At 38.2% G+C, this 115343-nt stretch carries 115 protein-coding genes, 6 pseudogenes and 3 riboswitches; of the genes and pseudogenes, 46 read left to right on the top strand and 75 right to left on the bottom strand.

What is annotated here, in order from left to right; all coding sequences use genetic code 11:
• Positions 1-197: 197 nt before the first annotated feature.
• On the top strand, positions 198-572 hold the full coding sequence (locus tag ACQKMR_RS07615) for an enoyl-CoA hydratase (RefSeq protein WP_427696743.1): 375 nt from the start codon (positions 198-200) through the stop codon (positions 570-572).
• Positions 573-1287: 715 nt separating this feature from the next.
• Here the strand turns inward: ACQKMR_RS07615 and ACQKMR_RS07610 are convergent.
• The 5 genes from ACQKMR_RS07610 to ACQKMR_RS07590 all read right to left on the bottom strand — a co-directional run bounded on the left by ACQKMR_RS07610 (position 1288) and on the right by ACQKMR_RS07590 (position 7100).
• Positions 1288-2532, bottom strand: a complete 1245-nt coding sequence (locus ACQKMR_RS07610; RefSeq protein ID WP_427696742.1) for an Nramp family divalent metal transporter — start codon at positions 2530-2532, stop codon at positions 1288-1290.
• Between the two features lie 555 nt (positions 2533-3087).
• The gene (locus ACQKMR_RS07605) at positions 3088-3267 is read right to left on the bottom strand and encodes a hypothetical protein (protein WP_427696741.1); all 180 of its coding nucleotides are present in this window, start codon (positions 3265-3267) and stop codon (positions 3088-3090) included.
• 50 nt (positions 3268-3317) lie between these two features.
• The gene (gene dat / locus ACQKMR_RS07600) at positions 3318-4169 is read right to left on the bottom strand and encodes a D-amino-acid transaminase (protein WP_427696740.1); all 852 of its coding nucleotides are present in this window, start codon (positions 4167-4169) and stop codon (positions 3318-3320) included.
• A gap of 25 nt (positions 4170-4194) precedes the next feature.
• A complete protein-coding gene (pepV, locus tag ACQKMR_RS07595; protein ID WP_427696739.1) occupies positions 4195-5607 on the bottom strand; it encodes a dipeptidase PepV in 1413 nt (470 codons plus the stop codon).
• Between the two features lie 152 nt (positions 5608-5759).
• Positions 5760-7100 carry an MATE family efflux transporter gene (locus tag ACQKMR_RS07590; protein ID WP_427696738.1) on the bottom strand — a complete coding sequence of 447 codons (1341 nt, stop codon included), beginning with the start codon at positions 7098-7100 and terminating at the stop codon, positions 5760-5762.
• Positions 7101-7622: 522 nt separating this feature from the next.
• Between ACQKMR_RS07590 and ACQKMR_RS07585 the strand changes: the two are divergent.
• Positions 7623-7949, top strand: a pseudogene (locus ACQKMR_RS07585) (SDR family oxidoreductase); the annotation flags it as partial.
• Positions 7950-8054: 105 nt separating this feature from the next.
• Here the strand turns inward: ACQKMR_RS07585 and ACQKMR_RS07580 are convergent.
• Positions 8055-8540 carry a DedA family protein gene (locus tag ACQKMR_RS07580; protein ID WP_427696737.1) on the bottom strand — a complete coding sequence of 162 codons (486 nt, stop codon included), beginning with the start codon at positions 8538-8540 and terminating at the stop codon, positions 8055-8057.
• Between the two features lie 191 nt (positions 8541-8731).
• Here ACQKMR_RS07580 and ACQKMR_RS07575 point away from each other — a divergent pair, with 191 nt between their 5' ends.
• Positions 8732-9445 carry a VOC family protein gene (locus ACQKMR_RS07575; RefSeq protein ID WP_427696736.1) on the top strand — a complete coding sequence of 238 codons (714 nt, stop codon included), beginning with the start codon at positions 8732-8734 and terminating at the stop codon, positions 9443-9445.
• Between the two features lie 46 nt (positions 9446-9491).
• Here ACQKMR_RS07575 and lepB read toward each other — a convergent pair whose 3' ends face one another.
• Both lepB and ACQKMR_RS07565 read right to left on the bottom strand, forming a co-directional pair.
• On the bottom strand, positions 9492-10070 hold the full coding sequence (gene lepB / locus ACQKMR_RS07570) for a signal peptidase I (RefSeq protein WP_427696735.1): 579 nt from the start codon (positions 10068-10070) through the stop codon (positions 9492-9494).
• 64 nt (positions 10071-10134) lie between these two features.
• The gene (locus tag ACQKMR_RS07565) at positions 10135-10518 is read right to left on the bottom strand and encodes a DnaJ family domain-containing protein (RefSeq protein ID WP_427696734.1); all 384 of its coding nucleotides are present in this window, start codon (positions 10516-10518) and stop codon (positions 10135-10137) included.
• A 507-nt stretch (positions 10519-11025) separates the two neighbouring features.
• Here ACQKMR_RS07565 and ACQKMR_RS07560 point away from each other — a divergent pair.
• Together ACQKMR_RS07560 and ACQKMR_RS07555 are read left to right on the top strand one after the other, a co-directional pair.
• Entirely contained in the window at positions 11026-11778 is a 753-nt protein-coding gene (locus ACQKMR_RS07560) for an alpha/beta fold hydrolase (protein ID WP_427696733.1), read from the top strand.
• A gap of 7 nt (positions 11779-11785) precedes the next feature.
• Positions 11786-12370, top strand: coding sequence for a TetR/AcrR family transcriptional regulator (locus tag ACQKMR_RS07555; protein WP_427696732.1), 585 nt, complete (start codon positions 11786-11788; stop codon positions 12368-12370).
• A gap of 300 nt (positions 12371-12670) precedes the next feature.
• Here ACQKMR_RS07555 and ACQKMR_RS07550 read toward each other — a convergent pair whose 3' ends face one another.
• The 10 genes from ACQKMR_RS07550 to ACQKMR_RS07505 form a co-directional block, all read right to left on the bottom strand.
• Positions 12671-14563 carry an immunoglobulin-like domain-containing protein gene (locus ACQKMR_RS07550; RefSeq protein ID WP_427696731.1) on the bottom strand — a complete coding sequence of 631 codons (1893 nt, stop codon included), beginning with the start codon at positions 14561-14563 and terminating at the stop codon, positions 12671-12673.
• A 261-nt stretch (positions 14564-14824) separates the two neighbouring features.
• The gene (locus tag ACQKMR_RS07545) at positions 14825-15235 is read right to left on the bottom strand and encodes a DUF4064 domain-containing protein (RefSeq protein WP_427696730.1); all 411 of its coding nucleotides are present in this window, start codon (positions 15233-15235) and stop codon (positions 14825-14827) included.
• 398 nt (positions 15236-15633) lie between these two features.
• The gene (locus ACQKMR_RS07540; protein WP_427696729.1) at positions 15634-15807 is read right to left on the bottom strand and encodes a hypothetical protein; all 174 of its coding nucleotides are present in this window, start codon (positions 15805-15807) and stop codon (positions 15634-15636) included.
• A gap of 43 nt (positions 15808-15850) precedes the next feature.
• On the bottom strand, positions 15851-15973 hold the full coding sequence (locus ACQKMR_RS07535) for a DUF3953 domain-containing protein (protein ID WP_427696810.1): 123 nt from the start codon (positions 15971-15973) through the stop codon (positions 15851-15853).
• A gap of 169 nt (positions 15974-16142) precedes the next feature.
• Positions 16143-17603, bottom strand: a complete 1461-nt coding sequence (gene cobA, locus ACQKMR_RS07530; protein ID WP_427696728.1) for a uroporphyrinogen-III C-methyltransferase — start codon at positions 17601-17603, stop codon at positions 16143-16145.
• Between the two features lie 18 nt (positions 17604-17621).
• Positions 17622-18437 (bottom strand): uroporphyrinogen-III synthase, encoded by an 816-nt coding sequence (locus ACQKMR_RS07525; RefSeq protein WP_427696727.1) that lies wholly within the window; start codon positions 18435-18437, stop codon positions 17622-17624.
• 136 nt (positions 18438-18573) lie between these two features.
• Positions 18574-19122: a hypothetical protein gene (locus ACQKMR_RS07520; RefSeq protein WP_427696726.1), complete on the bottom strand. Its 549-nt coding sequence runs from the start codon at positions 19120-19122 to the stop codon at positions 18574-18576.
• Positions 19123-19249: 127 nt separating this feature from the next.
• On the bottom strand, positions 19250-19531 hold the full coding sequence (locus ACQKMR_RS07515) for a hypothetical protein (protein ID WP_427696725.1): 282 nt from the start codon (positions 19529-19531) through the stop codon (positions 19250-19252).
• A 213-nt stretch (positions 19532-19744) separates the two neighbouring features.
• On the bottom strand, positions 19745-20455 hold the full coding sequence (locus ACQKMR_RS07510) for a DsbA family oxidoreductase (protein WP_427696724.1): 711 nt from the start codon (positions 20453-20455) through the stop codon (positions 19745-19747).
• Between the two features lie 73 nt (positions 20456-20528).
• Positions 20529-20984 (bottom strand): RrF2 family transcriptional regulator, encoded by a 456-nt coding sequence (locus ACQKMR_RS07505; RefSeq protein WP_427696723.1) that lies wholly within the window; start codon positions 20982-20984, stop codon positions 20529-20531.
• A 177-nt stretch (positions 20985-21161) separates the two neighbouring features.
• Here ACQKMR_RS07505 and ACQKMR_RS07500 point away from each other — a divergent pair, with 177 nt between their 5' ends.
• Positions 21162-22067 (top strand): EamA family transporter, encoded by a 906-nt coding sequence (locus ACQKMR_RS07500; RefSeq protein WP_427696722.1) that lies wholly within the window; start codon positions 21162-21164, stop codon positions 22065-22067.
• 359 nt (positions 22068-22426) lie between these two features.
• On the opposite strand, the gene ACQKMR_RS07495 is transcribed toward ACQKMR_RS07500, so the two are convergent.
• The 5 genes from ACQKMR_RS07495 to ACQKMR_RS07475 all read right to left on the bottom strand — a co-directional run bounded on the left by ACQKMR_RS07495 (position 22427) and on the right by ACQKMR_RS07475 (position 27150).
• The gene (locus ACQKMR_RS07495) at positions 22427-22873 is read right to left on the bottom strand and encodes a ferritin-like domain-containing protein (protein WP_427696721.1); all 447 of its coding nucleotides are present in this window, start codon (positions 22871-22873) and stop codon (positions 22427-22429) included.
• 81 nt (positions 22874-22954) lie between these two features.
• Positions 22955-24232: a histidine--tRNA ligase gene (locus tag ACQKMR_RS07490; protein WP_427696720.1), complete on the bottom strand. Its 1278-nt coding sequence runs from the start codon at positions 24230-24232 to the stop codon at positions 22955-22957.
• Between the two features lie 242 nt (positions 24233-24474).
• Positions 24475-25239, bottom strand: a complete 765-nt coding sequence (locus tag ACQKMR_RS07485; protein WP_427696719.1) for a TIGR03943 family putative permease subunit — start codon at positions 25237-25239, stop codon at positions 24475-24477.
• Positions 25239-26252 carry a permease gene (locus ACQKMR_RS07480; protein ID WP_427696718.1) on the bottom strand — a complete coding sequence of 338 codons (1014 nt, stop codon included), beginning with the start codon at positions 26250-26252 and terminating at the stop codon, positions 25239-25241. Before ACQKMR_RS07480 ends, ACQKMR_RS07485 begins: the two co-directional genes overlap by 1 nt.
• A gap of 226 nt (positions 26253-26478) precedes the next feature.
• Positions 26479-27150 (bottom strand): YdeI/OmpD-associated family protein, encoded by a 672-nt coding sequence (locus tag ACQKMR_RS07475; protein WP_427696717.1) that lies wholly within the window; start codon positions 27148-27150, stop codon positions 26479-26481.
• A 572-nt stretch (positions 27151-27722) separates the two neighbouring features.
• Here ACQKMR_RS07475 and ACQKMR_RS07470 point away from each other — a divergent pair.
• Together ACQKMR_RS07470 and guaC are read left to right on the top strand one after the other, a co-directional pair.
• The gene (locus tag ACQKMR_RS07470) at positions 27723-28226 is read left to right on the top strand and encodes a DinB family protein (protein WP_427696716.1); all 504 of its coding nucleotides are present in this window, start codon (positions 27723-27725) and stop codon (positions 28224-28226) included.
• A 481-nt stretch (positions 28227-28707) separates the two neighbouring features.
• Entirely contained in the window at positions 28708-29691 is a 984-nt protein-coding gene (gene guaC, locus ACQKMR_RS07465; protein ID WP_427696715.1) for a GMP reductase, read from the top strand.
• Positions 29692-30287: 596 nt separating this feature from the next.
• Here guaC and ACQKMR_RS07460 read toward each other — a convergent pair.
• The gene (locus ACQKMR_RS07460; RefSeq protein ID WP_427696714.1) at positions 30288-30626 is read right to left on the bottom strand and encodes a zinc ribbon domain-containing protein YjdM; all 339 of its coding nucleotides are present in this window, start codon (positions 30624-30626) and stop codon (positions 30288-30290) included.
• A gap of 238 nt (positions 30627-30864) precedes the next feature.
• On the opposite strand from ACQKMR_RS07460, the gene ACQKMR_RS07455 reads away from it, so the two are divergent.
• The 4 genes from ACQKMR_RS07455 (at position 30865) to ACQKMR_RS07440 (ending at position 35352) form a co-directional block, all read left to right on the top strand.
• A complete protein-coding gene (locus ACQKMR_RS07455; RefSeq protein WP_427696713.1) occupies positions 30865-31554 on the top strand; it encodes a response regulator in 690 nt (229 codons plus the stop codon).
• On the top strand, positions 31551-32555 hold the full coding sequence (locus tag ACQKMR_RS07450) for a sensor histidine kinase (RefSeq protein ID WP_427696712.1): 1005 nt from the start codon (positions 31551-31553) through the stop codon (positions 32553-32555). Before ACQKMR_RS07455 ends, ACQKMR_RS07450 begins: the two co-directional genes overlap by 4 nt.
• A 99-nt stretch (positions 32556-32654) precedes the next feature.
• Positions 32655-33416: an ABC transporter ATP-binding protein gene (locus ACQKMR_RS07445; protein ID WP_427696711.1), complete on the top strand. Its 762-nt coding sequence runs from the start codon at positions 32655-32657 to the stop codon at positions 33414-33416.
• The gene (locus ACQKMR_RS07440) at positions 33406-35352 is read left to right on the top strand and encodes an FtsX-like permease family protein (RefSeq protein WP_427696710.1); all 1947 of its coding nucleotides are present in this window, start codon (positions 33406-33408) and stop codon (positions 35350-35352) included. Before ACQKMR_RS07445 ends, ACQKMR_RS07440 begins: the two co-directional genes overlap by 11 nt.
• Before the next feature lie 107 nt (positions 35353-35459).
• On the opposite strand, the gene ACQKMR_RS07435 is transcribed toward ACQKMR_RS07440, so the two are convergent.
• On the bottom strand, positions 35460-35810 hold the full coding sequence (locus tag ACQKMR_RS07435; protein WP_427696709.1) for a hypothetical protein: 351 nt from the start codon (positions 35808-35810) through the stop codon (positions 35460-35462).
• A 615-nt stretch (positions 35811-36425) separates the two neighbouring features.
• On the opposite strand from ACQKMR_RS07435, the gene ACQKMR_RS07430 reads away from it, so the two are divergent.
• Positions 36426-36647 carry a DeoR family transcriptional regulator gene (locus ACQKMR_RS07430; protein WP_034309346.1) on the top strand — a complete coding sequence of 74 codons (222 nt, stop codon included), beginning with the start codon at positions 36426-36428 and terminating at the stop codon, positions 36645-36647.
• Between the two features lie 89 nt (positions 36648-36736).
• Here the strand turns inward: ACQKMR_RS07430 and ACQKMR_RS07425 are convergent, their stop codons facing one another.
• Both ACQKMR_RS07425 and ACQKMR_RS07420 read right to left on the bottom strand, forming a co-directional pair.
• Entirely contained in the window at positions 36737-37459 is a 723-nt protein-coding gene (locus tag ACQKMR_RS07425) for a pseudouridine synthase (protein WP_427696708.1), read from the bottom strand.
• A 124-nt stretch (positions 37460-37583) separates the two neighbouring features.
• The gene (locus tag ACQKMR_RS07420) at positions 37584-39185 is read right to left on the bottom strand and encodes a putative polysaccharide biosynthesis protein (RefSeq protein WP_427696707.1); all 1602 of its coding nucleotides are present in this window, start codon (positions 39183-39185) and stop codon (positions 37584-37586) included.
• 205 nt (positions 39186-39390) lie between these two features.
• Here ACQKMR_RS07420 and ACQKMR_RS07415 point away from each other — a divergent pair, with 205 nt between their 5' ends.
• Complete coding sequence (locus tag ACQKMR_RS07415) at positions 39391-40656, top strand: NAD(P)/FAD-dependent oxidoreductase (RefSeq protein ID WP_427696706.1); 1266 nt, start codon at positions 39391-39393, stop codon at positions 40654-40656.
• A gap of 209 nt (positions 40657-40865) precedes the next feature.
• Here the strand turns inward: ACQKMR_RS07415 and ACQKMR_RS07410 are convergent, their stop codons facing one another.
• Positions 40866-41180, bottom strand: coding sequence for an MGMT family protein (locus ACQKMR_RS07410; RefSeq protein ID WP_427696705.1), 315 nt, complete (start codon positions 41178-41180; stop codon positions 40866-40868).
• A gap of 24 nt (positions 41181-41204) precedes the next feature.
• Positions 41205-41762, bottom strand: a complete 558-nt coding sequence (locus ACQKMR_RS07405; RefSeq protein WP_427696704.1) for an MEDS domain-containing protein — start codon at positions 41760-41762, stop codon at positions 41205-41207.
• Positions 41763-41882: 120 nt separating this feature from the next.
• On the opposite strand from ACQKMR_RS07405, the pseudogene ACQKMR_RS07400 reads away from it, so the two are divergent.
• Positions 41883-42017 (top strand): annotated as a pseudogene (locus ACQKMR_RS07400) (SDR family oxidoreductase); the annotation flags it as partial.
• Positions 42018-42257: 240 nt separating this feature from the next.
• On the opposite strand, the gene ACQKMR_RS07395 reads toward ACQKMR_RS07400, so the two are convergent.
• From ACQKMR_RS07395 to ACQKMR_RS07380, 4 genes are all read right to left on the bottom strand, one after another.
• A complete protein-coding gene (locus ACQKMR_RS07395) occupies positions 42258-42443 on the bottom strand; it encodes a sporulation protein Cse60 (RefSeq protein WP_427696703.1) in 186 nt (61 codons plus the stop codon).
• 66 nt (positions 42444-42509) lie between these two features.
• A complete protein-coding gene (locus ACQKMR_RS07390) occupies positions 42510-43592 on the bottom strand; it encodes a tartrate dehydrogenase (protein WP_427696702.1) in 1083 nt (360 codons plus the stop codon).
• A 463-nt stretch (positions 43593-44055) separates the two neighbouring features.
• On the bottom strand, positions 44056-44367 hold the full coding sequence (locus ACQKMR_RS07385; protein WP_056521725.1) for a rhodanese-like domain-containing protein: 312 nt from the start codon (positions 44365-44367) through the stop codon (positions 44056-44058).
• Between the two features lie 269 nt (positions 44368-44636).
• Positions 44637-45665 carry an NADH:flavin oxidoreductase/NADH oxidase gene (locus ACQKMR_RS07380; protein ID WP_427696701.1) on the bottom strand — a complete coding sequence of 343 codons (1029 nt, stop codon included), beginning with the start codon at positions 45663-45665 and terminating at the stop codon, positions 44637-44639.
• Positions 45666-45857: 192 nt separating this feature from the next.
• Between ACQKMR_RS07380 and ACQKMR_RS07375 the strand changes: the two genes are divergently transcribed.
• Positions 45858-46301, top strand: coding sequence for a MarR family winged helix-turn-helix transcriptional regulator (locus ACQKMR_RS07375; RefSeq protein ID WP_427696700.1), 444 nt, complete (start codon positions 45858-45860; stop codon positions 46299-46301).
• A gap of 180 nt (positions 46302-46481) precedes the next feature.
• On the opposite strand, the gene ACQKMR_RS07370 is transcribed toward ACQKMR_RS07375, so the two are convergent.
• Together ACQKMR_RS07370 and ACQKMR_RS07365 are read right to left on the bottom strand one after the other, a co-directional pair.
• A complete protein-coding gene (locus ACQKMR_RS07370) occupies positions 46482-47324 on the bottom strand; it encodes an aldo/keto reductase (RefSeq protein WP_427696699.1) in 843 nt (280 codons plus the stop codon).
• A gap of 146 nt (positions 47325-47470) precedes the next feature.
• Complete coding sequence (locus ACQKMR_RS07365) at positions 47471-48688, bottom strand: MFS transporter (protein WP_427696698.1); 1218 nt, start codon at positions 48686-48688, stop codon at positions 47471-47473.
• A gap of 178 nt (positions 48689-48866) precedes the next feature.
• Here ACQKMR_RS07365 and ACQKMR_RS07360 point away from each other — a divergent pair, with 178 nt between their 5' ends.
• Positions 48867-49229, top strand: a complete 363-nt coding sequence (locus ACQKMR_RS07360; protein ID WP_427696697.1) for a winged helix-turn-helix transcriptional regulator — start codon at positions 48867-48869, stop codon at positions 49227-49229.
• A gap of 193 nt (positions 49230-49422) precedes the next feature.
• On the opposite strand, the pseudogene ACQKMR_RS07355 reads toward ACQKMR_RS07360, so the two are convergent.
• Positions 49423-49542 (bottom strand): annotated as a pseudogene (locus tag ACQKMR_RS07355) (proline dehydrogenase); the annotation flags it as partial.
• 210 nt (positions 49543-49752) lie between these two features.
• Here ACQKMR_RS07355 and ACQKMR_RS07350 point away from each other — a divergent pair.
• The 5 genes from ACQKMR_RS07350 (at position 49753) to ACQKMR_RS07330 (ending at position 53172) form a co-directional block, all read left to right on the top strand.
• Entirely contained in the window at positions 49753-50052 is a 300-nt protein-coding gene (locus ACQKMR_RS07350; protein ID WP_427696696.1) for a hypothetical protein, read from the top strand.
• 57 nt (positions 50053-50109) lie between these two features.
• Positions 50110-51249, top strand: a complete 1140-nt coding sequence (locus ACQKMR_RS07345) for a CAP domain-containing protein (protein WP_427696695.1) — start codon at positions 50110-50112, stop codon at positions 51247-51249.
• Positions 51250-51480: 231 nt separating this feature from the next.
• Positions 51481-52077, top strand: a complete 597-nt coding sequence (locus ACQKMR_RS07340) for a TetR/AcrR family transcriptional regulator (RefSeq protein ID WP_427696694.1) — start codon at positions 51481-51483, stop codon at positions 52075-52077.
• 71 nt (positions 52078-52148) lie between these two features.
• Positions 52149-52328 carry an anti-repressor SinI family protein gene (locus ACQKMR_RS07335; protein ID WP_427696693.1) on the top strand — a complete coding sequence of 60 codons (180 nt, stop codon included), beginning with the start codon at positions 52149-52151 and terminating at the stop codon, positions 52326-52328.
• A 139-nt stretch (positions 52329-52467) separates the two neighbouring features.
• Complete coding sequence (locus ACQKMR_RS07330; RefSeq protein ID WP_427696692.1) at positions 52468-53172, top strand: DUF421 domain-containing protein; 705 nt, start codon at positions 52468-52470, stop codon at positions 53170-53172.
• A 171-nt stretch (positions 53173-53343) separates the two neighbouring features.
• Here ACQKMR_RS07330 and ACQKMR_RS07325 read toward each other — a convergent pair whose 3' ends face one another.
• Positions 53344-54084: an alpha/beta hydrolase gene (locus ACQKMR_RS07325; RefSeq protein ID WP_427696691.1), complete on the bottom strand. Its 741-nt coding sequence runs from the start codon at positions 54082-54084 to the stop codon at positions 53344-53346.
• A gap of 311 nt (positions 54085-54395) precedes the next feature.
• Between ACQKMR_RS07325 and ACQKMR_RS07320 the strand changes: the two genes are divergently transcribed.
• The 3 genes from ACQKMR_RS07320 to ACQKMR_RS07310 are packed head-to-tail and all read left to right on the top strand — an operon-like array spanning position 54396 to position 56623.
• A complete protein-coding gene (locus ACQKMR_RS07320) occupies positions 54396-54716 on the top strand; it encodes a PadR family transcriptional regulator (RefSeq protein WP_427613175.1) in 321 nt (106 codons plus the stop codon).
• Positions 54716-55579: a permease prefix domain 1-containing protein gene (locus tag ACQKMR_RS07315; RefSeq protein ID WP_427696690.1), complete on the top strand. Its 864-nt coding sequence runs from the start codon at positions 54716-54718 to the stop codon at positions 55577-55579. Before ACQKMR_RS07320 ends, ACQKMR_RS07315 begins: the two co-directional genes overlap by 1 nt.
• 12 nt (positions 55580-55591) lie before the next feature.
• Positions 55592-56623: a TolB family protein gene (locus ACQKMR_RS07310; protein WP_427696689.1), complete on the top strand. Its 1032-nt coding sequence runs from the start codon at positions 55592-55594 to the stop codon at positions 56621-56623.
• Positions 56624-57129: 506 nt separating this feature from the next.
• Here the strand turns inward: ACQKMR_RS07310 and ACQKMR_RS07305 are convergent.
• Both ACQKMR_RS07305 and ACQKMR_RS07300 read right to left on the bottom strand, forming a co-directional pair.
• The gene (locus ACQKMR_RS07305) at positions 57130-57285 is read right to left on the bottom strand and encodes a hypothetical protein (RefSeq protein WP_376110430.1); all 156 of its coding nucleotides are present in this window, start codon (positions 57283-57285) and stop codon (positions 57130-57132) included.
• Between the two features lie 14 nt (positions 57286-57299).
• Positions 57300-57842: a VUT family protein gene (locus ACQKMR_RS07300; RefSeq protein WP_427696688.1), complete on the bottom strand. Its 543-nt coding sequence runs from the start codon at positions 57840-57842 to the stop codon at positions 57300-57302.
• A gap of 51 nt (positions 57843-57893) precedes the next feature.
• A riboswitch (PreQ1 riboswitch) is annotated at positions 57894-57936 on the bottom strand.
• Positions 57937-58210: 274 nt separating this feature from the next.
• On the opposite strand from ACQKMR_RS07300, the gene ACQKMR_RS07295 reads away from it, so the two are divergent.
• Together ACQKMR_RS07295 and ACQKMR_RS07290 are read left to right on the top strand one after the other, a co-directional pair.
• Complete coding sequence (locus ACQKMR_RS07295) at positions 58211-58780, top strand: TetR/AcrR family transcriptional regulator (protein ID WP_427696687.1); 570 nt, start codon at positions 58211-58213, stop codon at positions 58778-58780.
• Between the two features lie 50 nt (positions 58781-58830).
• Positions 58831-59178, top strand: a complete 348-nt coding sequence (locus tag ACQKMR_RS07290; protein ID WP_427696686.1) for a DUF4260 domain-containing protein — start codon at positions 58831-58833, stop codon at positions 59176-59178.
• 97 nt (positions 59179-59275) lie between these two features.
• Here ACQKMR_RS07290 and queE read toward each other — a convergent pair whose 3' ends face one another.
• From queE to queC, 3 genes are read right to left on the bottom strand one after another with little or no spacing between them, the layout of a single operon-like run.
• Positions 59276-60004: a 7-carboxy-7-deazaguanine synthase QueE gene (gene queE / locus ACQKMR_RS07285; RefSeq protein WP_427696685.1), complete on the bottom strand. Its 729-nt coding sequence runs from the start codon at positions 60002-60004 to the stop codon at positions 59276-59278.
• Entirely contained in the window at positions 59997-60467 is a 471-nt protein-coding gene (queD, locus tag ACQKMR_RS07280) for a 6-carboxytetrahydropterin synthase QueD (protein WP_427696684.1), read from the bottom strand. The genes queE and queD overlap by 8 nt, the downstream gene beginning before the upstream one ends.
• Positions 60467-61129: a 7-cyano-7-deazaguanine synthase QueC gene (gene queC / locus ACQKMR_RS07275; RefSeq protein ID WP_427696809.1), complete on the bottom strand. Its 663-nt coding sequence runs from the start codon at positions 61127-61129 to the stop codon at positions 60467-60469. The genes queD and queC overlap by 1 nt, the downstream gene beginning before the upstream one ends.
• A 58-nt stretch (positions 61130-61187) precedes the next feature.
• A riboswitch (PreQ1 riboswitch) is annotated at positions 61188-61230 on the bottom strand.
• A 194-nt stretch (positions 61231-61424) separates the two neighbouring features.
• On the opposite strand from queC, the gene ACQKMR_RS07270 reads away from it, so the two are divergent.
• The 8 genes from ACQKMR_RS07270 to ACQKMR_RS07235 all read left to right on the top strand — a co-directional run bounded on the left by ACQKMR_RS07270 (position 61425) and on the right by ACQKMR_RS07235 (position 70153).
• Positions 61425-63104: a methyl-accepting chemotaxis protein gene (locus tag ACQKMR_RS07270; RefSeq protein ID WP_427696683.1), complete on the top strand. Its 1680-nt coding sequence runs from the start codon at positions 61425-61427 to the stop codon at positions 63102-63104.
• Between the two features lie 515 nt (positions 63105-63619).
• Positions 63620-63832 carry a hypothetical protein gene (locus tag ACQKMR_RS07265; protein ID WP_427696682.1) on the top strand — a complete coding sequence of 71 codons (213 nt, stop codon included), beginning with the start codon at positions 63620-63622 and terminating at the stop codon, positions 63830-63832.
• A gap of 791 nt (positions 63833-64623) precedes the next feature.
• Entirely contained in the window at positions 64624-65805 is a 1182-nt protein-coding gene (gene pgsB / locus ACQKMR_RS07260) for a poly-gamma-glutamate synthase PgsB (protein WP_427696681.1), read from the top strand.
• Between the two features lie 15 nt (positions 65806-65820).
• Positions 65821-66270 (top strand): poly-gamma-glutamate biosynthesis protein PgsC, encoded by a 450-nt coding sequence (gene pgsC, locus ACQKMR_RS07255; RefSeq protein WP_053347415.1) that lies wholly within the window; start codon positions 65821-65823, stop codon positions 66268-66270.
• A gap of 10 nt (positions 66271-66280) precedes the next feature.
• Complete coding sequence (locus tag ACQKMR_RS07250; RefSeq protein ID WP_427696680.1) at positions 66281-67573, top strand: CapA family protein; 1293 nt, start codon at positions 66281-66283, stop codon at positions 67571-67573.
• 69 nt (positions 67574-67642) lie between these two features.
• Positions 67643-69226, top strand: coding sequence for a gamma-glutamyltransferase family protein (locus ACQKMR_RS07245; RefSeq protein WP_427696679.1), 1584 nt, complete (start codon positions 67643-67645; stop codon positions 69224-69226).
• Positions 69227-69294: 68 nt separating this feature from the next.
• Entirely contained in the window at positions 69295-69444 is a 150-nt protein-coding gene (locus ACQKMR_RS07240; protein ID WP_427696678.1) for a CapE family protein, read from the top strand.
• A gap of 85 nt (positions 69445-69529) precedes the next feature.
• Entirely contained in the window at positions 69530-70153 is a 624-nt protein-coding gene (locus tag ACQKMR_RS07235; RefSeq protein WP_427696677.1) for a poly-gamma-glutamate hydrolase family protein, read from the top strand.
• Positions 70154-70220: 67 nt separating this feature from the next.
• Here the strand turns inward: ACQKMR_RS07235 and ACQKMR_RS07230 are convergent, their stop codons facing one another.
• Complete coding sequence (locus ACQKMR_RS07230) at positions 70221-71423, bottom strand: NlpC/P60 family protein (protein ID WP_427696676.1); 1203 nt, start codon at positions 71421-71423, stop codon at positions 70221-70223.
• 617 nt (positions 71424-72040) lie between these two features.
• Here ACQKMR_RS07230 and ACQKMR_RS07225 point away from each other — a divergent pair.
• Positions 72041-72334, top strand: coding sequence for a HesB/IscA family protein (locus ACQKMR_RS07225; RefSeq protein WP_427696675.1), 294 nt, complete (start codon positions 72041-72043; stop codon positions 72332-72334).
• 249 nt (positions 72335-72583) lie between these two features.
• Here the strand turns inward: ACQKMR_RS07225 and ACQKMR_RS07220 are convergent, their stop codons facing one another.
• Together ACQKMR_RS07220 and ACQKMR_RS07215 are read right to left on the bottom strand one after the other, a co-directional pair.
• Positions 72584-73939, bottom strand: a complete 1356-nt coding sequence (locus ACQKMR_RS07220) for an arsenic transporter (RefSeq protein WP_427696674.1) — start codon at positions 73937-73939, stop codon at positions 72584-72586.
• 226 nt (positions 73940-74165) lie between these two features.
• On the bottom strand, positions 74166-74684 hold the full coding sequence (locus ACQKMR_RS07215) for a DJ-1/PfpI family protein (RefSeq protein ID WP_416116094.1): 519 nt from the start codon (positions 74682-74684) through the stop codon (positions 74166-74168).
• Positions 74685-74830: 146 nt separating this feature from the next.
• Here ACQKMR_RS07215 and ACQKMR_RS07210 point away from each other — a divergent pair, with 146 nt between their 5' ends.
• Entirely contained in the window at positions 74831-75223 is a 393-nt protein-coding gene (locus tag ACQKMR_RS07210) for a winged helix-turn-helix transcriptional regulator (RefSeq protein ID WP_057214669.1), read from the top strand.
• 248 nt (positions 75224-75471) lie between these two features.
• On the opposite strand, the gene ACQKMR_RS07205 is transcribed toward ACQKMR_RS07210, so the two are convergent.
• The 16 genes from ACQKMR_RS07205 to ACQKMR_RS07130 form a co-directional block, all read right to left on the bottom strand.
• The gene (locus ACQKMR_RS07205; protein WP_427696673.1) at positions 75472-76266 is read right to left on the bottom strand and encodes an alpha/beta fold hydrolase; all 795 of its coding nucleotides are present in this window, start codon (positions 76264-76266) and stop codon (positions 75472-75474) included.
• 5 nt (positions 76267-76271) lie between these two features.
• Positions 76272-76757 carry an SRPBCC family protein gene (locus tag ACQKMR_RS07200; protein ID WP_427696672.1) on the bottom strand — a complete coding sequence of 162 codons (486 nt, stop codon included), beginning with the start codon at positions 76755-76757 and terminating at the stop codon, positions 76272-76274.
• A 127-nt stretch (positions 76758-76884) separates the two neighbouring features.
• A complete protein-coding gene (locus ACQKMR_RS07195) occupies positions 76885-77397 on the bottom strand; it encodes a YfiT family bacillithiol transferase (RefSeq protein WP_427696671.1) in 513 nt (170 codons plus the stop codon).
• A 410-nt stretch (positions 77398-77807) separates the two neighbouring features.
• Positions 77808-78680, bottom strand: coding sequence for a PhnE/PtxC family ABC transporter permease (locus tag ACQKMR_RS07190; RefSeq protein ID WP_427696670.1), 873 nt, complete (start codon positions 78678-78680; stop codon positions 77808-77810).
• Positions 78680-79465: a PhnE/PtxC family ABC transporter permease gene (locus ACQKMR_RS07185; RefSeq protein WP_427696669.1), complete on the bottom strand. Its 786-nt coding sequence runs from the start codon at positions 79463-79465 to the stop codon at positions 78680-78682. Before ACQKMR_RS07185 ends, ACQKMR_RS07190 begins: the two co-directional genes overlap by 1 nt.
• The gene (gene phnC / locus ACQKMR_RS07180; RefSeq protein ID WP_427696668.1) at positions 79455-80243 is read right to left on the bottom strand and encodes a phosphonate ABC transporter ATP-binding protein; all 789 of its coding nucleotides are present in this window, start codon (positions 80241-80243) and stop codon (positions 79455-79457) included. Before phnC ends, ACQKMR_RS07185 begins: the two co-directional genes overlap by 11 nt.
• Before the next feature lie 40 nt (positions 80244-80283).
• The gene (gene phnD, locus ACQKMR_RS07175; protein WP_427696667.1) at positions 80284-81330 is read right to left on the bottom strand and encodes a phosphate/phosphite/phosphonate ABC transporter substrate-binding protein; all 1047 of its coding nucleotides are present in this window, start codon (positions 81328-81330) and stop codon (positions 80284-80286) included.
• Positions 81331-81458: 128 nt separating this feature from the next.
• A complete protein-coding gene (locus ACQKMR_RS07170; RefSeq protein ID WP_053347430.1) occupies positions 81459-82172 on the bottom strand; it encodes a phosphonate C-P lyase system protein PhnL in 714 nt (237 codons plus the stop codon).
• Between the two features lie 24 nt (positions 82173-82196).
• Entirely contained in the window at positions 82197-83375 is a 1179-nt protein-coding gene (phnM, locus tag ACQKMR_RS07165) for a phosphonate metabolism protein PhnM (RefSeq protein WP_427696666.1), read from the bottom strand.
• Between the two features lie 31 nt (positions 83376-83406).
• Positions 83407-84252 (bottom strand): ATP-binding cassette domain-containing protein, encoded by an 846-nt coding sequence (locus tag ACQKMR_RS07160; protein WP_379168239.1) that lies wholly within the window; start codon positions 84250-84252, stop codon positions 83407-83409.
• On the bottom strand, positions 84253-85107 hold the full coding sequence (locus ACQKMR_RS07155; RefSeq protein ID WP_427696665.1) for an alpha-D-ribose 1-methylphosphonate 5-phosphate C-P-lyase PhnJ: 855 nt from the start codon (positions 85105-85107) through the stop codon (positions 84253-84255). It lies immediately after the preceding gene.
• Positions 85100-86236, bottom strand: coding sequence for a carbon-phosphorus lyase complex subunit PhnI (locus ACQKMR_RS07150; RefSeq protein WP_427696664.1), 1137 nt, complete (start codon positions 86234-86236; stop codon positions 85100-85102). The genes ACQKMR_RS07155 and ACQKMR_RS07150 overlap by 8 nt, the downstream gene beginning before the upstream one ends.
• Positions 86218-86835, bottom strand: coding sequence for a phosphonate C-P lyase system protein PhnH (gene phnH, locus ACQKMR_RS07145; protein WP_427696663.1), 618 nt, complete (start codon positions 86833-86835; stop codon positions 86218-86220). Before phnH ends, ACQKMR_RS07150 begins: the two co-directional genes overlap by 19 nt.
• 13 nt (positions 86836-86848) lie before the next feature.
• Complete coding sequence (gene phnG, locus ACQKMR_RS07140; protein ID WP_053347436.1) at positions 86849-87274, bottom strand: phosphonate C-P lyase system protein PhnG; 426 nt, start codon at positions 87272-87274, stop codon at positions 86849-86851.
• Between the two features lie 366 nt (positions 87275-87640).
• Complete coding sequence (locus ACQKMR_RS07135) at positions 87641-88342, bottom strand: GntR family transcriptional regulator (protein ID WP_376102891.1); 702 nt, start codon at positions 88340-88342, stop codon at positions 87641-87643.
• A gap of 187 nt (positions 88343-88529) precedes the next feature.
• A complete protein-coding gene (locus ACQKMR_RS07130; RefSeq protein ID WP_427696662.1) occupies positions 88530-89390 on the bottom strand; it encodes a PHP domain-containing protein in 861 nt (286 codons plus the stop codon).
• Positions 89391-89710: 320 nt separating this feature from the next.
• Here ACQKMR_RS07130 and ACQKMR_RS07125 point away from each other — a divergent pair, with 320 nt between their 5' ends.
• Entirely contained in the window at positions 89711-90835 is a 1125-nt protein-coding gene (locus ACQKMR_RS07125; RefSeq protein WP_427696661.1) for a serine hydrolase, read from the top strand.
• A 96-nt stretch (positions 90836-90931) separates the two neighbouring features.
• The gene (locus tag ACQKMR_RS07120; protein ID WP_427696660.1) at positions 90932-91369 is read left to right on the top strand and encodes a GNAT family N-acetyltransferase; all 438 of its coding nucleotides are present in this window, start codon (positions 90932-90934) and stop codon (positions 91367-91369) included.
• A 63-nt stretch (positions 91370-91432) separates the two neighbouring features.
• Here the strand turns inward: ACQKMR_RS07120 and ACQKMR_RS07115 are convergent, their stop codons facing one another.
• Positions 91433-91717 (bottom strand): AbrB/MazE/SpoVT family DNA-binding domain-containing protein, encoded by a 285-nt coding sequence (locus tag ACQKMR_RS07115; protein WP_053347441.1) that lies wholly within the window; start codon positions 91715-91717, stop codon positions 91433-91435.
• A gap of 627 nt (positions 91718-92344) precedes the next feature.
• Here ACQKMR_RS07115 and ACQKMR_RS07110 point away from each other — a divergent pair.
• From ACQKMR_RS07110 to ACQKMR_RS07095, 4 genes are all read left to right on the top strand, one after another.
• On the top strand, positions 92345-93316 hold the full coding sequence (locus tag ACQKMR_RS07110; protein WP_427696659.1) for a DMT family transporter: 972 nt from the start codon (positions 92345-92347) through the stop codon (positions 93314-93316).
• Positions 93317-93519: 203 nt separating this feature from the next.
• A riboswitch (guanidine-I (ykkC/yxkD leader) is annotated at positions 93520-93621 on the top strand.
• Positions 93622-93690: 69 nt separating this feature from the next.
• A complete protein-coding gene (locus ACQKMR_RS07105) occupies positions 93691-94032 on the top strand; it encodes a DMT family transporter (RefSeq protein WP_427696658.1) in 342 nt (113 codons plus the stop codon).
• On the top strand, positions 94032-94346 hold the full coding sequence (locus tag ACQKMR_RS07100; RefSeq protein WP_427696657.1) for a DMT family transporter: 315 nt from the start codon (positions 94032-94034) through the stop codon (positions 94344-94346). The genes ACQKMR_RS07105 and ACQKMR_RS07100 overlap by 1 nt, the downstream gene beginning before the upstream one ends.
• 90 nt (positions 94347-94436) lie before the next feature.
• Positions 94437-94622 (top strand): hypothetical protein, encoded by a 186-nt coding sequence (locus ACQKMR_RS07095; RefSeq protein WP_427696656.1) that lies wholly within the window; start codon positions 94437-94439, stop codon positions 94620-94622.
• A gap of 135 nt (positions 94623-94757) precedes the next feature.
• Here the strand turns inward: ACQKMR_RS07095 and ACQKMR_RS07090 are convergent.
• The 3 genes and pseudogenes from ACQKMR_RS07090 to ACQKMR_RS07080 form a co-directional block, all read right to left on the bottom strand.
• A pseudogene (locus tag ACQKMR_RS07090) lies at positions 94758-95359 on the bottom strand (LysE/ArgO family amino acid transporter).
• Between the two features lie 16 nt (positions 95360-95375).
• Positions 95376-98597: an SNF2 helicase associated domain-containing protein gene (locus ACQKMR_RS07085; protein ID WP_427696655.1), complete on the bottom strand. Its 3222-nt coding sequence runs from the start codon at positions 98595-98597 to the stop codon at positions 95376-95378.
• A 399-nt stretch (positions 98598-98996) separates the two neighbouring features.
• Positions 98997-99329, bottom strand: coding sequence for a hypothetical protein (locus ACQKMR_RS07080; RefSeq protein ID WP_427696654.1), 333 nt, complete (start codon positions 99327-99329; stop codon positions 98997-98999).
• 444 nt (positions 99330-99773) lie between these two features.
• On the opposite strand from ACQKMR_RS07080, the pseudogene ACQKMR_RS07075 reads away from it, so the two are divergent.
• Both ACQKMR_RS07075 and ACQKMR_RS07070 read left to right on the top strand, forming a co-directional pair.
• A pseudogene (locus tag ACQKMR_RS07075) lies at positions 99774-99938 on the top strand (IS5/IS1182 family transposase); the annotation flags it as partial.
• A pseudogene (locus ACQKMR_RS07070) lies at positions 99939-100191 on the top strand (transposase); the annotation flags it as partial.
• A gap of 163 nt (positions 100192-100354) precedes the next feature.
• Here the strand turns inward: ACQKMR_RS07070 and ACQKMR_RS07065 are convergent.
• Together ACQKMR_RS07065 and ACQKMR_RS07060 are read right to left on the bottom strand one after the other, a co-directional pair.
• Entirely contained in the window at positions 100355-100969 is a 615-nt protein-coding gene (locus tag ACQKMR_RS07065) for a DedA family protein (RefSeq protein ID WP_427696653.1), read from the bottom strand.
• 98 nt (positions 100970-101067) lie between these two features.
• Positions 101068-101715 carry a phosphatase PAP2 family protein gene (locus tag ACQKMR_RS07060; RefSeq protein ID WP_427696652.1) on the bottom strand — a complete coding sequence of 216 codons (648 nt, stop codon included), beginning with the start codon at positions 101713-101715 and terminating at the stop codon, positions 101068-101070.
• Between the two features lie 1218 nt (positions 101716-102933).
• On the opposite strand from ACQKMR_RS07060, the gene ACQKMR_RS07055 reads away from it, so the two are divergent.
• Positions 102934-103737, top strand: a complete 804-nt coding sequence (locus tag ACQKMR_RS07055; RefSeq protein ID WP_427696651.1) for a class I SAM-dependent methyltransferase — start codon at positions 102934-102936, stop codon at positions 103735-103737.
• A gap of 27 nt (positions 103738-103764) precedes the next feature.
• Here the strand turns inward: ACQKMR_RS07055 and ACQKMR_RS07050 are convergent, their stop codons facing one another.
• From ACQKMR_RS07050 to brnQ, 8 genes are all read right to left on the bottom strand, one after another.
• A complete protein-coding gene (locus tag ACQKMR_RS07050; RefSeq protein WP_427696808.1) occupies positions 103765-104997 on the bottom strand; it encodes a cytochrome P450 in 1233 nt (410 codons plus the stop codon).
• Between the two features lie 453 nt (positions 104998-105450).
• A complete protein-coding gene (locus tag ACQKMR_RS07045; RefSeq protein WP_427696650.1) occupies positions 105451-105630 on the bottom strand; it encodes a DUF4083 domain-containing protein in 180 nt (59 codons plus the stop codon).
• Positions 105631-106233: 603 nt separating this feature from the next.
• Positions 106234-106911 (bottom strand): DUF975 family protein, encoded by a 678-nt coding sequence (locus tag ACQKMR_RS07040; protein WP_427696649.1) that lies wholly within the window; start codon positions 106909-106911, stop codon positions 106234-106236.
• A gap of 733 nt (positions 106912-107644) precedes the next feature.
• Positions 107645-109099, bottom strand: a complete 1455-nt coding sequence (locus ACQKMR_RS07035) for a YfcC family protein (RefSeq protein ID WP_427696648.1) — start codon at positions 109097-109099, stop codon at positions 107645-107647.
• Positions 109100-109194: 95 nt separating this feature from the next.
• A complete protein-coding gene (locus tag ACQKMR_RS07030) occupies positions 109195-110370 on the bottom strand; it encodes a M20 family metallopeptidase (RefSeq protein ID WP_427696647.1) in 1176 nt (391 codons plus the stop codon).
• A gap of 37 nt (positions 110371-110407) precedes the next feature.
• Positions 110408-111583: a M20 family metallopeptidase gene (locus tag ACQKMR_RS07025; protein WP_427696646.1), complete on the bottom strand. Its 1176-nt coding sequence runs from the start codon at positions 111581-111583 to the stop codon at positions 110408-110410.
• 412 nt (positions 111584-111995) lie between these two features.
• Positions 111996-113618, bottom strand: coding sequence for an amidohydrolase (locus ACQKMR_RS07020; protein WP_427696645.1), 1623 nt, complete (start codon positions 113616-113618; stop codon positions 111996-111998).
• A gap of 176 nt (positions 113619-113794) precedes the next feature.
• The gene (gene brnQ, locus ACQKMR_RS07015; RefSeq protein WP_427696644.1) at positions 113795-115120 is read right to left on the bottom strand and encodes a branched-chain amino acid transport system II carrier protein; all 1326 of its coding nucleotides are present in this window, start codon (positions 115118-115120) and stop codon (positions 113795-113797) included.
• Between the last annotated feature and the right edge of the window lie 223 nt (positions 115121-115343).

The raw sequence follows: 115343 nt of genomic DNA, 5'->3' as shown, positions 1-115343 counted from the left end.
CATAAACATAATAGGTAAATTTACGAAGGACTTTTGTATACCTTAACTAAAATTCCTGACTATCACCGAATTTTTCGTATAACGTTTGAATAAACGCATGTATTTTTTTATGAATGGTTATTCATTTATTATTTAATCGTGTTATATTTTATATGGTTAGACATTGGAAATCTAGATATTTAGGGAGGAAGAACTTAATGCTTAAACCTGGGGATGTATATACGTGGGAACGAGCCTTTACTGAAGAGGAAACGTTACAATTCGCTGAACTTTCCGGAGACCAAGGCAGGCATCATATGGAACGCGATGAAAAAGGGCGATTAATGGTACATGGATTATTAACAGCTAGCATAGGGACTAAAATTGGGGGCGATTTGAATTACATCGCCCGTGAAATGGTCAATGAATTCATTCGTCCCGTTTTTACAGGTGACACCATTACATGTGAGCTAATTTTGACAGAAGTGGAACAGAAGGAAGGTTTCAAAAAAATTGCCCTCAAATTCGTTTACCGCAATCAAAAGGAAAAGGAAGTTTTGATCGGGACAAGTCACGGTATTATCAGGGATTAATCGGAGGACGGATTATCCTACCTGAAGGTCGAATTAATCGGAGCCAAGGACGGATTATTCTACGTGAAGGTCGAATTAATTATAGGCAAGGTCGAATAATCAATAAAAGCAAGAGAAAAGGACCAGTACCTGGTCCTTCCAGTTTGTATGTTTTAATTCCGGACTCCTTTTGAAATTCCCTTTGAATTTTACTCAAGATTAAGAGATTGGGCCTCTACGAGCCCACTATATTAAGCCATTCTTGGACCTTGCCATGTCCAATTGGCCATCTTCTTTAAATTCATGGCAGCGAAAGTAAGTATCGTCATCACCTCAAGTTTTAATACTCCTATTTTAAAACAAAAAAGACTGTAGGCAAAAGCGGTTATATCTAATTGTTAAAACAAAGTTGATTGGAACGGATGGTGCGAGACTCCTGCGGGAAAAGCGCGTCCAAGGGAGACCCCACAGGCGCAAAGGCGCCGAGGAGGCTCCCGGACCGCCCGCGGAAAGCGAGTTCCCTACGTTCCAATCAACGTTCGAATTTTTAAACTCTCAAAAAAACTGTAGACAAACTCGATTTTCATCGAGTTTGTCTACAGTCTGAAAGGACCAGCACCTGGTCCTTCAACTTTTCTTTTTCATTCTAATTAATGCTATGGGAATATGACTGTGGAGGACTATACTGCTCCATAAAATCCACGTTCCACTCTCCAAACATAATATTCCCTACTCTTTAGCTGAAAATTGTTTCGTAAAGGAGGAACAAATTCAGCCCGATAATAAGTACAGCGATAAGCCAGGCTATGCTGGAGGTGACTTTATGGTTGACTAGATTGCCCATAACTTTTTTATTGCTCGTAAACATGATTAACGGAATTAAAGCAAACGCGATTCCAAATGAGAGAACCACTTGACTCATCACAAGTGCTTTAGATGGGTTTACTCCCCACAGTATAATGGCTAAAGGAGGGACTGTCGTAATGACTCTTCTCAAATAAATCGGTATATGCCTTTTAATAAAGCCCTGCATGACTACATCACCTGTCATCACACCAACGGCAGAACTTGATAATCCTGCAAACAATAGTCCTATCCCAAAAAACAACGCGACAGAAGGTCCAAGCATGGCACCAAATTGTTGATATGCAACATCTAAATCCTCAACAAGTATTCCACTTTTATGAAACAAAGCTGCTGAAACAATTACCATGGCGGCATTGATTGCACCTGCAATAAGCATGGCTATAATTATATCAATTAACTCAAATCGAAAAATCTTTTTTCGTTCTAAATCGTTTTTACCGACAATTCTTTTCTGCGTTAAAGAAGAATGAAGGTATATCGCATGTGGCATGACGGTCGCTCCAAGCATACCCGCAGATAGTAATATACTATCTACCCCCTCGAATTTTGGAGTAAAAAGTCCCAAAACAACGGCAGAAGTATCAGGTTTTGCATAAAAAACTTGAGCCCCAAATGCAATAACTACAACAAAAATCATGACTGTGATCAAGGCCTCGAATGTCCGATACCCTCTACGCTGGATTTCCAATATGGCAAAAGAGGCAATCGCCGCAATAATGGCAGATGTGATAAGCGGCAGATCAAAAAGCAAATAGATTCCGAGTGCCGCTCCTATAAATTCAGCTAAATCGGTTGCCATGATAACCGCTTCAGCCTGCAACCATAATAAAAAAGATGTCTTTTTTGAAAATCTCTCCCTACATAGCTCAGGAAGATTTTTCCCAGTGGCAATTCCTAATTTAGCAGACAATGACTGGATTAGAACAGCCATTAAATTAGAGGCAAAGATAACCCATAATAACGAATAGCCATATTTAGATCCTGCCGTAATATTTGTAGCATAATTCCCTGGATCAATATAGGCAACAGCGGCTATAAATGCTGGACCTAGATAAGGAAGCAGTTTTTTTATTCCGTTAGAAGAAGATTGATGTATTTCAATGTAATCAGACATATTTAATTCAACCCCTTTTTACATGCAACTCAAAATGTTGCGATAGGTAAACTTTTTAAGTTATATGAAAGTATATTCCTAGATCTTTAAAATGTCAAAAGGAACAAACTGATAATATTGAAAATAGTTTAGCGGTAAAAGTTGAAGAACAGAGCTAATCGAGCGAGAATAATAAAAAACGCCTTAGTGAACATTGTCATCTAAACTTACTCATTTCCCGATTACATGTAATCTTCATTTTTGGGTGGCTAAAACAAAAAACTGATAACCTCTCGGTGTTTCCAGTCTCAAAGGGGGATAGTGTAGACCCAGTTCCTCAAGCCCAAATAAATTTGTCTTTCAAGAGCTGAGCAAGTGTCTTTAACAATGGAAAATCGGGGAAATCGTCGGAGAGCTATACCTTTTGTTGTAAAGCTGTATATTAATTACGTTTCCGCTTTTAATAAAAGTAAAAAGGTATGTCAAATTTAATTCGACCTTATTGAACGCAACCCTGAATAAAGAATAAGTAAGAAAGAAAGTAAATAATGAATTAACTCTTATTAGAACAAGGTTTCATAACAATTCTCCTCCAACCTTCAAAAATAAAAGGCCTATTAAAACTAACAATAAAAAACTTAGTGTCCAATAATCTAAACTCTTAAATTTTAATATTTTAAAACGAGTTCTTTCACGTCCATCACGATAGGCACGCGCATCAATTAAATAGGGGGGGAAATGAGGATATAAAGACATGAAATGTAACCCCCTTGCCACGGGGCAGAGGGGGCATTAATTATTTCACTTTAAACGGCACCACATTGTCTCTCAATTTCTTCAGAAAACAGTTTTTGCAGGCTTTTGGTAATCGGTCCTGGTTCTCCATTAGCAATCGATTGCCCATCGATGTTTATAATAGGTGTCACTTCTACACTTGTACTCGTGTAAAGGACCTCATCAGCTGCCATCATTTCTCCGACTGTGAATGCTTCTTCGACGTAGGGAATACCATTATCGGCGCATAGTTTTAGCATCACCTGACGGGTAATTCCGTTCAGAATCAAGTTAGTGGCCGGATGCGTTTTCAATGTCCCATTCACCACGATAGCAACATTAGATGAACTTCCTTCCGTCACCGTCCCATCACGATGCTGAATTGCTTCTTCACAGCTAGCTTCCACCGCTTGTTGCTTAGCCAATATGTTTCCTAGTAGATTCAAGCTTTTAATATTACAGCGCAACCAGCGGATGTCGTCGGTCGTAACAGCCTTGACCCCAGGCTTAACTTTTCCTGTATAGGGCATTTCTTTTGTATAGGCCACAAAGGCCGGCTCCACCTCTTTTATTGGAAAAGCGTGAGTGCGCGAGCTCACTCCCCTCGTCAATTGCATGTAGACAATCCCGTACCTCAGTTTATCTTCAGAGACCAGTTCTTTAATTTGTGCCTCGATTTCCGCTACAGTAAATGGAACCTTCAGCTGAATAAATTTTGCACTGTCCATTAGACGGTTTACATGCATGTTGCTCGCAAATAATTCGCCATTATAAACCCGGATGACTTCATATATGCCGTCACCAAATTGATATCCTCGGTCCTCAATATCAACCTTTACGTCAGACCTTGTTTTAAGTTCGCCGTTATATATGATTTTTCCCATGTCTTTCTTTCTCCCTCTCAGCCTCTTATTTAGCTAATTCATAAATGGCACGGGCATAAATCGCCGCTGCCTTAAGCATATCTTCAATAACAATGTATTCATCCTTTTGATGCGCAATATCTTCACTGCCTGGGAATAGCGGGCCGAATGCGACGCCTTCCTTCAATGAACGGGCATAAGTACCGCCGCCAATCGAAAGGAGTTCTGCTTTATCACCTGTCTCTGCTTCATACACTTGCTGCAGCGTCTTAATCAGGAAGCTTTCGCTGTTCACATAGTGAGGCGTTGAATGCGAATTAGTCTTCACATGCAAATTATATGCTGCAAGTCTTTCTTCTAATGCCGCTTTTTGCTGTTCCCACTCAAACGTTACCGGGTAGCGCATACTGAAGCCAATGGAGCTGTCACCCTGCTTGGAATAGTTGAATACTCCGGCATTAACCGTCAATTCTCCTGTTTGCTCATCTTTGTAAGCCACACCTAAATTATTTCCACGGGAATCTTCAAACAAGTAATCCTTAATGAAAGTAAAGTAGGATTTCGCATGCGGATCAAGTGTTAGGTCTGCTAAAAATACACCCAGATGCATACCTGCATTGACTCCATTTTTCGGTTCCATTGCATGAGCTGAAACCCCGTTCAGTTCTAGAAGAACTTGATTTTTTTGTGGAATAGCTTGACCCTTCAACGAATATTTTCGCAGATAGTTCTGATAGTTGGTCACAACTTCAGCGGGATTTGCAGCTTCCACTATGGCCGTCGCAAAATCTGGTACCATATTCGTTCTTCGGCCTGATGAAAATTCCAAAACATTCACTTCAGAGTTCGTTCCATTGCCTGCATCGACGGGATGTATAACTGAGAAATCCCAGATTCCTTTTTCCGCACTGATGATTGGAAAGTCGGCATCTGGCGCAAATCCCATTGATGGCATTTCTTCCACTTCAAAATAACGGTCAACACAGCGCCAATTTGATTCCTCATCCGTTCCAATAATCATCCGCACACGTTTGTTCAAAGGCTTCCCAAGCTCCCTGACAAGCTTCATCGCATGATAGGCAGCCATCGTCGGCCCTTTATCATCGATTGCCCCACGAGCATAAATACGACCATTGCGAATTTCAGCACCAAACGGATCCGAACTCCAGCCATCTCCTTCAGGAACAACATCGACATGGCATAAAATACCGATCAACTCCTCGCCTTCTCCCATTTCAATATGGCCGGCGACATTATCGACATTCTTCACAGTAAAACCGTCTTTTTCGGCTAACTGAAGCATGTAATCAAGCGCTTCCTTTACACCTTTACCAAATGGAGCCTCCTTTGTCGGATGTTCTTCGTCCAGTACGCTTTTTATTTTTAATAAGTTTTGCGTATCCAGTAGTATCTCCATTTTCCGTTTCTCAACTTCTTCGCGCCAATTCATTTCACTCAAAATACGACAACTCCTCTTATATATTTATTTTTTATTTTATCACTTTTATTATCTGATTCGCCAAGTGTTAATACCTTTTTTAAGTATTCCCGTTTTATCACTAATGTCAAACTATTGACCAAAACACGGTTGCACCTAAAAAACACCCTCTCTCAATTAAAAGAAGGTGTCTTCACTAAACTGTCTTCGTCCATTAAAATCATTATTTTTCTGTTTAGCCTCGGGATGTATAATGCTAAAAATAAAGAACGACCTAAACTGAATACAAGAAAGGCAAGCCATAATCCATGATTGCCATGTTGCGGGACGGCTACAAACTGGACAAACAGAAAGGCCAGCAGCGCAAGAAGCATGGAGTTTCGTACAGGAACAGCTTCAGTAGCACCCGTAAACACTCCATAGAAAATGAGTCCGATAAAGGCTGTGAATGGGAATATGACTATCCAAAGTCCGTATACATGGGCCAGTTCAATGACTCCTGGGATATTCGTGAAGAGCAGAATTATTTTATCGCTAAATAAATAGTATAAAACAGCAAGTATGACAGAGGCATACAGGCCCCATTGCGCCGAAAGAGCTAGCGTTTTTTTATAAAGATGTGCATCTCTAGAACCAATGGCTTTTCCTATCAGTAGACTCGATGCATTCGCAAAACCATCAAAGCAATATGCCATCAGATAGTGAATTTGAATGAGTACAGCATTGGCTGCTAGTGTTTCTGTTCCAAAAGTGGCTCCTTTGGCCGTGAAAAGATTAAAAACCGTAATCAAACAAATTGTCCTGATAAATAAATCCCTATTCACCACCATCATTTTTTTCAAAGAAGAATAATCGAATCCCTCCCGTAAAGAAAAGGTATCCGGTATGGAAACTACCTTCCTGATCACCCACAAACCAACGAAGAAAGCTGCAATCTCTGAAATCAATGAAGCCGTCGCGACTCCTGATACAGACCAGGAAAACCCATTTACAAAAATAAGGCACAGGACAATATTGACCATGTTCATGAAAACTTGAATGAACAGAGACGTTTTAATGCGGGATTTGCCGATTAACCAGCCTAGAATGACATAGTTCAATAACGCAAAAGGTGCACCCCAGATCCTAATCCTGAAATAATCAGATGCAAAGGCGGAAACGTCCGACTCCGGCGTGATTGCAGCTAAGGAAACATTTAAAATGGGCTTCTGAATTACGATAAAAAGAAGACCGATAATTGCCGCTATAATAAAAGGCCGAACCAATGCCAGCAGGCTTTGTGTCTCATTCCTAGCCCCCTCTGCTTGTGCAGCGAAGGCAGATGTACTAACTCGCAGAAAACCAAATAGCCAATACATCGTATTAAAAATAATGGTTCCAACAGCCACCCCACCGATATAAGCAGGATCACTCAACTTTCCAACCACAGCCGTATCAACCGCCCCAAGCAATGGCGTACTCATCGTCGAAATCGTAAGTGGAATGGCCAAGGATAGATACACTCTGTGATTCATTAAATAGATGACCTCCTTTTTACATAAAAGACTTCACAAACACCTGAAAAGCAAGAAATGGAATCGAGTTATAATTTTTTGTATCAAAAGTATAAAAAATTTGCAGTATTCGATTTTAATCACTAGAATTGAACATATGGTACTCATCAACAAAAGTTACCAGGAAATATATAGTGTTTTCGAGGACCATGATAAAGGATATACACGTCACTGGTGAGTATTATCAAATAGAACAGTTAAGCTATTTTTAGATATTGACAATCTACGATCAATATTTGAATATTAAAAGATTGACAACGCTTTCAAAGAAAACTGCATGTTTTGTTTTTTTGAACCAGGGAGTCGGAAGCCTATTTAAATATATCAACTTTCCAGCAATATTTCAGATTTACAGCATCATTTTAGCCAAAAAGAAACAGGCAATGTGTAAAAGGAAAAATAAAACGGATTTGTGAAAGAGTTATTGTATTGCTCGTTGATAATACAACTCTTGCGTATGAGTAGACATATAGTCCATCTTTTTCCTTTACTGCTCAAATCGTAATGGGTTTAAACGCTTATTCTGCTTCAAAAGGTGCCGTTCGTGCTATTTCTAAGGCTGCTGCAACACAATATGGCCGCATGGGCGTCCATGTTAATGCCGTATTCCCTGGTATTATCGAAACACCAATGACACAAAAATTAGAAGAGTCAAAAGAGCTTGTGAACCAAATGGTTAAAGCGACTCCATTACAACGTTTAGGTCAACCAGCTGATATTGCAAATGCATTGCTTTACCTAGCATCCGATGAAGCTTCATACGTTACTGGTGCTGAGCTAGTTATCGACGGCGGATATTCTGCTCAATAATTAACAATAGACAACCCCGTTTCTGATACACAGAAACGGGGTTTTACTGTTTCATTATTTTAAAACTCAGGCCCGCTTAAGGAAGTCAGGTCTCCCCCAAATAAGTTATGTTAAGACACCAAGAAAATAACCAAAAGCTGTAAATACCAAACACCAGCTGAAAGCTCCTGCACCTGCGAAAATAATATATTTTCGTTTCCCCATCCCGTTCATCCCAGAAAAATAACTGGCGAAGTGGCGAACACCTGGGATGAAATAAGCAATAATAAGGGTCCACGGACCGTATTTATTGAACCATTTCTCCAGCCTTTCCAGTCTTGTAGGAGTCATTTTAATCCACTTTCCGTGCTTTCTCAAAAAAGGCTTGCCTACCTTTTTACCAATAAAGTAACTGACTAGCATTCCAGAAATCGACCCAAGAAAACTGACGAGAAATGCCCCTTGGACATTTAAAACAGCAATGGACGACAAATAGCCGACAAACGTCATCATAAACTCATCAGGTACCGGCAACCCAATAATTCCAAGGGCAAGCAGTCCATATATTGCAAAATAACCATAGTTTGCTATTAAATCTTTTACCATTTCCATCTCTAGTACTCCATCTCAGACACCCTTTTAATAAAGTAATCCAATTTCTGATACGGGCCTGGTTAACGTGATTACTTCTTTATTATAGGATAACCTAATTTAACCCATACAAGTTGGTTTTAATAAAAAAAGAAAAAAAAAAGAAAATAAACAAACTCCCAATTGGTTTATTAAGGAAGATTTACATTACAATGATAGAAACTGAATGTAGAAAGGTGATAAATATGCTGATTAAAAAAGTGAGCCTAATTGCGAGTGACATTGCTGAAATGAAGAAATTTTATGTCGAATTACTAAATGCCAAATTGCTAGACGAGAGTCATCATGGCTTTACTATAAAAGCAGGGGCCAGCGAATTGGTTTTTACAGAAACCAAAAACGAACGGAAACCCTTTTACCATTTTGCCTTCAATATCCCGTCTAATCATTTTCAAGAAGCGAAGCAGTGGATCAAAGCACGTACTTCTTTAAATACGGAAGATGGCGATGATGAAGTGTACTTCAGCCACCTCAATGCACACTCGCTATATTTCACCGATCCGACCGGCAATATTGTAGAGTTTATTGCCAGGCATTCAATTGCCCCTGAGAGTGAAGTTCCGTTCTCAATGGATTCTTTATTAAACATTGGTGAGATCAATTTAACAACTTCCGAAATCGATGCAATCGGCCAGCAACTAATCGAGTTTGGTATTTCCCCCCGAGATAACGGCACCTTGAATCCTGATGGCATTTCTTTCATGGGCAGTAATGGTGTGTTCATTTTATTAAGCAAACCGGGACGGCGCTGGTTCTTTTCAGACCGGGCTGCAGAAGTCCACCCATTAACAATAGAAGTAGAGCCTGGGAAAAAGATTCATCAAGATGAAAATGGGAACATTCGGTTCATCTCTTCATCCATATAAGTTTTACCAACAATAAAGCGGACTCGACAATCGAGTCCGCTTCATTTTATTTTACAATTTTCATTTCCTTGATCGGCCAATACACTAGATTTGCTTTACCGACAATTTCGTCGACGGAAATTGTGCCGATTTCACGGCTATCCAAACTATTTTGGCGATTGTCCCCCATAAGGAACAGCTGACCATCTGGCACTGTCATGCTGCCTGTTAAATCCTCGAGCTTGAAAGAATCGGTCAGCGGCACTCCTGCCATCTGATTCTTATATTTGTCTAGATAGGGTTCTTCATAGGCTTTTCCATTAATATAAAGCGTATCATCTTTATATTCAATATGGTCACCTGGCAGCCCGATAACCCGTTTTATATAATCTTTATCTACCGTTGCATGAAAAACAACAATATCAAATCGGTCAATACTATCGATGTTTGTTCCAAACTTGGAAAGTACAATTCGTTCGTGGTCTTGTAGAGTTGGCATCATAGACTCACCATCCACGACAATAGGTGCGAAAATATATGTTCGAATTAGAAAGGCCAGAATGACTGCAATCCCGATCGCTTTTATCCATGAAAAAATTTCTTTTCTTTTTTCCAAACGAAGTCCCTCTCTCTGTTTTTTATTCATGCCATTATATCATAATCACATCAAAATCACGTCATACAAATACCCACATTTTTCATTTTGTAATTCATTTCCATTTTTCATACTGAACTTCGATGCTTTCCCACTCAATTTCCCGACGTTGCATTTGTATCGGACAAATACCATTATATGTACGGACTTTCTCATTGATATCTTCAATTCGTTTGGTTAATTCCGGTTCAGAAGAATTCATTTTTTTCAAACGAACCACGTCAGATAGCTCTTCCCGGATTTCTTTTTGCCATTTAATCCAAAGCGGAAGGAAACCGGCGTCTTTGGCCTTCGTTAAGAAATTATCATACATATTTCCCGATAATGCTGACTTCGGAAGCGGTTTACCGAAGCCAGCATTATTCTTCAGACCGCCGTCCTTTTCATAGTCCCGAAATATCTGATCCATCCAATTTACATGACCCTCTTCTTTGCCCATTATATTATCTCCCTCCAGACACATTGAACATTACATCTATTTACAATAATAACATTTTAATCAAAATTTACTAATATAAATGCCAACCAATTATTTCATTCATTTATCACTTTCTACTAACCTAAATGTTAAAACAAAGTTGATTGGAACGAAAGGTGCGAGACTCCTGCGGGAAAAGCGCCTCCAAGGGAGACCCCACAGGCGCAAAGGGCGCCGAGGAGGCTTCCCGGACCGCCCGCGGAAAGCGAGTGCCCTACGTTCCAATCAACGTTTTCAAATTTTACAAGCCATAAAAAAACTGTAGGCAAACTCGATTTTCATCGAGTTTGTCTACAGTCTGAAACCCTGCTTGAAATGCAGGATTTTTCTTGTTCAACAATCAGTGCATTTTGCGAAATAAAAATAATATCTTAGATCATTCAAAATTAAATTGCGTTTTCTATTGACTAAATGTTCATTCAATAATAAAATAATACTGAAAATTCAGTTAAATTAGGAGGGATTGCATTGGATTTATATTTCGAGATCACTGGCAATGGTCATCCTGTTGTTCTTATTCATAGTGGTGGGGCTGATTTGAGGCAATGGACATTTTTAGTATCTCTTTTATCTAAGAATTACAAAGTGATTGCTTTTGATGGCCGTGGCGCTGGTAAATCACCATCCCCTATAAAACATGCAAACTATGTTGAAGATGTACTGGCACTAATGGATTACCTAGAGCTTAATCAGGCAACATTTATAGGCCATTCCATGGGCGGACAGATTGCAACCGATTTCGCTCTTAATTACCCTGAAAGAGTATCAAAACTTGTATTAATTGCTCCTTCTTTGACTGGTTTTCCCTATTCAAAAGAGTTTGAACAATATCATAACAAAATTTTGGAAACCGCTCCCAATATAGATAAGATGTTAGAGCTTGCCCTTCATTCACCAACATATCAAGTCGTTATCGATAGTCCGCACAAAGATCTCATTGTTCAAATGCTCAGGCATCATTTCGGGCGCATGCTTAAGTGGCCCGCTGATTTCTGCATGAAATGGCCTCAGCCGCCAGCAATGGAACGATTAGGAGAATTGAATTCCGAAACTTTATTTATTATCGGCAAAAAGGACTTGGCAGATAATTTTCAAGTTGCCGATTGTTTCCGTAAGATTTCAAACATCCGTTTCATCGAAATGGAGGATGCCGATCATATGCTGCCCCTTACTCATTCTGAAGATTTATATCAAGAAATCACTGCTTTTATGGAGGGCTGAAGATAAAATGCCACGTACCCCCGAAGAGAATGACCGTATTCGCCAAGCATCCAAAGAAAAAATTCGCGCTGCAGCTATGGAGTTATTTATGAAACAGGGATATTACGCTACTTCTATAAGCGATATAGCCAAACAAGCGGGCATTTCGAAAGGGTTACTCTATAACTATTACAAAGGAAAAGAAGAGCTGCTTTCTGAAATGGTCGAGGCCAGAATCAGGGAAGTGGTTGAAGTAATGGCAAAAGCATTCGTCTTGGAGACACCTAGTGAGCAGCTTAAATATATAGTCAATGGCGCCATTGATAATATCCACAAAAACCCGGAAGTCCATCGGTTCTATCTGCACTTGCAAACTCAGCCAGAGGCTGATGAAGAGTTGATTAAATACAATCATCTCCTTATCGAGGAAAACACTAGACAGTTTGAGTTACAATGTAAAATATTTAAAAGAATGGGAGAAAAGGAGCCAAGGAAACGATCGTTATATTTTTCATCTGTGCTACAAGGCATTATGTTGATGATATCTACCTATCCACAGAAGTTTCCGATAGAAGAAATAAAGAAGCAGATTATTAGGGAGTTTTGTAACTAGTCTATCGTTTAAAAAGGGCTTATCTTGAATAAAGTTTAAACAAGGATCTTCAACGATCGGACGCGATTGTGAAGCATCACAGGTCGAAAATGATTAAACTTTTTTATAAAACAAAGCCTGCTAGATAAAAATCTATTTTGATTATTTACCATAAATACAGGTTTGAGAGATATTTTGGATTAAACTTTATTTCAAAGCCACATATAAAGTTAAGACCACACATATCTAATATGTGTGGTCTTTTAATAACATTTGTTTCACTTATCTAACCTAAATAAAATCGGGACCCCTTTTTTCTATCTATTTAACTGTGATTTTCCTTTTTACTACTGCCTTGTTTTTAGACTTATCCGTAACCGTATAAGTCAATGTATAGGTACCTTTTTTCTTTGTATCTACAGTCCCTGTGATTTTGATCTTACTTGTTAGACTGCCATCCAAATTATCTTTCGCCGTTACCCCTGATTTAGGGTTAAACTCTGAGTTATAGCTAATGGTTTTATTATTGGCTCCAGAAATGACAGGCTTGGTGCTATCTATGGTGATCTTTCTCGTAACAGTTGTAACATTTTTCGATTGATCTGTGACTGTATACTTTAATGTATACGTTCCTTTTTTCTTGGTATTTACCGTACCCGTTACCTTGATTTTATTAGTCAAACTGCCATCTAAATTATCTTTCGCAGTTACTCCAGATTTAGGATTAAAAGCTGAGTTATAGCCAATGGTTTTACTTTTGGCGCCGGAAATGACTGGCTTAGTGCTATCTATGGTGATTTTTCTTGTAACTGTCGTAACATTTTCCGATTGATCTGTGACCGTATACTTTAATGTATACGTGCCCTTTTTCTTCGTATTCACCGTACCGGATACTTTGATTTTACTAGTCAAACTACCGTCAGCATTATCCTTTGCACTCACGTTTGTTTTCGGATTAAACGAAGAATTAAGTTTGATCGTTTTATTCGCAGCACCTGAAATCACTGGTTTAACATGATCATAGACGGTTATTTTTCTTGTAACCTTTGCGACATTCCCGGCCTTGTCAGCTACCGTATAAATCAAATTATAAGTGCCCACTTTCTTGGTATTCACCTTACCATCCACACGTATGGCACTTGTTAAATCACCATCTGAATCATCCTTGGCTTTTACACTTGATTTAGCGTCAAAAGCTGAGTTAAACGGAATGGATTTATTGGTTGCACCTGAAATGACAGGTTTAACCGTATCCTTAATTGGTACAACAGGACTTGATTGTTTCTTCGCAATGTAAGCTGATGAAACATAGCCCTTCACCTTTTGATCTTCGGTTTGTACGGGGTACCAGACAAATTTATTTATATTAGAACTGTCATAGACAAAATCCCCGCTGATGACCAAGTTTGTACCCTTTGACACGGTATTGGAACCTGACGAAGTATTTGCTTCTTTGCGTATTCTCACATCTAGTGTCGTCACCACTTTGTCGCCTGCTTTTAACCAATAGGCAGATTCATGTGTTTGATCAGTCAGTATGTAACCTAACTCTTTAAATACTATATTTTCAGTGCTATCACGATCATATTGAAAGTCGGATGTTTTGAATGGATATTTTGCTAGTTTTGTATCATTCAAATAGCTTTGTTTTTCTATCTCAGCAAAAACTTCTTCTTGATATGCATTCGCATTCACTTTCCCAGTTTCTTGGTAAAGAGGACTGTTCACAGGCTTTGTCCCATTGTATGCCATGACAGGGAAATACCAATTTTCAATAACCTTACGCTCTAAGCCTTTGATTTTCGGCAAATCTTTTCTTGAATACATACTGCCCAGGACCTCGACGCCAGCCTCGATATTATAAACTATATCATTTTCCAACTTTTTCTGGTCATACCCACGTTTATCGGTAAGCTGCATTAAACCGATACCACCATCGTCGGATTTAATAGGTTTGCCAGCATCATTAAATTGCCGCCAATCCCCATTCTCCTGCGTGGCCACGGCTTTTACGACTTCAGGGGGGATTTCAGCTTTTAATGCTGCATTAGTGAGTAAGCAGTTAATCTGCGGATAGGAAGGATTTACATTCGGTTGAATCTCACCAAATGATGAGCAGGCATTGGTTAATTCAGACTCTGCAAAAGCCTGCCCATTGAACAAACTGAATGTTAAACAGGTTACTATTCCAGCCTTTACTAAAGGTAGCTTCATGAATCAAACTCCAGTCTATTTATATTTAAATTTATAATAATTCTAACATGATAGACTAGTATTTGCTGGAATAAATTTGGTTTTTTGAAATAAAAACCATTTTTATCTAATGAAGAGACTTGTCGTTGCAAAATATCCAGAACAAAAGAAGCTGACTCGAATTATCGAGTCAGCCCCTTCCCAATCACAAGAATATGTATATATAAGGTTAAAATTTTTTCCTCTCTTGTGGATTCTTTGACACTTTGAGTAAATTTTATTTTATTCAATCACTTCTACCGGTTCCCTCGGTTTCCGCACCAGACACATGATACCTGGCACGATGAAGAAAATAAGGGGCCATACATGAAAGATGGTCAGAATGCCCGTAATGATGAATAAGATTCCGGCTGCCTTCACTTTGCCGCCTTTTAATAGAAAGATAGCAATCAGGCCACCTGCCAATGCAATAAACAAGGATATAATCCCAGCCCATAATAAGCCAATAAAAAACTTGATTGACATATCCACATCAGAAGTTGAAAACTCTGACTCTGTCATTAATGAGTAGTCTACTATTTCTGTTAAATCAATACTGTTGATATAAACCGCTGCTAAAATCATCACGATTAAAGAAATCGCAGCGATACTCACGCCAATAATACTTAATACAAATTCCCATGTGCGTTTCAATTCATTCGCCTCCCTAGAAAAGTTACCTATATATAATACCCAATCTGCGAAAGAATAAAAGACTTTTCTTTAACATCCTCAGGCTTTTTAAAGAGCATAAACACAGTTCTGCTATTCTATTATTATTTTCTCTTTACTTCATCAATAAGGCGAATAAGACAAATGCATAATAAAATTAATCCGATAAAAGTACCATTGGAACTCGGTTCTTCACCAAAAAACACAGGTGATATGAAAAAATTCAATATAAATATGATTATTGCGAGGCTAACTAACACTCTATTTACGAAGAACACACCCCTTCTATATTCCATAAGACTAGTTCCGAACCTACAAACAGAATGGCATTCAAGAAGACTCGTAAAGAAACATAGAAAAACGACTCAGGTATAAAGCCGTTAGTCATCCTTCTTTTTTAATCGTTCGTTTAATTCATCTACTTTATTTTCTAAATGATTCATTTTTGTCATGTGTTTTATAAAGAAACGGAAAGTCTTCATAACCAATACGACTAAAAGTACAAGAAGAACGAGGTAAAATAATTGCCATAATATATCGCCAATATTAAACATAATGTCACCACCTGAAATTATATGATCAACCTTTACAAAAACCTTATATAAAAGCAAAAAATAAAAATAATGAGGCCAGTATCATACTATACCCCCGAAATGCTTTTCGGTCTTTCCGAAGTTTTTCTATTCCCAAAAACAACACAAGTGCTCCTAATAAAAACATGGAGTATAGAGAGTCTTCTACATTCATAGTTATCATACTCTAACATGATAGGGCTATTATACTAAACGCCAACAAAACTTGAACAATTATCAACAACAAATCCCCCAAAGAAAAAGCATATCATTTATCACCATTCTTTTGGGTGAAAAATGGAAAAAAAGGCTCTGTATCAGAGCCCAAAAACATTCCTATTCACAAGCAAAGCCACCAATTGCTCGACAGACGGTTCATGCGGCATCATATCCAGCGTGAACCCATAGTCTTTAAGTTTCCTGCCGGTACTTTTCCCGATTACCCCGATGGTAGCATTAGTTAACAGCCCATTAACATCAACGCCTGCCTTGTCCCCATATTCCATCAGTATATCCACTGAATACTGATTAGAAAAAAGAACCGTATCAACTGTAGTTTCTTCTAGCATCCTCGGAAGAATTTCAAGAAATCTTTCATCCACATATTTTTCGATTGATTGAAAATAGTCCTCGTCAACATAATCTGGATCCAAGTGTTCCTTTTTCCGATCCCCTATAATCAACAGAGTTCCTTTTTCCATCATCTCTGATTTGAGAGTTGCAATTAACCCGCGTTCTTGTAAGACTTTCTTCGATTTCCTCGATACCACATAAAGCTTGGCCAACATTTGGCGGAAGTCAATAGCATATTCTGTGAGTAAATCTAAAAAACCATGAACACTTTCTGGTGAGGTAAAGAGCATCCGATCATACAAGAGAAAAGATAGCAGCTGACTTTTTTCAGCTTTTACTTTTGTCTTAATCCATTTAGGAAACTCAATGACATCGCCCCCAAGTTCATAAAGGGTCTCCGCCAAGGAACTTTTTGTCGTTCCAGTTCGGGCTACTAAAAACTGTTGCCCGTATAGTGGTTTCTTTTCAAACCATTGCAGCCTTTTCCTTAGCAAAATGATATTACCGACCACGGTGATTGCCGGGTTCTGAAGCGGCTTTTCACTTACCATTTTCACTATATTGGCCAAGGTCCCCTCCACCGTTTCCTGTCTTCCATAGGTGCCCCATTGAATGACGAGAACCGGCGTGTTCTTTGATTTTCCATGACTGATCAAATTTTCACAGATATACGGAAGATTGGCTACTCCCATATAAAATGCAACGGTATCTACACTATGTACAAGCCCTGTCCAATCCATTTCCTGCATGGTCCGTTCATGTCCTGTCACCATCGCAAAGGAACGTCCATAATCCCGATGCGTGACAGGGACTCCTGCATACATGGAAGCGGCAATGCTCGAGGTAACCCCTGGAATGATTTCAAATGGAATATCCATTTCTTTCAACGATTCCGCTTCCTCCCCAACTCTTCCGAAAACGGCAGGATCGCCGCCTTTCAAACGGACGACATTATGTCCTGCCAGCGCTTTGGAAACAAGCAGCTCATTGATTATCTCTTGCCTAATACCCTTTGTATAAGGCGTCTTTCCACAATACATCAATTCACAATGAGGAGGGGCGGCTTCCAAAAGCTTCGGATTGAGCAACCGATCATATAAAATTACATCCGCTTTTTCAATCGCTCTTTGCCCTTTGACGGTAATCAGACCTTCATCACCAGGACCTGCCCCCACAAAATAGACTATCCCCTTGGCCTTAGTCATCACTTCACCTCTATCTTCTTACTTACTCGAAATGGCATGATAATATTTCACCAGTTCGATCAATGCACTACCCATTCTTTGATCTTCTGGATAAATGACCCGTTTGATTCCTTCGTCGATCGCGACCTGCGCCGTTACTTTTCCAACAGCAAGAGCAATCACATCGGCTTTAAACCATTCGATTATTTTATCTTCCACACCTTGTTCACGGGCAAATTTCATCAAATTACGAGGCTGCGGTGCGCTAGTGAACACGACAGAATCTATTTTTCCTCCAAGAATTTCTTCTATCAGCAGCTGCATCGTTTCTGTTTCAGGCGGAATATGTTCGTATGGAAGAATTTCTTTATGCTCTACCTTTTGTTCATCCAACCAGTTCATTAAAAGAGGTGCCGGGTCCCCGTGCAGTTGCAATGCGACTTTTACATCTCCTAACAAATGGCCCTCTAGATTGCGAACAAGCCCTGCCGTACTGCCATCATCGTCACGAATTAATGGCTTCAGGTCTAGTTTTTTCAGCATATTCGCCGTTTTATAACCACGAGCTGCGATTTTCATAGACTGTAAAGCCTCTATAAAACGAGCCCCCACTTCCATCTTCACAGCAGTTTTATATAGAAGTTCCGTTCCCACTCCCGTAGTGAGAATGATCCAATCGAACTCTCCTGCTATTAAACGGGTGACATCCTCCTCTAGATGAGAATCATCAAGGAAGACCGTCCCCTGCGCTGGACGAACTAGCGGTACGCCCCCAAGATTATGAACAATTTTACTTATTTCTTCCGTTTTCCTCGCTCCCAAAAGAGCAATAGTTCTGCCATTAAGCTTACTCATTCATAACCCTCCATATGTATATTCATTCTATCTCACCTATTATACAAATTTTCAGTCTATGAAACTATAGAAAACAAAAGTCCCTTCATAATCTACGGCTTTTTCTTTCTTTTATCAGATAAAGAAATAGAGTACATCAATTTTCACGCTTCCTGGTATCAGAGTATACAAGCATTAAATCGGATTCCTCTTCCCCATCACATGAAATGCTATGTATAGCATCCGACTTAATGAAAGATTCACCATCAAGCCCTCCTACTTCGCTCACCATTGAAATTACAAATATATCATCTTCCAGGTTTTTAATAAAACCCTGCACATCGCCGTAACCACTATTGAAAAGTTCAACTGAAACCATGAAGTTATTTTCATATGCAAAATCCAGAAAACTTAAAAGTAAATCTTCATTTCCATCGACGAATTCAATATGATTTTGTTTTTTTACCATATATAATTTCTTGATTTTCTTAATGTATTTCGTATTGACATTCATTTGGTGAATGCTATCAAGATAAAGCAAACTATAACCATCATACATCCCGGTCGAAGTAATATTAGCTACCACTACAAATGCATCCGACACTTTTAAGATCTTAGCCACACCGAATTTCCTTAAATCATTTGTATCCGAGTATAATTCGACAAGTTCTTCTCTTTCTGCAATTTTAAGTAATTGTTTTTTCATCATTCAATTCCCTTTCTCCGTAATGAAATATAATCCCAATTTCTCCATGAAACTTCAATTCCCTCCTTATAACTTTTCTTCGCAGCAAAAAAAGCTGCCATCAGGACAGCCAGTTTCATCGATCTTATCAATTCTTGTGCAGGGCCCTTTGGGCAATTTGCTCATGTTCTTTTTTCACAAAAACATCATATTGAGTGGTTTTATGGCGACTTTGAAAATCCTTGGAACCTAAATTCATAGGCGTTTTCGTTTTGAATTGTATACCCTCGTTTTCCAATTTCGCAATCACCTTAAAATAATTATCATCGCCAAATGCAGTATAGATACATGTCCAATATTTATAGGAAATTAGTTTGGCAGTTAATACAAATGCAATCACAAAAACTAGTATTCCAATTATTATATACACCTCTTTAGCTCCTTTTCATTTCAGATCTTTCGGAAAGGTCATCCATTACACTATATTCTTTGCCTTTTGCACTATTTCCTTTTTAAACTGAACTTCTCGTTAATTGTTAGGAAAAGCCCATATAAGACCAAAAAATAAATAAAGATTGTTTGGATTAATTAATAGCCATAAAAAAAGAGACCCCAGTTTCGGGTCTCCGTCTTCATATCTCCCTTATTTTCCCTGTACGTTACATGAACCGTCCGTACAAGCTTCACCTGTTGCTGGATCATTCACCATTTGAAGCGGATTTTCCTCAGCCCATACCTTTTTCAGCGTATCCAGGAACGCTTCTGTTGGCTGTGCGCCGGAGATTCCATACTTGCGGTTAATGACGAAGAATGGGACACCTGTAATTCCAAGCAGGCTTCCTTCTTGCTCATTCCCTCTGACCTCCGCCGTGAATGCAGTCCCTGCCAACATGGCTTCTGCCTCAGACTTATCAAGGCCAGCCTCTTCAGCTAAATTAGCCAATGTAGCATGATCGCCAATATGTTTGCCTTCGGTAAAGTATGCTTTGAACAGGAGCTCGTTCATTTCATTCTCTTTACCTTTTGATTCAGCAAGGTACATCAAGCGGTGAGCATCGAATGAATTCGTCAAAACGATTTTGTCCAAATGATAATCAAGCCCCAATTCTTTTGCCTGTTGAGTCAGGTTTTGGCTGCTTGCTTCCACATCGGCTTGCGACATGCCATATTTCTTCATAAGCATTTCCTGTTGGGTCATATTGATGTCCCGTTCCGCCTCAGGATTCAGCTCAAAGCTGCGAAACGCTACCTCCACCTGCTCTTTATTTTCAAATTGCTTCAAAGCCTCTTCAAATCGACGCTTCCCTATATAACAAAACGGACATTGATAGTCCGACCAAATTTCTACCTTCATGTAAAAACCCCCTCCATATAATGCAATCACATTAAGCACATTATATAATCTTGGGTATCCTCTTGCAAGGATATTACCCTAGACACTCTTTTTCAAAATTGGCAAAGTCGATTTTTTTCATAAACTCTTCTAACGTATACCCCTTTAATAGGCGCAATGTTTCCTGTTCTGCTTCATTCATGATTTCTTCCAAAGCCGTATCCAACTGCTTCCCAACTTCGCCGCATTCACTCGTTTCCATACAAACAAGACATTCTGGGCGTACGGCTTGATACACATCCGCTAAAGTCAGCTGAGAGGCAGGCACCTTCAAACTATATCCACCATCGCGCCCTTCCTTTGTTTCGACAATCCCTGCAACAGCAAGCTGAGCCATCACCCGGCGTAAAAACGTCGCATGTGAATTCACTTTTGAAGCTATGGCTGAACTCGTCAAGAGCTTTCCGCTTTGAGCAAGCCAAACCAGAGAATGAATGGCAATAGCAAATCGCGGCGGCCCAATTTGATTATTTCGATTACCTGAAGACATGCTTATCCCCCCTTACAAATCCTATCTCTACTTTTCACATGATATATGTAAGGCCATTATACTATGTTCCGTTCTTCCGAACAAATGAACCCCGCCTCTTTCCTCTTTGATAAAGGGAGCATTATTGATATACTCTTATAGTCTGAATTTTAAATCTTTAATAACAGGAGAACGTACATGAATGGTAAATGCCCATATTTACTCGTTATACTTGGTGCGATGCTTTGGGGAACAACCGGAACAGCTCAGTCTTTCGCCCCAGATGGCGCACATCCAATTGCGATTGGTTCCGTCCGCCTTGCTGTTGGTGGTACGGCCTTATTGCTCATTGCCATCTGGCAAAAAAAATTAACGTTTCACAATTGGCCAATAAAAGAAACCATCTTGGCGACACTAGGTATGGCCTGTTATCAACCGCTATTTTTCTCAGCTGTCAGTATGACGGGAATCGCCATTGGAACCATTATTACACTTAGCAGTGCCCCCATTATCGCCGGCTTCCTTGAATGGCTATTTGGTAAAAAACGTCCATCACCAAGCTGGTGGATGGCAACAGGTTTATCAATTGCCGGATGTTTGCTTCTTTTTTCCAATCAAGGATCTGTTACCATTGATCCGGTAGGTGCCTTACTTGCTCTTGGTGCTGGGGCTTTCTTTACAGTATACACACTGGTAAGTAAAAAGATTTTGGATAAACAGCCTCCAGAAGCAACCGCTGCGGTCATCTTTTGTTTCAGCGCCCTGCTTTTGGCACCTACGTTATTTATATTTGATATCAGCTGGATAGGAACCACAAACGGGGTGGCCGTCAGCCTCCATCTTGGTCTTCTTGCTACCGCAGTTGCCTACTTACTTTTTAATAAAGGGCTTTTATCTGTTCCATCATCAACCGCCGTTTCCCTGTCACTCGCTGAACCGCTGACAGCCGCGCTTCTCGGTGTGTTCCTCGTCGGTGAGAGCTTGACTCTAATGTCTTGGTTTGGTGTGGGACTACTCTTATGCGGGATAATTTCACTGACGATCTCACCAAAGGCGTCAAAGAGCCCTGCATTTATGAACCAGAAGTTGTCTGCGAAAAAATGACGCCTTCTACTGCTAGTTGGATTTTGCAGCATACTTAATAAATAAGCTAGGATTTTTCCTAGCTTATTTTTTGAAGATTACAGCATAAGGAGTAGGATTAATTCGTCCTCCACAAGGATAATTCGTCCGTCGGGCGGGATAATTCGTCCTTCACGTAAATAGTTCGACCCTCACACAAATAATTCGACCCTCACGCAAATAATCCGTCCTTCACACAAATAATTCGACCCTCACGCAAATAATTCGTCCTTCACGCAAATAATTCGACCTCCACACAAATAATTCGTCCTTCACACAAATAATTCGACCCTCACGCAAATAATCCGTCCTTCACGCAAATAATTCGTCCCTCATACGAATTAACCACCCTTTAAGCCAACCAAGAAATATAAAAACCACACAGCATGATTTTGCTCGTCGGCAGCAGCACGCCGGAACGCCTTCCTTATGGATCGATCAGCCGCACCATCTGCCACTTCTAAATAAAAATCTACGGTTTCCTGCTCATCCCGGATCGCAAATTCCAACCCGGCTTTATAGGATTCAGGGCACGGTTCCGTCACTTTAGGCTGTGGCTGCACCCCCGTCAAACTGGTATAAATCTGAGCAAAACTCTGAAAATGCTTGACTTCATCTTCCCTTATTTCAATAATCTGTTTCCGCTGCTTCTCATCCGGTGCTAATTGAGCTAATTTCTCGTAACACTGGATGGCGCTGTACTCGCCATTTATCGCCTTTTCAAGCTGACGTAATAATTGATTCTGCTGTCTACTCCAATCATCTTCATACGTTTCGTACCCATACATGTATAAAAACCTCCCTGTTCCTTATCCCATTATGTTATGAAAAACGTAGAAACAGGTGCCTAGACATATCATTGTAAGTCGTCAATACATATACGGAAAAGATGCCTCTTCCCCGGTTTTCAAATCCTTTATTTTAATGATATTCGCGTTCACTTCATTTTCACCAATTATCATGACAGCCTGAATCCCTTCTTTGTTTGCCCTATCCAAGGCCTTACTTATCTTTTTGCCTGTTAATTCGACTTCCACTTTGTATCCCTTTTGACGGTATTCTTTGGCCACACCTAATGCTTCTTTTTCCATACCAATTGGAATAATATAGTAGTCAAGATTAGAAACATTTTTCGTTTGATTTCTTCCTTTCAAAGCAGTTAAAATCACATCCAGACCAAAAGAAATACCCACAGTCGAGACCTTATCATTTGTACCTGCAAGCCCGCCGATTGCATTGTCATATCTTCCTCCACTTCCAATACTCGACTTTAATTCGCCGTCTGCAAGGAAAATTTCATATACCGTTCCAGTGTATATCTCAAGTCCTCTAGCTAAAAATGGATTAAAGATGCAGACATCCTCAAGTTGTAAGTATTTCAATAACCCTTTTAACTCCGATAATTCCTTTACTCCTTCTTGGAGTATAATATTGTCTGTTGCCAAGCTTTTGAAGAAATTCAAATCAATTGTTTCCCCTTTATTCAGCCAACTTCTAATTGCATTGATCGTTTCAACTGCCACTTGTTTTCTCTCTAACTCCTGTGAAACACCCTCTATCGATATTTTTTCAAGTTTATCCAAAGTTAATGTCACATCAGCTATTTCTGACTTAGAGACACCCAGTACTTCAAGCATGCCCGCTAATAGCTTCCGGTTGTTATATTGAATACGCACATCTAAACCCAATTTCTGAAATGCCTCAATCGCCATCATCATTAGCTCTGCCTCCGCCGCCTGTGATTCCACGCCAACTACATCAACATCGCATTGGGTGAACTCACGAAACCTCCCTGCCTTAATTGGACCATCCCGAAACACTTTTCCGATCTCATATCGCTTAAACGGCTTCCTTATTCCTGGATTCATCGCGACGACCTTTGCAAAAGGAATCGTTAAGTCATAACGAAGGGCTAATTCCCGCTTGCCCTGATCAGTCAGTGTGTACATTTCTTTTAAAATTTCCGCTCCTCCTCCATATTTCGAAGAAAGTAATTCGGTATAATTCAAAATTGGTGTTTCAATTGACTGACATCCATAAAGAAGGAATACACCCTCTAAAGTCCTTTTAATCTGATTACGAATTTCCTCATCTTGTGGTAAATAATCCTGTGTACCTTTCACATTTTGATAAGCCATCTTCTTCATTAAAACTCCTCCTTTTGTTAGAAAAAAATAAAAAACCGCATCTGATTAACTTACTAATCAAATACGGTTCATGATAAATAGCTTTCCTATTCACGATTTTTTAGCAATCGGATAGCAAAGCTACTTAGTATGATGATGAAGTTGTGAATTCATAAAGGTTTTTCCTTCTTCCATTTTCATCCACCCCTAATTAAAAGGTATTGTAACACACTCTATTAAAAGGAACAATATCCCATAATAATCTACTGAATAATCTCCACATTTTCATACAAATAAGCTTCTTCTGGGGCTTTTATTTTCTTCGACTCTTTTAAATCAATAACTGGTACGGCTTCACCTTTATAACTTCCTTTTTTTAATGTTCCTGTAATGGTGTACCAATCATTCGTCTTCATATTTTTCACATTTCCGTTGACCATATAGCCATATAACGTCGCGTCGACCACACAGCAGGACATAGAGAGGCGGGCGATGGCCACTTGTTTTTCGGTAAATGAATCTTCACGATAAATAAACCCAGAAAGCTCTATTTCCTTCCCCTTAATTGTATCGAGGTTGTTCAGCAAATCATCCAATACTTCAAAGTAATTGTCATCAGTGACAGAAATCATTTCACTGTTCACATGTTTCCCTGCATCATATGAACTTACTAAGGGAGTCTGTTGCTGCACCATCCCTCTTTTAGCCAGCACTTCTCCGCTTAATGTAAAGTCCGTCAAAATGAAGCCAAGCATAATTGGAAGGAAGAACAAACTATATTTCAGGACCTTCATGGACGGAGAAGACTCTTTATGGGATTCGCACTCACAATTATGCACGTGCTGTTTTTGTTTTTTCATATTCAGAAGACTGATCACTAAAAAAGCAAAAAGCGCAGCCAACGCATATGGAACCATTTTGGGTGCTATTAATTTCGTTAAAGAACCAGAAACATACAATTTAAAAATCATAAGACCCAATCCAAGTAGTAACAGTCCCTCAAGTCTTTGAATAAAAAAGCTTTTCATTAGAAGCCCCCCTTACTAATCAATACACCAGCAAGCAGACACAGACTGAAGACGACTGCGAAAACAAGCAGGACATAGGTGACAACAAAACTCCTTTTAAAACAGGACAGCATAATCAGAACATTTTTCAAATCCAGCATTGGACCAAATACAAGGAAACCAAGGATCGAACCCGGTAGGAAACTATGAGAAAAGGAGGCGGCAACGAATGCATCTGCTGATGAACAGAGCGAAAGTACAAACGCGATTCCCATCATCAGTGCCGTACCTTGAATCGGCGTCTGACCGATATCGGCCAAAATAGTCCGATCCATTAACACTTGAAATACACTGGCAAACAAGGCTCCGATGATAAAGTATCTGCCGACCATAAAAAATTCCTGTGAAGTGTGATCGAGAAAGCTTGTCCATTTACTAGGCTCAGGAGTAACGTGATCATGCTCGTGAACATGTTCTATCTTCTCCTCTTTCACCACGTCTTTACTACAAAATATATAAATGAATAAACCTACAACGACGGCCGTAATAACACAGAGAATGATTCTTCCGTATAGAATGGACGGGTTATTCTGAAAGGCATAATAAGTTGAGCCGAACACGATGAGATTTAAGATTGGGGCGGTAACGAGTAAAACAACACCTGCATGAACCGGGACACCTTTCACAATTAACCTACGTACGACCGGTATGATTGCACACTCGCAAACCGGGATAATCAGTGCTGCCGCAATCGCAGCAAAAATAGCTGTAGTAGGTCTTTTGGGAATCATCCGCTGAATGATTTCTTCACTAACAAACAACTGGATAATCGAAGATGCAATAGCACCCAAGAACAGAAAAGGAATCGATTCTAAAAACAACCCCAAAAAGACAACCATCACCGAATGAAGCATCGGGTAGGCTGAGAAATCAAGTGCTTTTGGAATAAACACATCGCCTAGAAAAAAGAATGCAAGCATCAAAAACAACAGAATCAATAACAGCAGATTGCCCGTGTATCGTTTCATAAGCATTTTTTAACCACCTTTACAAATCATAATTATTACGATTTAAGTTTTGATTCGGTCTAGTATATGTGTTTGATAGGCTGAACATGACAAAAAACAGAGAACAAACTAGCCTCTCTGTTTCAAGTTGGAGCTTTCTATATTTATGGTAAGGATTATAGATTATAGATTCTAGCTAAGTTCATTCTTGATGAACTACAGAAGAAGAAAAGTAGAAGGCATCGTAATACACTTATTTATCTCTTCTATATAAATCCCGACTCTTATAACCCTCTCCAAGAATTAATTTCATTTCTTCCCGTCGTTTTACTTTTGTCGCCTCTTGTTTAGCACTATACACATAACGAGCCCAATCTTTACGGTACCCTGGGGTGAGTGTTTGATAGAACACAAGTAAATCCGGAGAATCCTGCAAGTCTTTCTCTATCTCAGAAATCATCTCGATATAATCATCTACGCATTGACTTGCTTTTGCAGATGGTTGGTTTTTGCTTCGGGAATCTTCTTTTAGACCGACAACCGTAAAGACTTCATCTAATCCAACCATACGTGAAAACTTAAGGTTACTCGTTCCAACATAACCATTTTCATCTGCACCTAGCCCAGCTAATAAATCATCGCGATGAATAAACGTTGGATACACTTTATTCCCCTTCTTGGGATAAGCTAAAAAGATATAGCCGCTTTTATTCAGATGATTTTTTTCAATCACCTTGTTTACGATTCCTTTTAAAGACTCCATATCTAATACAAAAGCAAATATAAGATCATATGTACTTTCAGTAAGCTCTGTATCATATTCCGCTAACTCCGCCAAATAATCTGCACCATTTGGTAAATGCAATACTGCTACCTTTTTATATTTTTGTAAATTTAATTTTTCAACTATTGTTTTAGCCATCATTATCCACCAGTCAAATTTAATTTAGTATATCTTTAGTGTAAAAGTTCCCTATTTCATTCGCAACTTTTCCGATTCAAATTAGAAAGTCTAATCTATCTAGTGCAATTAATTATTTAAAAGGCAAAAAAAGAGGAGGGAATTAGTCTCCCGCCTTTTCTATTTTAATTGCTTTAAGGAAAATATTAACGGTGGTATAATTTAGAAGTAATTAATTCCAATGCCCAGCTTCTTCTTCGAGTTTCTTTCTTCCTTTGAATGCTAGAATAATCAATACTAAATTGATGGTCAACATAATAGCAATATGTATAGCTGCCTGTAAATTCAAAGATATATCCGTATCCTGGTAAAGCGACAATCCCGTTTAATCACTTTTCTGTCAATCCACCCATTTTTCTCTAAAATAGCCTCCAATCTGTTGAAACCTAAAATTTTTATTCTTTTAGGAAATCAGGGAAACCACCTAATAGGTGAAAGATTTTTTATATAAAAAGAATATACAATTTGGATTTAGGCGTGTGAATCATGACGAGTGATACATTCAAAAACAGGGTGTCACAAAAGGGGAGGTTCGTATGAATTTTATAGAGTATGATTTATTATTCGAATCGAGAAACCAGCTAATAGAGGAAATTACAGAATTGGAGGACAAGACACTAAATCAAAAGCCTGTTCCTGAAATATGGAGCATCGCCCAAATTTGCCATCATTTACATCTTTCTGAACAGGTAATTACTGAGGCTATAACAAGTGGTATTCGGGATAGGGATTACAAAAATATCATTCAAAAAAATATTTACTTAGTTGCTGATATGAAAAAAAAATTCAAATCTCCTGACATCGTTTTACCCTCTCTAAAACCTTTTCTATTATCAAAAATTATAGATTTACTGGCTGAATCAAGGGATCAATTATTACAGGTTCTTTATGAAATGGATGAAGATATTGTTTTAAATAGAAAGAAAGCCAAACATCCTATGTTTGGGGACCTATCTTTGGATCAATGGATTGAATTATTATCCTTACATGAGCAAAGGCATACCAAACAGATACAAGATATAAAATTCAATATTATGTAATCCCTTCAATCGCAATGTCACCTTAGACTGTTCTTCATCAGCTGTATTGCATTCTAATTGGAGGGCTTTCACCCAAAATAGTCAGCTCTTTCTTATTTAATATCTAGTCCATTTGGTTTACACGACAAATTATCAAATTCAATCATCATCATGTTACAGTTCATCATGATTAATTAAATGAGATTTTTTATAATAAAGACATTCAGCTGCAGAGTGTCTTTATTAGTTTTGCACCTTAGCATCATTCTATTTTTTTTAGGTTCTTTGATATGGCCAAATATCAGTTTCCTCTATGTTAATTATACGATAATGTACGTTTAAGTTACCCCTCTGTCTATCAATTTGTCATAACTTTTCTGAAGTGAAACATATATAACTATTAAAAAATTTTGACTTACTGAGAAAAATGATGTACATTACCTAGTGGGCGAACAATTTTTATATAAAAATACAAAAATATTCGTATATAGAGGTGCATATCATGGAAAACGTGTTTGATTATGAAGATATTCAATTAATTCCTGCAAAATGTATAGTAAATAGCCGTTCTGAGTGTGATACAACTGTAACCTTAGGTAAACATACATTTAGGTTACCTGTGGTCCCTGCAAATATGCAAACGATTATAGACGAAAAGGTTGCCATTTACTTAGCAGAGAATGGTTACTTCTATGTGATGCATCGTTTTGAACCAGAAAAGAGACTATCTTTTATTAAAGATATGCACTCACGTGAATTAATCGCATCTATTAGTGTGGGCGTCAAAGAAGAAGAATATGGTTTCATACAACAATTATCAGATGAACATGTTATCCCAGAATTCATTACGATAGATATCGCACATGGTCATTCCACTGCTGTTATAAATATGATTCAGCATATTAAAAAACACTTACCTGAAACTTTTGTTATTGCAGGAAATGTGGGAACTCCAGAAGCAGTAAGAGAATTAGAACATGCTGGCGCTGATGCTACAAAAGTAGGGATTGGACCAGGGAAAGTATGTATCACTAAAATTAAAACTGGATTTGGAACTGGTGGTTGGCAATTAGCTGCACTTCGTTGGTGTGCAAAAGCAGCAAGTAAACCTATTATTGCTGACGGTGGCATTCGCACACATGGTGATATTGCTAAATCAATTAGATTCGGTGCCTCTATGGTTATGATTGGTTCATTATTTGCTGGACATGAAGAATCTCCAGGAGAAACAATTGAGAAAGATGGAAAGGCCTTTAAAGAATACTTCGGTTCAGCTTCGGAATTTCAAAAAGGTGAAAAGAAAAATGTTGAAGGCAAAAAAATGATTGTCGAGCACAAAGGATCTTTAGAAGATACATTGAAAGAAATGGAGCAAGATCTTCAGTCCTCTATTTCTTATGCTGGCGGAAACAAGTTAGAAGCAATCCGTAATGTAGATTATGTTGTAGTTAAAAATTCAATCTTCAACGGTGACAAGGTATATTAAGATTATTATATTTCACAATCTGGTGAGCAAGATACTTTATTAAGTACTTGCTCATCTTTACCTTATTTTACAGGAAAGCAATGAATGTTTAAATATATATATGGATTTTCTTTATTTTGTCAATTGAAGTTTTTACCCTCTTTTCATTCTGCATTTTCAATACAAAAAGTTTACATAAAGCCCCTGTTCTAAAAGCCAAGCACAAGGTACACCGACAGACCATATAACTGAGTAGAATGTAAACCCCAGCATTATTGATAGAATCTTCCGTAATAATCACAACTTAGCGGTAAGGACAGCCATGAAAACTCTCCATCTATTTTTTTACAACTATTTCTCCAAAAGTGAACTTCAAACTGATATTCACAAAGAAAAGCAGTTAATTTCCACATTATAACGAAACTATAAAGTTGGAAAATCGTTCGACTTTGATGGGAATAAATAAAGTTATATGTATTTATTTTGGTAATATATCGAAATATTATTATGATTCAGAAGGGGCTATTCAATCGACTTTTCATAAACTAAAAAAATCCTGGTAGAATTTCAAAATCTACCAGAATTGATAAAAGAAAAACATTTCGGTTCTGTTGCATTTATACCTTTTTAACAAATTCAGATTTTAATTTCATAGCTCCAAATCCGTCAATTTTGCAGTCAATATCATGATCTCCATCAACTAAACGTATACTTTTTACTTTTGTACCTATTTTTAAGACTGATGAACTTCCTTTTACTTTAAGGTCTTTGATTACTGTTACAGAATCACCATCTTTTAAGACATTTCCATTTGCATCTTTGATAATTTTTTTATCACTATTTTCAGTTTCTAATTCTAAAGTCCACTCATGAGCACATTCTGGGCAAACAAAAAGACTTCCATCTTCGTACGTGTATTCTGAATTACATTTTGGGCAATTTGGAAAATCAGACATAATTTCATTTCCTCCATTCGTTATGGTTAATTCTAATATAATAGTGTTATCCATACAACCGTTAATAGTCGCCCATGATGTCACGGTATTTCTCAATCCGTGTTGATTCCACAGTCCCTTTTCCCGCATACATTAAATGTTTCTTCAAGTGCTGGTACTAAAATGATCCCACTCTATAGAACCCATAAAGGTTTTACTATATAATTTTAAGGAAAAGCTGAAATGTGTGGTGAATCATTTGTTTAAACTCTTATTAATAGAAGATGATACAACGTTATTCAACGAGATTAAAGATAGATTAACGCAATGGTCTTATGGTATTTATGGGATTAGTGATTTTAGTAAAGTGATTCAGGAATTCACAGACATAAAACCTGATTTAGTCATTATTGATATTCAATTGCCAAAGTTTGATGGATTTCATTGGTGCAGAATGATTAGAAATCATTCAAATGTTCCCATTATCTTTTTATCCTCACGCGATCATCCTACTGATATGGTGATGTCTATGCAGCTTGGTGCTGATGATTTTATCCAAAAGCCCTTTCATTTTGATGTGCTCATTGCAAAGATACAGGCTACTCTTCGTCGTGTATATAATTATAATACAGAAAAGATCGAGTTAAAAACATGGTGCGGTGCCACCGTGGATTATGAGAAAAATACAGTCTCAGCTGATACAGGGTCCATTGAACTGACAAAAAATGAAATTTTTATATTAAAGAAGCTTATTGAGCAGAAAAATAAGATTGTAAGCCGGGAAGAATTAATCAACAGCTTATGGGATGATAAACGCTTTATAAGTGATAACACCCTTACAGTCAATGTGAATCGTTTACGGAAAAGACTTGATGAACTTGGTTTAGGGCGCTTTATCGAAACGAAGGTTGGACAGGGATACATTGCTGTGGAAGAGGCAATTATATGATTAAAAAATATGTAGTGGAAAGATTCAGCTGGATCATTTTCTACATACTCCTTCATCTATTTATCATCTTTGTCGCTTTTATTGATTCGGCAATTCCACTAAAGCCCATCCTCTATATTGTCTTTTTATCGATGATTATGTTCAGCATCTTTTTAATTGTCCGTTACAAAATAGAAACGAGATTCTATAAAAGTTTAGAAGATCGGGAAGACGATCTAGATACAACAAATATCGCCGATCCAGACAGCCCTTTTGAAAGAATCATTGAAAACAGCATCATGAATCAAACCGAATTTTTGAAACAGTCTGCTTCACAAGGTCAAATGACTTTAGAACAGGAGAAAGATGAATTATTATCTTGGATTCATGAAGTGAAAACACCCTTGACGGCCATGCATTTAATGATTGACCGCTTAGATAATGAATTGCTTAAGTCTCATTTGACGTATGAGTGGCTGCGCATTCATCTCCTTCTTGATCAACAGCTCCATCAAAGGCGTATGCCTTTCATCGAAAATGATTTGTATATTGAGAATACAGATTTGGAAACCATAATTTTTGATGAGATTAAAACGTTACAATCATGGTGTATTCAAAAAGGGATTGGCTTTGATATTCAATTAGAAGTGACAGAAGTGCTTAGCGATGCCAAATGGCTGGCCTTTATAGTTAGACAGCTCTTAACAAACTCCATAAAATATAGCGAAGGTTCCGATATCATAATAAAAAGCTTCCTAAAAGAAGAACAAACTATTCTTGAGATGAAAGATTTTGGACGAGGCATCGACCCAAAAGATATATCCCGCATTTTTGATAAAGGATTTACATCCACGACAAACCATCGTGACAATGCGGCAACTGGCATGGGTTTATATTTAACCAAGAATGCAGCCGAGTCCCTATTCATCTCCATTGATGTAAAATCAGAGCTTGGAACAGGAACGACTATTACTTTAACCTTCCCAAAAAGAAATGAATTTGTGGATATCACAAGCATGTGACAAAAGTGTCACATGCTTTTATTCTTTGTTCGCCCAATCGAAGGAAAAGATATACACAGCCTTTTATAATAAGGATATAGAAAAAAGGGAGTGTATCATATGAATATATTAGAAGCTAAAAAAATCCATAAAAGTTATGGCAATAAATTTAATAAACAAGAAGTATTAAAGGGTATCGATATAAGCATACAAGAAGGTGAATTCGTAAGTATCATGGGTGCATCCGGTTCAGGAAAAACGACTTTGCTGAATGTCCTTTCTTCGATAGATAAAATCAGCAACGGCACCATTACGATAGATGGAAAAGAGATTTCAGGTATGAAAGAAAAGAAGTTGGCCGAATTCCGGAAGAACCATCTGGGCTTCATCTTCCAAGAATATAACTTATTAGACACACTAACCGTCAAAGAAAATATCCTTTTACCATTATCGATTACAAAAACACCAAAAAATGAAGCGGCACAAAAGTTTGATACCGTAGCGAAAGAGCTGGGCATATCTGAAGTGAAAGACAAGTATCCAAATGAGATTTCCGGTGGTCAAAAACAGCGTACCTCTGCTGCACGGGCTTTCATCCATGAGCCGAGCATCATTTTTGCTGATGAACCGACTGGAGCTCTTGACTCTAAATCCGCTTCCGATTTATTAAACAAACTGAGCGAAATGAATCAAAAGCACAAAGCGACCATCATCATGGTAACACATGATCCTGTGGCGGCCAGTTATTGCAGCAGAGTCATTTTTATTAAAGATGGACAAATATATACACAGTTGAATAAAGGAGAAGAATCCAGACAAACCTTCTTCAAAGACATCATGAAAACACAAGGTGTATTGGGTGGGGTGCAAAATGAGCATTAATCAACTCATCTTTCGAAATCTGAAAAAGAATCTGAAGAACTATTATCTGTATGTGTTTGCCTTAGTCTTCAGCGCATCCCTTTATTTCGCTTTTGTCACATTGCAATATGACCCATCAATGGATAAAGCGGAAGGTTCAGTCAAAGGGGCCGCCTCCATTAAGGCTGCATCGATCCTGCTTGTCGCTATTGTTTCCATATTCCTTTTATATGCCAATAGCATTTTTATCAAACGACGCAGTAAAGAAATTGGTTTATTTCAATTGATAGGCATGACAAAGAACAGGATATTCCGTATCCTGAGTGTGGAAAACTTAATCCTATACTTCTGTTCTGTATTCCTAGGAATCTTTGTAGGATTTGCCGCTTCCAAATTAATCATCATGATTTTATTTAAAATTACTGGGGTTCAAGCAATCGCAACCCTTCAATTTTCTTTTCAGCCACTTATTCAAACATTGATTGTCTTTAGTGCAATCTATCTTTTCATCATGTTGATGAATTATGCCTTCATTAAAAGGCAAACCATTTTATCCTTATTTAGAGTGACTTCTATGACAGAAGGAAAAGTGAAAAAAGTTTCAATGTTTGAAATGATCATCGGAGTATTCGGGATTATCCTGATCATCGCTGGCTATGTAGTTTCATCCAAATTATTCGATGGGGCTTTCTCACAAATGACCGAGCTTTTTATGGCCATGATCTTCATTCTGGCATCCGTCATCATCGGGACCTACCTATTTTATAAAGGGTCCGTAAGCTTTATCTTTAATATCGTTCGTAAAAAGAAAAATGGATATTTGAATATCAATGAAGTATTGTCCCTTTCATCCATCATGTTCCGGATGAAATCGAATGCGATATTATTGACCATCATCACGACCGTTTCTGCTCTTGCGATTGGTTTATTATCTTTAAGCTATATCTCCTACTACTCAGCAGAAAAAATGGCCGAAACCTCTGTCCCTTCAGATTTTTCAATGACGGATATGGAAGATGCCGATACATTTAAACATGCATTAACAGCAAGTAAAATTGATTATGACGAAAAGGTGATTGATGTCATTCAAGTGGATGTCAATGTAAAGGAAATAATGGAGACAAGCCTCGAGAGTGTGAACTTTGATCCGGACATCATGACTGTTCCCGTCATCAGTGATGAATCCGTTAAAGGAATCAACCTCGCTGAAGATGAGACCCTTTTCAGCGGATACAGTAATATGATGGAGAAGGTCATGTCCTTGAAGGATTCCGGAAAGATTGAGCTGAAAGGCAAACACGAAGTGATTCCGCAAACATATATGGGATTGAATGATGATACCATCGTGTCCTATTACTTCACGAGTGGCGGTTTGCCCGTTGCCATTGTAGACCAAACGATATTCGACCGTTTGAAAAAGGATATCGACCCGAAAATCCAAAAAGTATCATCTGTCAACATCGGAATTGATGTGAAGGATGAAGCTGAACTTGAAAAGGCGAATGATATATTCAATGAAATGAGTTTTAAAGAAGAATATGCGAATGATTCCCAATTAGAAATGTTCAACAACCAGAAGAAGAATATGGGTCTTATCATGTTCATCGTCGGCTTCTTGGGATTAACCTTCCTCGTCACATCCGGCTGTATCCTATATTTCAAACAAATGGATGAAAGTGAAAGTGAAAAATCAAATTATACCATTTTAAGAAAGCTAGGATTCACACAAGGTGACTTACTAAAAGGAATCCAAGCAAAACAAGTCTTCAATTTTGGAATTCCTTTAGTCGTCGGGCTGCTTCACAGTTATTTCGCAGTCCAATCAGGATGGTTCTTATTCGGGACCGAAGTTTGGACACCGATGATCATCGTTATGGCACTATACACGGCATTGTATTCGATCTTCGGAATTCTATCCGTTTTTCATTACAGAAAGGTCATTAAAGAATCACTTTAATGTCGAAGATGCTAAAAGCTCCAGGGACCATGAGGCCCTGGAGCTCAAACTGTAGGCAAATTCGATTTTCATCGAGTTTGTCTACAGCCTGATTCGCTCAATCAGATTTAATTAATAAATAAAAATAACTTCATATGATATTTCTCAAATGTTTGTTGACTCTTTTCCGTATAGTCCATCCACTTCACTTTTTTACATCTTTCCTCTAATCTTTCATTCAGTTCTTCTTCAATTTCATGCATGAAACGAATGATTTCACCATACGGCATATTAAAATGACGAGCAGCGAGGCGGGGTGGGGAATGCTTTACCAGTAATCTCATAAAGTGATCGACCGTGTCCGCTTTAGAAGCGAGATAATCTTCTTCATTCACAATGAATTCATACACTTGTTTTTTCACGTCAGAAAGTTTGCTCACCTCGTCACGCAATAAAAACTCCATTAAACTTTCGTTCATAAGACTCTACCTCGAATTTGATTATATTTAAACTCCTTGAGATTATGTATGAAAAAGCTATACTGCACAACACCTCATTATGACATCGTAAACGTTACCCATCAAGCAAATCATATCCTCAAACACAAAGCGTAATAATTACGATTTAAATTCTATATGTAAAGTAACATGTATACTACCCTTAGTCAAGGTACTCAACAAGCTGAGCAAGTTTCTATGATTGATTAAATGATTGGTCTTTACATGTACAAAATATCCTAAAATACCATGCTTTATGATCATTTATTTATGTAATCATCAACTTAATGCATATTTTGCAATGTTTCATGTAAAAATATGAGTATGAATTAAATAATTAGCTCTATTATTATTTACTGTAATATTTTTGTTAAAATTTGATATAATAAATGTAATATTTAGTCAATTTCCAACTTTTTATAGAATTTGGTTTTGTAAAGGAGTAAAATAAAGCTAATGACATCTTGTTTTTCTAAATGTTTCCGAGGAGTTATAGGGTGGGTATAGCAAGTACATAGTGACAGCTGAAATGCTGTCCAACATATCGGTTGTTTTCATTTGTTCAGAATAACAATGAAAAGAATAAGGAGTGATTTTTTGAAACCTTCAACAAATCGCATGTTAACCCGTATTAAATCCGTTTATATGTTCATTAGTAATAACGGTACGGTTTCTACTCAAGAGCTTGTAGAAGAATTTGGCATCACTCCTCGAACTGTACAGCGCGATTTAAATGTCTTAGCTTACAATGACCTTGTTCAAAGCCCAAGCCGTGGCCTTTGGACGACAACAAGTAAAAAGGTAAAGATGTCATCTTAAAAAAGAACGACCACCCGAAAGAAAATCGATATGTAAAATACGTTTGAGGCGGACATAATTGTCCGCCTCATTTTTTCTTACTTATTATATTATTCAGTCGGCTGACCCGCTTTCAGTTGTTCGATCTCTTCTGCTGTTAGCTCCCTGTATTCGCCAAGTTCAAGTTCTTCATCAAGCTGCAAGCTTCCCATAGAGAGACGCTTCAGATACACGACCCGTTTTCCAACGGACTCAAACATCCGTTTCACTTGATGGAACTTTCCTTCCATAATCGTCAGCTCAATATCCGATGTAAGTCCTGATTTTAAAATATTTAATTCACCTGGTTTTGTTTCGTACCCATCATCTAGGGTCACACCTTTGCGGAATGCCTCGATATCCCGTTCCGTTACTTCTCCATCAATGACCGCAAAATATGTTTTAGGAACATGTTTCTTCGGGGAAAGCAGTTGGTGGGCAAGCTTTCCGTCATTCGTGATCAGCAATAAACCTTCTGTGTCCTTATCCAAACGCCCGACTGGGAATGGTTCGAAAACCGAATCCTCTGGCTCTAATATGTCAATGACCGTCTCTTGGTGTTTGTCTTCAGTAGCTGACAACACGCCTGGCGGCTTATTCATCATTAAATATATAAATTCTCTATATTCAACCCGTTCACCATGAACCGTTACGATTTCTGTCTTAGGATCCACTTGTTCCTTCGGGTCCTTCAGTAGCCGTTCATTGACCTTGACGGCTCCAGATTTCAAGAGTTTTTTTACTTCTTTTCTGCTTCCGTAACCAATATTAGATAATATCTTATCAATTCTCATTATTTCCTCCTAAAGCCTATTAAGTAAAAAGCCTTGCCCACTATAATGACAGGCAAGGCCAAAATATTTCAATCCGGGATTCACTTTATCATACCCTTTTTCTTACACATCAAACTTCTATCTTTTATAATCCTAATTTAGCTTTTAACCGATCGATCCGGGTACCGAACAAACGATGGGCAAGCTTGCTTTTCAAAGAAAGCGCCGCATAAATGAGGGCTCCAAAAGTCGCACAAACGGCACAAATCAAAATCGCCTGGAAGCGCCCTTCCGTTGTAAGCCACAGAGATAACAAACTGTTCATACCCCAAACAGCAAGTCCCATTATCGTTGAAAACACCGTGATAAGCACGGTCCTTCTGATGGTAAGGCCGTAACGATAGCCTGTAAAGTAGGTAATGACGTACATATTCAGCACGACTGCTGCTAAGTAGCCGAATGCCGTGGCATAAACGGACCCTTCCGTTTCAAACATCTTGATCATGGGGATATTCAAGCTCAACTTAATTAAAAATCCAACAAGGAGGCTGAGCACCGTATATTTTTGCTGATTGATCCCTTGTAAAACAGCCGCCGAAATGGAAAAGAGCGCAAATAAAATCGAAACTGGCGCATAGGCCTGCAGCACACTGATTCCAAGTGGATCATGACTGTAAAAGGCACTATAGATTGGATCCGCTAGCACCGACATACCAACGACTGCTGGAATCGTAATGAACAACAAAATTTGAAAGGCCTGGTTCAGCTGGCGGTTGAACTCGTCCGAATCCTCGCTTACATATGCCTTCGTCACCGAGGGAAGAAGTGCCATCGAAAACCCGGTTGCAAGCGTCATGGGAATCACGACAAGCTTTTGAGCATATACATTCAAAACTCCAAGAGCATCTTCTGCGACATGCTGTAATCCGATGGATGCCATTGCTTTATTAAAAGACAACAAGTCCGCAAACTGAAACAATGGCATCGCGATTCCGACAAAAATGAAAGGAATCGAAGAAAGAAATATTTCTTTATAAATCTCCGGCAGGGAAATTTCCATCGTTCCCCGGTCATTCTCCATCAGACTATCTAAATGCGGTTTTTGTTTTTTCCAATACCAGAATAAAACAACCAAACCGCCGACCGCTCCCACAGTAGCCGCGAATGTAGCAACCTGGATAGCCTTCACTAACTCTCCATCTAGGACATTTAAAACAACATACACACCTGCTAAAAGAAACACGATACGGACAATTTGTTCAACAACCTGCGATATGGCCGTTGGTTCCATCGCTTCATGTCCTTGAAAGAAGCCGCGGATGATACTCATGAACGGAACAAAGATCAAAGCGAAGCTGACTGCCCGTATGACAGCCGTGATATCTCTTATATTTGCCTCATCGACACCAATACCTCTGGCAAAAACCGGTGCTATTGTAAACAGAATCAAAAAGGCAAGGAAACCGGTAACTATCATTAATTTTAGACTTGATTTAAATAGCTTTTGCCCAACTGCATACTCCTCGAGCGCATTATACTTCGAAATGAATTTAGAAACAGCAAGCGGCATGCCTGCCGTTGCAAAGCTGATGAAAATGGTATATGGAACGTACCCATATTGATAGAGGGTAGCCCCTTTATTCCCAACCATATGTTCAAATGGGATGACATAAAATAAACCAAGAACCTTGGAAATAATCGCTCCCAGCGTTAATATAAAAGCCCCTTTTAAAAATTTAGACGACATCTAATCCCATCCTGCCTCTGTCAGTTACGTTTCACACGCTTATTATCTTATCATAATAAAGTAATTTTTCTATAGAAAACTACTCTCAAGTTTATCGTTTTCGAAGATAATACACAAACAAATAATTTCTCTTTTTCTACATTCGCAATCTGACGGGCTCTTGCTATATAATGAAGGGACTGAAAATGATAAAGTGGTGATCAATTTGAAATATGATGTAGTGGTAATTGGCGGCGGTCCTTCCGGATTGATGGCAGCAATTGCAGCCGGAGAAAAAGGGTCACATGTATTGTTAGTGGATAAAGGCGAGAAGCTTGGAAGGAAACTTGCAATCTCGGGCGGTGGACGCTGCAACGTGACGAACAGGCTCTCAATCGATGAAATCATTCAGCATATCCCTGGAAACGGGCGATTTTTATACAGTGCTTTCTCAGAATTTAATAACGAAGACATTATTCAGTTCTTTGAAAAATTAGGCGTGGCTCTAAAAGAAGAGGATCATGGCCGGATGTTCCCGGTCAACGATAAAGCGCAAAGTGTCGTGGATGCCCTTTTAACGCGCCTCTCAAATTTAAAGGTAACCATTTACAAGAACTCTCCAGTTGCTGAGGTCCTCTATGAAAATGGAAAAACAAGCGGAGTTCGGTTAAAAGATGGACAGACCATTGACACAGATGCAGTCGTGATTGCTGTCGGTGGAAAATCAGTTCCTCACACCGGTTCAACCGGGGATGGCTACGCATGGGCTAAAAAGGCGGGGCATACGATTACCGAACTGTTCCCGACTGAAGTACCTGTACTTAGCCATGAAACATTCATTAAAGATCGAACGCTTCAAGGTCTCGCGCTTCGGGATGTTTCATTGAGTGTGCTGAACCCAAAAGGCAAGGCTCTGATTACACACCAGATGGATATGCTATTCACCCATTTTGGTGTCTCTGGTCCAGCAGTTCTAAGGTGCAGTCAATTCGTTGTGAAAGCGATGAAAAAATGGAACCTATCCGAAGTTACAATGAAACTCGATGCCCTTCCTGATCGAAACAAGGAAGAAGTCTTCCAGGACATCATGAAAGAAATCAAAGCCGAGCCGAAAAAGGCCATAAAGAATACATTAAAAGGTCTAGTTCCGGAACGCTATCTACACTTCTTACTTGAGAGGAGCGGTATCGACCTTCAGGAACAAGGAGCGACGATTTCCAATGAAAAAATTCGCCGCTTCGCCGAACTATGTAAGGACTTCCAATTTGGAGTACATGGCACCCAGCCGCTTGAAAAAGCCTTCGTCACAGGCGGCGGCGTATCCGTAAAAGAAATCCATCCAAAGGAAATGGCCTCCAAACTAATGGACGGACTGTATTTCTGCGGTGAAATTTTGGATATACACGGATACACAGGCGGCTATAACATCACATCAGCATTAGTAACCGGAAGGCTAGCCGGCATGAATGCTGCCGTATATGCTCGTTCATAATTTAAGAAGAGGCCGATCCTTTGGGATCAGCCTCTTCTTTTTGAGGGAATTCGTCCATCATATCGAGTATTTCGGCCTTCGCTGATTTAATTCGTCCTTCACGTCGAGTAATTCGACCTTCACGGAATTAATTCGTCCTTCGCGCCTTTATTCCGACCTTCGCTGATTTATTTCGACCACAAACCCGATTAAGAGCATTCAATCCACCATTAAAAACCCTCAGGATGATAGCGATACACTTCTAGATCAATTGTATCCCGATCTGTGAATGTGACTCCTTCGCTTTCTAGCATCAATTTCTGGTGGGATGCAGCACCTTCTGCTTTTATACCAATCTCACCCTTAGCATTGATCACCCTATGCCAAGGAAGGTTATATTTTCCGCTGCTAGAATGAAGAATCCTAACAACCTGCCTTGCACCGCGCGGACTTCCAGCCAGTTGTCCAATCTGCCCATATGTCATCACTTTTCCGGCGGGAATATATTGAATAATCGTAATCACTCGTTCAGTAAAACTCTCCAAATCCCTCACCCCTAATTAGTGATTTCAGTTAGTTAAAATCGTAAATTTTTCATCGGTTAAGAGAACTCTATGATATTTAATCAAGTTTGATTTAAGCGTAGCAGGCACTCTGCAATCATCATAAGCACAAACAGAAATCAATCCTCGTTCAGTAATCAATTTATCAATACCTTTTTCATATTCACCTATTGCATCCATAACTTGGTCTTCATTTCCCCATTCAACATGTCCCCAGGTTCTGACGAACATATTCCTTTCAGAATATGTATCGATATTTTCCAAGAAATAATTAACCATCGTTGAAGGATGGAAATCACCATGAAAACAGTAAAAATCAAAATTATTAATATGGTGCACTTTCTCCAATTGCTCCTCATTTAAATGAAGCTGCAATTTCTTATATACGAGAGGAAAGATTCGATCATTTTCGACGACCAAGATATGATCCCCCTGCTCAATACCGGAAATAATGAACATAGCCTCATTCTCCATGTAGGTTTCCAGTTCATTAAAACAGTATAATATATGGCCCCCGTTCGATTGCTGTATATCTTTAATCAGTTGTTTCATATTGTTATCCAAAATGGATCTCCCCTTTTAATACACCAGTCACCACAGTGTATTATGTCTAACTTTACCTATTATTCGCGTGTTTGTAAAATTCATATAATCTGTTTTCACTAAATAATATACAAATTGTATGTCGGCAATCCAATGGAACGCCAAGGCCAGCCCTTTGAACTTGCGCCAACCTTTGTCTATCTTGCTTCCGATGATTCACGTTTCGTTACCGGACAAACACTTCATGTCAATGGCGGGGAAGCTACATCATCCTAATGGCTCTCCATAGTAATCTAGGATTTACCCTTAGCCTAGACGACTTGTTCATTTTTCATTGATTAAAGTCTGTAACTCCTCCAAAGATTATATTAGGGCTTAGGAGCATGTCTTTTGCGAATCCTTTACTTGGTTGTAGAGCTACAAAATTAGACTACCTCAGTTCGCTCGGTTAAGAAGCAAAGGTAGTCTAATAATGGTTATATAGATATGACTTAAAATGATAGGGTAGTTCAGACTTTATCTTTGCTTATAAATAATCATCGCGCTAAAGCAGTAAATCTGTTTCTCTTCCTCTTCACCTGTAGTGGCAACATTGTATTTGATATCGACAATTTGATTATCACGGATGTCTTCAAGGAAGACATTCATTTCATCTTCTAAATCCTTTTCATGCTCATAATCAAATAATTTCACTTGAATCATCGGCTCTCCCCTGCCCTTTTTACTATAATGATAGTTATTGAGCAGGATTCCCATTTTCCCTTAAAATTATACCTGACTGGTTTTCAAAGCGGATAATAAAGCCACTACTTCATTGCCGACTTCTTCTGTAGAAGCTACCCCGCCCATATCAGGAGTTAAGGTCTTTTTATCAACCATTACCTGTTCGATCACATCTAATACTTTTGCGCCCCAATTTTCATGTCCAAAGAAATCAAGAATCTGACTCGCTGACCAAAGAGCAGCAAGTGGATTGGCAATGCCTTTATGCGCAATATCCGGCGCTGAACCATGAATCGGCTCAAACATCGAAGGATAGATTCGCTCCGGATTTAAATTGGCTCCGGCCGCCAGACCCATTCCTCCTGCAATAGCTGCACCTAAATCGGTGATGATATCACCAAACAAATTGGATGTGACAACGATTTGAAACCGTTCCGGCTGTTTGACAAAAAACATGCTTGCCGCATCGACCAAATAGGAGTGTGTTTCTACATCAGGATATTCCAGTCCAACTTCTTCAAAAACCTGATCCCAAAAAACCATCGAATAATTCAATGCGTTCGCCTTACTTATACTAGTTAGTGTTCTTCCTGTTTTACGCGCCAGTTCATATGCATAGCGGATGATCCTCTCCGTTCCTTTTCGCGAAAAGACCCCCGTCTGCAGCACCACTTCTTCTGGCTTCCCTTTGAATAACCAATCACCAGCACCTGCATATTCGCCTTCGCTGTTCTCACGGATGACTACCATATCGATTTGATCACGCGTAACGTCCTTTAACGGACAAGGTGCTCCCTGAAGCAATTTAACAGGTCGAACATTCACATATTGATCGAATTGCTTTCTGATTTTCAGCAGAAGTTCCCTTAGTGAAATATGGTCCGGAACGCCAGGATAACCGACAGCCCCAAGATACACGGCTTCAAACTTCTTAAGCTGCTCCATACCATCGTCGGGCAGCATCTTCCCATGTTCAAGATAATATTCGCAGCCCCAAGGAAAATATGTAAACTCAAATGAAAAATCACCAGCTAATTCAGCTACTTTGTTTAGTACTTTCACGCCTTCATTGATCACTTCGGGACCAATTCCATCTCCCGCAATGACCGCTATTTTATAAACCTTCATTCAACGGACGCTCCTTTATCTATATTTTCAGATTTCAACATCCTAATTTTAACATATAATCCCCTTTTTCCTCTTTCAAACTCAGCCAAATTCCCGTATTCAACTGCTTCACCTATAAAGCCGCTAATCTTCTATTTGAAGTTGGAAGAGAGAAGAATCTTTTAAAGAAATCTATCTCGGAGCCACTACGCAATTTTTATAAAAAGCTTGGATTTAAGAGTATCTGTGTTGAGGAATCGCCAGAGGTTTTTCCAGTTTTAAAGTTGATAAAAAGTTGACTAAAGACAAAAGGGCCCTTTCATGGTGAAAGGGCTCCTGCATCATGCCTTTAAATATGCGCGTCTTTCCGCATATTCTCGGCATTGTGAACAAACTGTAATCTTTTTACTTTCTTTATTGTAATAAAACGTTACGTTCTTGGATTTCCGCTTACAAAAGAAACAAGTTTTTTTGAAAAAAACCATTACTTAACGATAACTTCGCCGTCCCATTCCAGCATTCCGCCAACCATGTTTGCCACTTTATAGCCTTGTTCCTGAAGATAATGGCACACATTTTCACTGCGGCGTCCTGAACGGCAGATAAAAATATATTCTTTCTCTTTATCAAAATAGTCAAGGTTGGCTGGGATATCATTCATACGAATATGTTTAGCGCCTTCAATCATTCCTTCTTGCACTTCTTCGTCTTCACGTACATCAACAAGCTCCATCGCTTCGCCTGCCTCAAGCTTAGCTTCAACTTCTTCTGTTGTAACGATTTTGATTTCTTCCATACTTAGCACCTCAAATTATTGTTTAATTTTTCTTATTTATTATAACAAATATTCCAGCCAAACATTACTTTATGGATTGTGTACTTTTAAGGTACACATACAACGCTAATTGAAAATGCGCGTTCTCTTTTTTCTAAAGCACCCATCTTTTATTTTTTCTATATTCATTCTTGATAAAAGCGCACCTAACAAGACAGCTGATTTAAAAAAATAAAACGCCAGCGAATATCCTTTTCGCTAGCGTTTTATTTTGAACTAATGAATCATTCTTAATGTCTGAAACCTCGCTCATATTGTTTAGGAATATCAACTTGTTTATTCAAAGTTTTAGATGCTTCTAGAGACCAGTAAGGGTTGCGTAACATCCCTCTTCCTACGGCCACCAAGTCTGCTTCTTCATTTCCAATGATCGAGTTTGCAAGAATTGGATCATCTAATCTACCTACAGCAATCACTGGAATATCCAAAGCTTTTTTAATTTCCCTAGCCAATGGCGTTTGATAGCTAGCATGCGTGCCCGGTCTTCCGTCTGCTCCAATCGGGCCCTCTCCGCCAGAGCTGACATGGAACATATCCACACCGGCTTCTTTAAAGACTTTGGAAAACTCAATACTTTCTTCCAGACCGTATCCGCCTTCCACGTATTCTTTTGCAGAAATACGCATAATTAAAGGCATATCAGCTGGCATTTCGCTTTTCACTGCTTTAATTACTTCTACTCCAAATTTGGTTAAGTCTTTTCCGTATTCATCTTCACGTTTATTCGTAAGTGGCGATGTGAATTGGTGAATTAAATATCCGTGTGCCCCATGCAATTCAATCACGTCAAAGCCTGCTTGAACGGCTCTTCTAACTGAGTTACGGAATTTATCGACCATTTCCTTAACTTCTTCCGTCTCCAAAGCTCTTGGTGTCTTAAACGTTTCGTCAAACGCGATGGCTGATGGTGCTACCGGCGTTTCTGCATCCTGTGCTTTACGCCCCGCATGAGCAATTTGGATACCGATTTTAGCACCGTATTGATGAACTTCTTTAACAATTTTAGCAAAAGCTTCAACTTGATCATCAGACCACAATCCAAGATCACCATTCGAAATACGTCCATCCGGCTCTACATCGGTCATTTCCACTATAATTAATCCAGCTCCGCCAACTGCTCTGCTTACATAATGATGAAGATGCCAATTTGTAGGGATACCATCCTCAGCTTCGACAGAGTATTGGCACATTGGTGGCATAACAACCCTATTTTTAAGTTCAAGCTCTTTTATACGATAAGGTGAAAATAAATGAGTCATATTTTTTATACTCCCTTACAGATTATTTTTTAATGCATGCACATGCATTTATATCATTTGGATAACATTGTGTCAATTAATCAGATTCTCTTGAACACCTAATTCGGATGTTGTAAACGTTATCCTCTGTTGGTACATTTATTTATGTTTATGTTATATTTAAAATAAGCAATCAGAGGTAGGCGAAAATAATTGTCCAGTGAACAAAACCTTATAAATACATGGCTATCCTTTACTCATATTCATGCCGAGCTCTCAAATGATCTTGATAGAGTGTTGCAAACAAGGCATCAGACGACTTTAAATGAGTTTTATGTTCTATTATTTTTATCGAAAACACCTGAAAAAAAATTGCGGCTTTTAGAATTACAACAGTTAGTAGGCTTAAGCCAAAGTGCAATGTCAAGACTTTCTGTAAGAATGGAAAATAAAAGTTGTGGTGTCATTCAAAGGCTAGGATATGAAGATGATCGCCGTGGTGTATGTGCAACGATAACAGACCGAGGAGAGTTACGACTCCAAGAAATACTAGCAACGGTTAATGAAACACTTGAAAAATCTTTACAAACCAGTGATATCGACACTGCACTGAAATTCTTTATTAATGTAAAGAACAGTATCCAGGAGAATGAATAATAATCACAGTATGACCTATCTAGATATCACTGTATAGGTTACTAGAAATTTTGCGTCCCGTTGATCAAAATGCGGGCTTTTTTCCTTTGTCCGACTTCCTATATAAGATCATGAGAAGAAATAAAAAACCGTAAATGAAAAGGAGATAGACGCACACGCTCGTCTATCTCCCCACATTAATTAAAAGTCGAAATTGTCAGGATCTGGACCAACCCGATGATTCTGATTCAATTCGCTGATTCGGTTCATATCTTCTTCCGTTAATTCGAAATCAAATACTGATGAGTTTTCCACAATGCGGTGTTCTTTTGTTGATTTTGGAATCGTTACAATCCCATTTTGTAAATCCCAACGTAAAATGACTTGTGCAACAGATTTTCCATACTTAGTCGCAATTTCTTGTAATACCTCATTATCCAGTAATTCACCTTGCATTAATGGAGACCAAGCTTCTAATTGAATGCCTTGTTCCTTACAAAATGCTTGTACTTCTTTTTGAGTCAAGCGTGGATGACATTCAACTTGATTGACCATAGGCTTCACTTCTGCGTCCTTCATTACGTCTTTAAGATGATGAATCTGGAAATTACTTACTCCGATTGCTTTTACTTTTCCTTCTTTATAAAGAGTCTCTAGGGCTTTCCAAGCTTCTTTATATTTTCCTTCAACAGGCCAATGAATCAGATATAAATCTAAATACTCTAAGCCCAGTTTCTTTAAGCTTGTTTCGTAAGCTGCGATTGTGGATTCGTATCCTAAATCGGCATTCCAAACTTTTGATGTTACAAATAAATCCTCTCTTGAGATTCCAGCTTCTTTTAACCCCTCGCGGATTCCTTGTCCAACCCCTTCTTCATTTTCGTAAATTGCTGCCGTATCAATGCTGCGATAGCCATGTTTAATCGCCACTTTGACCGCATTTACTAATTCTGGACCTTCTTCTACTTTAAATACACCCAAGCCAAACCAAGGCATTTTAACACCGTTATGCAACGTTGTTGTATCTTGTAAATTTTTCACCATAATCAATCTACCTCCAAATTTTTTTAAATTGAAATCATATAATGCCCTAAAGGATCATTACATCCCTTCAAGGAATCTTCCGCATTCACTGAAGGGATGCAATGATCCCTTGATATATTAGGAAATAATTAATAAGGTTACTTACCCTAACACGCTTCACCTGTTTTACTATTCCCTTCCTGGTTTCTATCTTTTCTTTCGAGAACTCGACTCCACCCTGTTAAAATTACGGCTGCAAACACCATCACTCCACCAATCCACGCTGTATGGATGAGCCCGATAGAATCCGTAATGATTCCACCTAAGTAGGCACCAATAGCAATTCCTGCATTAAAAGCAGCGATATTGATAGCAGACGCCACGTCAACTGCACTCGGGACAAAACGCTCAGCAAGCGTCACTACATAGACTTGAAGTCCTGGCACATTCATGAAGGCAAATAACCCCATTAAAATAATAGTAATTAAACCAGCTGCCTTAAACGGAGCAGTGAAAGATAAAATTACAAGTACAATAGCCTGTATAAGAAACATATAGAATAGGGCATTAATAGGATTGCGATTAGCTAGCTTTCCGCCAATTGTGTTCCCTATAGCAATGGCCACTCCATATACTAGCAAAATTACGGCAACTGTTCCTTCTTTAAATCCTGTCACCTGCTGTAGCAAGGGAGATAAATACGTAAAGACAACGAATGTACCTCCATATCCTAATGCTGTAATAATAAATACAAGCAATAAGCGACCATTTGTTACTAATTTGATTTGATCACGGAACGTGGTGCGAGTAGCTTTTTGTAAATCAGACGGAACAAGGGTGCTGTTCCCAATAAAAGCAATTATCCCGATTACCACAATAATAATAAAAGCATATCTCCAACCAAAATGTTGCCCTATAAAAGTCCCAAAAGGAACACCTGTCACAGTCGCTACCGTTAGCCCTGTAAACATAATGGCAATCGCACTTGCTCTGCGATTTTCAGGCACTAAATCTGCTGCAATCGTAGCACCTATAGACATGAAAACACCATGAGCTAAGGCCGAGATGACACGGGCTGTCAGTAATACTCCAATGCTAGTAGCACTAGCCGCAAGCGTATTTCCAGCAATAAAGACAATCATAATCCAAAGTAATAAAGATTTGCGAGACATATTAGATGTTAGAGATGTCAGAATAGGTGCTCCAAACATCACCCCTAAAGCATATAAGGAAACTGTTAATCCGGCAGTTGTCACCGTAATGTGTAGATCTTTTGAAATTAGTGGTAACAGTCCCACACTAATAAACTCTGTTGTTCCAATTGCAAAGGCACTGATTGCTAAAGCCAGCAATGCCAACGTACTTCTTTTTTTATCTATAATCATATTATCTTCTCCTCCTAAGTGATTTGGTCTATCATGAAATTGCTGAAAGCAATAAAATGTAAGTGATAATCTGTCGACAAATGTTATTATGATTTATAATAGAAATAAAAAACAGTACGTACTTTAAAGTGTTATAGGCACCTAAAAGTTCCTATAAAGTAAGGAGAGTTAAAAAATTATGCCGAAAAAGAAGTACAATATTTCAGTCGAAGCAACACTGGAGGTACTTGGTGGAAAATGGAAATGTGTAATTCTATGCCATCTAACACATGGTAAAAAACGTACAAGCGAATTGAAACGTCTTATGCCAAACATAACGCAAAAAATGTTGACCCAACAATTACGTGAGTTAGAAAAAGACGGAGTGATCAATCGGATCGTTTACAACCAAATTCCGCCCAAAGTTGAATATGAACTTAGTGAATATGGACAGAGTTTAGAAAGTATATTAACCGCGCTATGTACGTGGGGAGAAAATCATATCACCAGAGTATATGGGGATAAGTTTGCGGTTCTTGAGGAAAGTATATTAAATGATTAAAGTCATTCACTTAAATTAAATGTGAATGTACTTATTAAGGATCTAAAAACAAAACACAAAAAACGAAATCCATTATACGGGATTTCGTTTTTTGTTAGGGCTACTATTTACTATCTATCAAATACTTCTAGAAAAATTAGTTCCAGCAGAAAAATAATTTGACTTAAAGGGCTTTTATACTGAATATTCTTACTTATTTAAAGAAGAACCCCTTAAGAGCAAAAGCGATATTTTGTCGTCTTTCTGCTAAACGGCGTATAAAATAGCCAAACCAATCATTACCGAAAGGAATATATACACGCATTCTATATCCTAGTAAAAACCTATAAATAAGCGGTCTCAATGAATTAGAAACTAAGATTACCATTTCATTTAACACTAACCCTTTTATATACATAAATAACAGTATTCATCCTTTTATTAGTTCTTTTCCTTTTGCTATAATATGTATTACGTTTTATTGATTATTTGAGTTTTGATTATTAAAATTCATAAGAATAGTAATGAAACCATGGAGGGAAATATGAGGGTCATATTAGAGCTGGTACGTATCTTATTAATATTCGGATTAGGTGGAGCAATTATTTCCACCGTACTAATCGCCATATATAAAAGCATAGGCGTTAACATGGATCAGTATGGTTGGCTTGGTTCTGTTGCGATACTTATCTTATTATTTGTTTGGTATAGAAACAAGTTGCAGTTCAGTGGATGGTACACTGGAAAAGGGAAAGAAAAGTTGCCCAAAAAGGTCTCACAGGTACTGATCCTATGTTCACTCTTATTGTTAGTTTCACCACCCCTTTTGAGCTTATCTATTTAACCTTCCAATTAACAGGAGAATAGTTCCTGAATTACAAATAGAGCAGGAGTGAACGATTTGCGGAAACTGTTTAATATTGTTGTTCTCTTACTCCTACTCGGTGGCTTTTGGTACGGATATGGTAAAGACATTCAGGAGTCTGGGTTTAAGGCCGGGGTTGGATCCTTTGCATCCGATGTTCGCTCCCTTATAAACGGACCAGAGGTTTCGACTGCCCTGGACAAGCTGAATACCGGAGTCAACTACCTGATAGGCGAGCTAACAGATACGTTGGATAACGCTTCTAAAGAAGAACAACCTGAAACGGAACAAGTGAAAAAACCAACATTGGAAGCACCCGCTGAAGCCTCCTTTTCGGTCCGTAATATCGAAATTGGCGACACTAAGGATACTGTTGAAAAACTGGCTGGTGAAGCAAAGCGGCATACCCGGAATGAATATGGCGTAGACTGGTTTGCTTATCACGAAAATTATCAAAATTTCTTCATGGTTGCCTACGATACTGACGATAAAGTTGTTGGATTATATACGAATCAAGATTTAATCTCCTCAAAACAAGGAATTAAACGCGGCACGCCTAAAGAAGCAGTGACTGAAAAATTAGGACATCCTGTAACAAAACTCCTTAAAGGAAACGTCTATTACCAGATTCGAAGCGATGGCGAATACGATATGTTTGAAATGGATAAAAGCTATGTGACTATTTTTTATGACAAACATGAGAAAAATACAGTCACATCGATCCAAATTATCGACGAAAAACTCGAAAAGCAAAAGAATGGCTATTTTGCAGAAGCCAGCCCGGAGTTAAAGAAAGGCTTTGAATATCAACTATTTGACCTGACTAATGCATCAAGGGTCAACCATGATCTCTCCGTTCTTTCGTGGGATAAACAAGTGAAAGTGACTGCACAGGATCACAGTGCCGATATGGCCGTGAATCAATACTTCAACCATACAAATCTTGAAGGAGAATCCCCCTTCGACAGGATGGAAGATGACAAAATCAAGTTTCGAATGGCTGGTGAAAACCTAGCTGCAGGTCAGAACAGCAGTATCTTTGCTCATGAAGGCTTAATGAACTCCATCGGACACAGGGAAAATAAATTACAAAAAGATTTTGAATCTCTCGGAGTAGGCGTAGCCTTTGAAGATAATGCAAAACCGTATTATACAGAAAATTATTTAACGAAGTAATAACAAAAAGCCGTTTCTGGAGAAATCCCGCACGGCTTTTTTTGATTCCATCCTCCTGATTTTAAAAGATTCTCAATACCTTCTTAGAGTTATCTTGGTTACTTTGTAGCCTTTGATATATTTTTATAATATTCAGTATATTTTTTAATTTTACTTGACTGGAACTTTAACACTATAAGATAATACTTAAGAGTAATATAATGACAAATTAAACTTTGGGGTAACCGATTTATGATTAAAAGAGGTAGAAAAAAGGGTGCCAACGGTGAACAGAGCCGAGCTTTACTACTCTTCATCGCGGCAGATGAGTTTGCTCGGAAGGGTTATTTTGAAACAAAAGTTAGTACAATCGTTCATAGAGCAAAGTTAAGTCAGCCTACTTTTTATCTGTATTTTGATAGTAAAGAGGCCATTTTTAAGGAGTTAGTTAAGAAATTCCGATATGAACTATTTAATCTTACTATACAGAGCCGGCTTGAAACTGGGCTTGATTTAAACGCTATTCCCCTCAAAATCACCCAAGGATTAGCGGCGATATTTCGTTTCTTTGCTGAAAATCAAAGTTTGACTCGAATTGGTTTTTTTCTCTCTCAAGAGGCTGAAGAAATAAAGAAGCAGTTAGCGGCACAAATAAAAGAAAACCTGATTTATGAACAACAAAATGGCTATTTCCATCCAGATGCTAACATGTTGATTGTAGCTGAGAGCTTGGTCGGAATTATTGAGCGTTTAACCATAACTCAAATTTTTGAAGAAAACATTCAGCCTGAAATATTAGCGAATGAAATTGTACACCTTTTGTTGGACGGATTGTTAGTTAAGACCTAATAATTCATTTACTTTTCTAATTTTTTTATTCCTCTGCGTAATTTAAAATATAGTTGATAGGGAGTATTATTATGAATTCTATAAAGCAATCGCAGCAGGAACCGCTCGAAAGAATGTGGATTGCACTTATGATTGAAGCGAAAAAAAGCGGAATAACAAAAGAAAAGGTCAGAAAATTTCTTAGACAGCATCAAATGAATAATGCTTTCGATACAGATTCACAGCCACAAATGGACTCAATGGAAGATTAGTTTATAGGAATAATCATTTAAAACGAATAAAAGATGGACTCCATATGGAAGTCCATCTTTTGTCTGAAAATCTTGTGATAATCATTGGTCAACAGCTCCATACTAACCTTTAACCCCTTAAACGAGGATGTGAGTTTATATGGACTTTTTTCACGGCCAAGAATCACTTACTATAATTCAATGGATCTTAAGGGCCATTGTAGCTTTCTTCTTTTTACTTTTTGCAACTAAAATAATGGGTCAACGAGCCATTTCTCAGTTAAGATTACTTGATTTTTTAATAGCACTAATTATCGGAAACATCCTTGCTCACCCTTTGTCTGATGAAAGATTAGGTTTTAAGGGATCCTTAACAACGACTGCCGTACTAGTGCTTTTATATATATTTTGTGTTTTTTTGAGCCTTAAATGGGGAAAACTTCGAAGTTTTTTTGAAAACTCTCCATTTCCCCTTATAGAAAATGGGAAAATTGCTTATAAAAGCTTAGCCAGAGCACGAATTTCTATCGATTTTTTATTATCTGAATTAAGAAAAGAAAAAATTGAAGATATTCAAAAAGTTGCTCTTGCATTATGGGAACCAGATGGTACAATTTCATTTTTTTTAAATCCTCAATATGAAGCAGTAACCCCTGCGGATTTAGAACTAGTAACAAAAACCTTTTCTTTTCCTAGAACAATTATTAAAGAGGGCAAAATTGATTTTAATGAATTATCCCGCATTGGTAAAGACGAAGAATGGCTTAAAAACCGAATAAAAACGGCATACAGTGTGGACGTATATGATATTTTATTAGCCACCATTGATAATAACGATAGCTTCAGAATCTTTTTATACAAATAGATTCTGAAGCTAAACCATATATAGTAAGTCCTCTTAGCTATGCCTCGATTTAATTTTTATTTATAGAAGAGAGTAGTTTTATACTCTGAATATGTTAAAGGCCACCAAATTTGGTGGCCTTCTTAGGACATGATTGTCCCGTTTATACATAGAGAATATTTACCTCTGCTTCTACCAAAGTAGTGTATTTAAAAACTTATACACATCCTCATAAACCTGCTCACGTTCTTTCCCTAATGTGATTATATGGCCAGAGTTTTCATACCATATCAAGTGTTTATGCTGCGTATCGACTTCATTGAAAATTGCTGTAGCACTGTTCGTATAGTCGGGATCATCCAAGCGCCCTTGTAAAACAAGAGTTGGTGATGTGATTAAATCTAAATTTTCACCCGTCTCATTTATTATACTCACCACATCTTTCAGTGAATTCATAGGCTCTTCTTCCAACAGCTTCACTTCGGCAGCAATTTGGTCAGCATCTTTGCCTTCAAACTTCTTATAGGCCTGTGCATAATTGAGCAAGCGGTTTTTTTGTCTATCAATACTTTTTCCTTGCGTCGGAGCGCACATTGAAACCACTCCTATTACAGGAAGTTCAATTCCTACTTTTAATGAGAAAACTCCTCCTAAAGAAATTCCAACAACAGCAATTTCCTCGTAGCCTTCATCTTTAAGGAATTGATAACCGTCCACTACGTCTTTCCACCATTCCTTTGGACCTGTTTTAGCAAGTTCTTCAGCTGATACTCCGTGCCCTCTATAAAGAGGTCCGTGGCAGGTATAGTCGCGATCATTCAGGTATTTCCCTAATTTTTTCATATCTCCTGTACTTCCGGTAAAACCGTGAAGTAAAAGAACAGCTCTATTTCCACCTCTGTATGTGAATGACTCAGGTGCTTTTACTTTCATCTATCTAGGACCTTCTTTCTGCTCTTGGTGATAAATAGAATCTAAATGATTTTCAAAAAAAAATCAATTAATACCCCTTGAGTGGGATTTCTTCTATCCTATTCCGTATTTTCATTAAAACAGTTAAATCATGTATATAGAGTATCCTTACCACACTCTTTACAACTCATCCGTTCCGAAGCACATTTTACTATGATTGATTTTATTTAGCAATCGTCATTTAACCATTTTTTTTAAAAAAAGTAAAATACACCTTGTAATACGATGTACATCGTATTACACTAAAGCAAATGAAAAAAGAAGGTGATTATTTGGATAAAGAATTGATGAAGGGAAGTATTGACCTCCTCCTGCTTTCACTTCTTTCTCAAAAAGAGCTGTATGGCTATGAAATGACGAAGATTCTAAGGCAAATGAGCGAGGGGCAATACGAGATCAGTGAAGGCACCCTATATCCGGCGCTTAAGCGTTTAGAAAGAAAGGAATTTATAGAAGGGTATTGGAAAGAGTCTGAGTCCGGACGAAGGAAATATTATCGTATCACAGACAGCGGCAAAACCGAGCTTGAACGTAAACGCAGCAGCTTTACCTTCCTTGAAAATTTAGTTCGGAAAAGCGCAGAGGATTTCTGATGAAAACAACATTTGAAAGGTATGTAAAAAAAATAGTCAACCAAACCGATTGTACCAAGGAAGAAAAAGAAGATATGTTTGAAGAACTACTCCTCCATCTGGAGTTGAGCCGGGATGATTTAATAAAGCAGGGGAAGACCCCAAAAGAAGCCGAAAAAATGGCATTAATCCTTTTTGGCGACGAATGGGAAATCGGCAGTCAAATTCAGCAGGCCATCTTTCCATACCGAAAAGAGCTTATGCTTACTTTATCCATCGTTTCAATTCTTTTTACGTTTTCGGTGTATGCGCTGCAACTATTCCAAGAAGGAGATGCTTACATCGGCTGGCTTCTTTTTTCGATACTGACTAGTGCAACTTTACTCTCACTCACACTTAACCTCCTAGTCTCTATCAACCGGAAAATTATGGTCAACACCGTGTTAGTGACCCATACCCTTGTCTATGTATATGGATGGGGAATCGCTTCCGCCCTTGACTTCACATTATTTCCTTTATTCAGCCTGATTATGGCAGCGATTCTCCTACTATCCCTTTACCTCATTTACAAAACAGCCTTGGTTCTTCCGGGATATAGTGGAGAGACTTTAAAAAAAGCAAAACTTCTGCACATTTCCAATATTACACTCGGCATCTTAATTTTGTCAGTTACCTTATTTTTCTTATATGCTTTTTTAATCTTCTCAAGTGAAGTCCAGCCGTTTATGATATTATTTTTCATCCCGACTGTCTTATGGATTTCGTTATATATCCTACAGATTAAACTGTTAAAAAAGCATCCTACGGCATCAAATATATGTGCTGTTCTACAGGTATTACTTGTTCTAGCAATTATTTTTACGATGATGATACTCTACCGTTAAGGAGTCCTTCAAATGAAAAAGAAGCACATCTATCTCATTCTGATCACGCTTGCGATTGTGACTGTCTTGTTTGTCATCGCCGGCTTGATCTTTAAAAAAGAAGAAAATGAAAAGCAGCAGGGCTTAACCAATCAATACGACGTATCCACCCAAGGAACAATTGCATACGTCACACACTTTAAGGGGAAACCACAATTAAAACTTTATAATCCTACATTATCCGTTGAAGAAAAAGTCCTTGAATTGAGCAACGATGAACAAATCCTCGACCCGACTTATTCCTACGAAGGAGATATGCTTGCCTTTATCGTAGCTAAAAAAAACCAAGAAGAAGATTCAACCAGTTCCATTCACCTTCTTGATATGAAATCACAGAATATCAGTGAATTATTCAAAGCAGACTTCCTGGTCACAGAACTCGATTTCACAAAAAGCGGCCGCTCTCTCTTTTATATCGGAGCCGGTACGTTTAAAAACTATTCGCCGATCACGGGTCCCCGCCCTCACGATCTCGATATTTATGAGTTTGATATAGAAAAAAAGGAGTCCATCCAACTGACCTCTTTTAAGAAATATGGTCTTAGTTCCCTAAATGTCACTGTTGATGGAAAAGCCGCTTATTATCAAACCGATGATGATGCGGATGCTAAAACGGCTGATGATATTTTCGAAACGCATCAACGGATTTTCAAAGTGAAATTTGACCAAACAGGTATCGAAACTGTCACCGACTCTAAACGTGATGTCGACATTTATGATTTCACAATTACCCCGGATGAAAAAACGATGATTTTCCAGTCCATCTCCAATGAGCAATCAGGTAGTACCTATATTTATGAGCTATATAGCTATGACCTCAAAACCAAAACCGAAAAGCAGCTGACCCATCTTCAAGGATACACAGATCGCCCAGTCATCAGCAGCGATTCAAAAACGGTCTACTTTATGGTAGATAATAAATTCGGCAAAAGCGATCCACAGTATCACCTATATAAAGTGGAGATTGATGGAGACAACCCCGAAGAAATTTTGTTGCCTAATTAATGAATAGAGTTTCCGACACCAATTATTGACGGTGCCGGAAGTTTTTTTTATGGGGTTACTCGTGAGTTTGGCTGGTTTACTCGTGAATTACCACGATTTACTCGTGAGTTTCTGTTTTACTCGTGAGTTTCTGTTTTACTCGTGAGTTTGGCTGATTTACTCGTGAATTATCACGATTTACTCGTGAGTTTCTGTTTTACTCGTGAATTATCACGGTTTACTCGTGAGTTTTCACGATTTACTCGTGAGTTTCTGTTTTACTCGTGAGTTTCTGTTTTACTCGTGAATTTCTGTTTTACTCGTGAATTATCACGATTTACTCGTGAGTTTTGCTGGTTTACTCGTGAATTATCACGATTTACTCGTGAGTTTCTGTTTTACTCGTGAATTATCACGGTTTACTCGTGAGTTTTCACGATTTACTCGTGAACCTTATTATTCACACACAAAAAAGAACCAAATTTGGTCCTTCCTTCTCGACTTATACAGATCGTTTCCTATTTATATTAATGTTTACGTTTATCATGATTGTCTATTCCCTTATGCTTCCGATAATTGGCGCAGGATAGCTTCATACAGTCTCCTTGGACATCCGGACCATATTTTTCACGAAAAGCTTCCAGGCAATAGCATCTATCTTCTTCCTTTTTGGGTCCATCCATTGAGAGCTTCCCTCCTATCCAGAGACAACGCGTTTCTCCTGTCTTAGATTGATCTGGCCCAACAGGGCTGCACCGATTGACTGAATAACTGTTTTAACAATGATTTGGCCAAAAACCGCAGCTGGTACGGCTTCCCATGGCAAAATGTTGGCACCTAGTGGGCTAAGTCCAATCACAACAAATATCACCGAATCGAAAAATCCTCCGACAATCCCGCTGTAAAATACTCTCCAACTCATCGGAAGTTTTAACCGGGTATAAATTTCCGTATCCGCTGTTTCTGCGACCACGAACGATAATGCGGAAGCAAATACAATCAATAACGTATCTCCTAATAAAAATGATACACATGCAGATAAAATAAGTGCAGTAACGATACACATATAGGTTTTCGCACGGCCGAATTTATTCTGGACCAGATCTCGAAAGATGAAGGTTCCTCCGATGAGCAATGTACCCATCGGAATGATGAATATGCCCAAATGTAATGGATCAAAAGCTGCTGTAACCACATTCGCCGTGACGATGGATACTAAATACAATAGAATTCTTAACATTTAATTCATTCTCCTTATACAGAAAAAACAGCACCCTAAGAAAGAGCACTGTTCCCCTTAGTTTTTTTGAGAGGGTAGCTAGAACCTCTTCCGCCGGAACGGATTATCATTTCCTTATTTATCGTAGCTTGAAAATGAATGGAAATCAAGAAGTTTCCACATTACCTATTTCTAAAACGAATTCAGTAAATACTTATTAATAATTGGACTTCTGGCTTGTGTTTCGAATTTAGTTACTACCTGTGAATGCTGCCGGCAGATTGATTGGAGTAGCTCCTGTCCAATCATTTAATTCTAGTATTTGACAATTACAAAACTCTACTATATGATTTAATTAACCACTGGTCAATAAATATGGAGGTGATACTATGTCACCAAGGAAATCAGAAGGAAAAGAATTATCTAAGGATATGGTATTGAATGAAGCCCGGAAACTTTTTGCATCCGTTGGGTATTCAAAAGTTTCAATGAGGCAATTAGCTAAAACATTAGATTGTAGTCATGGCGCCATTTATTATCATTTTAAAAATAAGGCTGAAATTTTTTATAGTTTGGTAAAAACGGATTTTTCTCTATTGAATAATAAAATAGATGATATCATCATAACTGAAAATAAGGCTTCTCAAAAAATAGAGAAGATATTACTATGCTTTATAGAGTTTGGGTTAACCCAGCAAAATCATTATGCAATCATGTTTTTATCTAAAGAAAAAGAAATTCAACATTTACTTCAAATTGATTCTAATAAAACATATGAAAAACTAATCAGTTCTCTTACTGACCTTACCGAAAATAAACTAAACCCCGCATTAATATGGTCTATTTTCCTTTCGCTCCACGGCTTTATAACTTTTTATATTAATACACAACTTTCATATCAAGATGTAAAAAGCTTAGCAAATTTTCACGTTAAAAATATTATAAAGAGTATTGTATAATTTTTTGCACATCATTGACCAACGGTTAATAAAAAGTAGGAGGCTTAAATATGGTAAAAAAATTAATACATTCTGAAGGGCTTATGGTTCTCATTGCGATAATTTATATCTATTCAATAAATGAATTTAGCTGGTGGATTTTCCTTTTATTACTTTTAACACCTGACATTTCTATGTTAGCCTATCTAATTAATAATCAAATTGGTGCTAAGGTTTATAACTTGTTTCATACTTATACAATATCAATACTCATCATTTTACTAGCTGTTTTTCTAAGCCAGGATACAATTTTAATGGTAGGTTTAATTTGGACGGCTCATATTGGAATGGATCGTTTTTTAGGATATGGTCTTAAATACACAACGGATTTCAAAGCTACACACATTCAAGAGGTATAAACAGTGATATCGGTTCTGATGGTATTTAGTTTATAGTCCGCATTAAAAAAGCAGTGTGATTGATCTTGCACATCACACTGCTTCTTTCTATCCTACTTTACACTCCCCGCTTATTTCCCCATATATACGTATGCAGCTGCGGCAGCACTTTCACATTTCTAAGGTCATCATCAGCTATTACTTTATCAATTAGCTCTTCATATTTTTTCAAAAGTCCGCTAATCAGCTGCTGATCATCCGCCGTCCTGCTGTCATCATTGCCTACCTGCAAATAAAAAGGAATATCCGGGTACCGGAAATGTACGTTTTTGGCATACAGATAATCTTCATCATCAAAGACTACAACCTTCAATGAGACATGATTATCGGGATTTCGATTGGCAAGATTAGATATTATTTGATCAAGCACCTCAAAGTCCGTGTTCATCCTAGAACTCGGCGGCTTAGGTGAAATAGTCAGTTCATCAATATCGAGAAACCAATCCTGCCAACGGCTACCCTGTGTTTCCACGCCGATTTCCATTCCGTTTTCTTTTAATATCGCTATCAAGCCATCTAGATTTTTCAGTAAGGCTGGATTTCCACCTGATATTGTAACGAAGGAAAAACCCTTACCGCCAATTCGCTTCAGCTCATCCCATATTTCTCTAGCAGTCATTTGAACTGTATCTTCCTTACCGGTGCCGTCCCAAGTAAACGCGGAATCACACCAGGCACAAGAATAATCGCAGCCGGCCGTCCGAACAAACATGGTCTTTTGCCCGATGACCATACCCTCCCCTTGGATTGTCGGGCCGAAGATTTCCATAACAGGCAGCTTACTCACTTTCCATCCACTCCCGTCTAGCTTCAGCATAACTCGTCGGCGTTTCATATAGACGAACAAATTCGACTCTAGCACCCTCATAATTCTTGGCTAAAAGGGCTTCGGCCATTTTTTCATAAATCCAGACAACCATATTTTCAGCTGTTGTATTCATGAGCGGCAGTGTTTCATTTAAATAACGATGATCAAGGTAGATTTCAATCTCATTTTTCCAAATTTCTTTGATATCACCAAAATCTATCATCAAACCGCGTGAATCCGTATATCCGCTCAATCCGAAAATAACCCTATAAGTGTGGCCATGCAAGTTCTTGCATTTGCCTTCATAGTCATGAAGGTGGTGCGCGGCATCAAAGGTGAATTCCTTGCTGACCATGACCCGCTTGCTTGAGTAGTTTAATTGATTCCGTTGAATATCTTTATCTATTTTTTGAAGCTTATCCACGATAGTAAAACCGTACATTATTTAAGCACCTGCCGTCTGCTTACATAGTCATCCAGCCCTTTTTTCCGAAGCTTACATGCCGGACACTCACCACAGCCGTCGGAAATAATCCCGTTATAACAAGTCAGAGTCTTCTCACGGACAAAATCGAACGCGCCAAGCTGATCCGCAAGCTCCCATGTTTCCTCTTTATTCAGCCACATAAGCGGCGTATCAATCACAAATGACTGATCCATCGACAAATTCAAGGTCACGTTCAACGATTTAATGAATACATCGCGACAGTCTGGATATCCGCTGAAATCCGTCTCGCAGACACCGGTGACAATATGCTTTGCCCCAATTTGACTTGCCAATACCCCCGCAAACGAAAGGAACAGCAAATTCCGCCCCGGTACAAACGTTGACGGCAGTTCCCCGTCTTCTCCATCCTCAACTGCGATTTCACTTCGCGTTAACGCATTCGGCGCTAGTTGGTTCAACAGCGACATATCCAGAATATGATGGGTAATGCCCAGTTCCTTAGCAATTTTTTGCGCGCATTCGATTTCCAAGCTGTGCCGCTGATTATAATCAAACGTAACCGCTTCTACTTCCTCAAATCGCTCCATTGCCCAGAACAAACACGTCGTACTATCCTGGCCCCCGCTAAACACAACCACTGCCTTTTCCTTCTTCATCATTTCTATAAAACTCCTTTTTACGGAAAAAAACAGTACCCTAAGAATAGAGTACTGTTTCTCCTTAGTTTTTTTGAGAGGGTAGCTAGAACCTCTTCCGCCTAGCGGAATATAATAATTTTCCAAATTAATAGTAACTTGAATATGAAAAGAAATCAAGATGTTTATATCAAACTGATTACAAGACCGAATGGAAAACTTTGTTATACAACATATCTTCCTTTACCTTCTTAAATATCCTATTATTTTTCCGATAAAAAGGGTAACAAAAATATAGTAAAAGGGGTTCATTAACTTGAAAAGTATTAAAGTAAAGATATTGGGGGCATTTTCACTCATCATATCTTTGTGTATCATCTTAGGAGCATTTAATATTTATAGTAGCAATAAGTCACTTGTACATTCCAAAGATATTATTAGCAATGAATTGCCGGTTCTTATTGATGAAGAACAACTACTCAATAATCTTGCACAAAGAAGCGCACTCGCAAGAGGCTATATTCTATTTGGCGACGAAAGTAATAAAGAGAGGTTCTTAAAATATACCGAAGAAAGCAAAGTCATTCAGGAGGATCTTTTAGCCTTAAATGATTCTGACAAAATGAAGGAATTGATTCAGAAAAGCGTGGATTGGAGAACAACTATTATTGACCGCGTATTTGCACAATATGATCAAGGAAATGAAGAACGTGCTATAGAAATACTAAAGAATGAAGTTGCACCAATAAGCAATGAATTGATGGATGGGTTCAGGGAGCTAGCTTCCGAACGCGAGAAATCGATTGTCGCTTCCGGAGAAATCGTCATTGCAAGTGGAGAATCAGTTAAAACGACAAGTATCATTATATCCATTGCCGCTGTCATTATCGGCCTTCTGCTAGCGTTTGTAACAGCCAATATTATTACAAAACCTCTCCTTAAAATTAGGGACAGAATGAAGGTTGTGGCGAATGGTGAGCTGAACCATGAACCTTTAAAGCACAATTCAAATGATGAAATTGGAGAATTAACGATGTCCTCCAACCAAATGCAGAAAAACCTTCGTGATACTCTCGAAAAAATGCTGGACGTATCTGAATCCGTTTCGAATCAAAGCGAAGACTTAACTCAATCAGCAAATGAAGTCCTACAAGGCAGCAGGCAGATTGCGACTACCATGTTCGAGCTATCGGAAGGCTCAGAGTCTCAAGCCAACCAAGCAACTGAAATGGTCCGTATGATGGAAGAGTTCACCAGCAAGATCCAGCAGGCCTATTCTTGCGGGGAAGAAGTTTCCCAAAGTTCCACTGAGATTCTAACCTTGACCAAGGAAGGAATCATATTAATGCGCAGCTCGGTCCAACAAATGAAAATGATTGATGAGATTGTCAAAAATGCCGTCGAACAAGTGAAAGGACTTGACTCACAATCAATGGAAATCTCTCAGCTTGTACAGGTCATCAAGGATATTTCCAATCAAACAAATTTATTGGCCTTAAATGCTGCTATAGAAGCTGCACGCGCCGGCGAACATGGAAAGGGCTTCGCTGTCGTCGCAGAAGAAGTACGAAAACTCGCCGAAGAGGTCACACATTCAGTTGGGGATATCACAAATATTGTCACAGCTATTCAAACTGGTTCAAAAACCGTCGTCCGCTCTTTAGAAGATGGCTACACACAGGTAGATGAAGGCACGAGACAAATTACCCTCACCGGCCAAACCTTTGAGACAATTAATAATTCAGTCGGGACTATGGGTACAAAAGTACAGCATATTAAAAATGACTTAAACTATATCACTACCAATAGTATAAAAATCAACCAAGCTATTGAAGACATCGCAGCCGTGTCTGAAGAGTTTGCGGCAGGAATCGAACAAGTCTCCGCATCCGCCCAGCAATCCAGCTCTTCGATGGATGAAATCACCAAACATGCTCTTGAGCTCGCCACGGCTGCTGAGCAATTAACTGAACAGGTTAAAAAGTTCCAATTATGATACTAGCAATTTCCTGCGTGTTTCACGAGGGAAATTGCTTTTTTTCTTTTCCTTCTACCTTCTATTTCCCTAATGTCTCTTTTATAAATTGTGTTTCGTTTTCGGAATTTTGGGGAATAAATTACTATACACATTAATAAAAAACAAATAGATTCTGACGTTTCAAACAAACATTTTAGTTTATTTTCAGAATATTTAGTGTATAATATATATAACTACAGGAATATTTTTCAACCACTAAAATCAATACTATCATCTACTTCCACTTCATCTACTTGCTGGCAAGTTCCGGTAATCTAACGCTCATGATCGAAGCATCCCATTTTAACCAATTGCATAGGAAATTCTTCTCAACAAAGTTCTTTTGTTATTATTCTTTCAAAAATGAATAAAACCCAACCAAATAACTAATAAAACGTACTTTTCTCTCCAAAATTGTAAAAAAGGGTTAAGTTTTACCGAACCTATGTTACTATTAAACTAAGACCTTTTTCACCCATAAAGGAGGAATTCATATGAAACGTTTTTTCAAATTCATAGCAGAGTTTAAGGCAAGGAAGACCTTAGAACGAGAAACGAACGAGTTCTTTCGCAAAGAATACGAAAATTATATGAAGATGAATTCTGAAAAACAAGGAAAAAGGAGATTAACTCCTAAGCTTTATGTTATTGATGGTGGTAAAAAGGACTCCAATCCTGAGATTTCTGACAGAAAGAAATCCAGTTAACCTTAATTATTCCAGAATCCGCTACTATTGTCGTGGTCCCTTTCCCACAAATTACGAATACTCCATAACTAGCGGAGATTTCTTACCCATTATATTATTTTAAAAAATACAAACGGAAAGCTCAGATATCTTCTGAGCTTTTTTTCTTTTTCATTCTTCTATTAACACCATATTAATAGAAGAAACTAGGCATTTTTCCAAAAACAACTTGAATTTAGTTTTTTCTTCATTTTTAAGAAAGAAGTCACTCTATAGCCCCATGGGTATTTTCTATGTAAAAAACCAAAAAACCAAAAAAAAAGAGGGGTGTTCTTTTACTCATCTTTGTTCATATTCAAAAGAGTCCAACTAATTGAGTCGATAGATACAATTTCTTAAATTGAATGACAAATGAATGAATATTGTTACGTAAAGGTCAAGCAAATGGGTATAAACAATTATTGAACTGTAATAAACCTCACTTTCAGAAACAATCCATTATACAAATATAGCCATTAAGAATCGGGTTCAAATACTCATAAAACTACTTTGATGCTAATCAAAATGAGTTTTTATTACACTTTCCATATTTTAGTGGAAACAAACTATGGTTTTAATAATTTTTCAACCGCATCTTTGGACTCATAAAACATATAAATCCTTTAGATACTATTACACTTATATATAGATTTATTTGTAAAATACGATAATAACTATATTGCGATAGAATAATTGACCCTTGCCTATTAAGTTTAAAATCATGTAGTGTGTATTCAGTAATTCAAATATTTGAAAAAAAGAGAGGTTAAAAAATGGCACCAATATTTATTTGTGCGATCTTTTTGCTTGGCTATGGCATTTTCGAACAAAAACGCCATCAGAAGCGTCTCGACTCCATCCCGGTACGTGTGAATGTGAATGGGATTCGAGGGAAATCGACTGTAACACGTCTAATTACAGGTGTGATTCAGGAAGCTAAGTACAAAACAGTAGGTAAAACAACCGGAACATCAGCAAGAATGATCTATTGGTTTACGGACAAAGAAAAACCGATTAAACGCCGTCCAGAGGGACCGAATATCGGAGAGCAACGCCGTGTAGTTAAAGAAGTTGCCGATTTAGGAACAGAAGCACTAGTTTGTGAATGTATGGCTGTACAGCCTGACTATCAACTAATCTTCCAAAATAAAATGATTCAAGCCAACATCGGCGTTATCGTAAATGTACTAGAGGATCATATGGATGTCATGGGACCAACATTGGATGAGGTTGCACAAGCCTTTACAGCAACTATTCCCTATAATGGGCATTTAATAACCATTGAAAGTGAATATTTGGAATTTTTCAAACAAATTGCAAAGGAACGTAATTCGAAAGTAATTGTTGCTGATAATTCAAGAATTTCGGAAGACTTTTTACGCGAATTCGACTATATGGTATTCCCGGATAACGCATCCCTTGCTTTGGCCGTTGCAGAAGCATTGGGTATTGATGAAAAAACGGCTTTCCGTGGCATGTTAAATGCACATCCGGATCCAGGTGCCATGCGTATCACTAAATTCGGAGACCCAATTCAGCCAACTTTCTTTGTAAATGGCTTTGCCGCAAATGACGCGTCATCGACGTTAAACATCTGGGAACGTGTAAGTACGTTTGGATACAGCACAGAAGCTCCTATCGTCATCATGAACTGCCGTGCTGACCGTGTGGACCGTACAGAGCAGTTTGCAAGAGATGTATTGCCGTACATTAAATCTGAAATCGTCATTGCCATTGGTGAAACTACATCACCGATAACCCGGGTATTTGAGCAAGGTAATTTAGATACAAAAGAGTATTGGGATTTAGAAAACTGGTCAACAGAAGAAATCGTAGCCCGTCTCCGCCCATTAATGAAAAACCGAATCGTATACGGTGTCGGTAACATCCATGGTGCAGCAGAACCATTAATTGAAGCATTTATGAAATCTAAAACGAAGCAAAAAGCGAGTTAAGTAGGAGGAACCTTAATGTTTGGATCGGATTTATATGTAGCCCTAGTACTAGGGGTAACGCTTAGCCTTATTTTTTCAGAAAAAACGGGTGTCGTGCCCGCAGGACTTATTGTGCCAGGTTATTTGGCATTAGTATTTGATCAATGGGAAATCATGCTGGTCATCTTGATCATTAGTGTAGTAACTTATTTAATCGTCACTCACGGCCTTTCAAGATGGGTGATTTTATATGGAAGAAGAAAATTTGCAGCTATGATGGTAACTGGAATTTGTTTAAAGCTCCTATTAGATTTCGTCTACCCTGTCATGCCATTTGAAATTTTCGAGTTTCGAGGGATCGGTATAATCGTACCAGGTTTAATAGCGAATACCATTCAAAGACAAGGAATGCCATTAACACTTGGCAGCACACTTCTATTATCCGGTTTAACTTTCGGCTTAATGAACGTGTACTACCTATTCTGAGGTGCATAAAATGAAACGAACTTTAAATGCAAAAGAAAAAACACTTATCTTTATTAAACATACGAAGACAAAGAATCTTAAGTATGCTGGAATCATTCTCCCTATTTTACTAATAGCATTAGTCATCACCACTTGGATGGGACGGGCTGAAGAAGTGAACACAGTCGCTTCAAAATCGGATCAAACATTAACGATGACAATGGTCGGTGATGTGATGATGGGACGATATGTTGAAGAAGTAACGGAAAAGCACGGGTATGATTACCTCTTCCGATATATGAAGCCCTATTTTACCGATTCAGACTATGTCAGTGGGAATTATGAACATCCCGTTTTAAAAGAAGAGGTATCCAACTACAAGGAAGCAGACACGGCCATCAGGTTAAACTCCAATAATAGTGGTGTGAAAGCCGTTAAAGATGCTGGCTTCTCTGTGATGAATTTGGCCAATAACCATATGATGGACTTCGAAGAACGAGGACTGCTTGACACGATTGATGAATTCAAAACTGCGGATATGCACTATGTCGGTGTTGGATCGAACACTACCGAAGCTAAAAATAGCATCGACTATGCGGATGTTAATGGCGTGCGTGTCGCAACACTTGGCTTCACAGATGTTTACGGTAAGGATGCCGTGCCAAAAAGTAATAAAGCTGGGATATTGAACACCAACGTTGATTTATTATTTGAAATGATTGAAAAAGCCAAGGATGCCAAGCAAGGCAACGCAGACTTGGTTGTGGTGAATGTTCACTGGGGAATAGAGTATTCAACATCTACAACCGCTCGTCAAACAGAATTGGCTAAAGCGATAATCGATGCGGGAGCTGATATCATCATCGGCCATCACCCCCATGTCCTTCAATCGTTTGATGTATATAATGACGGAATTATCTTTTATAGTTTAGGAAACTTTGTATTTGACCAAGGTTGGACACGTACAAAGGATTCAGCCATGGTTCAATACCATTTAGCAGAAGACGGACAAGCTACCATTGATGTCGTTCCACTAAAAATTGAGGAGGCAACACCAAGACCAGCTACCTCTTCGATCGACCAATCACGAGTTTACCGCCAGTTGACGAAGGAAACTAGTGAAAAAGTTCAATGGTCTAAAAAAGAGAATCATATCGAGATTACCATGAATCATAAGAAGGTAATTGACCATAAGACACAACGTGAACAAGAAGAAAAAGCAGCGCAAGCAGCACAAGAAGAAAAAGCAGCGAAAGAAAAGAAAGCTGCACAAGAGAAAAAAGAAGTAAAACCTGCACAACAGAACATACAACCCATTCAGTAAGGAACGATTGGATACTACTATGTAAAAAGTGAAACAACTTGGAAGCTCAACGAACAGGGGGAATAATCGATGATTAACCGTATGACGGGAAAAGTATTCATTTCCCTTTGCATGCTCATATATTTAGCTGGATGTTCGAAGACACCCCCTATTTCTGACACGAATGATCCGATAAAGAGTAAAACGGAACAATCATATGGGGTCAGTTCTTCAAACCCAATCGCAATAGATGTCGGGATGGAAATATTGGATAACGGCGGAACGGCGGCGGATGCCGCAATTGCGGTATCCTATGTATTAGGTGTAGTCGAACCTTTTGGATCTGGCGTGGGTGGCGGCGGCGGTATGCTGATTGCCCCTGGATCCGGAGACCCCAATTTTATCGATTATCGTGAATCCTCTCCGGAAGACCCAAGTTCAAGACACAATGCGGGGATTCCTGGCTTAGTAGCCGGCATGCAGGTTATAAGCGATAAGTATGGGAGCGTACCAATGGCAGATCTTCTTCAGCCGGCGATAGATTTGGCTGAAGGCGGGTTTGAAGTGGACGAAACGTTATCATCACGCTTAGAAGCAGCTCAGCCAAGGGTCTATTCCGATAACACTTCACTTTTTTATCCTGATGGTGATGCAATTGAACCAGGCAAAACCCTCATCCAAGAAAGACTTGCTGAAACATTGAAGAAGATTCAACAGGAAGGTCCTGATGGTTTTTATAAAGGGGAAATTGCACGGGATATTAAAAGAAAAACAGACATCGACTTGATGGATTTAAAGCGCTATGAGGTGAAAGAACGTATGCCAGTTCAAGGAACATTTGCCGGTTATGACGTTTTTACCGCCCCTCCTCCCTTTTCCGGGATTACAGTTCTTGAAATGTTAAGGCTCGCCGAGGAAACGAACCTAGGTGATTCTTCAAGCAAATCAGATTATATGAAAATCCTGGGGGGCATCACAAATACTGCTTATCAAGATCGATCAGCATATACGGGTGATGGAATAAGTCACTCTAAGGCTGAACAATTGCTCTCACCCATTCACTTGAATAATCTTAAAAATAAGATCATAAGTGAAAATTGGGAAACTAAAGAAGCGAATGGTTCCGAAGAACATGAAAGCACGACACATTTTGTGATCATAGACAAATATGGAACTGTCGTTTCCGCAACAAATACGCTCAGTAACTTTTTCGGATCTGGTGACTATACGAATGGCTTTTTCCTTAACGATCAATTGAAAAATTTCCGGTCCGGCCTGAATTCTCAAGAGGCATATAAACGGTCAAGAACTTTCACCGCCCCAACCATTCTCAAGAAACCAGGGAAGGAATCGATTGGGATCGGCTCACCCGGCGGTGATAGGATTCCTCAAGTATTGATGCAGGTCCTTTATTCATATACAGAGAATGAAGGCTCATTTCAGGATATCATCGACCGTAATCGGTTCATCTTTGATGGAAAGAAAATCTATACGGAATCCAGGCTTTCGAATGAAATAATATCCAACTTGGAAGATTCAGGATATGAAGTCATTCAGAAGATTTCCCCCATGTATTATGGCGGGGTTCAAGTACTCGTTAAAAACGAGAAAGACGGACGACTATCCGGAGCTGGGGATAAAAGAAGAAATGGAAGCTGGAAAGCGCAGCAATAAAAATGCTTATCCAGCCTCTCCTTTCGAACACCATATGAATTTTAGTAATGCATAAGGGGACTTAGAATATGAATATCGTAAAAAAAATAACAAACTGGGTTATACCTGTTGTTCTTATAGCGGCCCTGCTTGTAACCATGAATATGTTCAAACGCACGGAAACTTTAACACCCGACGAGCAAAATAAAATAGAACAATATACGACTATCGAAAAATAAAAAAAGCTGGGGCATCCCCGCTTTTTTTATTTTTGCTTTCAACGGGTATAGAATGTAAATAGGCTACAGATACGGGAGGATAACCATGAAAAGCTATACTGATTTTGCTGAACTGCAGCAAAATGAACACAAATACCTCGATTACCGCATCATCGTTCATCATAGGATACCTGATATTGCAGTCTTAGCCATACATGGCGGGAATATCGAACCAGGCACTAGCGAGGTTGCTGCCGCCCTTGGAGAAAGGCTTTGTGCAAGCACATATCTATTCGAAGGTCTTAAACCAAGGGGGAACCAGGTACTTCATATAACATCCAACTTATTCAATGAACCGATCGGCGTTTCAATGGCAGCGAACGCACAGACCATCCTTTCCATCCATGGCCACTACGACGTACATAACGCGCTGGTGTACATTGGAGGACGGAATGAACCCTATAAGAACTTGATTCAGCATTCACTCAATGAAGCTGGATTTCAAACTGAAGACGCACCGCAGCACCTTTCCGGCTTGAATGGAAACAACATCACCAACACATCCAAAACAGGTGCAGGCGTGCAATTGGAACTTTCCACGAAGCTTAGAAAAAGCTTATTCAAAGGTAATGACTTTACCAGTAAAAACAGGGTAAATCCATTGGATCTTTTTAATCGGTTCGTTCGTGCCCTTGAAAAAGCGACTCTGGAATATAAGCAGATTGAATGATCTTCCCTATCGTCTTTTTTAAAAAAGAGACTACCAGAAACACTTAAGCAGGCTTCCTATATTCTTCTTAGTTCATAAGGCTTTCAACTTGACCGAAACTTTCGAACTTCTCGGCAAAATAACTTGACGAAAGGTTGGAAATATGAACGCCTGCGTTTTCCGTTGTATTGAGAAAACGGCCATCCCCTAGGAAAATGCCTACATGGGTCACACCCAGCCTTGTACCTGTGTCCCTAAAAAATACTAAATCCCCTGCCTTTGGTTTTTCGATTTTGGGCAGCAATGAGAAGTAGTTCGCTGCGGAACCCCGTTTTACTGAAAGGCCCTGCTCTTTCATGACCCAATAGATGAAGCCGCTGCAATCCATTCCGATCATCGGATCCTCTTCCCCGAAAACAAAGGTGAATCCGCGTAGGGTGTATCCATACTTAATGACATCATATGCTTTATCATATGCAGCTTCTTGGTTTACATAAAACGGATACAACGGGTTGCTGTATAGTTGTAGATACTGTCCTTGCATCAACTCATCAGTCGGTAAAGCGTTACGATTTTTAATCGTATTCGTGGAAATTCCATACTTTTCCGAAATACTTTTAAGCGTTTCACCATTTCGGACGATATGTTCTCCTTTAGGAGTGTATGTTTTATACTCAACTTGGTATTTTGCAAAATAATTTTCTGTGCTGGATCTCACCTGAACCGTTTCTGCACCATATCCAGAATTGACAAATTGGTTTTCGCCGAGATAAATACCTGCAGTCACAACTTTTAAGCTGTCTTTTTCCAGAAAGAATATAATATCTCCAGTTTTCGGAGTGGTGGTATCCATTCCTTGCTTATAAAAGCCATCTACTGTCAGACGGTCGATGGGCACACTTTGCCGGGAAAGCACCCAATGAATCAGTCCGCTGGAATCAAACCCTTTTTCAGGCGTTTCTTCTCCTGCTGTCTTTTTAAACCCTACAAAGGATTTCGCATATTTCGCAATTTGTTTTCCTCTCTCCGACCATTGATAAATGGAAGGAGTATAAGCCGTTTGAATGATCGTCAACTTTTGGCCCACATATAACTGATCATCCGGTAAACCATTCGTTTTCATTAATTGCTCCGTCGATATATCATAAGTCTTGGCAATCGACTCTACCGTGTCTTTAGAGGATACAATATGAACTCGATCAGCCGCTTCAACTTTTACCCCAGATGACAAAGTAAAACCTAATATGACTAGTAATAAAAGCAAAATACTGCCTAATTTTTTTATACCCATTTTAACCCTTCCTTTATAATCAGAAATATTTAATAAAACATACAGTCATCTAGACAAAACACTTGAATCAGATTGATAATTATTTAACTTTTATCTAATACCTTATTCAATATCACAACTTAATGCTTATTACCTATTAATATCGGCGATTATCTTATATCTTTTATCCTATTCTCAATAAAAAAATATATGTTTTTTAGTTTTTTAACAAACTTCTACACTTTCATTAGTTTTTTATACCCATACGACATCATCATATTCTTTTAAATCAAGATCTGGTCGACAAGGATATAAACAACAAAATTCCGAGTGTAAGCTTTTAATTAAACATAAAGAAGGATCTTCTTCTGCTGAAATTCAAGAGACTTCCTCTCTTACCTAATCAGAACACTTCCTAAGAAAAACGGATATAATTTAATGGGGAGGGATTTTATTGAATAAGAATTCTTTAAAACAAAAGGGTATCGAAATACGGAAGGTACATAGTGGATTTTTTCAAGAGGCTTCTCAAATCGTTATATAAAGTGTAAACGTTTTCAATTATGATGTTTATGATAAAGTGGATAGTAAGAGGCTCACTTTCAAATGAAGAGCCTACTGGTATTGGAGTGAACAACTTGATAACAATAACAGTTAAAGCCCAGCAAATAATTAAAGACATGCAGCAAAGTATGGAAGAGGAAACATTTTTGAGATTTGGTGTAAAAAGAGCATGTTGTAACCAAATGAACTATTCATTAAGTTTGACAAGATGTAAAACAGACCAAGAAGTAGAACTGGTTTTACATGATATTAAAATTTTAATCGATCCATCTGATGCCCGTTTTACGGATCAAACAGAAATTGATTATGAAGGCGATGGTTTTTTGATAAATAACCCGAATCCGTTAGTTTCACCATTAATCTATTAGAAGAAAAAGGGTGAACCACAATTGTAGCCTCCCCCTTTTCTCTAAATCTATGTTAGTACTTTAATTAAATCTATGCACATGTGATATCAGAAAATATAGAAACTGTTGTTTATTAAATAACACATGAATATCTGAGCTCAGATCAGTAAGCATTCCTTTATAAGATTTACTTCCTGGGAGTAGAATATCAATCTTTTCACCTTGTAATGAGCCCTCAACACTAATTACTATCCCCTCCTAGGGTATTTATTAGCTAAATACCATTTGCACCCAAAAGTATAATAAAAGCAGCGTCACCACGGTAGTTAAGGGTATGACTATTAGTGATACGTTTAAATAATCTTTCCAATTTATTTTCATTTTATTTTGTTTCAAGATATGCAACCAGATAAGAGAGGCAAGCGTACCAATAGGTAATAACAATGAGCCCATATCACTTCCAATTATATTCGAGAGATAGATCGTCTTTAACGTGATTGGATCAAGTCCCATTTCTGTTAAGGTAATGGTACCAATCATTAAGGCGGGATGATTATTAAAAATGTTTGAAAGAATCGAAACTAATCCTCCCATAACAAAACTCGCACTTAATAACCCTTGGTTTACAATTGGTTCACATATTTGCACGAGTATTTCTGTAAGTCCTACATTATGGAGACCATAAATAATGACATACATAGAGAATGCAAATATCAGAATATGCCATGGAGTCTTTTTTAAGATATCAACAGGATTGGTTCGTAAATGATACCATCTCCATACCAGCAAAGATAAAGACCCAAGTACAGCAACCAATTCAATTGGTATGGAAAGATAAGAAGCAACAAAGAGTAAACAGCGCACCACAAAGACATAGAGCAATACCTTTAACATAAATTTAGTGCGTTCACGTTTTGTTTTAACCATCATCTTTCCCTTTAAAGGATGAAAATTCTTGGTAAAAAAACTATCCTCAATGTCATAAGACAGATTGGGTAATTTTTCGGGCAATTTTTTCTTTACCACTATGAACATCAACCATGACATAAAGATTAAACCCAATGTTGCAGGTACAAACATCATGGCAGTATGCATATAAAGCGACATATGCACAATTTGCAATGCGATTAAATTAACAATGTTACTAACCCCAATAGGTGCGCTAGAAGCAGTTGCGATCAGTGCTCCGCTCAAAAGATATGGAATGGCTTCATGCGGTTTCAGTCTAAGATTTTTCAGAAGCAAAATCAATATGGGTGTCGTAATCATGATACTACCATCGTTATTAAATAACAGGGTCATTAAAAAACATAATAATTGAATGTACCAATATAGGCGATATCCTGAACCTTTAGCAAGGGTAGCAAGCTTTGCAGCCGCCCAATGAAAAAAACCGAAACTTTCTAGTATGACAGCCATGACGATCGTTGCAATAATGGTGATTGATGCGCCCCCGATTTTATTGATAATATCCAAAATATCTCCACGTGATACTATGCCAGTTAGTAAAATAATACCTGCACCAATTGAAGCTGGCCAAGCTTCATTTATACCTCCTGGCCGCCATAATATGACTATCATTGTCATGACGAACACAAAGATAGTCATTCCAATTTCGATATGCATGTTATTCTCTCCTTTTCGGGCCTTGAGCCATTGGACCCTACTTGTCCGATTCCTATATATATATTCCCCCTTATTAAAAAAGCACAAGATACTAAACCAATTCTTCTAAATTGTACCTTTGTACTTCTAGTAAAAATGTCCTCTAAAAATAGAAAAACCCTTGAATTCTATAGAATCCAGGGTTCACATGGGGAATAATACGATTTATGTTGCTGTAAGCAAAGATTTAGCGTAATGCTGCAGCTAAGCTTTCACCAAATTCTTTAGCTCCATCTGGGCCGTCACCTGTGATAATATCATCATGTGCAACGACATGTTGTTCAACATATTCAACATGATTAGCTTTCAATTCGTCAATTTGGACATCTACTGGGTAACATGCTGCATTTCGTCCAGAAAGTAAACCTGTTTTAGCTACAGTTACAGATCCTGCACAAATTCCTGTGACAAGAACTTTTTGCTCGTGAGCTTGTTTCAAGTAGCTTTGTAATTCTTGATTGCCCCATAGATGATCGTTCGTACCAGATCCTCCAATTACAGCTATTGCATCAAAATCACTGGCTGAAACGTCAGAAAAGATCACTTCTGCATTTGCCTTACCTTGATAGTCACCAGTAATCTCACCTGTTTTTGTACTAGCAATCGTTACTGTAACGCCTGCATTTTCTAATACTTCTTTTGGTTGAAATAATTCATCTTCATTAAAACGTTCTGGTGGTATAATAAGTAATGCTTTTTTACTCATATATGTCTTCCTCCTAATAATTGAAATAGATTGTCTGTCTGACTACTCATATTTTAGCGCTGGTTATAGACGTTGTGAAGAACGCACTTTTATGTGCGGAGGTTACCTAAAAGTTACTGGTAAAATAAAAAAGGAGCTAAATATCTATGTCAGAAACATTAAGAGATGAAATCAAAGAAAAAATCTTAAATGGCTATTATAATTGCGAAAAAGAACTTACTTTATCAATTTTCAGCGGCAAATGGAAGATCGTTATTTTATGGCATTTAGGGGTAGAAGGCACACACCGATTCAGTGACTTACAAAGACTTTTCCCAAAAATATCTCATAAAATCTTAACGAATCAATTGCGTGAACTTATAGAAGATGGTGTTGTTCACCGAGAAGTTTATCCTGAAGTTCCTCCAAAAGTTGAATATTCCATGACTGAACTTGGAATGACTTTACTGCCAATTGTTGAAATGATGTATGAGTGGGGAAAAAACAGGATGAATGAAATCAAACAAGAAATGCATTCTGAAAATGATAAGAACAATTAATGCATTCGTTTATTTACATAAAAGTAGACCGACAATGAGATATGTGTCGGTCTCAGTTTGTAGACAAAAGTGGTTCTATCTAAATTTTATAACAAAGTTGATTGGAGCGGAAGGTGCGAGACTCCTGCGGGAAAAGCGCGTCTTGGGGAGACCCCGCAGGCGAAAGCCGAGGAGGCTCCCGGACCGCCCGCGGAAAGCGAGTGCCCTACGTTCCAATCAACGTTCAAATTTTGAAGCACCAATTAGTTCTAAGATAATACATTTTTTGTAAGGTTCTTAAAGTCGGAAACCATATCAATGAATGTATCTTTCTCTTCCAAATAGGGGAAATGGTTACTTTCTTCGAAAATGTAGAGCTTTGAATTTATTAAACCTTCACTTATCTCTTCAGAAAAAACCAAGGGACATTGAGCATCGTATCTCCCACAATAAACAATTGCAGGAACTTTAACCTGAGAAAGTTCATTTTGAATGTGATAGCTAGGTAAATCAACAAAGGAATAATAATCCAATCTTTTTTGTACAACTTTTCCACTGCTCGGTTTCAAAAAGTATTCATTTCGTTTTTCAACATTGTACAAAGACATATTCGTCCATGCCTCATTAGCAATTCTTCGCTCTTCATATGTAGAGTTAGAAGACTTTAAAATGGAGAAAATCTCTTTCAATTTGGCATTTAGAGGACTCCGTTGACTGTACATACTGCCCTCGTGCTCCATATATTTGTTAGAAGCAGTTGCTCCGCCAACCAATAATGTTTTTAGAGAGTCGGGATATCTCGTTGCATAAACCAAACCTAGCATTCCGCCAGTTGAATGTCCTGCAAAGCTCCATGTTTTATATTGCAGAGCTTCTCTAATAGCCTCTAAATCTTTAGTGGCTTCTTGCATACTTAGTTCTTCTTCTCTCACTTCTTTGCAAGAGTTTCCTGCCCCTTTTAAATTTATGAGATATACAGTAAATTCATCTACAAAAACGTTTGCAAAGTAATACCCTAACTCAGTAAACTCACTATATAAATGAGTAATACATCGATAGCGCATTCTTTTTATTCTTCAATCTGATTGACTACGATAATATACTTCTCATGCAATTTTTCCCATTCACCTTTTGGAAAGTCGATATAATGACCAGCAAGTAAAGTACTCAGCATTTCGAGGCATACATGCCATCCTGCCAAATCTTTTGATGTATGGGCACTTAATGTGGGGATAGATTCTTTTAATACTAATAAACAACCATCAGTTTGCGGGGATAACTCGAAACGAACCCAGCCGTCACCCCATTCGAATTCTAGGACGGAATGTTTTTGGAAGTCTCTTATCTTAATATCAAAAGATGAGCCAGAACCATCATTCATATTAAATTTAATGGTCCCTTCTTTTCCAAGTTCCTCAATTTCAAGATTCGACATCCATTTTTCTAACTTATCATTTTCTGTTATAGCGGCCCAGACCTTTTCTACAGGGTGATTGAGTAAACGTTCAAAGCGAGCGATAATTCCACCTTCACCTTTTTCAATTACTGCTAGCATATGTAATTCCTCCTCATTCAAATTGTTTAAGCATGCAGATCAATATTTGCGGTTGGATTCTACCCAATGTGTTTTTATCACAGAAAACAGTTGATGACTCTTTACTTTCCAACAGATCCACTTACCATCACTGACGCTTTGATAACGAAGTAATATGAGCAAGGTGATGTCGACCATGCCACGAGTAAATACCTATATTTTCACCTACTGAAACTTCTCCTGAATCCGGATGGATAAATGTTTTTTTCAGGTCAGCTGAATTAAGACTATATAAAAGTTTGCCCCATCGCATATGTACCGCTTCAAGTAGGGATAGCGAAATATCAACTGGCAATTTATTATCAGGAAGCTCTGCCCACTTCCCTTCATCATAAGGCTTAATGACAGGATTATTTTCCGTAAGAGCCAATTTAAAGCGAATATAAGCATTCATATGACTATCCGCAAGATGATGCACGACTTGGCGAACAGTCCATCCGTCCGTACGATAAGCCGTATCAAGCTGTTCTTCATCCTTGTTTCGTACAGCCTCTCGCAACAATCCAGGCAAAGCCTCAATCTCCTTTATCCAGCCCTCAGTCACACTTTTCGTTATCTCCCCTTCAAACTGAAACTTCCCTATTGGGTATCTTGCTTCCATCTTTATTTCCTCCTGGTTTTTATAAAAATCTTAACAATAGCACCTTTATTACATTCTTTATCCTTACCATTAAATCCTTTATGCCTACATATCTTCTCTTTTCTGACAACCTTTTCTTTTCGAATCCAAACCAAAAAGGCTGGCGCAGCAGCCTTGATATTGCAGGTATACTATTTGGAGCTACTTCATAGACCCGGCAATTTCTATCATTTTCTTCATAGGCATCACCGAACTATACATTTCTATATACGTTCCTTCTTGTACCAAACGAAGTAAACAACCAGTAATCTTTCCCATCTAATTAAATAGCCTAAAGGGCGTTTTATTTTTTGTCTTAGCATTTGCACCCTAATTTCTAGGCTGATTCGACGTCGTTTTCATTTCATGTCTCCCTAGCCAGTCTTCCTCTATCAAGATAATACTTTTAGTTTCCTTTTGATATGTGTTGCGAAGATTTCAAGACAGATTGCAATTATTAGGATAAAATAAGTGATTGCTCCAATTTCACTCAAGTCAAAGTAAAATCCACTTGCCATAAACATATCGAAGCCGATTCCTCCCGCGCCTGCAGCTGCGCCCATTGCGACCGCAACTGCAAAATTGATTTCAAAGCGCATGAAAGTCCATGAAATGATATAAGTAATCGAAGATGGAATGACTACTTGGAAAACGATCTGCCACCAATTCGCACCGCTTGCTTGTAGGGCTTCAATAGCACCTTTATCAATTTCTTCGAAGGATTCTGAGTAGGCCTTTACAAGGTAACTAATTGAGTGAAACGTCATTCCTATAACTGCCGCTACACTACCTAATCCTGCTGCGACTGCAAAAATGAGGACCCACAACACAGTTGGAACGGCTCTAATCAAGGCAACCGTTCCCTTTATCACAATCGATAATGGCTTAGTCGAGATATTTCCAGCCGCTAAAAGTCCCAACATCAGGGCAATGATTGCACCAAATATTGTCGTTAAGAAAGCTAAACCTAATGTAATCGACACCTGATAAAGTGCTTGAGTAAAGGTAAAGTGCTTCAGATGCGGCTCAAAAAACATGATCTTCAAATTGTCCATAGTCAATAATAGTGCGTCCAGTAGTTTAACATCCTTATAATCAAAACTGACAAATGCGTACATAGTCAAAATCGCAAGGATCAGAACACTCAACCTTATAACGATCGTAGATTTTGAGAAGGGCTTTTTGGATAGTAGAACAAGTAGCCGTTTATCTAAATCCTGGCCAGTATGAGAGGGAAATGGTTTGATAGGACCTTCTGCCTGCATTATAAAATCACCCTCCTCACGTAATTTGAGATATATTCAATACATAAAATCGAAATAATAATCGTGATGACGACAAGACTAGCAATGTCATAATTCAAGTTTTTATAATACAGATTAAACGTAAAACCAATACCTGATCCTGTAAGCAGTCCGACTAATGTTGCATTTCTTATATTTGTTTCAATCATAAAAAGAACCCAACTAATCATTTGCGGGATTGTTGAAGGAATAACAGACTGCGAAATAATAGTTAGATAGCTTGCACCAGTTGCCTGCAAAGCTTCTACGGAACTACTGCTTACTTCATCGATCGTTTCTATAAAGGCTCTTGTTAAAAAACCGAAAGATCCGAAAAACAAAGCAAAATAACCGGTTAAGGAACTTTGTCCAAATGAAAATAACAAGACCAGCGCCCATATTGAGACATCAATATTTCTAAATAAAACCGCTATCCCACGGCTAAAACCTCCGAAAAAAGCATTCACTCTTGTAGTATTAGAACCCAAAGTAGCAAATACAAAGGCCAATATTCCAGCGAGTGTCGTTGCAGCAATAGAAATTAAAAGTGTTTCTTTCAGCTTTATCAAAATGTCTGGCAGTTTAGTCAGGGAATCCTTTGTTGGATAAAAATTCGATAACGACCATTGTATAGCCTTAGGAACGGAGGTAAATCCTTTTGCCATGCTGAATTCTGTAATGATAATAGAAACAACCATCGCAGCCCCAATAATCAAAAACAATACAAGCGAATTTCTTCTCTTTTTTGCAAAAATATCAGCCGACATGGGAACCTCCCAAATCAAAAATCAACTTTCCTTCATCTGACCCATAAATCTGATGGATATCACTCGAGGTTATATTTTGAGATGTGCCATTGAAAACAATCTTGCCACTATTCACACCAATAATTCGATCCGAATATTTTAGAGCAACATCGACTTGATGCAGATTAACTACTACTGTGATTCCCATGGATGTACAGATATTCCTTAAATGATCCATGATCACTTTGGATGAATTCGGATCTAGAGAGGCAATCGGTTCATCACATAAAAGCAATTTAGGATTTTGGATAAGTGCCCGCGCAATACCAACACGCTGTTTCTGGCCACCGCTCAATTGATCAGACCTTTTATAGATTTGATCTTCCAGTCCGAGAATTTGGAGAATATTAGCAGCCTGAAGTTTCTCATCTTCACTGTACAGACCAAGGATACCTGCCAGTGTAGATTTATAGCCTAATCGTCCATGCAAGGTATTTTCAATCACACTGAGTCTATTTACCAGATTGTAATGTTGAAAAATCATCCCTATTTTCCTCCGGACTTTCTTTAACTCCCTTTTATTTAACTCGTATACATGATCATTATCAAAAATAATATCTCCACTAGAAGCATCAATCATCCTATTAATGCACCGAAGAAGAGTTGATTTTCCTGCTCCAGATGGCCCTATGATAGAAACGAACTCTCCTTCTTTCACAGAGAAGTCAATATTGGATAACGCTTTTGTATCATTTCCAAAGTGTTTTGAGACATTTTTCACTTCCAATAATGTTGTCATGTATTATCCCCCTACATTTTACTACTTTAGGATCTGCAAATTATTTAGATAATTCCCGAATTGGATTGAACCAGTCATCCTCAACTTGCACCAATCTTTCTTTTCCGCTTACCTTTTTAAATAGACCTGATAACTTAGAGTCCTCTGGTACAAAAACTTTCTCGTTATTTGCTATTTCATCAGACATCAAAGTTTCAAGAATTTTTTCACGTGTTTCCTCACTAACTAATTCGGTATTAACCACGAAGGGTGCATTCAAAACTGGAGTCACTGAAATGAGTGAGAATTCTTTGTCTACAACTGTGTTAAAGGGTTCAGCTGCATCCTTCTTTACCTTATACACAGCACCTGCTTTATTCTCTTCTCCATCTGCCAGCTCCACATAATTATTAACACATGTGTCACAAAAAGCTGCCACGTCTGCTCTCCCAGTCAAAAGATTTACAGCCGAACCTTGATGGGAACCACCATAAAGTACTTCACTAAAGAATTTATCCTTCCCGCCTTCTAATAAATCCTCGGCCTTTAATTCCTTAAACTTATCTTTTTGAGAAAAATAATCAACGATTCCTGTGGAAGGAACTTTGAAACCAGATGTAGAGCTATTTGATACGAAAGAGAATTTTTTTCCTTGGATATCGTCTATGATATATTCGTCGTTAATTTTATAGTCCTCTGCATTTTGAACAGCCAGCCAGCTATTGTAGACAGCATCATCCAAGGTTCCTGATTCACCGCTTGGAACAACTAGAGATTGAACCTTATCATTTTTGTTTTTTGCTTCAATATATCCTTGTGCTCCTAGGAATGCTAAATCAGCGTTTCCATTAGCAATTGCCTCGATTGCAATATTATAATCTGTTGTGGTCTTATGTTCGACTTTCTTTCCTGTGGCTTCTTCTAAGATCCGCCCGATTTCATCGCGGGCTTCCCCTAAATCTTCCCCAGATTCATTTGGCAGCCACGCTATTGTTAATGTATCATCTTCTTGTCCCTTAGCATTATCTCCTGTTGAACTACTAGAAGAACAGCCTGTAAACACCACCAAAATTACAAACATCAAGATGGACATAATCGATTTTTTCATGTTAAATCTTCCCTCCAATTTAAAAAATCATTTCTTATTTCAATAACTATCAATTTAACAATACAGGTACAATACTAACCTGCCATTAAGCAAACCGAATATTCAGTAAAGTTCCCGTGAAGTAATCGTTAAATTTTTTGAATAGCTTGATTAAAACATCCATTCTGTATGCTATATTCTTTATTTACTAACCGATTCATGAACTCCAAGTCATGAAAAATACCTAGCATGGTCGTTCCTTCTTTCATTAGCTGTTCTAGCAGGGTTTTCACCTTCAATTTAGAATCGTGATCCAAACTTGCTGTTGGTTCATCCAACAAGAGGAGCCGTGGCCTTTTTACCATTGCTCTTGCTATATTTAACCTTAGCTTCTCTCCTCCTGAAAAAGTAGCAGGGTAACTGTCCCGCAGCTCTTTTCCTATTTCAAAGTGGTCGAGGATTTTTTCTGTTTCCATATTGGCTATTTCTCTAGATTGTCCCATTTCAAGGATAGCCTCGGTTACGAGCTGCCTTGCTGTAGTTCTTGGCATGACATTTAAAAATTGAGAAACATAGCCTATCTCATGCTTACGTAGGTAAATCATTTCTCTTTCTGTAGCTTTTGCTAGATTAATCGGACCATAGTGGGAAGACTCATACCAGATGTCTCCTTCTTGAACCCGATAGGTACCATAAATCGATTTTAAGATCGTCGATTTTCCGCTGCCACTCTTGCCTGTAATGCCAATAAATTCACCTTTTTTCACTCGAATCGTAATATTGTTAACTGCTTGAATGTCTTTGCATTGATTATGTAAAATAAAAGACTTGGATAAATCTTTAATATCTAATATGTTTTCCACTTTGCCACCCGCTTTCTAAAAAATTTATATCCTGTAATTAGTCTTTTGAATCAATTTTCCATCTACAATCACACTTGTTATCACAGGAAAATCACCAGAAATTTTTTCAATAATAAGTATGTCAGCCTTTTTCCCTTCATGAATCGATCCAATTTCGTCATCCATTTTGACTGCCTTTGCAGGATTAATCGTAACTAGCTTAAACATGTCAACAAGATCCATCCCATGGTTATCCACTAATTCAAACATTGAATGTAGGAGGGCTGCAGGGTAATAATCACTGCATAATATGTCTATGCTTCCATCTTGAATGGCTTCAGAGGCACTTAAGTTCCCACTGTGAGAACCTCCCAAAAGCACATTTGGTGCACCCGCTATTGTATACATCCCCATCTCATGTGCCTTACGGGCAATCTCAAGTGTGATTGGAAATTCACTTATATTCGTTCCAAAGCTGTGAACTAATTCAAGCTTCTCTTTCGAATCATCATCATGTGAGGCAACTGCAATATTGTTTTCTCTTGCTAGCAGTGCAATTTCTTTCATTCTTTCAATCGTCAGCTTTTCTTTCACTTGATGAGTCTGGATCATTACATCAATAGCTTCATCACTATAATCGTTATACCCTCTTAAAGTGTTTCGATAAATCTCTAGATGTCTATATTGTCCTTGACCTGGAGTGTGGTCCATGAATGAGACTAGATGCACTTTCTTTTCCGAAATATATTCTTTTAAATTATCAATATCCTCCAAATTATCTATTTCATAACGGGCATGAAACCGATGACGGACTAGGTGCTTCATCTTATGTGTTTGATCAATTAAGTCAATAAGCTTTCTTACATTCTCAGGCTCCCGAATTGGCTTATATGCGTATTCAGTTGATTTATAGAGAGATAGAGAGTGAAACATGGTCGTAATCCCATGCGTAATCAGTTCCTTTTCTGTTTCTCTTAAGCTCAAATGAAAATTCATTAAAGATGTAGGGCGCGGTGCAGTCATATGTTCAATGTAATCCGAATGGAGATCAATAAAACCAGGTGTAACATATCCACCCAAAGCGTCCAGCACTTCCATCTCAGGACTCGTTTCGATTTCTCCCACAGGTGCAATTCTGCAAATTTTATCATCCTTAATTAAGAGATCATGGCCTATCAATATCAAGTTCTCCGTTATAATTCTCCCATTTTTAATCAGCAACAATGTCTCTTCCCCCATTTTCCTTTAGTTTCTTTTACAGCAGCGAATGTACTAATTGTTGGGTATAAGGATGCTGTGGATCTTCGAGTATTTGATCTGTTAATCCTCGCTCGATTACTTTACCCTCCAGCATAACAAGCGTACGGTCTGCAAGCATTCGGATTACACCCAAATCATGAGAAACCAGTACAATACTAATATTCAAATCTCTTTGGAGGCCTTTAATTAAATCCAATACACTTGCTTGAACTGATAAATCTAAACCTGTGGTTACCTCATCCAAAAGCAGTATGGGTGGATTGTTAGACAATGCTTTGGCTATCTGGACCCTTTGCTGCATACCACCAGAAAAATTCTTTGGTTCTTCTTTCATTCTATGAATGGGAATATTCACTTCTTCAAGGAGCTCGGCACCTCTTGTTTCCATGCTGCCAACATGTCTATTCCCAGCTGAAATTAACTTCTCAGCAATATTGCCAATCGAGGAGAAATTCATTTTCAATCCTAGAATAGGGTTTTGATAAACCTTCCCCATTAGGTGGTTTCGAACATATCTTTTTTTCTGAGCAGACTCTATGAATAAATTCTTTTTTCCATCTTCAAAGCCAGCCACATACATTTCTCCATCGGTTACTTCTTCGTCAAAATACAAACTCTTCATTAAAGTGGATTTGCCACTGCCACTCTCTCCTACAATTCCGAGAACTTCACCTTGATACAAATCAAACGTCACATCTCTACAGGCATAAACCGTTCCGCATTCGTGACAATAGTTTTTAGTCATCTTTCCTAATTTCATATTTTTGCATGTTGAACATCCGTTTCCAAACTGTTTGTTCATCTGTTTAACTGATAATACGGGTACTTCAAGTACAGACATTTATTTCACTCCCAATGATTGTTTTTGATTGACTATTTCAAGACAATTGCTTGTATCATTACATTGGAAATACGTTTCTCCTGTATCCTCATCAATAAGTTCATCTAAAAACACATCATTGGAACTGCAGAGAATACAAGTATGATTTGTAAAGGACTCTATTTCAAATTCATAATCATCAAATGCTAAAGATGATACCTTTGTATAAGGAGGTACAGCATATACCTTTTTCTCCCTACCTGCGCCTAACAAAATGAGCGCTTCACTATAGTCTAGCTTTGCATTATCAAATCTCGGAATTGGACTTGGTGCCATGACATACCTGTCGTGAACCATTACCGGATGGTCTGCATCTGTCGCCATTATTCCGTACTTCATAATTTGTTCAAATAACATAAGCCATGCCCCACTATACTCTCTCTCAGCATGAAGCTTTTTCGTTTCATGTTCGCTTGGCTCAAAATCCCTTAAAGGTTCAGGTAACGGAACTTGAAGAATTAAAATCTGATCTTGTTGTAACGGCAATTCAGGCACCCTGTGTCTCGACTGGATTAAAGATGCATCAGCTGTGCTATCCGTTGTCCTTACCCCAGTAGTGTCTGATACGAGTTTTTTTATGTTAACGGCATTAACGGATTCATCCGAGCCTTGGTCGATCACTTTAAGAACGTCATCCTTTCCGATTAATGACAATGTCAACTGAAGGCCACCTGTGCCCCAACCACGCCCAATCGGCATTTCCCTAGAAGCGAATGGAACTTGATAACCGGGAATAGCAATCGCCTTTAAGGTTGCCCTTCTAATTTCTCGTTTCGATCCTTCATCAAAGAAGGCAAAATTATAGGTTTTATTCATGCAATCCCACCTCCTGCTCTGTGGTCTGATCTTTCGACTTTCGAATACTATCCAGTTTGGATTGAAACGTAACATAATGAGGCATCTTCAAATGGGAGATGAAACCCGTTGATTCCACTGAATCTATATGATAAAGAACGAATTCCTCGTTATGACTTGGAAATTCATTGTTTGGTCTTTCAAGGCAATTATCTAAAATTCCCATTGCTATTGCTTTTGTTTCATTTTGTCCCATACACATGCCATAGCCAACTTCAAACTCTATTTCTTTTTTGCCTTGTTCTTTCTCTACCGTTAGCGGAATGAGCATCTCTACTTCCGTCGCTGTGAAATCTCCAATATAATAGCTATCTTCCTCTTGACCTTCGTCCAGCGGATGATCGAGATAGACAGGCAGCTGACCTACGCGTAACTCTCCTACTGTCGGGTGCAGGGCACCATATCCACGAATTACTGCATAAGCTAGTGATGTTACTGCACCTGTTTGGCCTCTTGTTAGAATTTGTAAGCGTTCACTCCGCTTTGAAGGAAACTCTAGACTCTTCCTTGTAACATCTCTAGGCTGCAAATCATTGTTTTCACAGCTTGCTAATAAGCCTTCACTTCTTAAATAGTCCAAAACTTTAGGTAAATTGTTTAAATCATCCAGGTGCTTCTGATTATATTCTGTTGAACGATTCTCTTCTTGATAAGCCCGTAACCAATCTTGAATGCTTTTATCCGATTCTTTTTCCAACTCCGAATCTAGTAACCGATGTGTATAATCTGTCGTAGCACCCAAAATCTGTCCGCCAGGTACATCCTTAAAACTGGCTGAAATCCTGCGCACTACTTTCATATTTTCAGAACTGATAATTCGTGAAACATGTTTTCGCGGCAAAGTTGATCGATAGGCTCTTAAGAGGAAAACAGCTTCTTCCGGATTGCCTTCAGCTTGTTTAATTGCAATTGCAGACAGTGATTGATCATACAAACTGCTTTCGGACATAACCTGATCAATTAACCCTCTCATGCCAGCTTCTATCTTATGTAGCTCTATTGCCGTCCCTTTATGAACTCTTTCATACTTTAAGCGTTTTATGGATTCCTCAATGGCCTTTGTTCCGCCCTTTACTGCAACATATCCCATTTAATCTCACCCCCATTTTCTTTGATTTGAGTAGTTCTCGGTAAAGCTATTAAACGATCTTGTTCATCCACAAAATACATATCGATTCCTAAAGGAAATTCTATGTTTTTTTCGTTTCTTACACTCATCCAGGTGGAGACATCTGGGAGGCATATAAAAGACTCCTGATGAATTCCTGGTCCTGAAAGGATCATTGAGTCCCCTTTTGTTACATCCGAGACTTCTAGAATAATCATTGCTGATTCATGAGGATTCAACAGATTTCCTACCTTTGCTTTATTCATTGCGTCTTTCCTTTGCTCCTTGGAAGCATCCTGTAAAATAAAGATAAAATCTGCTTCTGACAAATCAGCAGCCTTTGAATAGGTAAGCTGATTAATCATTCTTGACACTATCTCCTCTTCCTTTGAAACAATCTTAAAAGTGACTTCTGGGTCAAGTACCGTGAGTGCAAGTAGGAAAGTAGAAGATAAGCATTCCATTTGAACATCCAACATCTTAGCTTCCCTCTCCAAAACCACTAAAGTACCAGGTCTTGAAGTCGCCTCCACAAGCTTTCTATAAACAGTCTGTATATCATGAACTACATCCAAATTCATCGCTTTTCCCCCCTTATTGAACATCCATTGTTTCAAAATTCACCTTGGTTCTTAAGATTGATTGATTCAACTCTTGAAGATTTTTCTGTATATTCTTCTTCTCATTTTCTAAAACATGTGACCATAATCTTGTTTCTACAAGATCAGCCTGATAAGCAGCATCAATGATAGCTAAACAATGAGCCAGCTCTTCTCGATGCCCCTTAACGATACCAATACCGATTGAATCCTGGATTTGGACAGTGCATTCTGTCACCAGTAATTCCCCTAGATAAAACAAACTCTTTTTTGCCGTTTCCCTTGCCTTTAGTAAGACAAGAGCACTCTCTGGCTTTTGAATGACGTTTACTTTATATCTCATTTCTATTTCCTTGGCAAAATCCTTCGCAATGTCTGCAGTACCTTGAATCAAAATCTCTGTTCTTTCCTTTCTTCTCATTCCATTGGCCTCCAAATGTTTTAGTTTCTCTCTACATCTGTTTTAGTTTCTCTCTACATCTTCAATGTATCTTGTTGCCAAGTGAACCTACGTTAAGAATGAGTAAATCTTTGTATGTAATTTGTAAAAGCACTAACGTGAACAGGCATATTCTATTCAAAGTTTCGTGCTTTACTCGTGAATCTGGAGCATTTACGCGCTTTTATTCTTGAATTCGAGCGTTACTCGTGAATTCGGCACTTTTACTCGTGAATTTGGAGTATTTACTCGTGAATTTGGAGCATTTACTCGTGAGTTTCGTGCTTTTACTCGTGAGTTTCGTGCTTTTACTCGTGAGTTCGAGCGGTATATGGGATGGAAGTTTTTTTATATAACGTAGGTGAAACAATCGCTGCGATAGACAATGACCGTATGCTCAAGGACTTGATTACTCCCCTTATCCACGCATAATGATTCCACTTGCAAAAGTGGTATTAAACTTGAACACTGCAAAATATCTCGTTCAAATAGAGTTGGAAAAATAACATTCAGCGTGCTGCTACTGGATCCGAATTCTACATAACCACGCTGCCTATAATATAGAAACATAGAGGTAATATCAGGACCATCCTTATCTATTTCAGGAAAAGTTGATTTTGCTACATAAGATGTATGAAGAGCAATCGGAAATTCGTCTATTAACCTCAGCCTGCCAATTTTAAAGACTTTCTCATCACTTTCCACATCGAGGCTTTGAAAAATCTTCTGATCATAAGAAATTTCTTCGCAAAAAATAGTAATCGTTTGAAAGGCAAACTGGAATTCCTTCATTTTCTCAGTGAAACTTACATCTCCAGACAGAATTAATGGAATTTGCTTCTTGCTGTCCTGGACATAACTTCCCTTACCTTGCTTTGAATAGATATAACCTAAATCTTGAAGCTGTTCATATGCCTTTCTAACAACAATTCTTGGAACATTAAATTGATCAGCGAGTATATGCTCTGAAGGTAACTTTTTATCCAATTGAAAGGTCCCTCTCTTAATTTCTGAAATCAAATGATCCACTAAAAAGTTTTTTTCTGCCAACAGCCATCTCCCCCTTTATTTATCCGGTCTGCCTTACACCTGTACCTTTTTCTTATTAGTGTTAGTGTAATGAGAAAATATGAAGCTACCATGATTTTCTTGTAAAAAAATAGTCCTGGTCAATTACCAGGACAAAAGGAATACCTATTTTCTGAATCTTTCCATACACTACTCTACATTGTCTCTTTCAAAATTTAATGGCCATGCTTTTTTTCTTTAATGTCAAAGCATTCACACATTCTGTTCCAGGGCTATAACTACCTAGCCGAATCGGTTTATCCCCATACCCCCCATGAAAATCTGAACCTCCTGTCTTAATGAGTTTGTATTGATCTGCATATTGAATCGCTCTTTCTTCTTCTGCATGACCATGATGTGGGTGAAGGACTTCAACCCCTTCAAGTCCTGCTTCTACAAGAGCTGGAATAATTTCGAAGCTATCGTATTGTCCAGGATGAGCAAGGACCGGAACGCCTCCGGCAGCACGAATCGCCTTCACAGCTAGAACAGCATCCACATACTCCATAGGAATAAATGCAATACCTGGCTCTTCTCCATTTTGACCGCGACTGAAGATTTTCTTATACAAATCTCCATAGATAGAATCCGTATATCCCGCTTCCCTTAGCGCTTGCATAATATGCTGTTTATAAACCCCGGTTCCCCCCCTAAACTTAGAAACCTGCTCCCAAGTTATTTGATATCCTGCATTGATTATTCGCTCCACCATTTTTACAGAGGCTGCATTCCTCTTTTCAATCAATGGATTACATAGCTCCTCAAGTGCCTTATGACCATACTCAACAAAATACCCCAAAATATGTACACGTCTACCTCTTGCAAAATCATAACCGGAAACTTCTATACCAGGGATGATTTCAATCCCTTTTTCTTTTCCCTTTTCCACCATCTCTTGCAACCCCATCGTAGTATCGTGATTGGTAATCGCTAAATGACCAATACTCTCCCTTTTTGCAACCTCCAATAGTTCTCCAAACGAACAAGATCCATCTGAGATATTCGTATGACAATGTAATTCAACCTTCATTGTTAATCCCCCCATTCTTATTGGTTACCTACTAGCATCCTAACTTGGTGCCAAGTTGGCCACGTTAAGCTGATGTAAAAAAAACGTAAAAGGGCTTGGGATTTTGTACGTACTCTAATTTCTAAGTCACTTCCTACATGCAGAAAATATCTTTTAAAATGACCGAGAAAAATGGAGTCTTTCTATGAGGCAGGCTTCATTTTTTCATTATTTATTCTATCTCACTGCTTTACATGCTTAAAAGGTTCTTCATAAGTAAAATGAAACCTAATCATTGAGCAGTCGTATATGTATTTATATGTAAAAAGGCAGGTGTTATTTTGAAAATATTACTCTTTTTAATCGGAGGTATTGGACTATCTCTATGTTTGATTCTAGGAATTGGGATGTGGATGTTTAAGAAGGATATCAACAAAGAAGATCCAGAATATATAGTTCAGTTTATCAAAGAGAATGCAGAGAATAAGAACGTTTCTTTATCCATCCATCTTAATGATGAGAAATGGGTAAATGTTAATGCCAACACGTTGCTTCCTTTAGCAAGCACCGTCAAAATCATCGTAGCCATTGAATATGCACAACAGGCGGCAGTGGGGCAAATCAATCCAGAGCAAGAAGTGAAATTAGCCGACCTAGACAGATTTTATGTTCCTAAAACAGACGGGGGAGCACATGAGGCATGGATTACTCAGGTCAAAAAGGATAAAGAGATAGATAGAGTTCCTTTAAGTGAAGTAGTAAATGGAATGATTGCTTACAGTTCTAATGCGAATACAGATTACTTAATAACTATGCTTGGCCTTCAAAACATCAATCATGTTCCACGGAGCTTAGGCATTACCAGTCATGAGCCAATGTATCCCATTGTAAGTTCGCTGTTCATACCTGACCAATTAATGAAAGAAAAAAAATTAACTAAACAAGATACCCTAAAGGCCCTGAAAAATATGGACAAAGGTGAATACCGTGATCGGGCGATTGCTATTCACAATAAGTGGCAGACTCAACCCCCAACAGATCAGGAAAAGAAACAAGCAATGAAAATGATGGGTAGTGATTTTCAAAAAATTTGGTCTGATCGTTTGCCCCGAGCAACTACAGAAGACTATGTCTCCATAATGAAAAAACTAAATAGCAAGACGCACTTTGATAAAAACGTTTATGTGTATCTCGATCCGGTATTAGAACAGTTAATGAAAAGTCCAAGCAATCGTGAGTGGCTTGTTCATGCAGGTCAAAAGGGAGGCTCTACTGCCTTTGTTCTTACGATTTCGATGTATGCGAAGGATATAGAAAATAACCAAACAGAGCTTGCATTTTTTGCAAACGATTTAACCTCTATTGAACAAGCAAAACTATCCAAAAATATGAATGCGTTTCAGCTTAAATTTCTAACAGATACGAAATTTCGAACATACGTCAAAAAGGAAGTATCCAATCTATGAAGCATTATGCAATGAATAGAACAATTTATTCACCACCACTTATCAATAAATGGTAAATTTAGAGTATTCTATAAAATAAACAAGGAGGTTCATTACATGAATATTCAAAAGGCTACATTAACTGAGCTTGATTCCTTAACAGAACTTTTTGATTTATACAGAGTGTTCTACGAGCAAACGTCAAATCTTGAAGGTGCAAGGGAGTTTTTAAAGGAAAGGTTAACGAACGAAGAGTCGGTCATTTTTATGGCTTTTGATGGGGATAACCCTATTGGTTTTGTTCAATTATATCCTTCATTTTCATCAGTGAGCATGATGCGGTCATGGCTGTTAAACGATTTATTTGTGAAGGGAAATGCTCGCAAAAAGGGATTTGGAGAGAAGTTATTAAAAGCGGCTATTACTTTTGCAAAAGAAACTGGTGCAAAAGGAGTATCACTTGAGACAGATAAGGATAACAACAATGCACAAAAACTTTACGAAAAAATTGGATTTATTCGAGAATCAAATTATTTTTATTACTTCTCCATTTAGAATGAAAAAAGTGTAGAGAAAATGAAATTTCTCTACACTTGAATCCTTTTTATCTAAAATTAATTATTTAGCAGTTTCATAGCTTGCTTGAATTTCTTTAATTAGAAGTTCAGCACCTTCACGGCTAAGTATTAATTTACCGTTTGCAAGTTTCATATTGTCATCAGATATATCGCCAGTTACCTGACAAGTCATGTTTGCTTTGTATTTTTGAAGGATTATGCGCTCTTGTTCTACGTAGATTTCCAAAGCGTCTTTCTCTTTAATTCCTAACGTACGGCGTAATTCGATAGGAATTACTACCCGTCCTAATTCGTCAACTTTACGTACAATACCTGTAGATTTCATTTTTATATACCTCACTAATATTCTTTCAAATTTTGCATCTATACTTTTCGTCAACATTCGACATATTTTGCTCTCCTATAAAGATACCACTCCCTACCAAATTCGTCAATTCTCGTATCTTCGTATATTATCTACCTCTATATGATTATTATCTTATATCTCTATAAAACCTCTATAAACTGCGCCATTATGCTATTTCACAAACTTGATATAGGTATTTATTGGATAATTGACATGAAATTGGTGCATCTTTTTTTCCATATTTAACATCCATACACTTTTTTAAGAGTTATATTTTATGTCGAATATTGCAGAAGACCTATTCACAGTCTTAAAGAATGCTGTTGATTTTTTTGTGCAACTGAAGGACAATTTAGTATGATTGCTAGATTTAATATTTAGAATATTTCACCTTATCTTCCCGTAACAAAGCTCCTCTCTAGCATTGAAGGGAAAGTAAGTTAAAACATGACAACCTGGTTCGTTTCCCCTAACCTATGCTTATGGTTTGAATCTCGTAAAAGGTATGTTCTAAATTTTTTTCTAATAATAAGAAAGCCGAAACGATTGCCATACTTCAGAGGCTTGGCTAATTATTGGCTCATAAAACAGATTGAGGTGAGTCGATTGCGACCAATTATATTAGGTATTTGCTCTGCTTTCTTTTTTGCATTTACGTTTGTGTTAAATCAGTCTATGGAATTATCTGGAGGAAGTTGGATATGGAGTGCTTCGCTTCGATATTTCTTTATGGTTCCTTTTCTAGTATGTATCGTCCTAAGTAGAAAAAATCTCCGACCACTCTTACAGGTAATGAGAGAACGACCAGGGCCTTGGTTGCTTTGGAGTTTTGTAGGGTTTGGATTGTTCTATGCCCCTTTATGCTTTGCATCTGCCTACTCACCTGGCTGGCTAATCGCCGGCACTTGGCAAATCACGATTATCTCAGGTGCTTTACTAGCTCCGTTATTTTTTGAAAATGTTCAAACACAGGATGGACTCGTAAGGAAAAGAGGAGAGATTTCTTTGAAAGGTCTTCTCATGTCCCTTATCATTCTGTTGGGGATCATACTAATGCAACTAGAACACACTAAGCACATTTCTATGGCAAATCTCTGGTTGGGCGTAATTCCAATCGTCATCGCCTCATTTGCATACCCTTTAGGGAACCGCAAAATGATGGAAGTGTCTCAAGGACGTTTAGATGCATATCAGCGTGTGTTAGGGATGACTTTAGCGAGTCTGCCATTCTGGTTTTTACTTTCGTTGTATGGTTTTTTTACGGTAGGAGCACCAACGAAAATGCAGAGTTTTCAATCCCTTTTGGTAGCGCTATTTTCAGGGGTTATTGCAACGGTCCTTTTTTTCAAAGCGACCGATTTGGTAAGGGGAAATATGCAGAAGTTAGCTTCCGTTGAAGCCACACAATCAATGGAAGTCCTTTTTGCTCTTGCCGGGGAATTACTATTTTTATCTTTACAATCTCCTTCTCCTTTATCGTGGTTCGGCATCTTTATCGTTATTATTGGGATGATTTTGCATAGCTATGTTTCTCATATAAAGGAAGGCACTCCTCAAAATCAGTCAGTGAGTGACTAATATAAGAGTAAGGCAGGACTAAAAAATACAACTGATAAGACCAATGTGTTGGTACTTATCAGTTGTATTTTTATTGGAACTAGAATGCTTGAAGGGATTTGGATGCCTTTTTCGAATAGATCATTGGAAAAAGCAATTTTCAAATATATCATTACCCTTGAATAATCTTAAAAAGTATGTATAATTCAAGGTAATTATATACGATAAATGTTTTCTAGGGTTCCGCAGCAACTGTATATGCTGGTCTGGTCCGAGAGAAAACTCACAGCTTTGCTGTGTCACGGAAGGATAAAAGCCTGGGAGAAACTGTTTAATAGTTTTCTCCTAGGCTTTTTTGTTTTTTGATAAGAATAAAATCGGAGGTGTTATTTTTAATGAGTACAAACTGGATTAAAGTATTTATTGCTGCTTTTTTTGAAGTTTTTTGGGTTATTGGTTTAAAACACGCAAATGACTTCTGGACTTGGACTGGAACTGTTATTTCTATCATCATCAGCTTCTATTTAATGATAATGGCTGGACGAAAACTTCCCGTTGGAACCGTATATGCAGTATTTGTAGGAATGGGGACAGCAGGAACCGTTTTTTCCGAAATCATATTCTTTGGCGAATCATTTAAACTGAGTAAAACACTTTTGATTTTACTGTTATTAGCAGGGGTAATCGGCTTGAAACTAGTGACTAAGGACAATATTGAAGAAGGAGATGAATCCTAATGGCTTGGGTCTCTTTAATCTTAGCGGGGCTATTTGAAATGTTTGGTGTTGCGATGATAAATAAATTGCACAAAGACCGTAATTGGCAATCTTTGGTGCTGTTGTTTCTCGGATTTGGAGCAAGTTTTCTATTTCTTGCTTATGCAATGAAAACACTACCTATGGGGACCGCTTATGCAATCTGGACAGGAATTGGTGCGTCTGGTGGAGCAATAATCGGCATGCTTTTATATGGAGAATCAAAAGACTGGAGAAGAGTCGTTTTTATTGCCATGGTGTTAGGTGCAGCAATTGGATTAAAACTAGTTTCATAAGAGGTATTGGGTTTTATCACTTACCTACCTACTGCCATAAAAATTTGGTATGATAAATTAGTTAAATAAAATAGTGAAGGTGATTTTACTTTGTCTGAAGAAAATCCAGAAGAAAAAAAGGAATATGACACCACAATTATTTATGACTACGAAGATTATCCTGACATCGTTAGTGGTCGCTGTGACAATTGCGGTAAAGCTCAGTTTGAGAGTTCGGTTAAGAACTATGTATATATTCGTAAATGCAGAGAGTGCGGCATGAAGAAATCGATTTGACCCTATATAGTTATAGGGTTTTTGTTGTTTTTTACTTTTTTTCATTTGGAATTATCACATGTACAGGCCACCAATTGAAAGGCGGCCTTCTTGAGATAACACTATAATTGACTAGGAACGCCGTTGAAAATCCTACTACATTTTGTAAAGTTGGAAAGCTATATATAGAGCGACTATCCAGATCATAATCGCAGATACTTTGTTGATTACGTTTATAAATTTCCCGTCAGTATCGATATCTCCTACCTTTTTCCCCACTATGGCTAGACTGAAAAACCAAATCCACGAAATTAATATGGTTGCAGCGGTAAACGTCATTTTCTCTATCCCGGTATAGCTAAGAGAACTTGTTCCGATAACCCCAACAGTATCAAGTATCGCGTGGGGGTTTAGTAAAGAAACGGACATAGCAAACATAATCTGTTTTTTAGAACTTAATGCTTCTGCCTTTTTGTCTAATTTTGAAGGTTTACTTTTCCAGACAACCCATCCCATATATAGAAGAAATACCAATCCTATAATAAAGAAGGTGGAATGGTTAATACGACAACAGAAACGCCTAATATCGCTAATAAAATAAGAAATGTATCACAAAGGGAAGCAGTTAAAACAACCGGTAGTACCCCTCTAAAATCCGGTTGTGATGCTCCTTGGTTAAAAACAAAAACATTCTGTGCTCCTAGTGGAAGAATAAGACCAAAAGCTAATACGATTCCGTGTAACATTGCTGCTAACATTCTGTATTTCCTCTCTCTATATCATCAATATTTCCCGAATGTCCTCTTCGGTAAGAGCAGATGACGATTTCACCTCAGGGTCGATGATTTCTTCGATTAGATGCCTCTTTTTCTCTTGCAGTTCATTCATTTTTTCTTCGATTGTGCCGCGGGCAACAAGTTTGATGACCTGAACAACATTTTTCTGCCCCATACGATGGGCACGGTCTGCTGCTTGCTCCTCGACTGCTGGATTCCACCAAAGATCATATAAAATGACAGTATCGGCACCCGTCAGGTTAAGACCTGTACCGCCTGCTTTTAATGAAATGAGGAATATGTCACGTTCACCTACATTAAATCGATTACAGATTTCAACACGTTCTTTTGATGGAGTTTGTCCATCTAGATAGAAAAAGGGCTGTCCTTGAATCGCTAAATCTCTACCTATGATCTGAAGCATTTTCGTAAATTGAGAGAAAATCAGCACCCTTCTTCCAGAAAGCTTTGATTCCTCAACAATCTGCTTAAGTTGCTCATATTTGGCTGAGCTTCCTTTATAACCGTCCACAAACAAGGCGGGATGACAACAAATCTGTCGTAACCGAGTCAAGCCAGCGAGTATTCTAATACGATTTTTCCGAAGTGTATCTTTATCCAGATGCTTCAATGTGTCGTGTCGCAGCTTCGCCAAATAAGCAGCATACAGTTTTTTCTGATCAGGCAACAGTTCCATAGATTCCATCGACTCGATTTTTTCTGGAAGCTCAGATAATACATCCTCTTTCAACCTCCGAAGTAAAAATGGCCGGATCCTCCGGGCAATTTTTTTCCTTGAGAGGTTACTGTATTCCTTTAACCCCATGAATAGTTCAGGAAAGACAACGTGAAAAATGGACCACAGCTCTTCTAGTGAATTCTCAACTGGAGTACCAGTGAGGGCGAACCGATGACCCGCTTGTATCTTCTTCACCGCTCGTGCCGTTTGTGTCCCTGGGTTCTTAAAAGCCTGTGCCTCATCAAAAAACACAGTGTGAAAAGCTTGTTTCTCAAACCACATAAGGTCCTTACGTAATAATGGATATGAGGTAATGACAACATCCATATCCATTACTTCCTTCTGTATCTTTGACCTTTCTGTTTTATTGCCATCCACGACAATGGCTTGTATATCCGAGGCAAATTTCATAAATTCACTCAGCCAGTTATATGTCAAAGAGGAAGGACAAATAATAAGAGCCGGGAGCTTCTTCTTACGAATGTCTGGAAGCTCGGATAAAATGAATGCGATGCTTTGCAGTGTTTTACCGAGTCCCATATCATCTGCGAGAATTCCTCCAAAGCCATAGCTAGCAAGTATTTTCATCCATTTGTAGCCGCTTTTTTGATAGTCCCTTAATATTGGCTCTAAACTCTTTGGCACCGCGAACTCCAGGTTACTTGGATTCCTGATGTTTTCCAAGAACTGTCGGAATGACTCCTCTATTGTAAATGTATTGCTGTCATTTACAGAATCAAGAAGCTGAAGCCCTTTTACGATTGGTACATTTAAGCGGCTTTCCAAATCTTCATCCTGGATTGGAAGTGCATTCAGAAAACGATTTATTTCTTCAAACTCCCTCGTCTCAAGGGAAAGTAGAGATCCATTCCTCAAACGAAAATACTTCCTTTTTTCCTCTAAAGCTTCTAGAACTTCTCGTATTTGTTTTTCAGGAATGCCATCCATTTCAAATTTGAATTCCAGCCAATTAGTCCGTTCTTTTTTGATTTTCACCCTAATCTGCGGAGCAGCATTCCCTCGGGAAATCCGATTTCTCACAGCAGTTGTGGCATATATTTGAACAAGCTTTTGAAGTTTCGGAACGACATGGTACAAAAACTCATACTCCAACTCTTCATTATGTAAAAAATAGCCACCGTCTGTCTTGGCAAACATGCTATCATCCATCAGTTGCAGGATCTCTTCCTCCTTCTCCACTTCTCTTATAAGCTTGGAGACTGCCTTGAGTTCCTGATTTTCCAAAGGGTTAAACACGATATTTTCATAGTGAAACTCCAACCCCGCAAGCAGCCTATTTTTCACGCGATCTAAGTATAGCTTAGCAATCAACGGTATCTTCTCGAACTGCTCAGAGATCGATCCTGAAAAATAGACATCGCCTAGCTTTTTCAAACCTGGAACCACTTTTTCCAGGAATAACTCTAATTGCTCCTGATGAATTGGAATTTGATTTACCCCTGAATCTTCCAGCATCTGTTTTAAATCTGAAAGACGTTGGCAGTCTTCACTTTCGAGCTGAACCAATTTCCCTTCAGATAGAACAGAGCTGTACTCATTCATCACAATCATTTCATTCAACCCTTTAATATTCAGTTGATATCCATTGCCCTCGGTTTCGGCAAAGCCAAACTGTAAAGGAAGCTTCTCGAAGGATATCTGAAGACCGTTAAACGTTTTCCCGTCATACGCAAGCTTCACGGATGGTGCGCTTGTAAGGATAGGGACAAGCCTTGTAAAAGAAGATGGTGGAATAAGTAACAGGTAATTGTTCATTGTATAGTCAGATTTGTCCGGAATCGCGTCAAGATAGACTTTTTCATCAGAAGTCACTTGGATAAGCTGCTGAATAACATCATCTGTTTCTTTTTGAAAGCAATGGAGATTCGGGTCATACATGAATGAAATAGACACCTGGCCTGGTTTTCCTTCTTTTACCTGCTTCAGAAAACCCCTGAGATTTGGTAAATTCATCGAACCGATCTTCACTTCAATTCCAAACATGTATCGGCCCAGACCTATCGTGACGGGTTTACATGTAAACTCCGCATCAAGCACCTGCCTGTTTTCAAAGTGGAGCTGATGGCCACTTGAGCGTACAGGCTGATTGTTGAAAAGCGTAAGCAAACCATCTGTCAGCTTCTTATTTGCTGAAGCGTATGACTGAGGTTCAATTAGACCTTCAGGAATTGTTCCTTGACGCTGATGTTCGTTTACCGACAGTAATACGGCTGCAATATGCTGACAGTCCCGTTGAAAAGAAGCAAGCGTTGGGCAGCTGCATTTCGTGCGAAAGCCTCCGACAGCATCCACTTCAATAGAGACATGGAAATCTTCTATTCCTTTAACAGTTGCTTCACAACCATCAGGACTGTAACTTTCAAATGTCACTTTATTAGCACGATAAAAAGCATCTCCTCTTTTGAAGGAGACTGTCCCGCACATATCTTTAATGATTTTTTGATTTAATTTGATATTCAAAATGCCATTCTCCTTCCTGAGGACCTCTGTGCTTTTGTTATTTAAGTAAAGGTGGTTTTTGAAAAACATGATATATGAAAAGACTACCGAATATCAGGCTAATATAAAAGGAATTAATCTCAATCAGGACTCCCGATGTATAAAATATTTTCCTCATTTCATTCTATCATCATATTATGAAATGAAAATTCAGGGGACTAAAGAAAATCATTAACGTTTCAACCTAAAAAAGACAAACCCCCTTATCCAAATCCAAGATTTGAAATGGAGTTCATCCTCGTGAGCAAACGGGGATATGTAAATTTTTATTGTTGTCCTTTGGCTTTGTTGCCTTTCTTTTTTTTTCGATAAATGACACTAAACAATAGGATAACAAGAAGAAAAAGAAAGAGGACAAGTTCACCCCCGTCCGAGAGAAACCACGTCTTCAGAGATCACGTCCAGCGCTTCTTGTGGAAGTAGTTTTTCTTTTAGATGAGGATTTTTCATGATTGACTCAATTAAAAAGTCCGTAACGCTTGGATTATCAATCAAACCCTGTACATACAAAATAGACGTTTTTATTTCAGGATTTTGACTGATTTTCAACGTTCGGATAATAATGTCTGGGCTGTTACCCGTTTTCTTTTTCATATTGTTTAGATTGGCTGAAATAGAGCTATCAATATATTCAAGTGTTTTACTCTTAGATTGGTCTTTATTATCTATCTTTCGCTTCTCACGTTTCTTCATTTGTACTTTTTTTGAAAAAAGAAACCATAGTACCGGACCTCATTCCTTTTTCGTTTCACTCATTTTGTCCAAAGCACATTCCCTTTATTCTACGTTCAAGTCTCATCCACTCCGCTTTCCCGTTTGAGATGACATATGAAAAAGGCTGTCGTAATGACAGCCTCTCAGACTGTATACAAACTCGATGAAAATTGAGTTTGTATACAGTTTTTTTATGGCTTGTACAATTTGAACGTTGATTGGAACGTAGGGCACTCGCTTTCCGCGGGCGGTCCGGGAGCCTCCTCGGCTTGCGCCTGCGGGGTCTCCCCTAGACGCGCTTTTCCCGCAGGAGTCTCGCACCTTCCGCTCCAATCAGCTTTGTTATAAAATTTAGATAGAACCTCTTTTGCCTACAGTCTTTTTTGTTTTAAAATGGAAGTATTAAAACTTGAGGTGATGAGGATGCTTTCTAAACATGATTCTATTCAGCGAGATCAACTTGAAATGATTACTTTAGATCAACTGGTGCCAGCGAACCATTTGGTTCGAAAAATTGAGGCCGCCATTGACTTCTCATTCATATATGACTTGGTGGAAGATATGTATTCAGAGGTAGGACGCCCAAGTAAAGTAGTGACACGTCATATTTGGCAAGATTATATGGAAGAAGCAGATCATCTGCGTCATCATCAAGATGTAAAACCTATCTATGCGAAAAACGATTGAGCGTGTTTTCGCAGATGCAAAAGAAAAGCATGGCATGCGTTGGACTACTTTAAGGGGACTTAAAAAATTGTCGATGCAGGCGATGCTCACTTTCGCTGCCATGAATGTAAAGAAGATGGCTAATTGGACATGGCAAGGTCCAAAAATGGCCTAACATAGTGGACTCGTAGAGACCCAATTCCTTAATATTGAGCAAAATTCAAAGGAAATTTCAAAAGACTGTCGTAATGACAGCCTCTGGTAGTTTATATAAGATTATGTAATGAAAGTTCGGACTTGAACGGCCGGCCCTTTATCATTTTTAAAATCTACTATAATCACTTTCCTTTTCCCCTATTTCTTCTCAAAATTAAACCAACGAAAAGAATAAACAATAATACAAATATTGCATAAACGATGTTTGAATAAATGTCCATATACCCTACGATGTTTTCCCATGAAGATCCTACAGCGGCTCCGACATTCACCAGGATAACGTTCCATATCAATGTTCCGGATGCTGTGTATAGTAAAAAAAGCCAAAAGCTCATATGAGACATACCTGCGGGAATGGAGATTAAGCTTCTAATCAACGGAACGAGTCTACAGAAAAAAACAGTCCACGCCCCGTATTTGTCAAACCATGAATTCGCCTTATGGACATCCGTTACTGTTAGCCGAAAGATATGCCCCCATCTACCCACAAACTTCTCTATTCTTTTCACATCAATCAGTAAACCAATCCCGTAAAGCACAACAGCCCCTGCCACTGATCCAAGAGTTGATGCAATCACGACTCCGACTATAGTCATATTTGTTGTCGTGGTCATAAAACCTCCAAAGGTTAGAATGACCTCTGACGGAATCGGTGGAAAAATATTTTCCAATGCTATTAATAGAAAGATTCCGACATACCCAAAATTATCCATAAATTCCGTAATCCAGTTTTCCACTTAAAAGCTCCTAACTATTTCAATCATTTTATATAATCATCAGCTAACTTGTTTAGTCCCTAGCTGCTTTCTTACTAAATAGTCTGTCCTAGCTTTAGTTAACCTCTTTGTTTCTTGCTTTCTTTATACTTTTGGAAAACCCAAATGGAAATGGCAAGCCAACAGCCACTCGCTAAATATCCCCCAATAATATCACTAGGATAATGGACTCCCAAGTATATTCTACTTATCCCTATTGTAAGGATCATTACCACACTGAACAAAATCAACAGAGTTCTCCCCCACTTAGTCGAAATATGTCTCCATAGTAGAAATGTGAGAATACCATATAAAGTAAATGCATTCATCGCATGTCCACTTGGAAAACTGTATCCTCCTATCTCAATGAGCCGATGTAATTCAGGACGGGCTCGTTGAAAGAAAAGTTTCAATATCAAATTGAGGAGAGGTGAGCCAACCATGACAGCAATGAATAAGACTAGCTCCAAACGATGTTTCAATACCTTATACAAGTAAAATAAAACAAGTAAGGAAAGTATAATTATGGAACGAGATGAACCTATAAACGTAAAGAACTTCATGATGCTTGTTAAAATCGGAGACTCGAAGCCCTGAACAAAGGTAATCACCGCTCCATCAAAATTCAAGAATTCATGTGTACTTATTGTCAAGGCCATTACACTGAACCCAATTAAAAAAATTACACTTAATACAAAGGCAATAGACAACTGAAACTTTAACTTCATAATAACATCCTTTCACTTTTTAAAACCGTGCTTGATTGAAGTAAGATCTCTTAATATAGAGTTTTAACTTCATTCTATATGATCTAAACCCATGGCAAGGAATGAAAGGAACTTTCATTTATTCCCAATTATCCAGTGTGAATAATAATAATTTATTAGTCAACTCATTAATTCTGCCTGTTTCCTTTATGAATGAATGTAAAAAGCTTTATAAAACGTCTTTTTATCCCCCATCTTTTTTAATAGAGAAAGAAAGATTTCCATGTAAGCAGTGGAATCGGAAGGACATATGAGGCATCTTCAGCGTATCCATTTTTAGAGTATAAATACTGCATGAAGAAGGAATTAGATTTTGATTAAAAAAACAATAAACAAGGTCGGTTATGTTCCTTCATTAGCTCCACAATCTATTCAAATAATAGGTAAAGAACCACTCGTGAAATGAAAATCCCTGATCCCGTAAATAATACAAAATCATTCTATTTTTTAATACTACTCTATACAGCTTAAATAACTCAACTTAAGGTTACGGTAAATATATCTCCTTATCCATCTTCAACTTGCAGGATTCTACACCAATATGGTCTTAACCTTAATGATAAAAGTAATAACTATATCAATTAACCTTCTGTGATAAGGATATATTCCGCCAAAGAATTTCCATATATAGGTATTTTAAATTAAAAAGGTTCCTAAATTTCCTGTAGGATGCGGCAGCACACTCCTTTTGTCTTGTTAAAACAAAAGACACTTAAATTATAAAAATCCTTTTCCTAAAAGTTATTATTCATTTGGAAATCATCTACCTTTCCATTCTACTTTACTTCTATATCGATAACATCAAATTTGCTAATCTATTACTGCCTTCTCTATATGAACAAGCAATAACAATCATTATTATAAATAAAACCGCAGGTATTTTTTTCAACTTAACATCCTCTATAACTTTAGTGCTATCTAAAATACCCTAATAAATTTTTACATATTTACCCATTATGATACAATCAAAGATATACATATTCTGTCATCTGTATTTGTAAGGTAATTATTATGGGGGATTCCTTTCTAGATTTCTACCAATTACTAGTTAGCAGATATTTGTTAATCTAACTTTTTGTATGGTTCAAAAAAGCTTATTGCTTGTTTCTTTCATGCCTATCCTATTACTTTAGATCACCGAGTCAGAGCAAAAAAAAAAAATAGAAGGTGGAAAATGAAATGAAAGTGAATTTCGGAAAAGTAGCTAAAGATTATGCCAAGTGGAGAAATGATTTACCTAGTGAATTGATAAAGAGCTTAAAAATCAGAGGAATAAACTTTGCAAATGTTCCGGTTGCAGACTTAGGTTCTGGGACTGGCGTTTTGAGTAGAGCTCTATATAAGGAGGGAGCTAAGGTAGTTGGCGTTGAACCATCAAAGGAATTGATAGAAGAAGCGTACGATATTGATAAACAAGAAAATAGTAAAATAAAATACGTTAATCGATCTTCAGAGGATACAACTTTAGAAAGTGGTACTTTTGACTTTGTGACCGTTTTAAGGGCATGGCACTGGTTTGATCGAGAAGCAGCCTTGAATGAAATAAAACGGATAATTAAAGAAAATGGCACGTTAATAGTGATGAATTCTGGATTCATTTCTAAAAATAAAGTAATAAAAGAAACGCTTCAAATCATTAAACATCATATGCCGGATGGCAAACTAACGTTGGCAGGATCTAAAGCGAATGCCCAACAATTTATTAACGGCTTTCCGGTAGAATGGTATAAAGAATGGCAGGAGCATCAATTTGATTTAACAGATACATATAAATTCTATTACGATGTGACATTTAAAAACGAAGAATGGTGTGGAAGAGTGGGGTCATTATCCTGGCTTTCAAGTTTTTCCGAAGATAAGCGGGTACAAATCCTCGATGAAATCCACTCACATTTGGTAAAAGAGTTTGGTAACATTCAGCATACCATTCAACATGTATGCAATGTAGTAATTTTAAAACGAAAAAAACCTTATGCAGGTTAATGGCATAAGGTTTTTCTTTTTTAATGTTTACTTGAATGCCTTAAGTGGTAAGCTTGTTAGAGCTTGACCAGTCGCTGAATCGGTCAGATGCTCTTCTAACTGAAACGAATCTACTGATTCAATATGTGAGTATTTCTCTAAAAATGTAGTAAGGGCAATTTTTGCTTCCAGTCGTGCTAGCGGAGCACCTAAGCAGAAATGCGGCCCATTTCCAAAGGCTAGATGTTTCTTATTATTAGGACGGTGAATATTAAGAGTGAATGCGTCTTCAAACATCTCCTCATCCATGTTTGCTGCACTCATCCAGGCAACCACGACATCCCCTTTCTTCAAATCCACTCCCAATAAATCGTTATCTTCCTTTACCGTACGATCTAATTTGGTTAAATTGAATCGGTAACGCAGCATTTCCTCAACGGCTTGTGGAACTAAATCCAGGTTATTACGTAACTCTTCATAGACTTTATTGTCATCATATAATAATGAATAAAAGGTATTTGCAAGTAAATGACTGGTTGTCTCGACTCCCGCTCCTAAAATCAACATGGTTGTACGCACAACTTCATCATCTGTAAAGGTTTCACCATCTACTTCGGCCTGCAATAAATCGGATATGATATCATCTGCTGGATGTAACCGTTTTTGTACAACAATTGGATATAAATACTCATAATATTCTCTTGCTGCCACTTGCTTCATTTCATTTACTTTTTCTTGTTTTTCTTTGTCGAAGGGAAGAAATAAGATATCTACCCATTTTTTAAACAGTAAACGATCTTTTGAGGGAACGCCCATTAAGTCTGACATGACTATAATCGGAAGCGGACTTGCCAATGATTGCACAATATCAATTTCCTTGTCTGCCCTCATCTGTTCGACTAATTCATTTGCAATTTCCTGAATACGAGGTTCCCAGTTTTGGAGACTTCTAGGTGTGAATGCTGCGGCCAACAGTGAACGACGTTTTCTATGCACAGGTGGATCCGCTTCAGTGATCTTGATTTTCTCAGGTGCTGAACCTTCCTTACTATCCGTTCCAACAGATATAGTGGTTCGTTGGCGTTCACTCGTAAAATATTTATAATCACTAAGAACACGCTTAACATCTTCATATTTAAAGACATTCCACGTATCTGTTCCTTCGTGATAGCTCACAGGGTCATTTTCTAACATCTGTTTACACCAGGCGTATGGACTAAATTCCTCTGCACGGGACTTAAACTGAGTGAATTCTTTAATTGCAATAATTTCTTTCATGATACCGACTCCTCCTACTTCTCAAAGATACCTAACAAAAGGATTGAATGTTTAGCATTCTTCATCTCCGACACTTAGTTATAGGGTCATCATTCATGTACATAAATTTTTGAAGGTTTGTTTGTATTTTCTTTATTTCCCTTAAATATCTAACCCACTCCATTATAAGATAAGAAGCCATCACAAACCATGCATCATCTATACCAACTCCTTAACATGCAGTTCGCCCAACAAATGTCATGTATTCCATAATATTGCCATGTAAAACTGCTTATTTTTAACAAATTCTATTTCTTTTTATGATTCGTTATGTCTTTCAAAAGATGAAAAAACCCTATCTTTTAAGCAATTTTGGTATAGATTATTTCCTGACTAACCTTTACAACAGTCTAAGAGGTAATTGAACAATTCCCATTGACTCTAATGCATAGAAAAAACGGCCACAGAATGTAGCCGTCAATCGTTGCCCTTTTTAATTTGTTCATATAAATCATCCATTTTCTTTTCCATGATATCCAGTCTAGTTTTGCGTTGCTTGACGGAACGGAAAAGCGATACGATACCTACTATGATCAGGATTAGAAATATAAGGCAAAACAATTGGAATATCATATCCGCAATATTAAAACTACTCACTATGTAATCCCCCTAAATAGTATTCTAAGTGTTCTATTATACACATTAATATTAATAATTTAACCTTTTAAGGGGCATTACGAATTAAAAGCCACTTTTTCTTTCCTGATTTTTTTTATGTTCTAAAAATACCATCGTATATTGAATGAAGCTCTTTACAATATCATTGCATGGACGTTTTTATACCAAACCAACTGTTCTGGAGCAGTAAGGCTCAATGATCTCCATCCCTGACTGCATTATTGATTCCTGTATCATCACGAATCAGGTTAATTAATGGAGCTATCGACGTAATCGATGCACGAAGATTGGCCGCTATGAAAGGAATGCCGATTACCTAAATGATACTGATCTATGTTTAATGTCTTTGATTCATATAGTTTTTCTCATTTTTCCGTTTCTCTCCTGAACGCATAAAGCCATTATTTTTCGATTCAATCTTCATTATACTCCCGCTCTCTTGAGGAAAATAATAGAAATTCAATCATCATTTCATACTTTATCAAAACAAAGCAATAGTCTACAATACTTTCGTACTTTTATATGGCTTAATACAAGATACTAACGAAAAAACCGATAGCAACTTTGCTATCGGCCAAGCGTTTATGCTTCTATTTGATCGTTGTCAGAATCATCTTGAGGTACAATTAATTCATTATAGAATGCAGCCATGGTTGTTCCAGCATAAGGAATCAACCATAAAAGCCCAATCCCCAGGGTGAATATACATAGTATTCCCCATCCTATAAAGCTTAGATTCATAAGGAAATACTTCCATTTCAAACCCTTCATTCTTTTTCTGCTTTCTGTAATGGCTTCAAGCACAGTGTATTCTGGATGATCCTTCAATAAGAAAAATAGTTGGGAATATGACAGACCCTTGATGATTCCTGGAATAATAAATAATAATGACCATAAAAATATGAAAATACCTTGTAAAATTGATGCACCGATAATCTTAAAAGAAGTTTTTCCATCTTTATAGATAGCGAATACCTCTGGAATATCAGGGTTTCCTTCTCTAACCAAATTCAGATAGAACCAAGTGGTCGAAATAGTTAGCGGGATTAAGGCGATAGACAATACCGTTCCAAAGATATCCGACCATATCGGTGTTTCATCTTGCGCGAACCACTGTGTAAACCCACCGCTTCCGATAATTTCAACAATGGCAGGTAATACGAAATTAATCAAGAACACGAGCAACATAAGTGAAATGGCTACTCCCCATTTACCTTTCAAAGAAAGTAGGGCTTCTCTTTTTAATTCTGAGATTCTCATACTTTAATTAACCTCTCCTTTTTTAAATGGCAGAAATCTGAAAATACACTCACTTAGCAGTATGGGTAAATTCAGAAAAACTACTATTTATTTGATGTTTAAATCTCCTGTTGTATTCTAACATAATATTTCTACCTATGGGCTTAAATTCCTATAAACTTCTCTTTTAAAAAATATTCCATGATTATAACCCGACTTTTCAAGAAAAATGAGAGATAGAATCGGTTTCAATCAAAACAATCCTTTATCACCTCCCAAATGGTAATCAAAAAGTATAATACAATTCTTTTTGAAATTTCCTGCATTGTTTTAATCATAATATTTTATACAGTTTATGAAAGGAAATTTAACAATATTCCATCTATCACTTAAGTCACAATGCCCCTACAATCCTTCCGTTCTCAACTACTACTGTTTCAACCTTAGGGTGGTTTACATCTAGTGTATAAATCATTCCATTCGTATAAATGGCTTGTGTCATAGAAGACCTCCATTGTTTACTTGTCCATCGCAACTTTTCTAATATGCTAAGATACCGCCCTTATATGTCATACAAATCCTTCTATGTATTACACATCCTATCTAATAACCGTTAGACATATCAAAAAGCAAAAGGGGGAATTCCCCCTTTTGACCTTCAGTAATAAAAATGTTTTAATTTTAAGAATTTAATAAAAATTACTATTCCCTTTATATCAAACATGTCCATATTTCATTCATCTAAAACCTTCAATTATAAGTTAGCTCCCCACCCTATAGATTGGGCAATGATTAGGGAAGCAGCTGCTACTCCATACCAAATTAGAAGTAGTGGAGCAATAAAGCGAACCCATTTTGTATAAGGTACTTGAGCAATAGCTAATATTGCCATAAACAAACCGCTAGGGTAAAGAATGTTTGTAAAGCCGTCACCATACTGAAATGCCAAAATCGCTGTTTGCCTTGTGACTCCGAGTAAATCGGATAATCCGCTCATAATAGGCATGGTAATCATGGCTTGTCCACTTCCAGATCCAACAAAAAAGTTAAATAAAGATTGAAAGACCATCATCACCAGAGCAGCTATCTGACTTGGCATGGAACTCACCACTACACTAATACCATTAACAATCGTATCCAAAATATTCCCGTTCTCAAGAATGACTGAAATAGCCCTTGATAGACCAATAATCAAAACACCTAGGAGCACTTTTTTAAATCCTTCATTAAATACTTCAGCAATTGTACTTGGATTGAGACCACAAATTAAGCCGAGAACAATCCCCATAAATGCATACCAACCACCAATTTGAGTGAAATACCATCCCCAGTTCAGCAAGCCATAAATCATAACACCTATGCCAGCGAGCAAAAAGAGAATGGCAAAGATTTGCCTTTTTGAAGCTTTTTCTTCTGTTTGCTCATTACTATTAAGATATTGAGCATCCAAACCATCTCCATATAAGTATCCGAGCGAGGCATTTCTCTCAATCTTACGCGCATAACGCCACACATACCAAATCCCAATCAATACGGTAATCACCATAAAAATCGCCCGAAAGCCAATTCCAGAGTATAATGGCAACTCCATTAATGTCTGGGAAAGCCCAACTGTGGCAGGGGAAGTAAGTGCAACACTAAACCCAGCAGCTGTACTAACAAGCACCATCGCAGTGGCAGTGAAACGATCATAACCTAAATTCAACATTAACGGGATCATGATTGGTGCATACATAAGCCCCATCTCCATGGCCCCTGTAAATGCCGTAAATGTAGCCATAGGAACCATCAATACGGGAATGACCCATATACTTCTTGTTTGAAATGCATGATTAATTCTTTGAATCCCTAAGGTTAGAAGTCCTGTGCGTTCAATAACACTGAACAGTGCCCCAATCATTAATCCACCAAAGATGATTTCACCTGCCTGAACCATCCCAGTAGGTATCGAAAACATTAAATCGAAAGGAGTCAAATTTGGAGCATCCACAAACTTAAACGTCCCCGGCACCAAAATTGGCGCTCCTGTCGGTCCTTCCACTCTTTCAAATTGACCTTTTGGCACCAACAATGTTGCAACATAACAAATCAAAAGCATGGTAACTAAAATAACATATACATGCGGGAGCTTCAGCCACTTCTTACCTGCTTTAGGTTTGTCCCCTTTGTTGATTTCATTTACTGTGACATCTTCGTTGCGTATCCCCATCTCTTGCCCCTTTTCCCCGTTCTAGTTTTTATTTCATTGATATACACTCATTTGAACGTTACAAGTAGCTAATTTTGCATACAATTCAAGGTATTCTATACTAAAATCTTACATACAGCATTTATAAAAATGTTTACACCATATTCCATAGCGTCTTCATCAAAAGTAAAACGAGGATGATGGTGAGGATAAATAATCCCCTTTTCCTTATTCCCAGCTCCAATTAAGAAGTAATTGCTCGGTGCTTTCTGTTGGAAAGCCGAAAAATCCTCAGCACCCATCTTCGGCCCTTGAAGATCGACAGTCTCTTCGCCATAGACCTCACGAACTGTTTCCTCTATAACCTTGGTTACTTCATCGTCGTTTATGACTGGTCGATATCCAGTAAGATATTTAAACTCATACGAGGCGCCATGCGCTTCTTTAATTCCTTTGATGACCCTTTCCATAAGGAGTGGCGTGGATTCACGGAATTTCAAGTCAAAACTGCGAACAGTCCCGCTTATTTCTACAGAGTTCGCAATGACATTTGCCGCTTCTCCTCCAGAAAATTTCCCGATAGATAGTACCAAATTATCTAAAGGATCTGTGTTACGCGAAACGATATATTGAAGATTCGTGACTACTTGTGCACCGATTGCGATACTGTCAATCGTTTCATGGGGCGCAGATCCGCGGCCTCCCTTTCCTTTAATTGTAAGAAAGAAACCATCTGGCGCCGCCATCATTGGACCATATACGATGCCAACTTTCCCGACTTCAAAGGTTGACATGAGGTGGGCAGCAATAACATAATCCACACCATCCATCACGCCCGCATCAACCATTTCCTGCGCTCCGCCTGGGAAATACTCTTCTGCGTGCTGAAAAAAGAAACGTACTTCGCCTTTAATTTGATCCTTCATCCCAGCAAGAATCTTCGCCGTGCCAAGCAGCATAGCCGTATGACCATCATGGCCACAAGCATGCATGACCCCCGGAGTTTGCGATACAAAATCAAACGAATTCTCTTCCTCAATCGGCAGCGCATCCATGTCTGCACGGATGCCCAATGTTTTTCCCGGGTGGGAGCCAATCAAACTGGCCATTACACTATATTTTGTAGGACGTGTTACTTCAAGATTCCCAAAAGATAGAAGGGTTTCGTAAACGAATTGCGAGGTTTTCTCTTCGTGATAAGACAATTCTGGATGCTTGTGAAGATAACGTCTCCAATCAATCACTTCTTGTTTTACACTCTCTACTTCCGAATATATTTTCAAACCTTGCATAATCCGTTCCTCCTCAAATTATCAATCTCCGAATTCTTTATAGTAAAAATTTAAATACAGCGTTAGTAAAAATTTTTACGCCATATTCCATTGCGTCTTCATCAAAAGTAAATCGAGGATGATGGTGGGGATATACGATTCCTTTTTCCTTATTGCCTGCACCGATTATGAAATATGAGCTGGGTGCTTTCTGTTGAAAAGCAGAGAAATCTTCTGCAGCCATTTGTGGTTTAGGAAAGTCAATCGCTTCATCACCATAGATTTCGCGAACCGTATCTTCAATAACCTTCGTCACTTCATCATTGTTTATGACTGGACGATATCCGCATAGATATTCAAATTCATAGGATGCCCCATGTGCTTCTGTAATTCCTTTCAAGACTCTTTCCATAAGTACTGGCATGGAGTCACGGAATTTCAAGTCAAAACTGCGAACCGTTCCGCTAATCTCTACGGAGTTGGCAATTACATTTGCCGCCTCTCCCCCGACAAACTTTCCGATAGAAAGAACCAAGTTGTCCAGAGGATCTGTGTTGCGCGAAACAATATGTTGAAGATTTGTGACCACTTGTGCACCGATAGCGATACTGTCAATTGTTTCATGCGGCGCAGAACCATGCCCCCCTTTTCCTTTAATCGTAATATGGAAGCCGTCAGGAGCCGCCATCGCCGGACCATATAAAATGCCAATCTTCCCAAATTCAAGTGTTGATATAAGATGGGCTGCAATAACATAATCCACACCATCCATCACGCCCGCATCAACCATTTCCTGAGCTCCGCCAGGGAAGTATTCTTCTGCATGTTGAAAAAAGAAGCGTACTTCTCCTTTAATATGATCTTTCATTCCAGAGAGAATCTTAGCCGTGCCAAGCAGCATAGCCGTATGACCATCATGGCCACAAGCATGCATGACCCCTGGAGTTTGAGAAATAAAATTGAAAGAATTCTCTTCCTCAATCGGCAGCGCATCCATGTCTGCACGGATGCCCAATGTTTTTCCCGGTTGTGAGCCAATCAAGCGGGCCATTACACTATATTCCGTAGGACGCGTTACTTCTAGGTTTCCAAATGATTCTAGTGTTTCGTAAACAAATTGCGAGGTCTTCGCTTCATGATAAGACAATTCTGGATACTGATGAAAGTGACGTCTCCAGTTGATCACGTCTTCCCTTACACCTTCTATTGCGGAATTTAACGTTAAAGTGGACATATCAATACCTCCTCAAAAAATGAAAAAACTAGGTAAATAGAAACTATGATTGAATACCTTATAAAACTTAAAAAGCAATTTGTGTGCCAATTATTAATTTTCTGTTAATATTCTGTTTGTAATTTAGTTTTCAAATTAATATTCCCTAAACTTATCAAGATTTTTAACCCAACTTTTTTTCATTTTTAACAACTTCTTATAAATTTGTTATTCAGGGCAACATCCATAACATGCTTTAAATCAAAAAAGGAGTGAAATTTTTTACCCTTACCGTAAAAATTTTTTTACACTTTATTTAGAACAGAAGCTTTATGTCTTCTATGCCACGACACACACAGGATAGGATCATCTACTTAACTGAAATAAAAGGGGACGAAAAGGGAAGTATCCCCCCTTTTCGTCCCCTTTTATATTATTTAGTTAAGGCCTTTTCTTTTTGAAAAACCAATTGACCACCCATATAGGTTTCTTCTACTTTAATTCTATCTATTTCCTCTGGGCTAATATTCAAAATATCTTGGTCTAGCACAATAAAATCTGCATGATAACCAGGTGTAAGTTGCCCAACGTTTGGAATCCGTGTGATTTCTTGAGCGGCTCGGGTGTAAAGCGTAATAGCCGTTGGTACGTCTATACGTTGGTCCTGCCCTGTATCCGTACCATCATATGCAATACGTGTGACAGCTGCCTTAATTCCTACAAACGGATTGACTGGATCAACCCATGCCGTTGCTGGTGCATCAGATGAGAATGCTATCTTAATACCTGCCTCTAACATGGATTGAATTGGATAGGTTTGCTTCGTACGTTCTGCACCTAAGTTATTAAGGTAACTCTCGATTTCAGCGTATAAAAAGATTGGTTGGGGAACAAAAGCAATTCCCGCTTCAGCTGCCCTTTGAAGAGCTTGCTTTGTAGGCATGGCCGCATGTTCAATTCTTATGGATGGTCCATCAGTGATCCACCCCTTCTTGCCGTAAAAAGTATTCACAATTAAATCAATTGCTTGCTCACCCATTGCGTGTATGACCAGTTGAATATTGTTTTTCTCGGCTGCTTCAGCTGCACTTATTAACTCTTCCTTAGAGGTCATTTGAATGCCATAGTTCTCTCCTTCTCCTAAAAATGGAGGATTGATCCACGCTGTTTGACCGGATACACTGCCATCTGAGAATAGTTTAACCCCTCCAATATGATTTTGGAGTTTTCTATTTGTTTTGTCCTTATCTAATATCGGGTCATTCTTCATATCTTCCCAAATATAGTACAGCACTGTGCGTTGCTTGAGGCCCTTTTCGTGTGCTGCATTATACATTTCTAAGTAATCTCTCGGTTGGGTTCTTGCTAAAAGTTCAGTAATCGCAGTAATTCCATGTGAAAGCAATTTTGGACTTAGTTCCACAAGAGCATCTGTTTCTTCATCAAATGTTTGAACCGGCATCACTTTATTGACCAGTTCTTTGGCATTTTCTCGTAAAACGCCAGTTGGCTCACCCTCTGAATCTCTATCAATTTTCCCTCCATCTGGATCTGGAGTGTCTCTAGTAATTCCGGCCAATTCCAATGCCTTGCTATTCACCACAACAATATGGCCGCATGTTCGAGTTATAATAACTGGGGCACCATTTGAGGCTTTATCTAAATCCCAGCGTGAAGGTGAACGTCCTTCCGTTAATTTCCCTTCATCATATCCCCAGCTTTCAATCCAATCCTCAGAATTCTGAGATTCACGCTGTTTACGAACCTCTTTTATCAAATCTTCAATCGATTCAACGACTGGCGGCATACATGGGATTTGCTTGGAAGCCTTAGCTAGAAATAAGGGATGCAGATGCGCATCAATTAAACCTGGGAGTACCCGTCGCCCTTGAAGATCTACACGCTCTCCATTCATTCCATCAGTTTCTGGATGTTCTCCAACCCATGCAATGCGTCCATCGCGAACAACCATAGCGCTCGCATAGGGCTGTTCCAAATTTGATGTAAATATTTTCCCGTTAACATAAATAATTTCGTTATTTTTATCCGTATTCATACTTTCTCTCTCCCTTAAAATTTGAGTTTTTCTACAAGTAGAAAATCCACTTATTAATTTTCATTTTTCTGTTTATTCATAACAGTTTTATATTCAACGCAATTTTCATAACAACTTTTAAATTTCGTTCTATTTCTATCAGCATGCTTAAAGAGAATTAAAAGCTCAGGCTGCTGCTATTCGATAGAGCTCGAAGGGATTTCATGAACCTGCTTTTTAGAAGTTCGTTTATGAATAAGCGTCCCTCCAATGAAACCTATTACAGCTGGAATGAGCCACGCAAACCCATATGAACTGAATGGAATTATGGAAATAATTTCGTTCATAAATTCGATGTTGATACCAATACTTCCCAATGTTTCAACTAGACTGATAATAAATGTTAATATAATTGATCCCTTATAGGCTCCTGCGTTTGGTATATATTTACGGAATACACCGAGTAGGACGATGACAATTGAAACAGGATAAATCCCCATGAATAGCGGCACGGAGTAGGCGATTATCTTTTCAACACCCAGTACCCCCATTAAAACACCTACGACACTAACCACGAGTACCCAATTGCGATAACTCACTTTCTGGTTCGTCAGCCCACTAAGAAAGTCCGCTATCGATGCAGTAATACCAATTGAGGTAGTGAGACAAGCTAAAGAAACCGCTATAGCTAATGCAATCGTACCGTAGTCTCCGAGAAGGTTATAAACCAGCCCTGTTACGAGCTGCGAGCTCTCCATATCCTTCGGGAATAGACCACTTCCAGTGGCACCAATATACAGCAACCCACCATAAATAATGAGTAAACCAATACCAGCGACTATTGTTCCATTCAGCACTATTTTCTTCATTTTAGAAGGTTCGGTATACCCTTTAGCTGCAATTGAGCCAATGAATACCGAGGCACAAAGAAGGCCCGTAAAAACGTCGCCCGTCTGGTAAGCGCTAAAAAAGGAATGGGAAAATGGATTGGAAAGCTCCGTTTTTATAGGGGCACCAATAGGATCGAATGTACCTTTGATGACGATAAAGAGAAGAATGGCAAACAATGCCGGCGTTAGCACTTGTCCCACTTTATCAATTAGATTGGATCGATCACTTGCAAAATAAAAATTCAATGCAAAAAAAACAATCATTGTTAGGAAAGATGGGACATGGGGGAATAAAGTATGAACTCCCATCTCATGAGTGGTTGCAGCCGTCCGGGGCACAGTAACGAGCATCGCAATCCCTATCATGACAACAAGATTAAATAACTTATAAAACCAAGGACTAATCGGCCTTGTCAGTTCTTCAAACTTCCCATTTGAATTTAATACCGCAACAACTCCCAATATGGGAAGTACGACTCCTGTTAGAGTGAAACCTACCAACGCTGGTAGCCAATCCGCTCCAGACACGAGTCCGATTGACGGAGGAAAAATCAGGTTACCTGCCCCAAAAAATACGGCAAATAAAGCAAAACCAAAAATAAGGCTGTCTCGTAATATCTTGTTTGTATTCATTTCACACCTCTTTTTTCAAATTTTCACTCACTGAAACCGATTAATAGATTGCATCGTTTTTTATAATAGGTTTCTTTTTTTTACGCCCTTTATTTTATCTAAGCAATTTACGTGCCAGTTTTAACAATATTTTAATAATTATTAATATTATTTCAATAATTCTCTATTTACTAAGCGTTACCATCGACAAAAGGGTCACCATTCTATAATCCATCCAGAATGG

Origin of the sequence: Peribacillus sp. NPDC096540 (assembly GCF_050278525.1) — a bacterium.
In the GTDB taxonomy this organism is placed as follows: domain Bacteria; phylum Bacillota; class Bacilli; order Bacillales; family DSM-1321; genus Peribacillus.
This window is presented reverse-complemented; position numbering and strand designations above follow the sequence as displayed.

Bases quoted from the DNA above. Each gene is read 5' to 3' on its own strand.
- ACQKMR_RS07060 (WP_427696652.1), bottom strand. From the start codon at position 101,715: ATGAAGTTAAAGTTTCAGTTGTCTATTGCCTTTGTATTAAGTGTAATT.
- ACQKMR_RS07300 (WP_427696688.1), bottom strand. From the start codon at position 57,842: ATGTTAAGAATTCTATTGTATTTAGTATCCATCGTCACGGCGAATGTG.
- ACQKMR_RS07295 (WP_427696687.1), top strand. From the start codon at position 58,211: ATGTCACCAAGGAAATCAGAAGGAAAAGAATTATCTAAGGATATGGTA.
- ACQKMR_RS07445 (WP_427696711.1), top strand. From the start codon at position 32,655: ATGAATATATTAGAAGCTAAAAAAATCCATAAAAGTTATGGCAATAAA.
- pgsC (WP_053347415.1), top strand. From the start codon at position 65,821: ATGTTTGGATCGGATTTATATGTAGCCCTAGTACTAGGGGTAACGCTT.
- ACQKMR_RS07420 (WP_427696707.1), bottom strand. From the start codon at position 39,185: ATGTCGTCTAAATTTTTAAAAGGGGCTTTTATATTAACGCTGGGAGCG.
- ACQKMR_RS07155 (WP_427696665.1), bottom strand. From the start codon at position 85,107: ATGAATAAAACCTATAATTTTGCCTTCTTTGATGAAGGATCGAAACGA.
- ACQKMR_RS07395 (WP_427696703.1), bottom strand. From the start codon at position 42,443: ATGATTCAAGTGAAATTATTTGATTATGAGCATGAAAAGGATTTAGAA.
- phnC (WP_427696668.1), bottom strand. From the start codon at position 80,243: ATGACAACATTATTGGAAGTGAAAAATGTCTCAAAACACTTTGGAAAT.
- pgsB (WP_427696681.1), top strand. From the start codon at position 64,624: ATGGCACCAATATTTATTTGTGCGATCTTTTTGCTTGGCTATGGCATT.
- ACQKMR_RS07335 (WP_427696693.1), top strand. From the start codon at position 52,149: ATGAATTCTATAAAGCAATCGCAGCAGGAACCGCTCGAAAGAATGTGG.
- ACQKMR_RS07520 (WP_427696726.1), bottom strand. From the start codon at position 19,122: ATGAAAAAACAATTACTTAAAATTGCAGAAAGAGAAGAACTTGTCGAA.
- ACQKMR_RS07025 (WP_427696646.1), bottom strand. From the start codon at position 111,583: ATGTCCACTTTAACGTTAAATTCCGCAATAGAAGGTGTAAGGGAAGAC.
- ACQKMR_RS07265 (WP_427696682.1), top strand. From the start codon at position 63,620: ATGAAACGTTTTTTCAAATTCATAGCAGAGTTTAAGGCAAGGAAGACC.
- ACQKMR_RS07490 (WP_427696720.1), bottom strand. From the start codon at position 24,232: ATGAAGAAGATGGCTTATCAAAATGTGAAAGGTACACAGGATTATTTA.
- ACQKMR_RS07365 (WP_427696698.1), bottom strand. From the start codon at position 48,688: ATGATTATAGATAAAAAAAGAAGTACGTTGGCATTGCTGGCTTTAGCA.
- phnG (WP_053347436.1), bottom strand. From the start codon at position 87,274: ATGAGAAGAAAGGAAAGAACAGAGATTTTGATTCAAGGTACTGCAGAC.
- ACQKMR_RS07495 (WP_427696721.1), bottom strand. From the start codon at position 22,873: ATGTATGGGTACGAAACGTATGAAGATGATTGGAGTAGACAGCAGAAT.
- ACQKMR_RS07205 (WP_427696673.1), bottom strand. From the start codon at position 76,266: ATGCGCTATCGATGTATTACTCATTTATATAGTGAGTTTACTGAGTTA.
- ACQKMR_RS07200 (WP_427696672.1), bottom strand. From the start codon at position 76,757: ATGCTAGCAGTAATTGAAAAAGGTGAAGGTGGAATTATCGCTCGCTTT.
- ACQKMR_RS07580 (WP_427696737.1), bottom strand. From the start codon at position 8,540: ATGGAAATGGTAAAAGATTTAATAGCAAACTATGGTTATTTTGCAATA.
- ACQKMR_RS07235 (WP_427696677.1), top strand. From the start codon at position 69,530: ATGAAAAGCTATACTGATTTTGCTGAACTGCAGCAAAATGAACACAAA.
- ACQKMR_RS07610 (WP_427696742.1), bottom strand. From the start codon at position 2,532: ATGTCTGATTACATTGAAATACATCAATCTTCTTCTAACGGAATAAAA.
- ACQKMR_RS07160 (WP_379168239.1), bottom strand. From the start codon at position 84,252: ATGTCTGTACTTGAAGTACCCGTATTATCAGTTAAACAGATGAACAAA.
- ACQKMR_RS07340 (WP_427696694.1), top strand. From the start codon at position 51,481: ATGATTAAAAGAGGTAGAAAAAAGGGTGCCAACGGTGAACAGAGCCGA.
- ACQKMR_RS07290 (WP_427696686.1), top strand. From the start codon at position 58,831: ATGGTAAAAAAATTAATACATTCTGAAGGGCTTATGGTTCTCATTGCG.
- guaC (WP_427696715.1), top strand. From the start codon at position 28,708: ATGGAAAACGTGTTTGATTATGAAGATATTCAATTAATTCCTGCAAAA.
- phnH (WP_427696663.1), bottom strand. From the start codon at position 86,835: ATGAATTTGGATGTAGTTCATGATATACAGACTGTTTATAGAAAGCTT.
- ACQKMR_RS07385 (WP_056521725.1), bottom strand. From the start codon at position 44,367: ATGGAAGAAATCAAAATCGTTACAACAGAAGAAGTTGAAGCTAAGCTT.
- dat (WP_427696740.1), bottom strand. From the start codon at position 4,169: ATGGGAAAAATCATATATAACGGCGAACTTAAAACAAGGTCTGACGTA.
- ACQKMR_RS07550 (WP_427696731.1), bottom strand. From the start codon at position 14,563: ATGAAGCTACCTTTAGTAAAGGCTGGAATAGTAACCTGTTTAACATTC.
- ACQKMR_RS07150 (WP_427696664.1), bottom strand. From the start codon at position 86,236: ATGGGATATGTTGCAGTAAAGGGCGGAACAAAGGCCATTGAGGAATCC.
- ACQKMR_RS07615 (WP_427696743.1), top strand. From the start codon at position 198: ATGCTTAAACCTGGGGATGTATATACGTGGGAACGAGCCTTTACTGAA.
- ACQKMR_RS07210 (WP_057214669.1), top strand. From the start codon at position 74,831: ATGTCAGAAACATTAAGAGATGAAATCAAAGAAAAAATCTTAAATGGC.
- ACQKMR_RS07535 (WP_427696810.1), bottom strand. From the start codon at position 15,973: ATGTTTTTATTAGGAGCACTTGTGTTGTTTTTGGGAATAGAAAAACTT.
- ACQKMR_RS07330 (WP_427696692.1), top strand. From the start codon at position 52,468: ATGGACTTTTTTCACGGCCAAGAATCACTTACTATAATTCAATGGATC.
- ACQKMR_RS07185 (WP_427696669.1), bottom strand. From the start codon at position 79,465: ATGTCGGCTGATATTTTTGCAAAAAAGAGAAGAAATTCGCTTGTATTG.
- ACQKMR_RS07510 (WP_427696724.1), bottom strand. From the start codon at position 20,455: ATGAAGGTAGAAATTTGGTCGGACTATCAATGTCCGTTTTGTTATATA.
- ACQKMR_RS07500 (WP_427696722.1), top strand. From the start codon at position 21,162: ATGAATGGTAAATGCCCATATTTACTCGTTATACTTGGTGCGATGCTT.
- cobA (WP_427696728.1), bottom strand. From the start codon at position 17,603: ATGACTAAGGCCAAGGGGATAGTCTATTTTGTGGGGGCAGGTCCTGGT.
- ACQKMR_RS07030 (WP_427696647.1), bottom strand. From the start codon at position 110,370: ATGCAAGGTTTGAAAATATATTCGGAAGTAGAGAGTGTAAAACAAGAA.
- ACQKMR_RS07080 (WP_427696654.1), bottom strand. From the start codon at position 99,329: ATGAAGAAACGTGAGAAGCGAAAGATAGATAATAAAGACCAATCTAAG.
- ACQKMR_RS07020 (WP_427696645.1), bottom strand. From the start codon at position 113,618: ATGAATACGGATAAAAATAACGAAATTATTTATGTTAACGGGAAAATA.
- ACQKMR_RS07460 (WP_427696714.1), bottom strand. From the start codon at position 30,626: ATGTCTGATTTTCCAAATTGCCCAAAATGTAATTCAGAATACACGTAC.
- ACQKMR_RS07470 (WP_427696716.1), top strand. From the start codon at position 27,723: ATGAATTTTATAGAGTATGATTTATTATTCGAATCGAGAAACCAGCTA.
- ACQKMR_RS07310 (WP_427696689.1), top strand. From the start codon at position 55,592: ATGAAAAAGAAGCACATCTATCTCATTCTGATCACGCTTGCGATTGTG.
- ACQKMR_RS07115 (WP_053347441.1), bottom strand. From the start codon at position 91,717: ATGAAATCTACAGGTATTGTACGTAAAGTTGACGAATTAGGACGGGTA.
- ACQKMR_RS07555 (WP_427696732.1), top strand. From the start codon at position 11,786: ATGCCACGTACCCCCGAAGAGAATGACCGTATTCGCCAAGCATCCAAA.
- ACQKMR_RS07575 (WP_427696736.1), top strand. From the start codon at position 8,732: ATGATAGAAACTGAATGTAGAAAGGTGATAAATATGCTGATTAAAAAA.
- ACQKMR_RS07325 (WP_427696691.1), bottom strand. From the start codon at position 54,084: ATGAAAGTAAAAGCACCTGAGTCATTCACATACAGAGGTGGAAATAGA.
- ACQKMR_RS07425 (WP_427696708.1), bottom strand. From the start codon at position 37,459: ATGAGAATTGATAAGATATTATCTAATATTGGTTACGGAAGCAGAAAA.
- ACQKMR_RS07505 (WP_427696723.1), bottom strand. From the start codon at position 20,984: ATGTCTTCAGGTAATCGAAATAATCAAATTGGGCCGCCGCGATTTGCT.
- ACQKMR_RS07390 (WP_427696702.1), bottom strand. From the start codon at position 43,592: ATGAAGGTTTATAAAATAGCGGTCATTGCGGGAGATGGAATTGGTCCC.
- ACQKMR_RS07245 (WP_427696679.1), top strand. From the start codon at position 67,643: ATGATTAACCGTATGACGGGAAAAGTATTCATTTCCCTTTGCATGCTC.
- ACQKMR_RS07195 (WP_427696671.1), bottom strand. From the start codon at position 77,397: ATGGAAGCAAGATACCCAATAGGGAAGTTTCAGTTTGAAGGGGAGATA.
- ACQKMR_RS07315 (WP_427696690.1), top strand. From the start codon at position 54,716: ATGAAAACAACATTTGAAAGGTATGTAAAAAAAATAGTCAACCAAACC.
- ACQKMR_RS07360 (WP_427696697.1), top strand. From the start codon at position 48,867: ATGCCGAAAAAGAAGTACAATATTTCAGTCGAAGCAACACTGGAGGTA.
- ACQKMR_RS07035 (WP_427696648.1), bottom strand. From the start codon at position 109,099: ATGGGGATACGCAACGAAGATGTCACAGTAAATGAAATCAACAAAGGG.
- ACQKMR_RS07250 (WP_427696680.1), top strand. From the start codon at position 66,281: ATGAAACGAACTTTAAATGCAAAAGAAAAAACACTTATCTTTATTAAA.
- ACQKMR_RS07215 (WP_416116094.1), bottom strand. From the start codon at position 74,684: ATGAGTAAAAAAGCATTACTTATTATACCACCAGAACGTTTTAATGAA.
- ACQKMR_RS07480 (WP_427696718.1), bottom strand. From the start codon at position 26,252: ATGCTTATGAAACGATACACGGGCAATCTGCTGTTATTGATTCTGTTG.
- ACQKMR_RS07100 (WP_427696657.1), top strand. From the start codon at position 94,032: ATGGCTTGGGTCTCTTTAATCTTAGCGGGGCTATTTGAAATGTTTGGT.
- ACQKMR_RS07485 (WP_427696719.1), bottom strand. From the start codon at position 25,239: ATGAAAAGCTTTTTTATTCAAAGACTTGAGGGACTGTTACTACTTGGA.
- ACQKMR_RS07440 (WP_427696710.1), top strand. From the start codon at position 33,406: ATGAGCATTAATCAACTCATCTTTCGAAATCTGAAAAAGAATCTGAAG.
- ACQKMR_RS07040 (WP_427696649.1), bottom strand. From the start codon at position 106,911: ATGAGAATCTCAGAATTAAAAAGAGAAGCCCTACTTTCTTTGAAAGGT.
- ACQKMR_RS07380 (WP_427696701.1), bottom strand. From the start codon at position 45,665: ATGACTCATTTATTTTCACCTTATCGTATAAAAGAGCTTGAACTTAAA.
- ACQKMR_RS07525 (WP_427696727.1), bottom strand. From the start codon at position 18,437: ATGAGTAAGCTTAATGGCAGAACTATTGCTCTTTTGGGAGCGAGGAAA.
- ACQKMR_RS07540 (WP_427696729.1), bottom strand. From the start codon at position 15,807: ATGTTTAATATTGGCGATATATTATGGCAATTATTTTACCTCGTTCTT.
- ACQKMR_RS07590 (WP_427696738.1), bottom strand. From the start codon at position 7,100: ATGAATCACAGAGTGTATCTATCCTTGGCCATTCCACTTACGATTTCG.
- ACQKMR_RS07450 (WP_427696712.1), top strand. From the start codon at position 31,551: ATGATTAAAAAATATGTAGTGGAAAGATTCAGCTGGATCATTTTCTAC.
- ACQKMR_RS07605 (WP_427696741.1), bottom strand. From the start codon at position 3,267: ATGTCTTTATATCCTCATTTCCCCCCCTATTTAATTGATGCGCGTGCC.
- ACQKMR_RS07055 (WP_427696651.1), top strand. From the start codon at position 102,934: ATGAAAGTGAATTTCGGAAAAGTAGCTAAAGATTATGCCAAGTGGAGA.
- ACQKMR_RS07220 (WP_427696674.1), bottom strand. From the start codon at position 73,939: ATGCATATCGAAATTGGAATGACTATCTTTGTGTTCGTCATGACAATG.
- ACQKMR_RS07105 (WP_427696658.1), top strand. From the start codon at position 93,691: ATGAGTACAAACTGGATTAAAGTATTTATTGCTGCTTTTTTTGAAGTT.
- ACQKMR_RS07130 (WP_427696662.1), bottom strand. From the start codon at position 89,390: ATGAAGGTTGAATTACATTGTCATACGAATATCTCAGATGGATCTTGT.
- ACQKMR_RS07230 (WP_427696676.1), bottom strand. From the start codon at position 71,423: ATGGGTATAAAAAAATTAGGCAGTATTTTGCTTTTATTACTAGTCATA.
- ACQKMR_RS07370 (WP_427696699.1), bottom strand. From the start codon at position 47,324: ATGGTGAAAAATTTACAAGATACAACAACGTTGCATAACGGTGTTAAA.
- queC (WP_427696809.1), bottom strand. From the start codon at position 61,129: ATGAAGAAGGAAAAGGCAGTGGTTGTGTTTAGCGGGGGCCAGGATAGT.
- queD (WP_427696684.1), bottom strand. From the start codon at position 60,467: ATGTACGGTTTTACTATCGTGGATAAGCTTCAAAAAATAGATAAAGAT.
- ACQKMR_RS07305 (WP_376110430.1), bottom strand. From the start codon at position 57,285: ATGGATGGACCCAAAAAGGAAGAAGATAGATGCTATTGCCTGGAAGCT.
- lepB (WP_427696735.1), bottom strand. From the start codon at position 10,070: ATGAATAAAAAACAGAGAGAGGGACTTCGTTTGGAAAAAAGAAAAGAA.
- ACQKMR_RS07240 (WP_427696678.1), top strand. From the start codon at position 69,295: ATGAATATCGTAAAAAAAATAACAAACTGGGTTATACCTGTTGTTCTT.
- ACQKMR_RS07565 (WP_427696734.1), bottom strand. From the start codon at position 10,518: ATGGGCAAAGAAGAGGGTCATGTAAATTGGATGGATCAGATATTTCGG.
- ACQKMR_RS07350 (WP_427696696.1), top strand. From the start codon at position 49,753: ATGAGGGTCATATTAGAGCTGGTACGTATCTTATTAATATTCGGATTA.
- ACQKMR_RS07120 (WP_427696660.1), top strand. From the start codon at position 90,932: ATGAATATTCAAAAGGCTACATTAACTGAGCTTGATTCCTTAACAGAA.
- phnD (WP_427696667.1), bottom strand. From the start codon at position 81,330: ATGAAAAAATCGATTATGTCCATCTTGATGTTTGTAATTTTGGTGGTG.
- ACQKMR_RS07190 (WP_427696670.1), bottom strand. From the start codon at position 78,680: ATGCAGGCAGAAGGTCCTATCAAACCATTTCCCTCTCATACTGGCCAG.
- ACQKMR_RS07435 (WP_427696709.1), bottom strand. From the start codon at position 35,810: ATGAACGAAAGTTTAATGGAGTTTTTATTGCGTGACGAGGTGAGCAAA.
- ACQKMR_RS07475 (WP_427696717.1), bottom strand. From the start codon at position 27,150: ATGATGGCTAAAACAATAGTTGAAAAATTAAATTTACAAAAATATAAA.
- brnQ (WP_427696644.1), bottom strand. From the start codon at position 115,120: ATGAATACAAACAAGATATTACGAGACAGCCTTATTTTTGGTTTTGCT.